At 73.1% G+C, this 115343-nt stretch carries 81 protein-coding genes, 18 pseudogenes and 1 riboswitch (1 of these 100 only partly in view); of the genes and pseudogenes, 41 read left to right on the top strand and 58 right to left on the bottom strand.

Annotated elements, in window-relative coordinates:
- Positions 1-544: the 5' portion of a MerR family transcriptional regulator gene (locus ACEXOX_RS29070; RefSeq protein ID WP_406524090.1), read on the bottom strand. 233 nt of this gene lie to the left of the window's left edge; the window shows 544 of its 777 coding nt (coding positions 1-544); the start codon lies at positions 542-544; the stop codon falls past the left edge of the window.
- Positions 545-874: 330 nt separating this feature from the next.
- On the opposite strand from ACEXOX_RS29070, the pseudogene ACEXOX_RS29065 reads away from it, so the two are divergent.
- Positions 875-1995: pseudogene (locus tag ACEXOX_RS29065) on the top strand (serine hydrolase domain-containing protein).
- Positions 1996-2032: 37 nt separating this feature from the next.
- Here the strand turns inward: ACEXOX_RS29065 and ACEXOX_RS29060 are convergent.
- Both ACEXOX_RS29060 and ACEXOX_RS29055 read right to left on the bottom strand, forming a co-directional pair.
- Positions 2033-3361: a hypothetical protein gene (locus tag ACEXOX_RS29060; protein WP_406524089.1), complete on the bottom strand. Its 1329-nt coding sequence runs from the start codon at positions 3359-3361 to the stop codon at positions 2033-2035.
- A 1115-nt stretch (positions 3362-4476) separates the two neighbouring features.
- Entirely contained in the window at positions 4477-5868 is a 1392-nt protein-coding gene (locus tag ACEXOX_RS29055; protein ID WP_406524088.1) for a transcriptional regulator, read from the bottom strand.
- A gap of 576 nt (positions 5869-6444) precedes the next feature.
- Between ACEXOX_RS29055 and ACEXOX_RS29050 the strand changes: the two genes are divergently transcribed.
- The 4 genes from ACEXOX_RS29050 to ACEXOX_RS29035 all read left to right on the top strand — a co-directional run bounded on the left by ACEXOX_RS29050 (position 6445) and on the right by ACEXOX_RS29035 (position 10825).
- Entirely contained in the window at positions 6445-7116 is a 672-nt protein-coding gene (locus ACEXOX_RS29050; RefSeq protein WP_031001746.1) for a bifunctional DNA primase/polymerase, read from the top strand.
- Between the two features lie 252 nt (positions 7117-7368).
- Positions 7369-8226 (top strand): ABC transporter ATP-binding protein, encoded by an 858-nt coding sequence (locus ACEXOX_RS29045; RefSeq protein ID WP_406524087.1) that lies wholly within the window; start codon positions 7369-7371, stop codon positions 8224-8226.
- Positions 8223-9887 carry a transporter gene (locus tag ACEXOX_RS29040; RefSeq protein WP_406524086.1) on the top strand — a complete coding sequence of 555 codons (1665 nt, stop codon included), beginning with the start codon at positions 8223-8225 and terminating at the stop codon, positions 9885-9887. Before ACEXOX_RS29045 ends, ACEXOX_RS29040 begins: the two co-directional genes overlap by 4 nt.
- A gap of 194 nt (positions 9888-10081) precedes the next feature.
- Positions 10082-10825 (top strand): hypothetical protein, encoded by a 744-nt coding sequence (locus ACEXOX_RS29035; RefSeq protein WP_406524085.1) that lies wholly within the window; start codon positions 10082-10084, stop codon positions 10823-10825.
- A gap of 237 nt (positions 10826-11062) precedes the next feature.
- Here ACEXOX_RS29035 and ACEXOX_RS29030 read toward each other — a convergent pair whose 3' ends face one another.
- The 3 genes from ACEXOX_RS29030 to ACEXOX_RS29020 all read right to left on the bottom strand — a co-directional run bounded on the left by ACEXOX_RS29030 (position 11063) and on the right by ACEXOX_RS29020 (position 14769).
- Entirely contained in the window at positions 11063-12010 is a 948-nt protein-coding gene (locus ACEXOX_RS29030; protein WP_406524084.1) for an NAD-dependent epimerase/dehydratase family protein, read from the bottom strand.
- 211 nt (positions 12011-12221) lie between these two features.
- The gene (locus tag ACEXOX_RS29025) at positions 12222-13094 is read right to left on the bottom strand and encodes an alpha/beta fold hydrolase (RefSeq protein ID WP_406524083.1); all 873 of its coding nucleotides are present in this window, start codon (positions 13092-13094) and stop codon (positions 12222-12224) included.
- A 982-nt stretch (positions 13095-14076) separates the two neighbouring features.
- Positions 14077-14769, bottom strand: a complete 693-nt coding sequence (locus tag ACEXOX_RS29020; RefSeq protein ID WP_406524082.1) for a metal-dependent transcriptional regulator — start codon at positions 14767-14769, stop codon at positions 14077-14079.
- Between the two features lie 372 nt (positions 14770-15141).
- Here ACEXOX_RS29020 and ACEXOX_RS29015 point away from each other — a divergent pair, with 372 nt between their 5' ends.
- Complete coding sequence (locus ACEXOX_RS29015) at positions 15142-15900, top strand: SIS domain-containing protein (RefSeq protein WP_406526500.1); 759 nt, start codon at positions 15142-15144, stop codon at positions 15898-15900.
- A 137-nt stretch (positions 15901-16037) separates the two neighbouring features.
- Here ACEXOX_RS29015 and ACEXOX_RS29010 read toward each other — a convergent pair.
- Positions 16038-17353: pseudogene (locus ACEXOX_RS29010) on the bottom strand (PAS domain-containing protein).
- A 692-nt stretch (positions 17354-18045) separates the two neighbouring features.
- Positions 18046-18741 (bottom strand): pyridoxamine 5'-phosphate oxidase, encoded by a 696-nt coding sequence (gene pdxH / locus ACEXOX_RS29005; RefSeq protein WP_406524081.1) that lies wholly within the window; start codon positions 18739-18741, stop codon positions 18046-18048.
- Between the two features lie 538 nt (positions 18742-19279).
- Between pdxH and ACEXOX_RS29000 the strand changes: the two genes are divergently transcribed.
- The gene (locus tag ACEXOX_RS29000; RefSeq protein ID WP_406524080.1) at positions 19280-20377 is read left to right on the top strand and encodes a citrate synthase 2; all 1098 of its coding nucleotides are present in this window, start codon (positions 19280-19282) and stop codon (positions 20375-20377) included.
- On the opposite strand, the gene ACEXOX_RS28995 is transcribed toward ACEXOX_RS29000, so the two are convergent.
- On the bottom strand, positions 20359-20781 hold the full coding sequence (locus ACEXOX_RS28995) for a VOC family protein (RefSeq protein WP_406524079.1): 423 nt from the start codon (positions 20779-20781) through the stop codon (positions 20359-20361). The genes ACEXOX_RS29000 and ACEXOX_RS28995 overlap by 19 nt on opposite strands.
- 98 nt (positions 20782-20879) lie before the next feature.
- Here ACEXOX_RS28995 and ACEXOX_RS28990 point away from each other — a divergent pair.
- Positions 20880-21937: pseudogene (locus ACEXOX_RS28990) on the top strand (helix-turn-helix transcriptional regulator).
- Here ACEXOX_RS28990 and ACEXOX_RS28985 read toward each other — a convergent pair.
- The 12 genes and pseudogenes from ACEXOX_RS28985 to ACEXOX_RS28930 form a co-directional block, all read right to left on the bottom strand.
- Positions 21922-22563 (bottom strand): TetR/AcrR family transcriptional regulator, encoded by a 642-nt coding sequence (locus tag ACEXOX_RS28985; RefSeq protein WP_406524078.1) that lies wholly within the window; start codon positions 22561-22563, stop codon positions 21922-21924. The pseudogene ACEXOX_RS28990 and the gene ACEXOX_RS28985 overlap by 16 nt on opposite strands.
- Positions 22551-23369, bottom strand: coding sequence for an enoyl-CoA hydratase family protein (locus ACEXOX_RS28980; RefSeq protein WP_406524077.1), 819 nt, complete (start codon positions 23367-23369; stop codon positions 22551-22553). Before ACEXOX_RS28980 ends, ACEXOX_RS28985 begins: the two co-directional genes overlap by 13 nt.
- A complete protein-coding gene (locus tag ACEXOX_RS28975) occupies positions 23366-24958 on the bottom strand; it encodes a 4-coumarate--CoA ligase family protein (protein WP_406524076.1) in 1593 nt (530 codons plus the stop codon). Before ACEXOX_RS28975 ends, ACEXOX_RS28980 begins: the two co-directional genes overlap by 4 nt.
- Before the next feature lie 132 nt (positions 24959-25090).
- Positions 25091-26260 carry an acyl-CoA dehydrogenase family protein gene (locus tag ACEXOX_RS28970; protein ID WP_406524075.1) on the bottom strand — a complete coding sequence of 390 codons (1170 nt, stop codon included), beginning with the start codon at positions 26258-26260 and terminating at the stop codon, positions 25091-25093.
- A 76-nt stretch (positions 26261-26336) separates the two neighbouring features.
- Positions 26337-28234 (bottom strand): annotated as a pseudogene (locus ACEXOX_RS28965) (acetyl/propionyl/methylcrotonyl-CoA carboxylase subunit alpha).
- A 7-nt stretch (positions 28235-28241) separates the two neighbouring features.
- Positions 28242-29838 (bottom strand): annotated as a pseudogene (locus ACEXOX_RS28960) (acyl-CoA carboxylase subunit beta).
- Positions 29835-31541, bottom strand: coding sequence for an acyclic terpene utilization AtuA family protein (locus ACEXOX_RS28955; RefSeq protein ID WP_406524074.1), 1707 nt, complete (start codon positions 31539-31541; stop codon positions 29835-29837). The pseudogene ACEXOX_RS28960 and the gene ACEXOX_RS28955 overlap by 4 nt, the downstream one beginning before the upstream one ends.
- Positions 31538-32338, bottom strand: a complete 801-nt coding sequence (locus ACEXOX_RS28950; RefSeq protein ID WP_406524073.1) for a TIGR03084 family metal-binding protein — start codon at positions 32336-32338, stop codon at positions 31538-31540. Before ACEXOX_RS28950 ends, ACEXOX_RS28955 begins: the two co-directional genes overlap by 4 nt.
- Before the next feature lie 439 nt (positions 32339-32777).
- Positions 32778-33281 carry a hypothetical protein gene (locus tag ACEXOX_RS28945; protein ID WP_406524072.1) on the bottom strand — a complete coding sequence of 168 codons (504 nt, stop codon included), beginning with the start codon at positions 33279-33281 and terminating at the stop codon, positions 32778-32780.
- 219 nt (positions 33282-33500) lie between these two features.
- Entirely contained in the window at positions 33501-34484 is a 984-nt protein-coding gene (locus ACEXOX_RS28940) for an EamA family transporter (RefSeq protein WP_406524071.1), read from the bottom strand.
- A gap of 98 nt (positions 34485-34582) precedes the next feature.
- Positions 34583-37478: pseudogene (locus tag ACEXOX_RS28935) on the bottom strand (FAD-binding and (Fe-S)-binding domain-containing protein).
- A gap of 101 nt (positions 37479-37579) precedes the next feature.
- Positions 37580-38974 (bottom strand): FAD-binding oxidoreductase, encoded by a 1395-nt coding sequence (locus ACEXOX_RS28930; protein WP_406524070.1) that lies wholly within the window; start codon positions 38972-38974, stop codon positions 37580-37582.
- A gap of 77 nt (positions 38975-39051) precedes the next feature.
- Between ACEXOX_RS28930 and ACEXOX_RS28925 the strand changes: the two are divergent.
- Together ACEXOX_RS28925 and serC are read left to right on the top strand one after the other, a co-directional pair.
- Positions 39052-40085 (top strand): annotated as a pseudogene (locus ACEXOX_RS28925) (helix-turn-helix transcriptional regulator).
- A gap of 17 nt (positions 40086-40102) precedes the next feature.
- The gene (gene serC, locus ACEXOX_RS28920) at positions 40103-41221 is read left to right on the top strand and encodes a phosphoserine transaminase (protein WP_406524069.1); all 1119 of its coding nucleotides are present in this window, start codon (positions 40103-40105) and stop codon (positions 41219-41221) included.
- A gap of 116 nt (positions 41222-41337) precedes the next feature.
- On the opposite strand, the gene ACEXOX_RS28915 is transcribed toward serC, so the two are convergent.
- Together ACEXOX_RS28915 and ACEXOX_RS28910 are read right to left on the bottom strand one after the other, a co-directional pair.
- Positions 41338-42171, bottom strand: a complete 834-nt coding sequence (locus ACEXOX_RS28915) for an ABC transporter permease (protein ID WP_406524068.1) — start codon at positions 42169-42171, stop codon at positions 41338-41340.
- On the bottom strand, positions 42168-43172 hold the full coding sequence (locus tag ACEXOX_RS28910) for an ATP-binding cassette domain-containing protein (protein WP_406524067.1): 1005 nt from the start codon (positions 43170-43172) through the stop codon (positions 42168-42170). Before ACEXOX_RS28910 ends, ACEXOX_RS28915 begins: the two co-directional genes overlap by 4 nt.
- A 141-nt stretch (positions 43173-43313) precedes the next feature.
- Here ACEXOX_RS28910 and ACEXOX_RS28905 point away from each other — a divergent pair, with 141 nt between their 5' ends.
- The gene (locus ACEXOX_RS28905) at positions 43314-44078 is read left to right on the top strand and encodes a TetR/AcrR family transcriptional regulator (RefSeq protein ID WP_406524066.1); all 765 of its coding nucleotides are present in this window, start codon (positions 43314-43316) and stop codon (positions 44076-44078) included.
- A 47-nt stretch (positions 44079-44125) separates the two neighbouring features.
- Here the strand turns inward: ACEXOX_RS28905 and ACEXOX_RS28900 are convergent, their stop codons facing one another.
- Positions 44126-45142, bottom strand: a complete 1017-nt coding sequence (locus ACEXOX_RS28900) for a hypothetical protein (protein WP_406524065.1) — start codon at positions 45140-45142, stop codon at positions 44126-44128.
- A gap of 201 nt (positions 45143-45343) precedes the next feature.
- On the opposite strand from ACEXOX_RS28900, the gene ACEXOX_RS28895 reads away from it, so the two are divergent.
- Together ACEXOX_RS28895 and ACEXOX_RS28890 are read left to right on the top strand one after the other, a co-directional pair.
- On the top strand, positions 45344-46033 hold the full coding sequence (locus ACEXOX_RS28895) for a GDSL-type esterase/lipase family protein (RefSeq protein WP_406524064.1): 690 nt from the start codon (positions 45344-45346) through the stop codon (positions 46031-46033).
- Positions 46034-46110: 77 nt separating this feature from the next.
- Positions 46111-47109: an aldo/keto reductase gene (locus ACEXOX_RS28890; protein WP_406524063.1), complete on the top strand. Its 999-nt coding sequence runs from the start codon at positions 46111-46113 to the stop codon at positions 47107-47109.
- A 198-nt stretch (positions 47110-47307) separates the two neighbouring features.
- Here ACEXOX_RS28890 and thpR read toward each other — a convergent pair whose 3' ends face one another.
- From thpR to ACEXOX_RS28875, 3 genes are all read right to left on the bottom strand, one after another.
- Positions 47308-47874 (bottom strand): RNA 2',3'-cyclic phosphodiesterase, encoded by a 567-nt coding sequence (gene thpR / locus ACEXOX_RS28885; RefSeq protein ID WP_406524062.1) that lies wholly within the window; start codon positions 47872-47874, stop codon positions 47308-47310.
- Positions 47875-47959: 85 nt separating this feature from the next.
- Positions 47960-49366 (bottom strand): MFS transporter, encoded by a 1407-nt coding sequence (locus tag ACEXOX_RS28880; protein WP_406524061.1) that lies wholly within the window; start codon positions 49364-49366, stop codon positions 47960-47962.
- 29 nt (positions 49367-49395) lie between these two features.
- A complete protein-coding gene (locus ACEXOX_RS28875) occupies positions 49396-49845 on the bottom strand; it encodes a MarR family winged helix-turn-helix transcriptional regulator (RefSeq protein ID WP_406524060.1) in 450 nt (149 codons plus the stop codon).
- A gap of 130 nt (positions 49846-49975) precedes the next feature.
- Here ACEXOX_RS28875 and ACEXOX_RS28870 point away from each other — a divergent pair, with 130 nt between their 5' ends.
- Positions 49976-50164, top strand: a complete 189-nt coding sequence (locus ACEXOX_RS28870; RefSeq protein WP_073759267.1) for a ribbon-helix-helix protein, CopG family — start codon at positions 49976-49978, stop codon at positions 50162-50164.
- Positions 50165-50188: 24 nt separating this feature from the next.
- On the opposite strand, the gene ACEXOX_RS28865 is transcribed toward ACEXOX_RS28870, so the two are convergent.
- Positions 50189-51658, bottom strand: coding sequence for an NCS2 family permease (locus ACEXOX_RS28865; RefSeq protein ID WP_406524059.1), 1470 nt, complete (start codon positions 51656-51658; stop codon positions 50189-50191).
- Positions 51659-51953: 295 nt separating this feature from the next.
- Here ACEXOX_RS28865 and ACEXOX_RS28860 point away from each other — a divergent pair, with 295 nt between their 5' ends.
- Complete coding sequence (locus tag ACEXOX_RS28860; protein ID WP_361156970.1) at positions 51954-52241, top strand: DUF2530 domain-containing protein; 288 nt, start codon at positions 51954-51956, stop codon at positions 52239-52241.
- Between the two features lie 179 nt (positions 52242-52420).
- Positions 52421-54814 (top strand): HAD-IC family P-type ATPase, encoded by a 2394-nt coding sequence (locus ACEXOX_RS28855; protein ID WP_406524058.1) that lies wholly within the window; start codon positions 52421-52423, stop codon positions 54812-54814.
- 97 nt (positions 54815-54911) lie between these two features.
- Here ACEXOX_RS28855 and ACEXOX_RS28850 read toward each other — a convergent pair.
- The 3 genes and pseudogenes from ACEXOX_RS28850 to ACEXOX_RS28840 all read right to left on the bottom strand — a co-directional run bounded on the left by ACEXOX_RS28850 (position 54912) and on the right by ACEXOX_RS28840 (position 60458).
- Positions 54912-58175 (bottom strand): annotated as a pseudogene (locus tag ACEXOX_RS28850) (sacsin N-terminal ATP-binding-like domain-containing protein).
- 871 nt (positions 58176-59046) lie between these two features.
- Positions 59047-59963 (bottom strand): annotated as a pseudogene (locus tag ACEXOX_RS28845) (DUF3027 domain-containing protein).
- 279 nt (positions 59964-60242) lie between these two features.
- Positions 60243-60458 (bottom strand): hypothetical protein, encoded by a 216-nt coding sequence (locus ACEXOX_RS28840; protein WP_406524057.1) that lies wholly within the window; start codon positions 60456-60458, stop codon positions 60243-60245.
- A 136-nt stretch (positions 60459-60594) separates the two neighbouring features.
- Here ACEXOX_RS28840 and ACEXOX_RS28835 point away from each other — a divergent pair.
- The 4 genes and pseudogenes from ACEXOX_RS28835 to ACEXOX_RS28820 all read left to right on the top strand — a co-directional run bounded on the left by ACEXOX_RS28835 (position 60595) and on the right by ACEXOX_RS28820 (position 64157).
- Positions 60595-61904 (top strand): annotated as a pseudogene (locus ACEXOX_RS28835) (MFS transporter).
- A gap of 26 nt (positions 61905-61930) precedes the next feature.
- On the top strand, positions 61931-62443 hold the full coding sequence (locus ACEXOX_RS28830) for a hypothetical protein (RefSeq protein ID WP_406524056.1): 513 nt from the start codon (positions 61931-61933) through the stop codon (positions 62441-62443).
- 36 nt (positions 62444-62479) lie between these two features.
- Positions 62480-63309 (top strand): annotated as a pseudogene (locus ACEXOX_RS28825) (futalosine hydrolase).
- Complete coding sequence (locus ACEXOX_RS28820; RefSeq protein ID WP_406524055.1) at positions 63306-64157, top strand: 1,4-dihydroxy-6-naphthoate synthase; 852 nt, start codon at positions 63306-63308, stop codon at positions 64155-64157. The pseudogene ACEXOX_RS28825 and the gene ACEXOX_RS28820 overlap by 4 nt, the downstream one beginning before the upstream one ends.
- A 29-nt stretch (positions 64158-64186) precedes the next feature.
- On the opposite strand, the pseudogene ACEXOX_RS28815 reads toward ACEXOX_RS28820, so the two are convergent.
- Positions 64187-64567 (bottom strand): annotated as a pseudogene (locus ACEXOX_RS28815) (cold-shock protein); the annotation flags it as partial.
- 205 nt (positions 64568-64772) lie between these two features.
- Here ACEXOX_RS28815 and ACEXOX_RS28810 point away from each other — a divergent pair.
- Complete coding sequence (locus ACEXOX_RS28810) at positions 64773-65012, top strand: hypothetical protein (protein WP_406524054.1); 240 nt, start codon at positions 64773-64775, stop codon at positions 65010-65012.
- 19 nt (positions 65013-65031) lie between these two features.
- On the opposite strand, the gene ACEXOX_RS28805 is transcribed toward ACEXOX_RS28810, so the two are convergent.
- Positions 65032-65715, bottom strand: a complete 684-nt coding sequence (locus ACEXOX_RS28805; RefSeq protein WP_406524053.1) for an HAD family hydrolase — start codon at positions 65713-65715, stop codon at positions 65032-65034.
- Positions 65716-65807: 92 nt separating this feature from the next.
- Here ACEXOX_RS28805 and ACEXOX_RS28800 point away from each other — a divergent pair.
- From ACEXOX_RS28800 to ACEXOX_RS28785, 4 genes and pseudogenes are all read left to right on the top strand, one after another.
- Positions 65808-66832, top strand: a pseudogene (locus ACEXOX_RS28800) (FecCD family ABC transporter permease).
- Positions 66829-67917: a FecCD family ABC transporter permease gene (locus tag ACEXOX_RS28795; RefSeq protein WP_406524052.1), complete on the top strand. Its 1089-nt coding sequence runs from the start codon at positions 66829-66831 to the stop codon at positions 67915-67917. The pseudogene ACEXOX_RS28800 and the gene ACEXOX_RS28795 overlap by 4 nt, the downstream one beginning before the upstream one ends.
- Positions 67918-68024: 107 nt before the next feature.
- Positions 68025-68822, top strand: a complete 798-nt coding sequence (locus tag ACEXOX_RS28790; RefSeq protein WP_406526499.1) for an ABC transporter ATP-binding protein — start codon at positions 68025-68027, stop codon at positions 68820-68822.
- A gap of 55 nt (positions 68823-68877) precedes the next feature.
- Positions 68878-69960, top strand: a complete 1083-nt coding sequence (locus ACEXOX_RS28785) for an ABC transporter substrate-binding protein (protein WP_406524051.1) — start codon at positions 68878-68880, stop codon at positions 69958-69960.
- Between the two features lie 119 nt (positions 69961-70079).
- Here the strand turns inward: ACEXOX_RS28785 and ACEXOX_RS28780 are convergent, their stop codons facing one another.
- Positions 70080-71393 carry a hypothetical protein gene (locus ACEXOX_RS28780; protein ID WP_406524050.1) on the bottom strand — a complete coding sequence of 438 codons (1314 nt, stop codon included), beginning with the start codon at positions 71391-71393 and terminating at the stop codon, positions 70080-70082.
- Positions 71394-71639: 246 nt separating this feature from the next.
- Between ACEXOX_RS28780 and ACEXOX_RS28775 the strand changes: the two are divergent.
- Positions 71640-74272: pseudogene (locus ACEXOX_RS28775) on the top strand (helicase-associated domain-containing protein).
- Positions 74273-74311: 39 nt separating this feature from the next.
- Here the strand turns inward: ACEXOX_RS28775 and ACEXOX_RS28770 are convergent.
- Positions 74312-74890, bottom strand: coding sequence for a Uma2 family endonuclease (locus ACEXOX_RS28770; RefSeq protein ID WP_406524049.1), 579 nt, complete (start codon positions 74888-74890; stop codon positions 74312-74314).
- Between the two features lie 240 nt (positions 74891-75130).
- Here ACEXOX_RS28770 and ACEXOX_RS28765 point away from each other — a divergent pair, with 240 nt between their 5' ends.
- Positions 75131-76774 (top strand): DNA repair helicase XPB, encoded by a 1644-nt coding sequence (locus tag ACEXOX_RS28765; RefSeq protein WP_030022270.1) that lies wholly within the window; start codon positions 75131-75133, stop codon positions 76772-76774.
- Positions 76775-76848: 74 nt separating this feature from the next.
- Here the strand turns inward: ACEXOX_RS28765 and ACEXOX_RS28760 are convergent, their stop codons facing one another.
- On the bottom strand, positions 76849-78090 hold the full coding sequence (locus tag ACEXOX_RS28760; protein WP_406526498.1) for a glycosyltransferase 87 family protein: 1242 nt from the start codon (positions 78088-78090) through the stop codon (positions 76849-76851).
- Positions 78091-78350: 260 nt separating this feature from the next.
- Positions 78351-78542, bottom strand: coding sequence for a hypothetical protein (locus ACEXOX_RS28755; protein ID WP_406524048.1), 192 nt, complete (start codon positions 78540-78542; stop codon positions 78351-78353).
- A 414-nt stretch (positions 78543-78956) separates the two neighbouring features.
- Here ACEXOX_RS28755 and ACEXOX_RS28750 point away from each other — a divergent pair, with 414 nt between their 5' ends.
- Positions 78957-81038, top strand: coding sequence for a HelD family protein (locus ACEXOX_RS28750; RefSeq protein WP_406524047.1), 2082 nt, complete (start codon positions 78957-78959; stop codon positions 81036-81038).
- Between the two features lie 249 nt (positions 81039-81287).
- Here ACEXOX_RS28750 and ACEXOX_RS28745 read toward each other — a convergent pair whose 3' ends face one another.
- On the bottom strand, positions 81288-81992 hold the full coding sequence (locus ACEXOX_RS28745) for a copper homeostasis protein CutC (RefSeq protein WP_406524046.1): 705 nt from the start codon (positions 81990-81992) through the stop codon (positions 81288-81290).
- 184 nt (positions 81993-82176) lie between these two features.
- On the opposite strand from ACEXOX_RS28745, the gene ACEXOX_RS28740 reads away from it, so the two are divergent.
- Positions 82177-82908 (top strand): hypothetical protein, encoded by a 732-nt coding sequence (locus tag ACEXOX_RS28740; RefSeq protein ID WP_406524045.1) that lies wholly within the window; start codon positions 82177-82179, stop codon positions 82906-82908.
- Here ACEXOX_RS28740 and ACEXOX_RS28735 read toward each other — a convergent pair.
- A complete protein-coding gene (locus ACEXOX_RS28735; RefSeq protein WP_406524044.1) occupies positions 82895-83758 on the bottom strand; it encodes a cytochrome c oxidase assembly protein in 864 nt (287 codons plus the stop codon). The genes ACEXOX_RS28740 and ACEXOX_RS28735 overlap by 14 nt on opposite strands.
- Positions 83759-83784: 26 nt before the next feature.
- Positions 83785-84267 carry a DUF2243 domain-containing protein gene (locus ACEXOX_RS28730; RefSeq protein ID WP_406524043.1) on the bottom strand — a complete coding sequence of 161 codons (483 nt, stop codon included), beginning with the start codon at positions 84265-84267 and terminating at the stop codon, positions 83785-83787.
- A 281-nt stretch (positions 84268-84548) separates the two neighbouring features.
- Between ACEXOX_RS28730 and ACEXOX_RS28725 the strand changes: the two genes are divergently transcribed.
- Positions 84549-85856, top strand: a complete 1308-nt coding sequence (locus ACEXOX_RS28725) for a Cmx/CmrA family chloramphenicol efflux MFS transporter (protein WP_406524042.1) — start codon at positions 84549-84551, stop codon at positions 85854-85856.
- Between the two features lie 206 nt (positions 85857-86062).
- Here the strand turns inward: ACEXOX_RS28725 and ACEXOX_RS28720 are convergent, their stop codons facing one another.
- Both ACEXOX_RS28720 and ACEXOX_RS28715 read right to left on the bottom strand, forming a co-directional pair.
- The gene (locus tag ACEXOX_RS28720; RefSeq protein ID WP_406524041.1) at positions 86063-86344 is read right to left on the bottom strand and encodes a DUF4031 domain-containing protein; all 282 of its coding nucleotides are present in this window, start codon (positions 86342-86344) and stop codon (positions 86063-86065) included.
- A 1-nt stretch (position 86345) separates the two neighbouring features.
- Positions 86346-86708 (bottom strand): hypothetical protein, encoded by a 363-nt coding sequence (locus ACEXOX_RS28715; RefSeq protein ID WP_406524040.1) that lies wholly within the window; start codon positions 86706-86708, stop codon positions 86346-86348.
- A gap of 153 nt (positions 86709-86861) precedes the next feature.
- On the opposite strand from ACEXOX_RS28715, the gene ACEXOX_RS28710 reads away from it, so the two are divergent.
- From ACEXOX_RS28710 to ACEXOX_RS28700, 3 genes are all read left to right on the top strand, one after another.
- On the top strand, positions 86862-87809 hold the full coding sequence (locus tag ACEXOX_RS28710) for a MurR/RpiR family transcriptional regulator (protein ID WP_406524039.1): 948 nt from the start codon (positions 86862-86864) through the stop codon (positions 87807-87809).
- 132 nt (positions 87810-87941) lie between these two features.
- Entirely contained in the window at positions 87942-88901 is a 960-nt protein-coding gene (murQ, locus tag ACEXOX_RS28705) for an N-acetylmuramic acid 6-phosphate etherase (protein ID WP_406524038.1), read from the top strand.
- 66 nt (positions 88902-88967) lie between these two features.
- Positions 88968-90512 (top strand): PTS transporter subunit EIIC, encoded by a 1545-nt coding sequence (locus ACEXOX_RS28700; protein ID WP_406524037.1) that lies wholly within the window; start codon positions 88968-88970, stop codon positions 90510-90512.
- Here the strand turns inward: ACEXOX_RS28700 and ACEXOX_RS28695 are convergent.
- From ACEXOX_RS28695 to thrC, 6 genes are all read right to left on the bottom strand, one after another.
- Positions 90509-91993, bottom strand: a complete 1485-nt coding sequence (locus ACEXOX_RS28695) for an alanine/glycine:cation symporter family protein (protein ID WP_406524036.1) — start codon at positions 91991-91993, stop codon at positions 90509-90511. The two genes, ACEXOX_RS28700 and ACEXOX_RS28695, sit on opposite strands and share 4 nt — an antisense overlap.
- Before the next feature lie 185 nt (positions 91994-92178).
- On the bottom strand, positions 92179-93042 hold the full coding sequence (locus tag ACEXOX_RS28690) for an SDR family NAD(P)-dependent oxidoreductase (protein WP_406524035.1): 864 nt from the start codon (positions 93040-93042) through the stop codon (positions 92179-92181).
- A 151-nt stretch (positions 93043-93193) separates the two neighbouring features.
- Positions 93194-94819 carry a chaperonin GroEL gene (groL, locus tag ACEXOX_RS28685; RefSeq protein WP_030254570.1) on the bottom strand — a complete coding sequence of 542 codons (1626 nt, stop codon included), beginning with the start codon at positions 94817-94819 and terminating at the stop codon, positions 93194-93196.
- A gap of 427 nt (positions 94820-95246) precedes the next feature.
- The gene (locus ACEXOX_RS28680) at positions 95247-95450 is read right to left on the bottom strand and encodes a cold-shock protein (protein WP_003986833.1); all 204 of its coding nucleotides are present in this window, start codon (positions 95448-95450) and stop codon (positions 95247-95249) included.
- 438 nt (positions 95451-95888) lie between these two features.
- Positions 95889-96167, bottom strand: coding sequence for a MoaD/ThiS family protein (locus ACEXOX_RS28675; RefSeq protein WP_406524034.1), 279 nt, complete (start codon positions 96165-96167; stop codon positions 95889-95891).
- A 231-nt stretch (positions 96168-96398) separates the two neighbouring features.
- Positions 96399-97688, bottom strand: coding sequence for a threonine synthase (gene thrC / locus ACEXOX_RS28670; protein ID WP_406524033.1), 1290 nt, complete (start codon positions 97686-97688; stop codon positions 96399-96401).
- A 17-nt stretch (positions 97689-97705) separates the two neighbouring features.
- Positions 97706-97863, bottom strand: a riboswitch (SAM riboswitch).
- 164 nt (positions 97864-98027) lie between these two features.
- On the opposite strand from thrC, the gene ACEXOX_RS28665 reads away from it, so the two are divergent.
- Positions 98028-98975 carry a glucosyl-3-phosphoglycerate synthase gene (locus ACEXOX_RS28665; RefSeq protein WP_406524032.1) on the top strand — a complete coding sequence of 316 codons (948 nt, stop codon included), beginning with the start codon at positions 98028-98030 and terminating at the stop codon, positions 98973-98975.
- Between the two features lie 100 nt (positions 98976-99075).
- Positions 99076-100536 (top strand): trehalose-6-phosphate synthase, encoded by a 1461-nt coding sequence (locus tag ACEXOX_RS28660; protein ID WP_406524031.1) that lies wholly within the window; start codon positions 99076-99078, stop codon positions 100534-100536.
- Between the two features lie 36 nt (positions 100537-100572).
- Here the strand turns inward: ACEXOX_RS28660 and otsB are convergent, their stop codons facing one another.
- The 3 genes and pseudogenes from otsB to ACEXOX_RS28645 form a co-directional block, all read right to left on the bottom strand.
- Positions 100573-101406, bottom strand: a complete 834-nt coding sequence (gene otsB / locus ACEXOX_RS28655) for a trehalose-phosphatase (protein WP_406524030.1) — start codon at positions 101404-101406, stop codon at positions 100573-100575.
- 123 nt (positions 101407-101529) lie between these two features.
- A complete protein-coding gene (locus ACEXOX_RS28650) occupies positions 101530-101799 on the bottom strand; it encodes a DUF3263 domain-containing protein (RefSeq protein ID WP_030022305.1) in 270 nt (89 codons plus the stop codon).
- Positions 101800-101900: 101 nt separating this feature from the next.
- Positions 101901-103171, bottom strand: a pseudogene (locus ACEXOX_RS28645) (extracellular solute-binding protein).
- Between the two features lie 329 nt (positions 103172-103500).
- Between ACEXOX_RS28645 and ACEXOX_RS28640 the strand changes: the two are divergent.
- From ACEXOX_RS28640 to ACEXOX_RS28630, 3 genes are all read left to right on the top strand, one after another.
- A complete protein-coding gene (locus ACEXOX_RS28640) occupies positions 103501-104433 on the top strand; it encodes an ROK family protein (RefSeq protein ID WP_406524029.1) in 933 nt (310 codons plus the stop codon).
- Complete coding sequence (nagA, locus tag ACEXOX_RS28635) at positions 104433-105644, top strand: N-acetylglucosamine-6-phosphate deacetylase (RefSeq protein WP_406524028.1); 1212 nt, start codon at positions 104433-104435, stop codon at positions 105642-105644. The genes ACEXOX_RS28640 and nagA overlap by 1 nt, the downstream gene beginning before the upstream one ends.
- Before the next feature lie 361 nt (positions 105645-106005).
- Positions 106006-106935 (top strand): 1-phosphofructokinase family hexose kinase, encoded by a 930-nt coding sequence (locus tag ACEXOX_RS28630; protein WP_406524027.1) that lies wholly within the window; start codon positions 106006-106008, stop codon positions 106933-106935.
- A gap of 109 nt (positions 106936-107044) precedes the next feature.
- Here ACEXOX_RS28630 and ACEXOX_RS28625 read toward each other — a convergent pair whose 3' ends face one another.
- The 3 genes and pseudogenes from ACEXOX_RS28625 to ACEXOX_RS28615 form a co-directional block, all read right to left on the bottom strand.
- On the bottom strand, positions 107045-108016 hold the full coding sequence (locus ACEXOX_RS28625; protein WP_406524026.1) for a carbohydrate-binding protein: 972 nt from the start codon (positions 108014-108016) through the stop codon (positions 107045-107047).
- Between the two features lie 258 nt (positions 108017-108274).
- Positions 108275-109078, bottom strand: coding sequence for a GGDEF domain-containing protein (locus ACEXOX_RS28620; RefSeq protein ID WP_406524025.1), 804 nt, complete (start codon positions 109076-109078; stop codon positions 108275-108277).
- A 152-nt stretch (positions 109079-109230) separates the two neighbouring features.
- Positions 109231-109962, bottom strand: a pseudogene (locus ACEXOX_RS28615) (GAF domain-containing protein); the annotation flags it as partial.
- A 403-nt stretch (positions 109963-110365) separates the two neighbouring features.
- Between ACEXOX_RS28615 and ACEXOX_RS28610 the strand changes: the two are divergent.
- Positions 110366-110865 (top strand): annotated as a pseudogene (locus ACEXOX_RS28610) (flavin reductase family protein).
- An 86-nt stretch (positions 110866-110951) separates the two neighbouring features.
- Here the strand turns inward: ACEXOX_RS28610 and arfB are convergent.
- A complete protein-coding gene (gene arfB / locus ACEXOX_RS28605; RefSeq protein ID WP_030022316.1) occupies positions 110952-111389 on the bottom strand; it encodes an alternative ribosome rescue aminoacyl-tRNA hydrolase ArfB in 438 nt (145 codons plus the stop codon).
- A 222-nt stretch (positions 111390-111611) separates the two neighbouring features.
- Here arfB and ACEXOX_RS28600 point away from each other — a divergent pair, with 222 nt between their 5' ends.
- Positions 111612-112187 (top strand): TerD family protein, encoded by a 576-nt coding sequence (locus tag ACEXOX_RS28600; RefSeq protein WP_030022317.1) that lies wholly within the window; start codon positions 111612-111614, stop codon positions 112185-112187.
- Positions 112188-112464: 277 nt separating this feature from the next.
- Here the strand turns inward: ACEXOX_RS28600 and ACEXOX_RS28595 are convergent, their stop codons facing one another.
- On the bottom strand, positions 112465-113448 hold the full coding sequence (locus ACEXOX_RS28595) for an SGNH/GDSL hydrolase family protein (protein ID WP_406524024.1): 984 nt from the start codon (positions 113446-113448) through the stop codon (positions 112465-112467).
- A 2-nt stretch (positions 113449-113450) separates the two neighbouring features.
- Positions 113451-113816 (bottom strand): hypothetical protein, encoded by a 366-nt coding sequence (locus ACEXOX_RS28590; protein WP_406524023.1) that lies wholly within the window; start codon positions 113814-113816, stop codon positions 113451-113453.
- Positions 113817-114010: 194 nt separating this feature from the next.
- On the opposite strand from ACEXOX_RS28590, the pseudogene ACEXOX_RS28585 reads away from it, so the two are divergent.
- Positions 114011-114507 (top strand): annotated as a pseudogene (locus ACEXOX_RS28585) (hypothetical protein).
- 144 nt (positions 114508-114651) lie between these two features.
- On the opposite strand, the gene ACEXOX_RS28580 reads toward ACEXOX_RS28585, so the two are convergent.
- Positions 114652-115296, bottom strand: coding sequence for a pentapeptide repeat-containing protein (locus ACEXOX_RS28580; RefSeq protein ID WP_406526497.1), 645 nt, complete (start codon positions 115294-115296; stop codon positions 114652-114654).
- Positions 115297-115343 lie beyond the last annotated feature (47 nt).

The following is a 115343-nucleotide window of genomic DNA, read 5'->3' as shown; positions in this document are numbered from 1 at the left end:
AGGAGCCCGCCTCCCAGCCGCGCTTGGTCAGATCGACGTACTCGGGATCGTCCAGCAGGAGTTCGAGACGGGTCAGGAAGCTGTCGAGGATCTCCGGCACCAGTGCCCGGGCCAGCACCAGGGCCTCCCGCTGGGCGGCCAGGTAATCGGGACGGAAACCGAGACCGGCGAGCCGCTCCAGGACGGCGCAGGCCCGGTCGGGCAGCAGGGCGCGGTCACCATGGGTGAGCCGGTGCAGGGTGTCGCGGCGCGCGGTCAGGTCGTCGATCTGTTCGGTGAGCCGGTGACGGACGTCGTCCAGGGCGGCGGCGAACCGCTCGGGCCCGGCGTCGAGCAGGTCACCGATCTCCGCCAGCGGCACGCCGGCCCCGGCCAGGGTCCGCACCTGGATCAGCCGGAGCAGGTCGGCCGACCCGTAGCGCCGGTAGCCGGAACCGTCCCGCTCCGGCTCGGCGACCAGGCCGAGCCGGTGGTAGTGCCGCACGGTCTTGACCGTGACACCGACGAACGCCGCCGCCTGGCCGATCGTGAGTCCGCCCGCCATCGGTTCAGCACACCTCCGCGTCATGGGCGGCCGGTCCGCCGGCGGACCGCGCGCTCACTCCGGAGTACGGCGTGCGGGCGATCACAGGGGCGAGGGTAGCGCGCGTCCGCCATTTCTCCGGAGCCGGACCCCGGCCAACGCCCGTGCCGGTCCCGGGCGCTCGCGACCGGCGCCGGTCATCGCCTGCCCGTATGACGGAGGTTGACCTTGACCTTGGGGCAGGGTGCACGCTCAGCACATCGCCGCCTCGAAGGGGCCGGTAACCACCACGGTTACCACCGCGCTCCCGAGTTGTGCCGGACACCTGCCTCCACGGAATGAGGAACGACCATGGCCGAGACCCTCCGCACCACGAACGACTCCGCCGCCGGGCCGGACCGCCCGGAACTGCGCAAGGCCATCCAGGAGATCGTCGACTCCGGGATCACCGGGCTGTCGCTGCATGTCCACGACGAGCGGGGCCGGTGGTCCGGCAGCGCCGGGCTGGCCGAGCTGGGCGGAACCGCCGCACCGCCGGTGAACGGGCACGTCCGGATCGGCAGCAACACCAAGACCTTCACCGCGACCCTGGTGCTGCAACTGGTGGCCGAGGGAAAGATCGGACTCGACACCCCGGCCGACGCCTACCTGCCCGGGTTCGGACTGGACCCGCGGATCACGGTACGGATGCTGCTCCAGCACACCAGCGGGGTCTTCAACTTCACCGGCGAGTACTACGCGGACGGAACGGTCGTACCGGGCATTCCCTGCAACATCACGGGCAAGGAGTGGGTGGACAACCAGTTCACGTCCTACCGGCCCGAGGACCTGGTACGGCTCGCGCTCTCCAAGCCGGCCCGGTTCGAGCCGGGGACGGACTGGAGCTACGCCAACACCAACTACGTGCTGGCCAGACTGCTGGTCGAGGAGGTCACCGGCCGCTCGTGCGCCGAGGAGACGCACGAACGGCTCCTGGAGCCGCTCGGCCTGTCGGGCACCGTGGTGCCGGGCACCTCACCGGAGATCCCCGCACCGCACGCCCACGCCTACTACCGGTACGAGGACGCCGGCCGGCAGAAGACGGCCGACGTCACCCGCCTCAACCCCTCCTGGATCTCCGCCGGGGGCGACATGATCTCCACCCCCAGGACCTCCACACGTTCATCTCCGCCCTCGCGCGCGGCGAACTCCTGCCTGCCCCGCTGCTGGCCGAGATGCGCGCGCCGCACCCCAAGAGCGGCTTCGGCCTGGGACTGCGCGTGCAGGACACGGGCCCCGACGGCGGCACCGTCCTCTTCCACAACGGCGGCGCGGGCGGCCACGCGGCGTTGATGTACAGCACGCTCGACGGCAGCACGACCCTGACCGCCGCGCTGAACTACGTGGACGACGCCGCGCTGTCCCTGACCGGGGCGTTCCTCAAGGCGCAGGACAGGCTCGTGTCGGAGGTGTTCCACGGCGGGCGGGCCTGAACGGCCGGGGGCCGAGCGGTTCGGCGCCGTTCGCCGTTCAGAGCTGCTCCGGGCGGCGTTCGGTCAGGCCGTACTTCTGCGCGATCGGATTCCACAGCTTCGCCGCCTGCTGCTTGGCCTTCGTGGCGCGGCCGCTGTCCGCGTTGCCCTGGGCGGGCTCCTTGCCACCGCGGGCCTTGCCCTTGGAGCAGCCCTTCTTGCCCTTGACCTGGTCCGCCCAGGCCGCGTAGTGGTTGTCGGCGGAGGCGGAGGACTTCCACGCCTCGTTGAGCGACGCGGTCAGCTCGCCGCTGCCGGGCAGCTTGTCGACCGGAAGCTTGGCCAGCCGGCTCACCAGGTCGTTGCGCTGCTTCGCGGCGTCCCGGAGGTCCTTGGCCGCCGCGTCCAGGTTGTCGCACGACTTGATGCTCTTGACCGCGCCGATCACGGCGGCCCGGCTGTTGTTGCTGTCCTTCAGGAGCGCGTCGAGATCCTTCGCCTGCGCCGCCACCGGATCGGCGGACGGCGACGGCTGCTTGGCGTCCTTGCCGTCCGTGTCGTCCTTCGCGGCGCCGGACGTCCCGCCGGACTCCTGCTTCTTCTTCGCGGAACCGTCGTCACCGCCCCCGCTGAGCGCCCAGCCGACGCCGAGCCCGGCGCCCGCCAGGGCCACCACCGCCACGCCGATGATCACGGCGGGCGCGAAGCGACGGCGCCGGCCGCCGTCCGGCTCGTGGTCCGGGGCGTACTGGTCGTACTGCTGGTGTCCGTAGGGCTGCTGGCGCCCATGGGGCGGTTGGCCGTACGGGCCCTGCGGCGGCTGCCCCGGCTCGTCGAAGCGGGGCAGCTGGGCGGTGGCGTCGGGCACACCGCCCTGCGCCCCCACCGGTGCGGCCCCGGCAGGGCCGGAGCGGAACAGGCCTTCGAACTCGGCCGGTGTCGCGCGGTCGCCGGGCGCGCCGGGCGGCACGCCGAAGGGCGCACCGGGCGGAGCGGGGGTGCCTGCGCCGATCGGCGGTATGAACTGGGTGGCCTCGGAGTCGGCGCCGGGCTGCTCGGGGCGGGCGTCGGGCCGGGGGCCGTTCTGCGGGCCGATCTGCGAGCCGTGCTGCGGGCCGTTCGGCTTGATCGCGCGCAGGGTACGGGTGGACTCGCCGGGCGTCTCGGGACGTACCCCCGCAGGGCCGCCGCCCGCTGTCCCGCCGGCCTCCGGGGGCATCGGCGCGGCGCCGGGCATGGGGCCGGGCCGGCCGCCCTGTGTGCCGCCGGACGTCCGGGCCTGCTGGTTCGGCTGGGGTTGCTGGTTCTGGTGAGGCTGCTGGTTCTGCTGGGCGCCGATGGGGCGGAGCAGCGCGGTCGACTCCGGGTCGCCGGCGGCGGGCGGCATCGGCGCACCGGTCTGCGGCGTCGCGGGGACGAGTTGGCCGGGTCGGCCCGGTTGGCCGGGGTGAGAGGGCTGGCCGGGCTGGCCCGGCTGCCCCTGCTGGCCACCGGGCTGCGGGTCGAACGGGGGTATCGGAGATATCAGCGCGGTCGCTTCCATGTCCGGGGCAGGGCCCTGGCCGGGCTGCTGCCCGGGGTTCTGCGGGGGCTGCGCCTGCGGAGGCATGGGGGCCGGGGGCTGGTGCTGCTGGAACGGCGGCTGCTGCGGCGGCTGCGCGGGCGGCGCCGGCGGCGTGCCGGGAGGAGTCTGGGGCGCCTGGGACATCGGCTGGGCAGGAGGGTACTGGGCGAAGGGGTCTTGGCCGTACGGCTGCTGCTGGGCGTGCGGCGGCTGCTGACCGTGGGGCGGCTGCTGCTGGGCGTGCGGCTGCTGACCGTAAGGCGACGGCTGCTGGGCGTGTTGCTGACCGTAAGGCAACGGCTGCTGGCCGTGCGGCTGTCCGGGCACCTGACCGGGCATCTGCTGACCTTCGTACGACTGCCCCTGCCCCGCTTGCCCAGGTACCGGCTGCCCAGGTACCGGCTGCCCGGGGACCGGCTGCCCCTGGGCAGGCTGTCCCGGAACCGGCTGTCCCTGCACCTGCTGCCCCTGAGCCTGCTGGCCTGGAAGCGGCTGCCCTTGAACCGGCTGCCCGCCCGGTGCCTGCTGCTGCCCCGGCCCCCAAGGCTGCCCCCAGGGCTGGCCCGCGGGCGGTGCGGCCTGCTGGCCGGGGCCCCACGGATCGCCGTGAGCGGGCAGCACAACGCCCTCTCGCGCGGGCTCGCCCGCAGGATAGTGCGGGTCGTTGCCCTGTCCGCTCTGCGTCACCGGGACTCCTACGATCTGCTGACTTACGGAAGCGTCGGCTCACGCTACCGGGTCGCCGTCGCGTTCGACCATGTCCCCTGGTCACCACCCACCCGCAACGCCCCACAAGGGCCTTCCAGGCCCTCCTGGGGCCCTTGTGGGGGCACGGCAGGACCCGCCGGGCGGGCCCTGCGCGGCCCGCCCGGCGGACAAGGACGAGGCGGCCCGGGCGCCGACCAGCCCTCCCCCGGCTGCCGCGGGCCGCGAATCCGCTACGCGGCTGCCCGCAATTCCAGCCGGGCACCGAACTCCCGCACCACCGGCTCGTCCCGGTACGGCTCCAGCCGCAGCTGGAAGTCCTCCAGATACTCCGCGCCGCGGTTCGACCGCAGCCCGCTCAGCAACTCCATGGCCTGGGTGCCCGTGTGACAGGCCTGTTCGATCTCGCGCTGCTGCACCTGCGCGCTGGCCAGCAGCACCAGCCCGATGGCACGGCGCCGCGCCCGCCCTTCCGGGTGCCCGTCCACCGCTTCCTGCGCGCGCTGGCGCGCCGCGCCCGCCTGCCCCAAGTCACGATGGCAGTGTGCGAGTTCGTCGGCCAGGTACGCCTCGTCGAAGTGGGAGATCCACACCGGGTCGTCGCCGGCACCGGACGAGCCGGCGGCACGCTCCATGGCGCCCACCGCCCGGCCCGCCACGACCTGGAAGGCGCGCGCGTCACCCATCAGCGCGTGCCCGCGCGCCTCCGCCGCGAAGAACATCGCCTCCGCGCGCGGCGTGACATGCCCCCGCGCCCCTTCCTGCGCGGCCTTCGCGAGCTGCGCGATCTCCCGTGGATTGCCGAGCGAGGCGGCGAGATGGCTCATGCTGGCGGCCAGCACGTACCCGCCGTAACCGCGGTCGCCGGCCGCCTGCGCCAGCCGCAGCGCCTGGATGTAGTAGCGCTGCGCCAGGCCCGGCTGGCCGGTGTCGACGGCCATGTATCCGCCCAGTTCCGTCAGCCGGGCGACCGAGGCGAACAGTTCCCGGCCGACCGATTCGCGGTACGAGCCGGCCAGCAGCCCGGAGACGACGCTGTTGAGGTAGTGGACGACGACCGGCCGGACGTGTCCGCTGCCGTAGCGGTGGTCCAGCTCGCCCAGGGCGGTGGTCATGGCCCGTACGGCTTCGACGTCCGAGATGCCCACCCGCGCCCCGGCGTTCCGCGCGACCTGCGGGTCGGCGCTGGTGATGAGCCAGTCCCGGCTCGGTTCGACCAGCGCGGAGGCGGCCACGGTGGAGCCGCTGAGGAAGTCGCGCCGGCCGACGTCGCTGCGCCACAGCTCGCAGACCTGTTCGATGGCGCCGAGGACGGTGGGTGAGAACTGCAGCCCCACACCGGACGCGAGGTTCTTGCCGTCGGCCATTCCGATCTCGTCGATGGTGACCGTCCGCCCGAGTTTGCGGCCCAGCGCCTCCGCGATGATGGCGGGGGCCCGGCCGCGCGGCTGCTGGCCGCGCAGCCAGCGGGCGACGGAGGTCTTGTCGTAGCGCAGGTCGAGGCCGTGCTCGGCGCCGCACATGTTGACGCGGCGGGCGAGTCCGGCGTTGGAACAGGCGGCTTCCTGGATGAGCGCCTGCAGCCGTTCGTTCGGCTGCCGCGCGACGAGTGGCCTGGCGGCCATGCTGCACCCCCTGATTACTGCTGCGCGTTCACCAGCGAACGCCGTACCCGTGGACCAATTCCCCACGCATATGCCGGATATCCGGGATATCTCAGATGTGCGTCATGTCCGCCGAAGCCTTGACATTCCCGAGTAGTGGCGGTCGGACCGGCCGGCCGGCGGATCGCTCCGCCGGATTGCGGTGTTCCGGCAGCTCCTGCCGCTGTGCTCCCGGGCCCTGCCGTACGGGCTCGACTCCTGCTGCGCCGGTCTTCGGTGGGACGGTGTGCCGGTCTTCGGTGGAACGGTGTGCCGGGGAATCGGCCGAACCGGGGTACGCCGTGCGGTACCCGCGTCCTGCTCGCGGTGCCGCCGCGCCGTACGGACCCGGCGTTCGCTCCGGGGCCGTGCCGGCTGTGCCGCGGCCTGCCGCCGGGCGGCCTCTCCGCCCGTCACGCAGGTGGCTACCCGTTCTCCCGGCGCTGCCCCGCACGCGCCCCCGACCATGCATCCATGCGCCCCACGTGCGGGAACGATGCGCCGGGGTGGTGCACGTGTCGGCCGTAACCCTTGGTGACGGGGAAAGTTGTCCACCACGTGGAAGACACCATCGGAGTCACAGGAGCCTCTCAGGTCCCCGAGCAGCGTGGCGAGCTGTTGATCGAAACTGCGGTGCGTTACGCGGAAGAACGGCATTGGGACGTCTTGCCCGGCGCATGGCTGGAGGACGAGGGCGAGGTGCCGCGCTGCTCGTGCGGCGCGGCCGACTGCGCCGCGCCCGGCGCGCACCCCGCCGTACCGGGCTGGGCCGGCCACGCCACGGGCAGCGCGACGGCCGCCCGCCGCCTGTGGAGCAGGAATCCGCGCGCCTCGATCCTGCTCCCCACGGGCCGTACGTTCGAGGCGCTCGACGTGCCCGAGACGGCCGGCTGCCTGGCCCTGGCCCGGATGGAGCGGATGGACCTGCCGCTCGGTCCGGTGACCCGCACCCCGGGCCGCCGGATGCTCTTCTTCGTCCTGCCCGGCGCCGCGGTCAAGGTGCCCGACCTGGTACGGCACCTGGGCTGGCCGCCCGCGTCGCTGGACCTGGTCGCGCGGGGCGAGGGCGACTACGTCGCCGCGCCCCCGACGCGCGTGGGGGCGCACGGGGCGGTGCAGTGGGTGCGCGAGCCCACCGCCGCCAACCGGTGGCTGCCGGACGCGGACGAACTGATCAGCCCCTTGGCGTACGCCTGCGGTCGGGAGGCCGCGGCGGCACGCGGACGGTGAGGACGGGACGGCGGGGCCGTACGGGGCGCACCTGCCGCCCCCGCCGCTCCGTCGTCCCGCCCCCGTGCCCCGCGCGTGTGCGCCGGGCGCTCGCCGAGCCGCGCACGCCCCTTCGCAGATTCGTGCGCCCCGCCCTCCCCACCGCACCCGCAGCCGTCGGACCTGCCCGTCCCGTCACACACCCGCACGTATCGTGTGAAGAACGGACGGGGGCACGACCAGCCCCCGCGGGGACGTTGAAGGGCAGGCCCGGTGGCCAACGAACCGGAAAACACCGACCAGACGGCAAGAACGCTCTCTCCACCGGACGGTCCGTCCGCCCGGGCGGACGGCACGGTTCCGCCCGCCGTGCGCATCCAGGGGCTGTGGAAGAAGTACGGCGAACAGATCGCCGTGGCGGGGATCGACCTCACGCTGCCGGCGGGCCGGTTCATCGGCCTGGTCGGCCCGAACGGCGCGGGCAAGACCACCACCCTCTCGATGGTGACCGGCCTGCTGCGCCCGGACGCCGGGCAGGTGGAGATCGGCGGCCACGACGTGTGGCACGACCCGGTCGCGGTGAAGTCCCGTATCGGCGTACTGCCCGAAGGGCTGCGCCTGTTCGAGCGGCTGTCCGGCCGCGAACTCCTGGCCTACATCGGGCGGCTGCGGGGGCTGCCCGGTGCGGAGGTCGACAAGCGCGCCGACCAGCTGCTTCAGGTACTGGACCTGGCCGGCGCGCAGAACAAGCTCGTCGTCGACTACTCGACCGGTATGCGCAAGAAGATCGGGCTGGCGGCCGCGCTGCTGCACAACCCGGAGGTCCTCTTCCTGGACGAGCCGTTCGAGGGCGTCGACCCGGTGTCCGCGCAGACCATCCGCGGCGTACTGGAGCGCTACACCTCCTCCGGGGCCACCGTCGTCTTCTCCAGCCATGTCATGGAGCTGGTGGAGTCGCTGTGCGACTGGGTGGCGGTGATGGCCGGCGGGCGTATCCGGGCGGACGGCCCGACCGCCCAGGTGCGCGGCGACGCGCCGTCCCTTCAGGACGCCTTCCTCGAACTGGTCGGCGCCAACGGCCGCGCGGCCGGGCAGGACCTGGACTGGCTGGGCGGCGGGGCCGCCCGATGAGCGCCTCCGCCACCTCCACGGCGCCCGCCGGGGCGCCGTCCGGCGCTCCGCAGGCGGCCCCGGCGACGTCGCTGACGCCGGTCTTCGTACGCCTGAAGCTGTCCCTGTTGCGCAACGGCCTGCGCCAGTCGTCCGGACGGACGATCGCCTATGTGGCGTCGCTGGTCCTGTCGCTGCTGTGCGCGGCAGCCGTACTGCTCGGCCTGATCGCCCTGCGCGGCGTCGACCACGCGGGCTCGCTCGGCGTCCTGCTCGCCGCCGTACTGACGCTGGGCTGGGCGGCGATGCCGCTGTTCTTCCCCTCGGGCGACGAGACCCTCGACCCGACCCGGCTGGTCATGCTGCCGCTGCGGCCCCGGCCGCTCATCGTCTCGCTGCTGATCACGTCGCTGGTCGGCATCGGCCCGGTCTTCACCCTGGCGCTGGCCGTCGGCTCGGCGATCATGCTGGCGCACACCGCGGCCGCCGCGGTCGTCGGCGTCCTCGCCGTCGTCCTGGTCGTCCTGGTGTGCGTGGCGCTGGCGCGTGCCGTGGCCACCGCCAACGTACGGCTGCTGACCAGCCGCCGGGGCCGCGATCTCGCCGTACTGAGCGGCCTGTTCGTCGCCATCGGGGCGCAAGGCGTGAACATCGGCGCGCAGAAACTGTTCGGTTCGGGTGCGGGGCTGTCCGCCCTGGAGCCCGTCTCCGACATTCTGCGCTGGGTGCCGCCCGCCTCGGCCGTGGACGCGGTCCGCGCGGCGAGCGAAGGCTCGTACGGGCGTGCCGTCCTGGGCCTGGCGCTGGCCGCCGTGGCGCTCGGCCTGCTGCTGTGGTGGTGGCAGCGCACCCTGACCACGCTGATGACCTCGCCCGACTCCTCGACCCTCCAGGCCGTCGAGAAGGACAGCGCGCGCAAGCAGCGCGCTTCCGGCGGCGGCCTGCAGCGGCTGCTGCCCGAGAGCCGTACGGGCACCGTCATCCTGCGGATGATGCGCTACGCGTGGCGTGACCCGAAGTCCAAGATGTCGTGGGCGATGGCGTTCGCCGTGGGCCTGCTCGTCCCGGTCATCTCCGCCGTCCAGGGCGGCGGCAGCATCTACACGGCGTTCTCGGCGCCGGCCCTGCTGGGCATGCAGATGTACAACCAGTTCGGGCAGGACACCTCGGCGTTCTGGATGGTCGCCTCGACGATCTCCTCGCCCCGCGACGCCTATCTGGAACTGCGCGCCCGCGGGCTGGGACTGGCCCTGGTCGGCGTGCCGTTCGTGACGCTGGTCGTGATCGGCTCGGCCGCCTTCCTCGGGCCGTGGTCCGCCTTCTTCGACGTCTACGGACTGGCCCTGGCCCTGCTCGGCTCCCTGGTGGCGACGGGCGCGATGGCCTCGGCACTGTTCCCGTACTCGATCCCCGCCGAGAGCAACAAGAACATCGCCGCCGGTCAGGGCGCCATCGCCTGGTTCAGCCTGTTCGGCGGCATGCTGGTGAGCGGCGTCCTGGCCGCGCCGATGGCCGGGCTGCTGATCTGGCTGCACGTGGCGGATCTGCACGCCCTGCTGTGGCTGCTGCTGCCGGTGGGAGCGGCGTACGGGGTCGGCATCGCGGTCCTGGGCATGCGGGTGGCGGCACCGCTGGTGGCGCGCCGGCTGCCGGAGATCCTGAGCGCGGTCAGCAAGGGATGACGGGGTGGCGGGGGCTACGGCCCCCGCCACAACCGAGGTTGTCCACAGGCTTCCCCACGGCACTTGCCGGGCCGGTACCGTCGTGGAACGCGGCGGCGAGATGATCGCCGCGACGACACACGCGTCGGTACGGACATCGCCACGGCCGTCGACGCAGCCACCGGCGCAGCCGGTGAACGGGGGTGGGGAAGCATGTGGCTGACCGGCAGAACGACCGCGACCACGGCAGCAGCCCTCCACACAGTCCTGTCCTCCCCTCCGCAGCCACCACCACCGATCCTTCCCCTCTCCGTTTCCTCTTCCTCGCCGTCGGGCCGCTCCTGCTCGTCGCGGCGGTCGGTCTCCTGCTCCGGCGCCGCTCCCGACTGCGCGACTTCGTCCAGCCGCTGGCGATACCCCGGGCGGTCTTCGCCGCCGCGCGCCGTGCCGACGAGGCCGGTCTGCGGGAGCGTGCCGCTGAGGAAGTGGTCCGCCTGGCCGGGCACGCGCAGAACGCCAGAGCTGCCCCGACTGCCGCGGAACGGGCCCGCGTGGCCTGCGCCACGGCCGAGGCCGTCTTGCAGCGAGCGTGCGGAGTCCCCGACCTGGCCGGCGTGTTCGCCCTCCTCCACGAGGGCCGCACCGCCCTCGACCGGTCGAAGGCGCCGCTCCCCCTGTGCTTCTTCCACCCACTGCACGGCCCCGCGGTCCGGCACATACCCTGGCGCCGGTCCGAGGACGGCGAGCGCTTCCAGATCAGCGCCTGCGCGACCTGCATACGGGCCCTCCGGGCTCACCGGGAGCCGGACACCCTCACCGACCAGCAGGACGGCCACCCCGTCCCGTACTTCGACGTCCCGCCCGAGCACAGTGTGTGGTCAGCCACCGGCTACGGCTCCCTGCTGACCGACACCTCCCTGGCCGCCCACGTCCAACGCGAACTCGACCACTCACGATGACTCGTCTCCGGCTCAGACAACGCTGGGCCGCACTGCCGGTGCGGGCACGGTGGGTCACCGCCACGTACGCGGTCGCTTTCCCCCAAGGGCCTGCGCCGCGCAGGCGCCTGGCTGGCGTGCGGCGTGATGATCGCCGACGCCACCGCCCGCACCTCGCGGGTTGGGACGTCACCTGAAGGGCGGTGAGTTGGAGGATCTTCCGGCCGACCGGCGCATGTGAGGCGGGCGAGCGTTCGTTCAGGCTGGGGTGGGTGGGGGCGGAGTCGGAGACACGGCAGCGAGGGCGGCTTGTTCCTCTTCGGGGGTGTAGCCGAGGGGGAGCGGGGGCTCTCCCCGGGCGCGGTCCCAGGCCAGGACGTCGGCCGCCGTCACCTCCAGCGGTGTCGCGGGCAAGCCTGCCCGCCGGGCGCGCGCCGCGCTGCGCTGCTGGGTCGCCCAACTCGCGCGGACCAGCGGGAACATCAGCGGCGCGCCTTCGGGAGGTACCGGCACGACGTCGACCCGGGTGCCCGCCGCTCGCGCGCAGGTCTGGATCAGTTGACCGAGTGTCGTCGGCTCGGCCGGGCCCACCGCGTGGAAGACGCCGGGGCGGTCGTCGGTGCACAACTGCACCACCAGGCGTGCCAGGTCGCGCGAATCGACGACCTGCACCGGCTGCGCGGGATCACCCGGCAGCGCCACCCGGCCGCCCCGCGCGGCGCGGCGTACCCAGTACGTGAACGTGTTCATCGAGTCGTGCGGTCCGGCCACCGTGCCCGGCCGTACGATCGTGGCCCGCGTGCCGTACCGGGCGATCACATCGTCCTCGCAGGCCACTTTGAGCGGGCCGTACGTGGCTTCGCTCAGCTCTTCGGTGTCGCGGACGGGCGGGCGGCGCGGGGTGTCCTCTTCGCTGCCCGGGGCCACGCCCGTACGTTCGTACACCGCGTGGCTGGAGATGAACAGGTACCGGCCGACGCGGTCGCCCAGGGTGTCCATCGCCTGTCCGACGTGCCGCGGTACGTAGCCGCTGACGTCGACGACCGTGTCCCAACCACCGCCGCACAGCGCGCTGTAGTCACCGGTGTCGCGGTCGCCGACGAGCCGGGGCAGCCCGGGGAACAGCTCCGGGTTGGTGCGGCCCCGGCCGAAGAGGGTCACCTCGGCACCGGTGCGCAGGGCGTCCTCGACGATCGCGCGGCCCACGAAGGACGTTCCACCAAGAACGAGAAGGCGCATGGTCGCCGAGACTACCCAGGCGGGGGCAGGCCCGGCACGGGTTACGGGGCGGGAGTGACGGCGGGGGCAAAAGTGGGTGAGGGAGGGGGAGCGGAGGCGAGTGCGGGTGCGGGTGTGGAGGCGGGTGCGGGCGTGGTGTGGGGGCGAGCGCGGGAGCGGGGCGGGTGGCGGTGGGCGGTCAGGCCGGGAGGACGGATTCCAGGAAAGGGCCCAGGACGCCTCGCCACTCCTCGGGGGCTTCCCAGGGGAGCCAGTGACCGGCGTCCGGTATCTCGGCGTAGACGCCGTGCGGGAGGACGCGGACCATCTCCTGGGCCTCGGCGCGGCCCAGTTCGCCGTCCAGGCCGCGGACCACGAGCGTGGGGCACCGCACCAGCGCCAGGTCCTCCCAATGGGCGTCGTGGACCCAGGTCTCGCGGGCGGTGAGCATCTGGTGGCGGGAGAAGACCGGGCGCCAGCCGTCCGCGCGCTCGGCCATGATCTCGGCGAAGAACTCGCCGCGGGCCGGCTTGGACCGCTCCAGGGTGGGGTCGTCCTCGCCGAACCACTTGCGTACGTCCGCGAGGGTGGCGAACGGGACCGGCCAGGAGCGGAACCAGTCCGCCCACTCCTGCTGCGAGGCCGCGCCCAGGGCGGAGGCCCGCATGTCGCAGACGACCAGCGCCCTGACGAGGTCGGGCCGGCGGGCGGCCACCTGCCAGGACGTCAGGGCGCCCATGGAGTGGCCGATCAGGACGGCGGGCGCCAGGCCGAGCTGCTCGATGGCGGCGATGGCGTCGGCGATGTACGTCTCGCGGTCGTACGGGCCGTCCTGGGGCTTCTCGCTGCGACCGTGACCGCGCTGGTCCAGGCCGACGGGGCGGCAGCGGGAGCCGAGCCAGCGGGCGGTCTCGGCCCAGTGCGACGCCCGGCCCATGAGGCCGTGCAGGAGCAGCACACCGGGGCCGCGCTGCCCTTCCTCGCCGCCCCGGCCGGCCTTCGGCGGGTCGGTGAACTCCCAGGCGGCGAGCCGGACACCGCCGGTCCCCGTCACGTCGATACGCCGCACCATGGGCCCTGGCACCCCCATTCGGTCCTTGAGCAGCCCCACACTATCGAACTCCTATTCGAATAAGCTGTTGCTGCGCCCAATAACCCTCGTTCGGGTGACCACACCCAAGGATTGCCGGTCCTCGCCGAGGGGAGACACGTAGCGGGAGGCGGGCCCCACCGGGAAGGGGGCCCACGGGGAAAGACCCTGAGAGCTCGGGGCTCCGGGTCTTGGCGGGGGGACGTGGGGAGGCGGGGCCCCGGCTGCTCGCAGCGCCGGGGCCCTGGTCGTTCACCGGGCCACGGCCGCCGCGGCGTCGCCGTGCGGGCCGCCGATCACCTCCGGCCCGGCCCCGGGCCGGCTCATGGCGCCCGAAAGCGCCCATTCCACCCCCGCGACTTCCCGAAGTCGCCCCGCTCATCGATCTTTTCGCGCACCCGGCGACCGAACAATCCGACGCCCGGCAATACAGGATCCGGCACTCCGAGACCCGGCACTCCGACGCCCGGCGCTCCCGGGCGAGACACTTCGAGACCGGGCGCTTCAAGACCGAGCGCCCCAAGACCGGGCGCCCCGTGACCAAGCGCCGCGAGACCGAACACTTCGGGGTCCACCGCTCCGAGACCGGGGACGACAGCCCCCGCAACCGGGCCGGGGGCGCGGCGGACTGCTCCTCACCCGAGCCCCCTCCCCGACCCGGGCCCGCGGCGGCAGGTGCGGTCGTGCCCTGTCCGTCGTTCGGCCGCCTCGCTCCGGGTCTCCGGCGCCACACGTCATGAGCCCGCTGTCGTGCCATGAGCCCGCTGTCGTCACGCGCGCGCACGCCTGCCGGGCCCGTACGGCATCGCCGCGCGGCCCTCGCGCACACGCTAAGCGCCAGCGTGACACGCCACCGGCCGCTCCGCTCGCGTTCCGCCAACTCCGTCCGGTCGTACAGCGGTTGAGCACCCCTGCGGAGCGGACGTCGGGCCAGGTCAGGAGGACGGAGCGGGGCGGACGGAGGTCAGCGCTTGGCGACGAAGACGTGCGCGGCGATCTCGGATTCCAGCTCCGCCGCCTCGCCGCTGCTGCCGACCAGGACGCCCGTGGCGGACTCGGTCACGCTGACCACCGCGCCCGGCTGCACACCGGCCCGCCGCAGCGTGTACATGAGCTGGGCGTCCGCCTGGATGGGCTCGCCGATCCGGCGCACCACGACCGTCTTGCCGTCCGCGCCGGCCTCCAGGTCCATCAGGCTCACCACGCCGGCGTCCAGGAACGGGTCGGCCTCGGCCTTCTCGCCCAGCTCCTCCAGGCCCGGGATCGGGTTGCCGTACGGCGACTCCGTCGGATGCCGCAGCAGTTCCACGACGCGGCGCTCGACCGCCTCGCTCATCACGTGCTCCCAGCGGCACGCCTCGGCGTGCACCTGCTCCCACTCCAGCCCGATGACGTCGACGAGCAGACACTCGGCGAGCCGGTGCTTGCGCATGACGCGGGTCGCCAGCCGGCGGCCCTCCTCGGTCAGCTCCAGATGGCGGTCGCCCGCGACCGTGAGCAGGCCGTCCCGCTCCATGCGCGCCACGGTCTGGCTGACCGTCGGGCCGCTCTGTTCGAGCCGCTCGGCGATCCGGGCGCGCATCGGGACCACACCTTCCTCTTCCAGCTCAAGGATGGTGCGGAGATACATCTCCGTGGTGTCGATCAGTCCGGACATGCGTGCCCCTTGATGTGTCGTGCGGTGGCCCTGAACTCAATTCTGACGCATCCCACTGACAACGGATCCGCGTCCGCTCCGGCCGAACCCTCTCAAGGCCCCGGTACAGCGGCGCCCGCCCTGCGGCGGGACGGCAACCGGGCGACGCCCGGGCGGCCGGAAGGTGTCCGTCCGGTCGCGAGCGGTGGCGCACACCGTATTGACAGGGCACTGGTCCAGACCGCAACGTGATCCGCGCCACGGCCGTCCCGCCAGGGGCAGGCACGCGGCACCCCGGCCGGCTCGTACTGCCGGATGCGTCAGAACGTAGGACAGACGTACGAGGACCAACGTACAAGACCGATGAGTACCGACGAGAGGGGCCCCGCGGCGATGGGCGAGAGCAACCGGTTGGCCGGGCAGTACTTCGACGCCGCGATCGACCTGCTGCGCCGGGTGCGCGACGAGGAGGACGAGCGGATCGGCGCCGCCGGGACGCTGATCGCCGACACCGTCGAGGCCGGCGGCCGGATCTTCGTCTTCGGCGCCGGGCACTCCTCCCTGCCCGCGCAGGACACCGTCTACCGGGCCGGCGGCCTCGCCCTCATGAACCTGCTGACCGTCCCGGGCGTCGTCGGCGTCGACGTACGGCCCGCGACGCTCGGCAGCGCGCTGGAGCGGGTGGACGGGCTGGCCGGGGCGGTCCTGGACACCAGCCCCCTGGAGGCCGGCGACGTACTGATCGTCATCTCGCTCTCCGGGCGCAACTCGCTGCCGGTCGAGATGGCCATGAACGCGCGGGCGCTGGGCCTCAAGGTCATCGGGCTGACCTCGGTGGCGTACGCGGAGGAGACCAGGTCGCGGCACGTCTCCGGCACGTATCTGCGGGACCACTGCGACATCGTCCTGGACAGCAAGATCCCGGTGGGCGACGCGGAGTTGACGCTGCCGGGCATCGAGGCGCCGTTCGCCCCGGCCTCGACGGTCGTCACCAGCGCGGTCATGCAGGCCGTCGTCGCGACGGCCGCGGGCGTACTGGCCGACCGCGGCATCGACCCGCCGCTGCTGCGCTCCGGGAACGTGGACGGCGGTCACGACTGGAACGGCCGGGTGATGCGGGAGTACGCGGACCGGATCTACTACCGGCAGTAGGGGGACGGCCTACGGAGGCGGGGACGGGTCACGGGCGCGGCGGTCATCACCGCTCCACCGGCCCCGCCAGCCCCTCAGCCCCCGCCAGCCATCCCAAGTCCCGTCGGCCCCCCAGTCCGTCAGTCCCTCCGCCCGCGTCAGCCCCCAGCCACCCCGCCCGCCAGATCCAGCGCCGCGGCGATCCGGGAGGCGACGTCCTCCGCGTACGCCGCGTCCGCGCGGTCGAAGGGGCGCCGTGAGGGCCCGCGCAGGAACGTCACCACGCCCAGCGTCCGTCCCCGGCTGCGCAGCACCACGCACAGGCCGTTCACGGTGCCGTCCGGCCACTTGCGGGCCGCGGCCCAGCCCTCCGCGGCCGCCGGGCCCGCGCCGGCCCGTACCGAGCCGCACCGTTCCAGCGCCTGCGCGGCCGGGTGGCCCGCCCCGTAGGCCACCGGGATGCCGGTCGGCGGGACCGCCTCGGAGGGGCCGGGCGCGCCGGCGGGTGAGGCGATGGCCCGTACGAGGGCGGTCGCGCTGTCCGGAGGGGCACCGAGCCCGCTCCCTCCCCGGTGCCGCCGTCCTCGCCGGTCCCGCCCCGCACCACGTCGACCAGCCCGTGATCGGCGAACCCCGCCAGGGCGAAGTCCAGGTGGACCGCCGCCGCCTCCGCCGGGTCCTCGCACTCCCCCGCGGCCCGGCCAGCCCGGTGCAGCTGCTGGGCGCGGAAGCGCAGCAGGGCGCTCTCCTGTTCCGTGCGCTTGGCGTCGGTGACGTCCTGGAAGAGCCAGCCCACGCCGAGCGGTACGGGCTCCTCCGTCAGGGGCGAGGCCAGCCGTACGAAGCCGCTGCGCCAGCACCGGCGGGTCGGTTCGGCCTCGTCGGACCGGAGGGTCACCCACAGTTCGGCGGCGGCGGGCGGGGTGCCTTCGGCGAGGACGTGCGTCAGGGCGCTCTCCAGCTCCTCCACGCCCTGGGTCAGCAGATCGCCCAGCGGGCGCCCGAGCACGGCCGTACGCCCCATGCCCAGGGCGCGTGCGGCGTGCGCGTTGACGACCGCGGGCCGCAGGTCGGCGTCGACCAGCACCACGGCCCAGGAGGCGTCCACGAAGAGCGCCTCGCTGAGCGCGATGGAACGTTCCAGGTCGATCTGGGTGTGCACCTCGCTGAACGCGCAGTACACGCCGGCCGCCCGGCCGTCGGGCCCGAGCACCGCGGAGGACTGGGTGCGGACCAGGACGCGGCGCCCGTCCTTGGTCAGCAGCGCGAACTCGTGGACCTGGCGTCCGGGCGAGCGGGACGCCGCCAGCAGGCGGGCCTCCACCTCGTCGGCGTCCTCCTTGCGGACCGCCCAGCCGGCCAGTCCCGGGCGGCCGACCGCCTCGTCCGCCGTCCAGCCGAGGATGCGTTCCGCCTCGCGGTTCCAGTGTGTGACCGAGCCGTCCGCGCCGAAGGCGCACAGCGCGGCGTCCATCCCGTCGAGCAGGGCGGCGAGCAGGCCGGAGTCGTCGCTGTCCGGCTGCGGGTCCTGGTCCGCGTCGGGGCACCCGTCCGCGCACACGCCGTCCGGCGGCGGGCCGCCCCGGTCCGCTCCCCGCCCGGCCCGCCGGGCGGTACGGGCTCGAAGCCGCGCGGCGAGGACGAGGAAGAAGACGATGACGACGAGGAGGAGGACGAAGACGAAGCAGCCACTGGCACCCCCTACGAACGCGGCCGTACGTGCTGCACGCCGGATCATTCAACTGGAACGTGACGCGGACCACACCCCATTCGGGGAAATCCCTCAAATCCCTGCCGCCGAAATTCGGTTGTGCGGCCGCCGGACCGGTTCCTAGGGTGTGAGGCACACGAGAAGGGAGGTGGTTCGGCAGATGATTTCGCACCGGACGCGTGAGGTGACTGCGGGCTAGCGGCCCGTCGTCGCACTCAGTGTGCAGCGCCGGACCAGCACAGGAAACAGCTGTGCAGCCGGCCAATTCCCAGCAGTCACCCGACCCGCGGGCTGCCGGTTCGTCCGACCGGCCCCTACGCGCCCCAGGCGCGGGGAAGCAGCCCGCGGGTCGTCTGCGTCTCCGGACGCGCGGGCCCGTACCCGCCGCTCCTCAGGGCGCGGGCACGGACGCGCACCCGTACCCGCCGCTCCTCAGGCGTGAGCCGTACGGCCCCTCAGGGCGCGAGCCGTACGACGGACCAGGCCTCCCCGGCGCCTTCCCGCTCGTACCGCAGCCGGTCGTGCAGGCGGTTCTCCCGGCCCTGCCAGAACTCGACGGTCTCCGCGACGACCCGTACGCCGCCCCAGTGCGGCGGCGCCGGTACCTGCTCGCCCTCGGGGTAGCGGGCCGCCAGGTCGGCGTAGGCGCGTTCCAGTTCGGCGCGGGAGGCGACCGGTGTGGACTGGTCGCTGGCCCAGGCGCCGAGCTGGGAGCCGTGCGGGCGGGTGCGGAAGTACGCGGCGGTCTCGTCGCGGCCGATCCGGGCGGCCGTGCCGGTCACGACGACCTGCCGGGCCAGCGGGTGCCAGGGGAAGAGCAGCGAGACGTACGGGTTCTCCGCCAGGTCGCGGCCCTTGCGGCTGCCGTAGTTGGTGAAGAAGACGAAGCCGCGCTCGTCGAACCGCTTGAGCAGCACGGTCCTTGAGCTGGGACGGCCCGCGGCGTCGGCGGTCGAGACGACCATCGCGTTCGGCTCGTGCAGACCGCTGGTGGCCGCCTCCTTGAACCAGCGCGCGAACTGGTCGTAGGGGCTGGGGGCGAGTTCTGTCCCGGTGAGTCCCTCGGCGCGGTACTGCGCCCGCATGGCGGAGGGATCGAGCGGGTCCGGGGTGGGCGTGTCGGCGGAGTGCACGGCCACATCTTGCAGCATGCGGGCCTGTTGGGGCAGCCGGGTGGCAGGGAAGTCTGCCCTTGGCCGCCGTGCCGTAACCCTTCCTTCAGCGAATCGTCCGGTGTGCCGGATCTCACCCTTCCCGGTACGTACCGGACCGGCCAAAATCGTGCCGCGCGCCACTGTGGCGCACGGGTGGCGCGGGATATCGTGTCCGCCCTGAAGTGATCGAAGTGACGTGCTCCGGGCGGGCAGCCACGGGTGCCGGTCGGGTGACCAACGCCCGCGCGGGGCATGAGGGGAGTGACCGGTACGGACCGCGAGCCGCAGGGACGGCCGCGTAACCGGACCGGCGCCCGGACCCGTCGTCCGACGCCCGGAGCGGCCCGCGGAACCGGTGACCCCACCGGAGCCGTCCGCCGGCCGGCCACCGCGGCGGACTTCCGGACGGCGTCCACCGCACCGCCGGCCCGACCAGCCCGAAACGCCCGACCCGACCAGCCTGACCTGACAGTTCTCGCACGCACGGCATCTTGGTCATGAGCCGCATGTCGTCCACATCTTGAGGAGCCGCCTGATGTCCGACTTCGTACCCGGACTCGAAGGAGTCGTCGCGTTCGAGACGGAGATCGCCGAACCGGACAAGGAAGGCGGCGCGCTGCGCTACCGGGGCGTCGACATCGAGGACCTGGTCGGCAAGGTCTCCTTCGGGAACGTGTGGGGACTGCTGGTCGACGGGTCGTTCAACCCGGGGCTGCCCCCGGCCGAACCGTTCCCGATCCCGGTCCACTCGGGTGACATCCGGGTGGACGTCCAGTCCGCGCTGGCCATGCTCGCGCCCGTCTGGGGCCTGAAACCGCTGCTGGACACGGACGTGGAGACCGCCCGCGACGAGCTGGCGCGGGCCGCGGTCATGGCGCTGTCGTACGTCGCGCAGTCGGCGCGCGGGCAGGGCCTGCCGATGGTGCCGCAGAAGGAAATCGACAAGGCCGGCACAGTCGTCGAGCGCTTCATGAAGCGCTGGCGCGGCGAGCCGGACCCCAAGCACGTCGCGGCGGTCGACGCGTACTGGACGTCTGCGGCCGAGCACGGCATGAACGCGTCCACGTTCACGGCCCGTGTCATCGCCTCGACCGGCGCCGACGTGGCGGCCGCGCTGTCCGGCGCGGTCGGCGCGATGTCCGGGCCGCTGCACGGCGGCGCGCCGTCCCGGGTCCTCGGCATGATCGAGGAGATCGAGCGGACGGGGGACGCGACGGCGTACGTGAAGCAGGCGCTGGACCGCGGCGAGCGGCTGATGGGCTTCGGCCACCGGGTGTACCGGGCCGAGGACCCGCGCGCCCGGGTGCTGCGGCGCACCGCCCGTGAGCTGGGGGCGCCGCGCTTCGAGGTGGCGGAGGCGCTGGAGAAGGCCGCCCTGGAGGAGCTGCACAACCGGCGTCCGGACCGCGTCCTGGCGACGAACGTGGAGTTCTGGGCCGCGATCGTGCTGGACTTCGCGGAGGTCCCGGCGCACATGTTCACGTCGATGTTCACGTGCGCCCGTACGGCGGGCTGGAGCGCGCACATCCTGGAGCAGAAGCGCACGGGCCGGCTGGTCCGGCCGTCGGCCAAGTACGTGGGCCCCGGGCCGCGCGGGCCGGAGGCCGTGGAGGGCTACACGCTGCCCGCCTGACGGGACGGGCGCTCCTGGCGCCGTACGGCGTCCTCGGTGACCGGGGTGAAGAGGTTGACCAGGTTGCCGTCGGGGTCCCGGAGGAGCAGGGATCGGTTGCCCCACGGCATGGTCGTCGGCTCCTGGACGAACGTGCAGCCGTGGGCCGCCAGTCGCCGGTGTTCCGCGTCGACGTCGCCGACGCGGAACTCGGTGATCACGGAGTGGTTGGCGGCGGCCCGTGCGGTGCCCTCGCCGAACAGGGCCACCGTGCGGCTGCCGGCGATCGCCAGCGTGCAGGACTCCATACGGAGTTCGGCGAACTCGGGGGTCGACCAGGCCGCCGGGGTGCCGGTGACGCGCTCGTAGAAGGCGACGAGGCGGGCGACGTCGTCGGTGATCACGCGGAGGGAGACGAAGTTCATGGTGCGGCTTCCTGGCTGGGAGGGAGAGGGGCCCGGAGTGACGGGTGTCGCCGGGCATCGCCCACGCTAGGAGCAATACCGGACAGGTTCCGCCCGGTATGGGCCCCAGACTTTCGGGTGTGACCACTTCGACCACCGCCCGGGTGCTCGCCCTGCTGGAGATCCTTCAGGGCGGCGGCACCCGTACCGTCCCCGACCTCGCCGCCCGCCTCGGCGTCGACGAGCGCACCGTCCGCCGCTACGTCGCCCACCTGCTGGATCTCGGCATTCCCGTCGACGCGGTGCGCGGCCGCTACGGCGGCTACCGGCTCGCCCCCGGCTACCGCATGCCCCCGCTGATGCTCACCGACGAGGAGGCCCTGGCCGTCCTGCTCGGGCTGCTCTCGGGGCAGCGCGGCGGGCCGGGGGCCGTCCCGGGGCCTCCGCGGCGGCCGGCGAGAGCGCCGCGGCGAAGGTGCGGCGGGTGCTGCCCGTGGCGCTGCGGCAGCGGCTGGAGGCGCTGCTGGAGACGGCCGACTTCACCGGCCGGCCCCGTCCCGCCACCCCTCCGCAGGCGGCGGTGCTGCTCGAACTCGCCGAGGCCGTACGCGGGCGGCGGCCGGTGGCGTTCGCGTACACCGACCGCAAGGGCGGCGACAGCGCCCGTACGGTCCTGCCGTACGGGCTCGTGGCGCACTCCGGGCGGTGGTACCTGACCGGGGCCGGCCGGGACGGCGGGGAGATACGGATCTTCCGGCTGGACCGGATCGCCTGGGTCCGCCCGCTGTCCGGTTCGTTCGACGTCCCGGACGGCTTCGACCCGGCGGCGACCGTTCTCGACCATCTCGCCCGTACGCCGTGGACCCATGACGTGTCGGTGCGCGTCCGCGCCGGCGTCGAGCACCTTCGCGACCGGCTCCCGGCGGGGATCGCCGCGCTGTCCGAGGACGGAACCGGTTGGGTGCGCGTCCGTATCCGGGCCGAGCGGCTGGACTGGCTCCCGCCCGTACTGGCCGCGCTGGACCGCCCGTTCGTCATCGAGCGCCCCGCTGAGCTGCGGGATCTCGTACGCGCACTGGCCCGCCGCCTCACCACGTACGCCGATGCGGATGCCGATGCCGATGCCGACCCCGCCCCCGACCCCGACCCCGACGGACAGCCCTACGACGGCGACTGACCGCCCCCGTTCAACACCGTGTCCAAAATGCGCGCCCACTGCGTCACCACGCGATCACGGCGCGGCTTGTCGTCCGTGAGGAGCGTGGCAAGACCGAGCCCCCGGGACATGTCGAGAAGCCCCTGCACGGTCTCGCGGACGCCGGAGACCGACTCGTCAGCGCCCAGGAGCCCGACCGCCGTACGGTGCGCCTCCCGGCCGACGCGGGCCTCCAGGGCGGTGACCCGGTCCCGTAGCGGCTCTTCATCGGAGGCGGCCACCCACAGGTGCAGGGCGGCGCGGAAGAGTGGGCCCGTGTAGAGATTGACGATCTCCTCCACGACGATGCGCGTGCGGGCGGCCGAGCCGGCGGGCGGCAGGTCGTGCGCGACGGCCTTGAGCGCGCCCTGGCGCTTCTCCGCGACGTGTTCGACGGCCGCCGTGAACAGGTCCTCCCGCGTTCGGAAGTGATGCTGGGCGGCCCCCCGCGAGACGCCCGCCCGTTCCGCGACGACGGAGACCGTGCTGCCGCTCCAGCCCCGTTCGGCGAGGCAGGAGACGGCCGCCTCCAGGAGCGCGCGGCGGGTGGCGCGGCTGCGTTCCTGCTGCGGTTCCTTGGGATCGCGCGCGCGGGTCACCGTGCCCATGACGGTTCCCTGCGCTGGAGGAAGGCGGTCATGCCCTCCCGGGCCTCGTCGGAGGCGAAGAGGCGGGCCGAGGTGTCCGCGAGGGCCGCGGTGTCACGGTCGAAGACGCGCAGCACCTCGGCCGTGACCAGGGCTTTGGACTCCGCCAGGCCCTGCGGAGAGCCCTTGCGCAGCCCGGCCAGGACCGGTTCCAGTGCGGCCTCCGGATCGTCGGCGGCCAGCGTCACCAGGCCGGTACGGGCCGCCTCGGCGGCGTCGAACCGCTCGCCGGTGAGGTAGTAGCGGGCGGCGGCCCGCGGGTCCATACGGGGCAGCAGCGGCATGGAGATGACGGCCGGCGCGAGGCCGATGCGGGCCTCGGTGAAGGCGAAGGTGGCGCCGGGGCCCGCCACGGACAGGTCGCAGGCGCCCAGGAGGCCGAGGCCGCCGGCCCGTACGTGGCCGGTGACCTTGGCGACGACGGGCTTGGGGAGTTCGATGACGGTACGCAGGAGACGGACGAGGCCGAGGGGCCCGGAGGCGGTCGCGTCGGTTCCGGTGGCCGCCTCCTCCGTCGCCTCCGAAAGGTCGGCGCCCGCGCAGAACGTCGTCCCGGTGTGCGTGAGCAGCACGGCCCGGGTGCCGTCATCGGCCGCCGCGGCCACCAGCGCCGCGTGGAGTTCGGCCACCAGGCGCCGGGAGAGCGCGTTGCGGTTGTGCGGGGAGTCGAGGGTGAGGGTGGTGACGCCCCGCTCGTGGGCGTGCCGTACCAGCGGTGCGGCAGCGGGCGAGGCGTCCGGTGAGGCGTCCGGTGTGGCGTCGGTCATGAGGCCGTGGAACTCCTTTCCCTGGCGCGCAGTTCGCGCCGCAGGATCTTGCCGGTGACGGCGCGGGGCACGGTGTCCGTGAACTCCACCCGCCGTACTTTCTTGTACGGGGCGACCTGCCCGGCAACGTACGTGATGACGTCGTCCTCGGTGAGCCGGGCCCCCGGCTCGCCGTGCCGCCGTACGACGTACGCCTTGGGGATCTCGTTGCCGTCCGCGTCGGTGACGCCGATCACCGCGGCGTCCGCGATGCCCTCGTGGGCGAGCAGCACCGCTTCGAGGTCGGCCGGGGCGACCTGGTAGCCCTTGTACTTGATCAGCTCTTTGACGCGGTCGACGACGTACAGCCAGCCGTCCGCGTCCACCTGCCCGATGTCGCCGGTGTGCAGCCAGCCGTCCGCGTCGATCAGCGCGTCGGTCTCCGCCGGGCGCCCCAGGTAGCCCTTCATGACCTGCGGGCCGCGGATGAGGATCTCGCCGCTCTCGCCGGTGCCGAGGTCCTTGTCGGCGTCCAGGCAGCGGATGCGCATCTCGGTGCCCGGCAGCAGCTTGCCGACCGTGCCGGGCGGCACGTCCACGGCACCGAGCGGCACGACATGAGTACCGGGCGACAGCTCGGTCATCCCGTATGCCTGCATGACGGGCGGGACGCCCAGGCGGCGGGCGCAGGTCTCGGCCAGCCGGGCGTCCAGCGGGGCGGCCGCGCTGACGACGTAGTCGAGCGAGGACAGGTCGTACTGGGCGACGGACGGGTGCTTGGCCAGGGCCAGGACGATGGGCGGAGCCACGTACACCGCGTTGACCCGGTACTTCTCGATCGTGCGCAGGAAGTGTTCGAGGTCGAAGCGGGGCAGCACGACGACGGTGGAGCCGTTGCGCAGCGGGGCGTTCATCAGGGACGTCAAACCGTAGATGTGGAAGAACGGCAGAACCGCCAGCACTCGCTCACCCGGGCCGCTGCTGATCAGCCGGTCGAGCTGGGCGAGGTTGGTGGCGATGGAGCGGTGGGTGAGCATGACGCCTTTGGGCGTACCGGTGGTGCCGGAGGAGTACGGCAGGACGGCCACGTCCCGCGCCGGATCGATGGGCACGGCGGGTTCGGGCGCGGTGGAAGCGAGCATGTCGCGTACGGAACGGTGGCCCACGGCGCCGTCGCAGACGAACACCTCGGTGATGCCGCCGGCCTGTTCGGCGGCGCTGCGGGCCGTCTCCAGCAGCGGGGACACGGTGACGATCCAGTTGGCGCCGGAGTCACGCAGCTGCTGGGCGAACTCGCCGGAGGTGGCCAGGGGGTGGACGGTGGTGACGGCCACGCCGCAGCGTGAGGCGGCGTAGAAGACGGCCGGGTAGGCGATCGTGTTGGGACTGTGCAGGGCGAGCACGTCACCGGCGCGTACTCCGGCGTCGGCCAGGGCGGCGGCGATCCGCCGCGTGGCACCGTCGAGTTCGGCGTAGCTGACCGTGGTGCCGTCCTGGCCGTCGATCAGGGCGGGCAGCGCGGCGTGCTCGACGGCCGACCGCCCCAGTACGGCTTCGTGGATCGGCAGGTCCACGGGCGCGACATCGGCGTACTCACTGTGAAAGACCATGACCATCCCCTCAGCAGCGGCGCGCGTCCGGGCCGGTACGGGTCGCGGGCGGGCGCCTGTCCGTGTGCGTGCAGCATCGCGGTTGCCGGTGCGGTTGTCAGTACGGCGACCGCGATGCCGCGCACGGCCCGGTCAGTAGGACTTCGGCAGCCCGAGGCTCTGGTGGGAGACGTAGTTGAGGATCATTTCCCGGCTGACCGGCGCGATCCGCGCCACCCGGGCCGCGGTGATCAGGGTGGCGAGGCCGTACTCGTGGGTGAGGCCGTTGCCGCCGAGGGTGTGCACGGCCTGGTCCACGGCACGCACGGCCGCCTCCGCCGCCGCGTACTTGGCCATGTTGGCGGCCTCGCCCGCGCCGATGTCGTCGCCCGCGTCGTACAGGTGGGCGGCCTTCTGCATCATCAGGCGGGCCAGTTCCAGTTCGATGTGGACCTGGGCGAGGGGGTGGGCGACGGCCTGGTGGGCACCGATGGGTTCCTTCCACACCTGCCGGGTACGGGCGTAGTCGACGGCCCGCTCGACCGCGTACCGGCCCATGCCGAGCGCGAACGCGGCGGTCATGATGCGCTCCGGGTTGAGTCCGGCGAAGAGCTGGAGCAGCCCGGCGTCCTCGTCGCCCACCAGGGCGTCCGCAGGCAGCCGTACGTCGTCCAGCGTCAGCTCGAACTGCTTCTCCGGAGCCGCCAGCTCCATGGCGATCCGGCTGCGCCCGAACCCGGGGGTATCGCGCGGGACGATGAACAGACAGGCCTTGAGCTTGCCGGTACGGGCGTCCTCGGTGCGGCCGACGATCAGGGTGGCGTCGGCGATGTCCACCCCCGATATGAAGACCTTGCGCCCGTTGAGGACCCACTCCCCGGTGTCCGGATCGCGGCGCGCGGTGGTGGTGATGCGGTGCGAGTTGGAGCCGGCGTCCGGCTCGGTGATGCCGAAGGCCATCTTGCGGGAACCGTCGGCGAGGCCGGGCAGCCAGGTCCGCTTCTGTTCCTCGGTGCCGAAGCGGGCGATGACCGTTCCGCAGATGGCGGGCGAGACGACGAGCATGAGCAGCGGGCAGCCGGCCGCCCCCAGCTCCTCCAGCACGATCGAGAGTTCGGCGATGCCGCCGCCCCCGCCGCCGTACTCCTCGGGCAGATTCACGCCCAGGTAGCCGAGCTTCGCGGCCTCGGTCCACAGCTCGTCGGTGTGCTTGCCCTCGGCGACGACACGGGCGAAGTACTCGCGTCCGTAGCGCTTGCCGAGCGCGGCGACGGACGCGCGGAGGGCGCGGTGTTCCTCGGTCTCGATCACGGGGTTGCTCACGGGGACTCCTTCGGAGGGGAGGAGGACGTCACGCGGGGACTTCGACGCCCGGATCTCAGATCGCGGATCGCGGCTCTCACTCGGTGACGACGGCCAGCGGCGTGCCGACCTCGACCTGCTGGCCGGCCTCGACGTGCAGGGCGGTCAGCGTGCCGGAGGCGGGCGCGGTGATCTTGTGTTCCATCTTCATCGCCTCCAGCCAGAGCAGCGGGGCCCCGGCTTCGACGCGGTCGCCCTCGGCCAGGCCGTCGGCCACCCGGACGACCGTGCCGGGCATCGGGGCGAGCAGCGACCCCGGTTCCGTACGGGCGGTGGGGTCGGGAAAGCGGGGCCGGGCGAGGAGGGCGCGGGAGCCGGCGGCGGAGTCCACGAAGACCTGATCACCGTAGCGGACGACGGCGAACTCACTCCGCACGCCGCCCACTTCCAGCACCACCCGCCCCGACGCGGCCGACAGGAGCCGTACACCGGGAAAGTCCTCGGCACGCAGCCCGTCGCGGCCCAGCCGGTAGCGGATTTCGTGCTCGCTGCCGCCGCAGGCGTACGTCCTGGTCTGCGGCTGCGACGGTACGTTGCGGAAGCCGCCGAAGCGGGACCGGCCGTGCGCGTCGGCGAGGGCGGCGGCCAGCGCGCACAGGCCGGTGACCGTGGCGTCCGGGGTCTTTGTCAGCCCGCCCAGGTTGCGGTCGTAGAACCCGGTGTCCAGTCCGGTCGCGGTGGCGAACTCGGGGTGCCGCAGGGACCGTACGAGCAGGTCGCGGTTGGTGACCGGGCCGTGCACACGGGCCCGTTCCAGCGCGCCCGCCAGCTTCCGTACGGCATCGGCACGGCTCGGCGCCCAGGCGATGACCTTGGCGAGCATCGGGTCGTAGTGCACGCCGATGACAGCGCCGTCGTCGACACCCGAGTCGAGCCGGACGCCCTCGGGCACAAAGAGGCGGTGCACCGTGCCGGTCTGCGGCTGCCAGTCCGCCGCCGGGTCCTCGGCGTACAGCCGGGCCTCGACGGCGTGCCCGCGCGGCGCGGGCGGCTCGTCCGGCAGCGCCTCCCCTCGGCCACCCGTACTTGCAGGGCGACCAGATCGACGCCGTACACGGCCTCGGTGACCGGATGCTCCACCTGTAGGCGGGTGTTCATCTCCAGAAAGTGAGCGTGGCCGGTACCGGAAACGAGGAATTCGACCGTGCCCGCGCCCCGGTAGCCGATGGTCCTGGCGGCATCGGCGGCCGCCGCGTGCAGAGTGGCGCGCAGCTCGTCGGAGAGCCCGGGCGCAGGGGCCTCCTCGATCACCTTCTGGTGCCGGCGCTGAAGGGAACAGTCCCGCGTACCGAGCGTCCAGACCGTACCGTGCGCATCCGCGAGGACCTGCACCTCGACATGCCGCCCACCGACGACGTACGGCTCGGCGAACACCTCACCGTCCCCGAACGCCGACGCGGCCTCCGCCCGTGCCGCCGCCATCTCCCGCGGCAGCGCGGCCAGTTCCCGTACGACCCGCATACCGCGCCCACCACCACCAGCCGCCGCCTTGACCAACAGCGGCAAGTCGGAGGCAGTCGCCCGCTCCGGATCGACGGGAGCGAGCAGCGGCACCCCGGCCGCCGCCATCAGTTCCTTGGCGCGCGTCTTGGAGGCCATCGCCTCGATGGCGGCGGGCGGCGGACCGACCCAGACCAGGCCCGCGTCGGCGACGTCCGCGGCGAACCCGGCGTTCTCGGAGAGGAAGCCGTAACCGGGGTGGACGGCGTCGGCACCGGCGGCGAGCGCGGCCTTCACGATCAGGTCGCCGCGCAGGTACGTGTCGGCCGGGGCGCTGCCCGGGAGGCGTACGGCGGTGTCGGCCTCGCGGACGTGCGGCGCGTCGGCGTCCGCGTCGGAATACACGGCCACCGTGGCGATGCCCAGCTCCCGGCAGGTGCGGAAGACGCGGCGGGCGATCTCGCCACGGTTGGCGACGAGGAGGGAAGAGATCACTGGTACCTCACATCCGGAAGACGCCGAAGCCACCGCGCGCGCCCTCGACGGGGGCGGTGTGCAGGGCGGACAGGCACAGGCCGAGGACGGTTCGGGTGTCGCGCGGGTCGATGACGCCGTCGTCGTACAGTCGCCCGGACAGGAACATCGGCAGCGACTCGGACTCGATCTGCTGCTCCACCATGGCGCGCAGCCCGGCGTCCGCCTCGTCGTCGTACGGCTGCCCCTTGGCGGCGGCGGAAGCGCGCGCCACGATCGACAGCACCCCCGCCAGCTGCTGCGGCCCCATCACGGCGGACTTGGCGCTGGGCCAGGCGAACAGGAAGCGCGGGTCGTAGGCGCGGCCGCACATCCCGTAGTGCCCGGCGCCGTAGCTCGCCCCCATGAGCACGGACAGATGCGGCACCCGCGAGTTGCTGACCGCGTTGATCATCATCGCGCCGTGCTTGATGATGCCGCCCTGCTCGTACTCCTTGCCGACCATGTAGCCGGTGGTGTTGTGCAGGAAGACCAGCGGGATGTCACGCTGGTTGGCGAGCTGGATGAACTGCGCGGCCTTCTGCGACTCCGCGCTGAACAGCACGCCCCGCGCGTTGGCGAGAATGCCGACCGGGTAGCCGTGCAGCTCGGCCCAGCCGGTGACCAGGCTCGGCCCGTACAGCGGCTTGAACTCGTCGAAGTCCGACCCGTCCACGACACGGGCGACGACCTCGCGCGGGTCGAAGGGCGCCTTGAGGTCACCGGGCACGATGCCCAGCAGTTCCTCCTCGTCGTACTTCGGCGGCTCGGCCACGCCCGGATCGGCATGCGCCTTCCGCCAGTTCAGCCGGGCGACGACGCGGCGCGCCTGGCGCAGCGCGTCCGGCTCGTCCACGGCGAAGTAGTCCGCGAGCCCGGAGGTACGGGCATGCATCTCGGCGCCGCCCAGCGACTCGTCGTCGCTCTCCTCCCCGGTGGCCATCTTGACCAGCGGCGGCCCGCCGAGAAACACCTTCGCCCGCTCCTTGACCATGATCACGTGGTCGGACATGCCCGGGATGTACGCGCCGCCCGCCGTCGAATTGCCGAACACCACGGCCACGGTCGGGATACCGGCCGCGGACAACCGGGTGATGTCCTTGAACAGCGCACCCCCGGAATGAAGATCTCCTTCTGACTGGGCAGATCCGCTCCCCGGACTCCACCAGCGACACGACGGGCAGCCGGTTGGCGAAGGCGATCTCGTTCGCGCGCAGCGCCTTCTTCAGCGTCCAGGGGTTGCTCGCCCCACCCCGTACGGTCGGATCATTGGCCGTGACCAGGCACTCCACCCCCTCGATCACCCCGATACCGGTGACCAGCGACGCACCCACCGGATAGTCGCTGCCCCAGGCGGCCAGCGGCGACAGCTCCAGAAACGGCGTGTCCGGGTCGAGCAGCAGCTCGATACGCTCACGGGCGAGCAGCTTGCCGCGCTTGCGATGCCGCTCGACGTACTTCGCACCACCCCCACCGATGGCCTTGGCATGCTCGGCACCGACCTCCGCCAGCCTGTCGAGCATCGCCTCCCGGTTGGCCAGGTACTCCGGCCCTGACGGGTCCAGCCGGCTGCCGAGCACGGTCACAACAACACCTCCGGTATGTCCAGATGACGGGCGCGCAGCCGCTCCCCCACGGCCTTGGCCTGCGGGTCGAAGCGGGCCTGCGCGGCGACGCCCGCACCGAGCAGGCCGTCGATCACAAAATTGAGCGACAGCAGATTGGGCAGAACGTGACGCGTGACAGCCAACCCGGCAGTCTCCGGCAGCAGTTCCCGAAGCCGCTCGACGGTCAGCTCATGCACCAGCCAACGCCACGCCGCGTCCGTACGGACCCACACCCCGACGTTCGCCGAACCGCCCTTGTCACCACTGCGGGCCCCGGCCACCAGGCCGAGCGGCGCCCGGCGCGTCCGGCCGCCGTGGACGAGGGGCTCGGGCAGGGCGGGGTCGGGCAGCGGCACCAGCTCACGCGTCTCCGCAGGCGGCGGCATCTCGACACGACCACCATCAGGCAGTACGGCGGCATGCGGCACACCCGCCCCATCCACATACTCCGCCTCGAACACACCGTACGGCTCACCCTTGCCCGGCGGCGCCGTCACATGGAACCCAGGAACGCTGCCGAGCGCCAGCTCGATCGCCGCCCCACTCACCACCCGCCCCACCGCGTCCTGATCGGCGTCCCGCACCACCAGCCGCAGCAGCGCGCTCGCCTCCTCCTGGACAGCGGCATCCACATGATCGGTCCGAGCCAACGACCACTCCACGGAAGCCGGACGGCGCTCGGCAGCCGCGAAAGCCGCTTCCATCTGCCCCTTGACCAGGGCGGCCTTGGCCTCGATGTCCAAGCCCGTCAACACGAACGTGACCGCGTTGCGCCACCCGCCGAGCCGGGTCACCCCCACCTTGACCGTCGGCGGCGGCGCCTCACCCCGCACCCCGTCGACCCGCACCCGATCCGGCCCGACCTCCGTCAGACACACCGTGTCCAGTCGCGCCGTCACATCCGGCCCCGCATAGCGCGCGCCGGCCGTCTCATAGAGCAGCTGCGCAGTAACGGTGCCGACGGTCACCGCCCCGCCCGTACCGGCATGCTTGGTGATCACCGAGCACCCGTCAGCGGTGATCTCGGCGACCGGAAAGCCGGGCCGACGAAGGTCGTGAGCTGCGAAGAACGAGTAGTTGCCGCCGGTGGCCTGGGTACCGCACTCCAGCACATGCCCCGCCACGACCGCGCCGGCCAGCCGGTCATGATCAGTGGGCGCCCAGCCGAAATGCGCCGCTGCCACCCCGCTGACCAGCGCGGCATCCGTGACCCGGCCGGTCACGACCACATCGGCACCGTCCCGCAGACACGCGGCGATGCCCTCACCGCCCAGATAGGCATTGGCCGTGACCACACCCGCACGCCCGGCGTACCGGGCCATGAGATCGTCACCCTCCACGTGAGCCACCCGGACCGCCACACCCAGCCGGTCCGCCAACTCCCGCACACCATCGGCCAGCCCGGCAGGATTGAGCCCTCCGGCATTGGTGACGATCCGCACCCCACGCTCGACAGCCAGCCCCAGACTCTCCTCCAACTGCCGCAGGAACGTCTTCGCATAACCGCGCGCGGGGTCCTTGAGCCGGTCGCGGCCCAGAATGAGCATGGTCAGCTCAGCGAGATAGTCGCCGGTCAGGACATCCAACGGCCCACCGGTGAGCATCTCCCGCACAGCATCGAAGCGGTCCCCGTAGAACCCGGAGGCATTGCCGACCCGCAACACTTCCCCACCGCCGGTCACCGCCCGCCCTCCCGGCCACCCGGCTCCCGCCCCTTACCCGGCGGACCGGCGAACGCCTGGGCGATACCCAGCCAGCGGTCGGCATCCGCCCCGTCCGCCCGCACATCCACATCGTCACGGTGGGCGCGCTGAGTCACCAGCAGACAAAACCCGAGCGCGTCCCCACTCACCCGCTGAGCCGCATCCTCCGGCCCGTACGCCCAGACACCACCCCCGGGAGCACGCAACTCGACCCGGAACTCCTCCTCCGGAGCGGCCAGCCCATGCGCCGCGTACGCGAAATTCCGCGCCCGCACCCCGATACGGGCCACGTGCCGCAGCCGGGCGGTGGGTTCACGCGTCACCCCGAGCGCGTCGGCGACGTCCTGGCCGTGCGCCCAGGTCTCCATCAGCCGCCCGGTGGCCACCGAAGCGACGCTCATGGGCGGCCCGTACCAGGGAAGTTTCTCTCCCGGGGGCCGCGCGGCAAGCACCTCTTGCAACTCACCCCGCCCCGCCCGCCAACGAGCCAGCAGGCGATCGGGAGGCGCCTGCGCCTCCTCCGCCGCCCCCTCGTCGACAAAGGTCGCGGGAGCGGCCAGGGCCCGCTGAACGGCGCCCTGAAAAGCCGCAGGATCCGTCGCGGACAGCAGCGCCTGCCGATCGGTCCAGGCCAGGTGCCCGATCTGGTGGGCGACGGTCCACCCCTCGGCCGGGGTCAGCACCGCCCACCGCTCCGGCGCGAGCCCGCCGACCAGCGCGTCGAGCGCGTCCCCTTCGTCCCTCAGATCGGCCAGTACGGCCTCGGCGTCGGACACGCGGCACTCCCCTCGTCGGCCATCTGCCGTGCGGGCAGGGCTCGTTGACTCATGCGGTACGCGTTGCGGTCCGAGCGTGACAGCGCGACCAGAAACAATCAAGCACGCCTGCATGATTTTCTGAGCTCGGGGGCTGGCTGGTGGGTGCGCGCGCTTTGCGCGGTGGGTCCGGTGGGTGGGGGCTCGGGGCCCCGCAGGGGTCACTCCTCGGCACCGTGCACGACCAAGTCAGAAACATAAGGGAACGCAGATACCCGGCTGCCTGCGGGGAGCCCCTACGTGTCCCCGAGCCCTGGCCGTACGGCGACTATCGGAAGCGATCGGGCTGGGGATCTCACAAGACGAACACCCACGCATCGCGGCGCGGCCCTGCCGCCCGCCGCGCCCGTCGGCCCGGCGCGCGCGACTCACCGCCGTACAGCGGCCCGCTTTACCGCCTTCACCCCGTGCGCCTCACCCTCAGGAGGGCGGGCACCAGGGAGATCGAAAACTCCCCCAGCTGACCCGGACTCGCCAAACCGGCCCGAGGGGGCGTGTAGGGGGCCATCCCCGCAGGCAGCCGGGTATCTGCGTCCCCAATGTCCCTGACGAGGACGTGCACGGTGCCGTGGGGGTCCCCCGGCTGAAGGCTGGGGGAGAGTTGGCCCCCTGCGCGCCCCCGCCACCACAACGCAACCCATGCGAGCCGCGCGCCAGCGCAAACCCCCGCGCGAAGCGCGAACGTCAACGCCACAGACTGGCGGACCTCCCGCTGGGCGACCTCCATCCGGGGCCCGGAAGCATAGAAACGGGCCCGCGCCTTGCCGTGCGGCACCAGCCACCCCAGGCGGACCAGTTCACGGATGTCGCGAATGGCCTGCTGATCGGAGAGCTCGGCGTCCTGCTGGTAGACGGTGCGGCGCACCTTCGACCCCCAGAACGCCGGCAGCAGCGCGAAGACCATCCCGACCAGGGAGGCCGGGCGCGGAGCAGTTGCCGCAGCGCCTGCCGCATTTCCTCGATCTCCGCGAGGACACGGTGATCATCGGCGTCCAGAGACGGAGACCTGTACAGCATCGGCATCACGCGACCACTCACTCCGATGTGGCAGCTCCCTGGCCGCCGCCCGACGAAACCCGTGCAAGCCGCGCGTCAGCGCAACCCCGCGCGAAGCGCGAAAACCTCACCCCTTCCCCGCCCCACCCGCACTCCGCACAGCCCCCACACTCGCCAGCACCACCAGCCCGATAGCCACCACCTCGGCCCACCCCAGCGACTGGTGCAGAACCAGGAACCCCGCGAGCGCACCGGCGGCCGGTTCCAGGCTCATCATCACGGCGAAGCCGGAGGCCGGGAGTTTGCGCAGGGCGAGCAGTTCGAGGGTGTACGGCGTGACCGAGGAGAGCAGGGCGACGGCGGCGCCCAGGCCGATCGTGGCCGGGTCCAGCAGGGCCGTACCGGCGGTGGAGATGCCGAGCGGCAGGCTCAGCAGCGCCGCCACGGTCATCGCCAGGGCCAGCCCGTCCGCCTGCGGGAAGCGCTGTCCGGTACGGGAGGACAGCAGGATGTACGCGGCCCACAGCGCACCGGCCGTGAGTGCCAGGCCGGCGCCGAGCGGGTCGAGTCCGTCGAAGCCCTCCCGGCCGAGCAGGACCACTCCGCCCAGCGCGAGCGCTGCCCACACCAGGCTCAGCGCCCGGCGCGAGGTGACCACCGACAGGATGAGGGGGCCCATGAACTCCAGGGTGACGGCGGCACCCAGCGGGATGCGGTCGATCGCCTCGTAGAAGAGGGAGTTCATGCCGACCAGCGCGACGCCGAAGGCGAGGACCGTGGCCCAGTCGCCCCGCGAGTAACCGCGCAGCCGCGGGCGGCAGGCGATCAACAGGACGAGCGCGGCGACGACCAGCCGGAGGGTGACCACGCCGAGCGCGCCGGCCCGCGGGAAGAGCAGGACCGCGACCGAGGCGCCGAACTGGAGCGAGATGATGCCGCCGATGACCAGTGCCACGGACGTCAGGCGCCCGCCCGCCGCCGCGTCCTGTTCGGCGGCCCGGACCTCGGCGGAGGCCGGGACCGCCTCGGGGCCCGGGACCGTGACCGGCACCGGCTCCGGGACCGGAGGTACGGGCGGGAGGCTGCTGGACTCGTGGCGCGACTCGTTCACACGCACACGCTAAGGCCCGCCTCCCGCGCCGGGAAATGTGATGTCCACCTGGCGATATGCCGGACGGGCGGACATAGCGGATGTGGGGTTCCGTACTGTCAGGGCAGCGATGGCGGCTCCGCGACCTGCTCGCCGGCCAGCCCCTCCGCCAGCACCTCCGCCAGGTGCCGCGCACGCCGCCCGGTGAGCTGGCCGATCTGGGTGCGGCAGGAGAAGCCGTCCGCAAGCACCTCCGCCCCCGGTTCCGCTTCCCGTACGGACGGCAGGAGCTGTTCTTCCGCGCAGGCCACGGACACGTCGTAGTGGCCGCGCTCGAAGCCGAAGTTCCCGGCCAGTCCGCAGCAGCCGCCGCTCAGCCCGCCGTCCAGCCCGGCACGGGCGCGCAGACGCTGTTCGGCCGCCTCGCCGAGTACGGCGTGCTGGTGGCAGTGGGTCTGGCCGACGGCCGGGCGGTCCACGCGCGGCGGCTCCCAGGCGGGTGCCTGTTCCTCCAGGGTCTGCGCGAAGGTCCGTACGGACGCGGCCACCCGCGCGGCCCGCGGGTCGTCGGAGAGGAGTTCGGGCAGGTCGGTGCGGAGCGCGGCCGCGCAGCTCGGTTCGAGGACGGTCAGCGGGGTGCCGTCGGCCAGCAGCGGGTCGAGGGCGTCCACCGTCCGGCGCATGACCGCGCGCGCCTGGTCGAGCTGCCCGGTGGAGACATACGTGAGGCCGCAGCACAGCGACGCCCGGCGGCGGCCCGCCGCGGGCAGGCGGACGTCGAGTCCGGCGGCCTCCAGGACGTGGACGGCGGCGCGGCCCACCTCGGGGGCGAGGTAGTTGGTGAAGGTGTCCGGCCACAACAGGAGCGCCGGCCGTTCCCGGGCCATGTCCACGCCCACCGGCCCCTCCGGGGCCCCCGCTTCGACCACCACCGTACGAACGGCTCACCGGCCAGTTCCGGGATCGCCCGCTGCGGTGCGATCCCGCCGAGGCGTTTGCCCGCCCCGGCCAGCGGTGTCCTGGCCAGCGCGTTGAGCAGCGGCGCGACGGGGGCCGCCGCGCGCAGCCAGCGCGGCAGGCGGCCCATCGAGTAGTGCGCGGCGGGCCGCAGCCGCCCCGCGTAGTGGTGGTGCAGGAACTCGGCCTTGTACGTGGCCATGTCCACGCCCACCGGGCAGTCGCTGCGGCAGCCCTTGCAGGACAGGCACAGGTCCAGCGCGTCCCGCACCTCCTCGGAGCGCCAGCCGTCGGTGATCACCTCGCCCGCGAGCATCTCGTGCAGCAGCCGGGCGCGGCCCCGGGTGGAGTGCCGTTCCTCGCCGGTGGCGCGGTACGACGGGCACATGACGGCCGAGCCGCCAGGGACGCTGTTACGGCACTTGGCGACGCCGACGCAGCGCCGGACGGCCGCCGAGAAGTCCCCGCTGTCGTGCGGGTATCCGAACTCGACGTCCACCGGCTTCCGCGGCAGTGGTGTGAAGCGCAGATTCTCGTCCATCCGGTCGGGCCGGACGAGCATGCCGGGGTTCAGGCCGCCCGCCGGGTCCCACAGGTCCTTGAAGCGTTCGAAGAGGCCGACCAGCTCGCCGCCGTACATCTTGGGCAGCAGCTCGGCGCGGGCCTGCCCGTCGCCGTGCTCGCCGGAGAGCGAGCCGCCGTGCGCCACGACCAGATCGCCCAGGTCGCAGGAGAACTCGCGGAACCGGCGGACCCCGGCCGCGCTGAGCAGGTCGAAGTCGATACGGACGTGGATGCAGCCGTCACCGAAGTGCCCGTACGGGGTGCCGCGCAGGCCGTGCTGGGCCAGCAGGGCCCGGAAGTCCCGCAGGTAGGCGCCGAGCCGCTCGGGCGGCACCGCGCAGTCCTCCCAGCCGGGCCACGCCTCGGAGCCGTCCGGCATGCGGGTCGCGGTCCCGGCCGCGTCCTCGCGCACCCGCCACAGGGCGCGCTGCCGCGCCGGATCGGTCACCACCGTGTGATCGGTGGTGGCCGCGCTCGCGCCCCGGCACAGTTCCTCGGCGCGGGCGAGCGCCTCGGCGGGTGTCGCGCCGCCCATCTCGACGAACAGCCACGCACCGCCCTTGGGCAGGCCGGTCGCGTCCGCCACCAGGTCGGCCGCCATGCCCTCGACGGTCAGCGGCCTGTACGGGAGCAGCGTGTGCGCCGCCTCGGCCGCGGCGCTCTCGTCCGCGTATCCGAGGACCGCCAGCGCCTTGGCGGCGGGCGGCCTGACCAGGCCGACGGTGGCCTCGGTCAGCACGCCGAGCGTGCCCTCGCTGTCGGTGAGCGCCCGCGCGAGATCGGTGCCCTTCTCGGGCAGCAGAGCGTCAGCGCGTAACCGGAGATACAGCGCGAGGTAGGGGTAGCCGGTACGCAGCAGCGCCAGATCGCCGTTCACCAGGGTCCGTACGCCGTCCCGCAGCCGCTGCGGGAGCGCGTCGAATGCCGCCGCTTCCGCCCGGCGCGCGGCCACTGCTCGCCCCCGTACGTCAGCACCTCCAGCTCGCGCACGCTGTCGGTGGTGCCCCACGCCACCGAGTGCGAGCAGGGTTGTTGCCGATCATGCCGCCGAGGGTGCAGCGGCTGTGGGTGGACAGGTCGGGCCCGAAGGTCAGGCCGTGGGCGCCCGGCCTTTGACGCCCGCAGGTCGTCCAGGACCACGCCCGGCTGGACGACCGCCGTAGCGGCCTCGGCGTCCAGCGACATGCGCCGCAGGTGCCGGGTGAAGTCCAGCACCACGCCGACGCCGACTGGCCGGCGATGCGGCAAGCCGCCCGCCGCGCGGCACCACCGGCACGCCGTGCTCCCGCGACACCCGCAGGACGGCGGCGACGTCCTCCGCGTCCCGTGGCGCGACCGCCGCCCGCAGCACCCGGCGGTAGCGGAGGCGTCCATCGTCGTAGTGCCCGGTCCCCGGCGGCAGGCGAAGACCTCGCCGCGTACGGCGTCCGCCAACTCCCGGGCCAGTTCCCGCGTACCGTCCGGTGTCCCGGGTGTCTTCGTAAGATCAGCCATGCCCCCAGCCTGCCCACTCCGCCGAGGCGCGCGCCCATCCAGGCACCCGCCGGTGCCCGGATACCGCCCGGCTATGCCCGGCTACGCAGCTCTACTCCTGCCTACGCCCGGAACAGGTTCTCCGGGTCGTACGCCGCCTTGGCGGCGGCCAGCCGCCGGTACACGTCCTCCTCGTACGCGTCGGCCATCGCGTCACCGTGCTCGCCGAACAGGAAGTTGACGCTGCGGCCGACCGCCTTGGGCGCCAGCGCCGCCCGCACCCGCGCGTGCAGGGCCCGTACGGCCGCGACGTCCGTGCCGTCCAGCGGCGACAGCAGGCGCAGCAGGTACCGCGCGTCCCGGTGGCCGACCGAGCCGCCGCCGGTGGCGAGCGCGCCGCCGAGGTGGTTGAGCTGCACCACGGTCATCATCGGGGCGTCCGGCCCTGTCAGCGCCGTCACCTCGCGCAGTTCCGCCGCGTCCAGGCCGCTGAGCAGGACGCTGTCGCCGTCGTAGGCGTGCGGCGTCTCCGGGTCCTGGTGGATGGTGTGCGACTCGGTGTACGGCATGTCGCGCAGCGTGTCGGCCACCCGCGGCCCGACCGCGCGCAGCGGCGCGACCAGCCGCTCGCCCTCGGCCACCGGTCCCGTGTACGCGATCCGGATCTGCGCGAGGTGGCGGCCGCGCAGATGGCCGGGCACCGCCGGGACGTCCGGGTACGCGATCAGGCCGACCGACGAGGTCAGCGCGTCGGGCAGGTCCTCGGTCCAGGCCAGGTACGCAGGCAGCGCCTCGTCCATCAGGCCGGCGCCGAAGGCCAGTTGACCGCCGTACACCCGCTCCACCGGCACCAGCCCGAACTCCAGGCCGGTCACCACCCCCAGCCCGTGCCCGCCGCCGAGCAGCGCCCGGAACAGTTCGGCGTCGCGCTCCGGCGTGACCCAGCGCAGTACGCCGTCCGCGGTGACCATTTCCACCAGCCGCACCCGGTCCGACGCGTAACCGAACTCCCGGCCCAGGATGCCGAGCCCGCCCCCGAGCGTGTAGCCCACCACCCCCACGCCGGGCGACGACCCGTTCACCGGCGCCAGCCCGTACGGCCCGGCCTCCTCGATCACATCGGCCCAGAGCGCGCCCGCCCCGGCCCACGCGGTGCGCGCCTCCGCGTCGACCCGCACCTCGTCCATCCGGCGCGTACTGATCAGCACTCCTCCGTCGGAGGCCGCCGCCAGCCCGTGCCCGGTCGACTGCGCGGACACCGGCAGCCCGTTGGCCCCGGCGTACCGGACCGCCGCCACGACGTCCGCCGCCGTGTCCGCCCCGACGATCACCGAGGGACGGTGGGCGTGCCCGGTCTGGATCCCGGTCCGTTCCGCTTCGTACCCGTCGTCACCGGGCAGGAGGACGACGCCGGTGACGCGGCCGGCCAGCTCGGAGAGCGTGTACGGGACCGGAAAACCGGTGGCGGTGGAGTCAGGGGCAGAGGCGGTGGCAACTTCACTGTGCGTGGTCTTCATACCGCGACCGTCCCGCCATAACCTGACACCGGCCGTCAGGTTTTCCGTCGGCTTCTCCGGAAGACTGGACCGCCCGCGTGACATCCGACCGCCTCCTCTCGGTCCTCCTGCTCCTCCAGACCCGCGGCCGCGTTCCGGCCACCGAGCTGGCGACGCGGCTGGAGGTGTCCGTACGGACCATCTACCGCGACGTCGAGTCGCTGTCGGCGGCCGGTGTACCCGTGTACGCGGAGCGGGGGCGGCACGGCGGCATCGCGCTGCTGCCGGGGTTCCGTACGGACGTGACCGGGCTGACCACCGACGAGGCGCGGGCGCTGTTCGTGCTGGCCGCCGAGGGGCGCACCGCGCGCTCGGGCTGGACGACGCGCTCGGCTCCGCGCTGCGCAAGGTGATGGCCGCGCTGCCCGCGCCGCACCGGCCCGCCGCCGAGCTGACCAGCCGCCGCATCCTGGTCGATCCCGGGCGCTGGCTCTCGGGGCCGCAGCCGGCCGTGGAGCTGGACGCCCTGCACACCGCGGTCTTCGCCGACCGGCGGCTGCGGCTGCGGTACCGGCACAGCGGCGAGACCGATCCGCGTACGTACACCGTCGATCCGTACGGGCTCGTCTCCAAGGCCGGGACGTGGTACCTCGTCGCGGACCGGCGGCGGCGCGGCCAGTTGTTCCGGGCCGACCGGGTGGTCGCGGCCACCGTGCTCGACACGCCCGTGCGGCGCCGCGACGGTGTGGAGCTGGCCGACGCGTGGGAGGCGCTGCGGCAGCAGGTGGAGACCCGGCAGGCCGGGCTGCGGGTGACGGCCCGGGTGCTCCGGTCCCGCCTGGACCTGTTCGTCCGCATCATCGGTACGGCGCTGGTGGAGCCGCCGCGGGACACCGGCGGGACGTGGGTGACGGTCGAACTGGCGTTGCAGGAGCTGCGCGCGGTACGCCAGTTGCTCCAGTTCACCACGTCCCTGGAGGTGCTGGGCCCGCCGGAGGCCCGGGCGGAGCTGGCGCGGGCCGCCGCCTCGGTCACCGCCCTGTACGCGGACGTCCGGCAGCCGGACACCTGTCGCACGGCGGCACCCGTTCCGTCTCACCCGGTGGACCCTGGTCCTGATCGGGCCCCGTGACGGATTACGCTTCGCCCGTGGCTGATATCCAGATTCCCGCTGACATCAAGCCCGCCGACGGTCGCTTCGGCGCGGGCCCCTCCAAGGTGCGTACGGAGGCGCTCGACGCCCTCGCCGCCACCGGAAGTTCTCTTCTCGGCACGTCCCACCGCCAGGCACCGGTCAAGAACCTGGTCGGCAGGGTCCGCGACGGCGTACGTGACCTGTTCCAGCTGCCCGAGGGGTACGAGGTCGTCCTCGGCAACGGCGGTTCCACCGCGTTCTGGGACATCGCGACCCACGGCCTGATCGAGAACAAGTCCCAGCACCTGACCTTCGGCGAGTTCTCCTCGAAGTTCGCCAAGGCCGCCGGGCTGGCGCCGTGGCTGGCCGAGCCGACCACGATCTCCGCCGACCCGGGCAGCCACCCGGAGCCCAAGGCGGAGCAGGGCGTGGACGTCTACGCCTTCACCCACAACGAGACCTCCACCGGCGTCGCCGCCCCCGTCCAGCGCGTCGCGGGCGCGGACGACGGCTCGCTGGTGCTGGTGGACGCCACCTCCGGCGCCGGCGGCCTGCCCGTGGACATCGCGCAGACCGACGTGTACTACTTCGCGCCGCAGAAGTCCTTCGCCTCCGACGGCGGCCTGTGGATCGGCGTCTTCTCGCCCGCCGCCCTGGAGCGCGCCCGCGGTGTCCACGCCTCCGGCCGGCACATCCCGGAGTTCTTCTCGCTGCCGACCGCGATCGACAACTCGCTGAAGAACCAGACGTACAACACCCCGTCGCTGGCCACCCTGTTCCTGCTCAACGAGCAGCTGGAGTGGATCAACGGGCAGGGCGGCCTGGACTGGGCGGTCCGGCGCACCGCGACCTCCTCGCGCACGCTGTACGGCTGGGCCGAGGACTCCAAGTACGCGACGCCGTTCGTCACCGACCCGGCCAAGCGTTCGCAGGTCATCGGCACCATCGACTTCGACGACGAGATCGACGCGGCCGCCGTCGCCAAGGTGCTGCGCGCCAACGGCATCGTCGACACCGAGCCGTACCGCAAGCTGGGCCGCAACCAGCTGCGGGTGGCGATGTTCCCGGCGGTCGACCCGGCGGACGTCGAGGCGCTGACCGCCTGCATCGACCACGTCATCGGCAAGCTGTAGGAAGCACCGCGGCACGCGTCCGGGCCCCGGCGGGTCGAATCCGCCGGGGCCTGGCGGCGTTCCGGGGATCGCATCCGCCGAGGCCCGGACGGCGTTCCCGGAAGGGGCACGGCCCTTCAGCGGCTGAGCCGCTGGAAGCGCCGTACCGCCAGCGGCAGGAAGACCGCCGTGAGGGCGAGCGGCCAGACCACCGCCATCAGCAGGGCGTGCTGTTCGATCCAGCTGTCCCCCAACGTGCCGGGACGGCCGAAGAGTTCACGGACGGCGTTCGCCGTGGAGGAGACCGGGTTCCACATCGCGATGGCGCCCAGCCAGTCCGGCATCATCGACGGCGGTGTGAAGACGCTGGAGATCATGCCGAACGGGAAGGCCAGCGCGAACAGCCCGCCCGCCGCCTCCTGGTTGGGCACCAGCAGGCCCAGCAGCACACCGACCCAGATGAGCGCGAAGCGCAGGTGCAGCAGCAGGGCGAAGGCGGCCAGGGTGGCGAGCGCGCCGCCGTCCGAGCGCCAGCCGACGACGACGGCGATCGCCGCCAGCACCGCGAGATCCAGCGCGGCGCCGCACACGTCCGCCACGCCCCGCCCGCTGACCACCGCCGAACGCGCCATCGGCATCGAACGGAACCGGTCGGTCACGCCCCGGTCCTTCTCGACCGCGACCAGCATCGCGGTGTTCATGAAGCCGAAGGCCATGGTCATGGCGAACATGCCGGGCATGGCGTAGTCCCGGTAGGAGCCCTCGCCGCCGACGTCCATCGCGCTGCCGAAGACGTAGACGAAGAGCAGCACGGAGACGATCGGGAAGCCGAGCTGCCAGGCGACGTTGACGGGCTGCTTGACGAGGTGGGTCAGGTCGCGGCGGACGATGGTCCAGCAGTCGGCGAAGGCCCAGTACAGGCGCCGCTCGGGGGCGGGGGCGAGCGCGGGGGCTCCGGTGGGGGTGCTCATGCGGCGGCCTCCGTACGGCGCGCGGGGGCGTTAGCGTCCGCGGCGGCCTCCGTACGGTGTCCCGTCAGCCGCAGGAAGACCTCGTCCAGCGTCGGCCGCCGCAGCCCGATGTCCGCCACGTCCAGCCCCGCGTCCTGGAGCGCCCGCGCCACCGCGGTCAGCGCCGCCACGCCGTCCGTCACCGGCGCGCCGACCCGCCGTTCCGCCACGTCCGTGTCCGGCGCGGCACCGTCCGCGGCCACCCGCGCCACGATCCCCGCCGCCCGCGGCAGCTCGGCGGCGTCGCGGAGCACCACCTGGACGCGGTCGCCGCCGATGCCGTGCTTGAGCCCGTCCGGGGTGTCCTCCGCGACGGTCCGGCCGTGGTCGATGACGGCGATCCGGTCGGCCAGCTGGTCGGCCTCGTCGAGGTACTGGGTGGTCAGCAGGACCGTCGTACCGCCCGCGACCAGGTCACGGACGGTCTCCCAGACCTCGTTGCGGCTGCGCGGGTCGAGTCCGGTGGTCGGCTCGTCCAGGAACAGCACCTCGGGTGCGAGCAGCACGCTGGACGCCAGGTCCAGGCGCCGCCGCAGGCCGCCGCTGTAGGCCTTGACCTGCTTGCCGGCCACGTCGGACAGGCCGAAGCGCTCCAGCAGCTCGTCCGCGCGGGCCCGGGCCCGCCGCCCGTCGAGGTGGAAGAGCCGCCCGAACATCTCCAGGTTCTGCCGTCCGGTCAGGATCTCGTCGACGGCGGCGTACTGCCCGGCCAGGCCGATCCGCTTGCGCACGGCGTGCGGCTCGCGCGCCACGTCGTGCCCGGCGACCGCCGCCCGTCCGCCGTCCAGGCGCAGCAGGGTCGCCAGGATGCGTACGGCGGTGGTCTTGCCCGCGCCGTTGGGGCCGAGCAGGCCCTGCACGGTGCCGCGCCGCACGGCGAGGTCGAAGCCGTCGAGCGCCCGCTTGGCCCCGTACCGCTTGGCCAGTCCCTCCGCCAGGACCGCCGTTTCGGTCGTCCGCATGCGTTCCCCCGTCCTTCCCCTGTGTCCGGACGGGTACGCCGCCCCCGTTCCGAGTACGGCGTACCCAGTTACGCGTACACCGTACCTGACACCGCGTACGACGTACCCGGTTTTTGCTCGGCGGCTTACACTGAGCGCACCATGACGACAGAACACAGCGGCAGCGGCGACGCGGCACGCAGCATGGAGCTGCTCTGGGGCACCGGCGAGCGTCCCACCCGCGGCCCCAAGCCCGGCCTGACCCTCGACCGGATCGTCACCGCCGCGATCGCGGTGGCCGACGCCGAGGGGATCGGCGCCGTCTCGATGCGCCGGGTCGCCGCCGAACTGGGCGTCGGCACCATGTCGCTCTACCGCTACGTCCCGGGCAAGGGCGAGCTGCTGGACCTGATGCTCGACAAGATCGCGGAGTTCGGCGCCGACGCGTTCCCCGGCCCCGAGGCCGGCTGGCGGGCCGTCCTGGAGAACGTCGCACGCCGCGCCTGGCAGCTCCACCACCGCCACCCCTGGCTGCTCCAGGTCGACCAGACCCGCCCGCTGCTGGGCCCCAACTCGGTGGAGGTGCTGGAGCACACGATCCGCGGGATGTCCGGCCTCACCCTGCCCGACCCGGAGAAGATCCGGCTGCTGATGATCGTGGAGGGCTATGTCGCGGGCGCGGCCCGCACCCGGCTGAGCTCGGCGATGGCGGAGAAGCGCACCGGCATCACCGAGGACGAGTGGTGGAAGATCCAGGGCCCGTTCCTCGTGCAGGCGATGGAGAGCGGCCGCTACCCGCATCTCGCCGGGCTCTCCGAGGACACCTTCGCGTTCGACGAGGACTACGACGGCGACGGCCTGTTCGAACTGGGCCTCGGGCGGCTGCTGGACGGCTGCGCGGCGTACATCGAGAAGCGCGGCGGCTGAGCGCGCCGCTCAGCCACCCGCGTCCGGCCGGGCCGGACGCCGGACGGTCACCGCCGCCGGAACATCCGCCGCAGCGCCAGCACCACCACCGTCGCCACCCCGAACGTCGCCGCCGCCAGCAGCACGTTGCGGTTCTTGCCCGCCTCGTCCTGGCTGCCGTCGGCCGCGTCACCCTTACCGGGCCCGTCGCCGTCGCCCTTACCGTCGCCGTTCTTCGCCGACTCCGGCAGCTGGTCGCCGCTGAGCCCCACCGGCTGCACCCGGCTGCCCTTGCCCTCCGACCCGAACAGCAGCGTCCGCCCGTCCGGAGTGAAGGTCACCGACTCGCCCTGCATCTGCAGGGGTACGCCCACGCTGCCGATGTCCTTGGGCCGGCCGCCTTCCCAGCGGTACATCTCCGCGCCGAAATAGCCGCGCAGCAGCAGCCGCGTGCCGTCCGGCGAGAACGCGCCGTCCGTCACCCACTGATCGATGCCAGCGACCCGGCGGAAGGTGTTCGTGCCGCGCGCCGACAGCCGCTCGGGCCCCTCGTACAGGGCCGCGCCGCCGCTCTTCTTCTTGCTGGCGATGTAGACCCGCCCCGTCTTGGGGTGCACCATCATCGCCTCGGCGTCCCGCGGACCCTCGTCGTACTCGACCGTGAGCTGTGCCGCGGTGACGGTCTGGTCGCGCAGCTGCTCCGGCTCGGGGAAGCGGTAGATCCAGACGTGGTTCCAGGTGCCGCCGAGGTTGTCGCCGATGTCACCGACGTAGACGTCGCCGTCCGGACCGACCGAGATCGCCTCCACGTCGCGCGGGTCGCCGATGCCGCGCAGGGTGACGGTCGCGACCGTACGGCCGGTCCGGCCGTCCACGGCGTAGACGTACGGCCCGTCGTCACTGTCGTTGTGGGTCCAGTACACGCCGGGGTGGGCCCGGCTGGCCGCCAGCCCGCTGGACTCGGTGATCCGCCGGTCCTCGATCGTGAACCCCTCGGCCCCTCCCCCGCCGTCGGCCGCCGCCGGCCCGGCCGCCGCGAACAGCAGAATTCCCGCGGCCCCGGCCGCGCACAGTAGCGAACGCATGGGCACAGCCTCCCACTTCGGCGGCCCGGCGGCGCCGCCCGGCCCCGTTCCGGGGGCCGCCCCCGCCCGGTACCCGCCCGTCCGGACACCGGACGCGGCTCGCCCCGCCCGCCACCCGGAGCGCCCGGCTCCTTATGATCTCCGCATGACCACCCCGACAGCGCACTCCGGCGCGCCCGGGCCGGACGGCCGGGAGGTCGTATGCGTGTGATGTTCGTCGGTGACTCGATGACGATCGGCAGCGCCGGCGACTTCACCTGGCGCTACCGGATGTGGCAGCACCTCAACCGGACCTTCGGCGGCCCCTACCGCATCGTCGGACCGCGTACCGAGCTGTACGACGTGTCCGCCGAAGCAGCGGTCTCGCACGCCTACCGCGACCCGGACTTCCCCGAGCGCGCCCGGCGCCACCTCGCCGGATGGGGCGAGGGCTGGTGCCACATGGCGCCGCTGATCGGCGACGCGGTGCGCAAGCACAAGGCCGACACGCTGCTGGTCTCGCTCGGGCTGATAGACCTCGGCTTCTACACGGACGCGGAGCAGACCGCCGCGAACGTGCACCGCTTCGTCGCGGAGGCGCGGGCCGCCGACGCGGGCGTGCGGGCCGTGCTGCTGCCGGTCATCCCGAACACCCGCGCCCTGTCCGACACCCCCTTCGCCGCCGAGTGCGAGCGCTTCAACGAGCTGCTGGCCAAGGCCGTCGCGGACCTGTCCACCCCCGCCTCACCGCTGCTGCTGGCCTCCCACCCGGACGGATACGACCTGGACCGGGACACCTACGACGGCACGCACCCCTCCACCTCGGGCGAGCACCTGCTCGCGGCGGCCTTCGCGGACGCCCTGCACCAGGCGTGGGACGTGGGCGCCCCGTACACAGCGGTGGACGCCTGAGGCGTGCGGGGCCCGACGCACGCGGGCCCCGCACACTCCTTGATTCGAGCGCACTCCAAGGCGTTGGCTAGGGCCCCATGGAGTACACGCAGCTCGGACGCACCGGACTCAAGGTCAGCCGACTCGTCCTCGGCACCATGAACTTCGGCCCCCAGACGGACGAAGCCGACAGCCACGCCATCATGGACGCCGCGCTCGCCGCGGGCGTCAATTTCCTGGACACCGCCAACGTCTACGGAGGGGGCGACAACAAGGGCCGCACCGAGGAGATCGTCGGCTCCTGGTTCGCCCAGGGCGGCGGCCGCCGCGACAAGACCGTGCTCGCCACCAAGGTCTACGGCAACATGGGCGGCGACGGCGAGCGGGTCTGGCCCAACCACGACCGCCTCTCCGCGCTGAACATCCGGCGGGCGGTGGACGCCAGCCTCAAGCGGCTGAACACCGACCACATCGACCTGTACCAGTTCCACCACGTGGACCGGCGCACGCCGTGGGACGAGATATGGCAGGCCGTCGACGTCCTGGTGCAGCAGGGCAAGATCCTGTACGCCGGGTCCTCCAACCACGCGGGCTGGCACATCGCGCAGGCCAACGAGGCCGCCGCGCGGCGTGGCTCGCTCGGCCTGGTCAGCGAGCAGTGCCTGTACAACCTCGCCGAGCGCCGCGCCGAGATGGAGGTGATCCCGGCCGCGCAGTCCTACGGCCTCGGCGTCATCCCGTGGTCGCCGCTGCACGGCGGCCTGCTCGGCGGCGCCGTACGCAAGGAACGCGAGGGCGGCGGCGCCCGTACGAACGGGGGCCGCTCGGCCGGGGCACTGGCGAACTCCGCGATCCGCGCGCAGATCGAGTCCTACGAGGCCCTGCTCGACAAGCACGGACTGCGGCCCGGCGAGGTCGCGCTGGCCTGGCTGCTCACCCGGCCCGGCGTGACGGGGCCCATCGTCGGGCCGCGGACCACCGAACAGCTCGACAGCGCGCTGCGCGCCGTGGAGCTGGAGCTGTCGGCCGAGCTGCTGGACTCGCTGGACGAGATCTTTCCCGGCACCGGGGCGTCGCCGGAGGCGTTCGCCTGGTGATCCGGTGGTGCTCCACCGGGCGGCCTGCCGGGTGATCCGCCGGGTGGGACGAGTCCGCGAAGGGTGTCGTCGAGGGCCGTCCGGCGTGTCAGCGCAGGGCGGCCGCCACGATCACGACGACGAGCAGCACGGCGAACAGGCCGGACATGATCCGGTTACGGGTTTTGGGGTCCACCCTTCGAGCGTAACCCGGCCCGCTCACCTACCCAGCGGCCAGGCCGCCACCGTCTCGTACCGGGGCTGCTCGCCCGCCACCCCGGAGACCGGCAGGCGGCTGCGGACGAGCGCCAGCTCCCGCACCGTCCAGGCGCTGCTCTCGAAGTCCGCCAGGCCGTCGACGAACGGTTCGAGGTCGAGGGCTTCCGCGCGATTGCGCGCGACGGTCAGGTGCGGGGTGTACGCGCGATGGCCGGACATCTCCAGCCCGGCCCGGCGGGCCGCCGCCGTGGCCGAGTCCGCCAGCTTGCGCAGGGCGGGCAGGCCGCCGTCGGCCCCGGCCCACACCACCCGGTCCGCGAAGCGCCCGCCGCCCTTGAGGCCGAGCGGGAAGGGCTCGTACCGCCGTGCGGCCCGGGCCAGCCGTTCGTGCAGGCCGGGCAGGGTGGTGTCGGGCACCTCGCCGTAGAAGGCGAGGGTGAAGTGCCAGCCGGGCCGCCCGGTCCAGCGCAGCCGGTCCGCGTCCGGGAGGGTGCGCAACCGCCGTACCCTGGCGTCGAGTTCGTCGACGGCGACCTCGGGCGGCAGTACGGCGGCGAAGAGTCTCATGCGGTCAGTGTCGCGCACGGGGCGGGCGGCGGGGCCGGGACAGCGGTGCGCCCGCGTTCCCGGCCCCGGCCGCCGTGCGCCTGCCTCAGGCCGCCGCGGCCAGCCGCTCCGGTTCGCCGTCCCGCTCGCGCGGCACGAACCGTACGTGCTGGTGGCCGCGCCGCAGGTCGATACGGACCCGCAGGCCGCCCGCCCGGGTCAGCACCAGGCCCACGCCGGCCGCCGCCAGGGCGGAGACCACACCGCCCGCGAGGAAGCCGAGGCGGGCGCCGTACGCGTCGGTGACCCAGCCGACCAGGGGCGCGCCCAGCGGCGTGCCGCCCATGAAGACCATCATGAACAGGCTCATCACCCGACCGCGCATCAGCGGATCGGTCGCCATCTGCACGCTGGAGTTGGCCGTGACGTTGATCGTCAGGCCGACGACGCCGATGATGATCAGCAGCGCCCCGAAGACCCAGGCGGTCGGCGAGAGGGACGCGGCCATCTCCAGGACACCGAACAGCAGCGCCGCGCCCACCAGCAGCCGCAGCCGCGAGGTGCTGCGCCGGGCCGCGAGCAGGGCGCCCGCCAGCGAGCCGACCGCCATCAGGCCGTTGAACCAGGCGTACATGCCGGCGCCGCCGTGGAAGACCTTGTCGGCGAAGGCGGTCAGCCAGATCGGGAAGTTGAAGCCGAAGGTGCCGATGAAGCCGATCAGGACGATCGGCCAGATCAGCTCGGGGTGGCCCGCGGCATAGCGCACGCCTTCCCGCAGCTGGCCCTTGCCGCGCGGGGCGCGGTCGACCTTGTGCAGCTCACCGGTGCGCATCAGCAGCAGTCCGGCGAGCGGCGCGAGGAAGGACAGGCCGTTCAGGAGGAAGGCCCAGCCGCTGCCGAGCGAGGTGATCAGCGCACCGGCGACGGCGGGGCCGATGAGCCGGGCGGACTGGAAGTTGGCGGAGTTCAGGCTGACGGCGTTGCGCAGGTCGTCCGGGCCGACCATCTCGACCACGAACGCCTGCCGCGCCGGGTTGTCGACGACGGTGATCAGGCCGAGTACGAAGGCCATCAGGTAGACGTGCCAGACCGCGACGTGCCCGCTGAGGGTCAGTACGGCCAGCGCCAGGCCGGTCAGGCCCATCGACGCCTGGGTGACCAGCAGCAGCTTGCGCTTGGAGACCCGGTCGGCGATCACGCCCCCGTACAGCCCGAAGAGCAGCATGGGCAGGAACTGGAGCGCGGTGGTGATGCCGACGGCGGCGGACGAGCCGGTGATGCTGACGACCAGCCAGTCCTGGGCGATGCGCTGCATCCAGGTGCCGGTATTGGAGACGACCTGGCCGGTGGCGAAAAGACGGTAGTTACGGACTCTCAGCGACCGGAACATGCCCCCGCGCGGTTCGGCGGCGGTGCCCTTGGTGGCTGTGGGGGGCGCGGTCGCGGCGTCGGTGACGGTGGTGTCGTCGGAGTTCGGTGCGGGGGCGGAGTCTGCTCCGGATCCCGTACTCAAAGTGGGTTCGCCTCCTCGGCGCTCGGTCTCTACAGCTGGGCGAGCTTCTCCAGCACGGGTGCGGCGGACCGCAGTGCGGCCCACTCGTCCTCGTCCAGCCCGGAGGCCAGCTCACTCAGCCACGCGTTGCGTTTGCGGCGGCTCTCTTCGAGCATCGCCTCGGCCTGTTCGGTCTGGGTGACGACCTTCTGACGGCGGTCGTCCGGGTGCGGTTCGAGCCGGACCAGGCCCTTGGCCTCCAGCATCGCGACGATGCGGGTCATCGACGGCGGCTGGACGTGCTCTTTGCGCGCCAGCTCGCCGGGGGTGGCGTGACCGCACCGGGCGAGGGTGCCGAGCACCGACATCTCGGTGGGGCTGAGCGACTCGTCGACCCGCTGGTGCTTGAGTCGGCGGGACAGCCGCATCACGGCGGACCGCAGCGCGTTCACGGCGTCGGCGTCGGCGGCAGCGTCGTCGCCCAGGGACAGTTCCGGCATGTTCGTTAGCATAACTCATTACCCTCTCTAATGAAAGCCTGTACACCTGGGACCACCCGCACCACCCTTACGAGTGAGGACGCAGCGGAAAGTGACCCGCCTGACCAGGGCGTGAGAGGACCGTGGCGGTATGGGATCGGGAGTGCTCAGCCTGCGTATGGACGGGGAACTGCTGGAGCGCCTTCGGCAGCACGCCGCGAAACGCGGAATGAGCGTCCAGGACTATGTGACCCGGACGCTCATCCGTGAAGACTTCGACGAACGATTCAAGATGTCGGTGGACCGGACGGAGCGGTTCTACGCGGCGCCGCCGCTCTGAACCGCCCCGCCGGCGGGGCGCTCCCTAGTGGACGCCCAGCACCTGCTCGATCGGATTGAGCAGGAAGTAGACGAGGAAGGCCACCCCCACGGCGTTCAGCAGCCACGGGATCTCCCTGAAGCGGCCGGTCGCCGACCGCAGCAGGATGAAGGCCAGCACACCCATGCCGATGCCGTTGGTGATGCTGTACGTGAACGGCATCGAGACGATCGTCAGGAACGCCGGAACGGCGATCGTGAAGTCGCTCCAGTCGATGTCCCGGACGTTGGCCGACATGATCAGGAAGCCGACGACCAGCAGCGCGGGCGTCGCGGCCTGCGAAGGGACGACCGTCGCCAGCGGCGTGAAGACCAGCGCCAGCAGGAAGAGCCCGCCGGTCACCACGTTCGCCAGCCCCGTACGGGCCCCCTCGCCGACGCCCGCCGTGGACTCCACGAAGCAGGTGTTGGCGGACGCCGAGCCGACGCCGCCCGCCGCGACCGCGATGCCGTCCACCATCAGGATGCGGCCCATGCCGGGCAGGTTGCCGTCCTTGTCGGTCAGCCCGGCCTCCTCGCCGACGCCGATGATCGTGCCCATCGCGTCGAAGAAGCCGGACAGCAGCACGGTGAAGACGAAGAGGCAGCCGGTCAGCAGGCCGACCTCCTTGAAGCCGCCGAACAGGCTGATCTGCCCGACCAGGCCGAAGTCCGGCGTGCCGACGATGCCGTCCGGCACGTTCGGGACCGCCAGGCCCCAGCTCGCGTCCGGGATCTCCGCGACCGCGTTGATGATGATCGCGACGACCGCCATCACGACCATGCCGATCAGGATCGCGCCCTTGGTCTTCCGCACGGTCAGCAGGAACATCAGCGCCAGGCCGACCACGAAGACCAGCACCGGCCAGCCCTGGAGCTGACCGCCCTGGCCCAGCGCCAGCGGCACGGTGGTGTGCGCGGCGTCCGGGTTACGGCTGACGAAGCCCGCGTCGACCAGGCCGACCAGCGAGATGAACAGGCCGATGCCGATCGCGATGGCGCGCCGCAGCCCGTTCGGGATCGCGTCCATGACGCGCTGCCGCAGGCCGGAGGCGACCAGGATCATCAGCACCAGACCGGCGAGCACGACCATGCCCATCGCGTCCGGCCAGCTCATCTTGGGGGCGAGCTGGAGCGAGACGACGGCGTTGATGCCGAGGCCGGCGGCGACGGCGATCGGGACGTTGCCGATGACGCCCATCAGGAGCGTGGACAGACCGGCCATCAGCGCGGTGGCGGTGACCAGCTGGCCGTTGTCCAGCTGGTGCCCGAACTTGTCCTGGCCGGCGCCGAGGATGATCGGGTTCAGCACGACGATGTACGCCATGGCGAAGAAGGTGGCGAGGCCGCCGCGCAGCTCACGGGAGACCGTGGACCCCCGCTGGGAGATCTTGAAGAACCGGTCGAGACCGTTCTTGGGCTGCTGCGGGGCCGGGCTCGGGACGGCGTCGACCGGCGTGGTGGCCGAGGGGGACATGCGCGGACCTCAGTCGTACGGGCCTGGGAGGGCGTGGGGGCCCCGGATCGGGCCCAGAACACGAACAAGCCGGATCAGATTGGAGGATTCAACGAATCGAACCAGTCAGAACCGGATAGGTTCAGTATGAATAAACAAGCCGGTGATCGCTATCTCCGCGCGTAGACCCCGGTGGGGCAAGGCCGGACGCCTCCCGCCGCCCGGACCGGAGCGCCGCCCGTCGACCGCCCTGCCGTGACCGGCCTTGCACCGGCCTTGCACCGGCTCTGTCGGTGGCTGCCCGTAAGCTGGCCCCATGTGGAAGAAGTCCGAACTGCGCGAGGCCCCGGAGCCTCTTGAGGGCCCCGTCGTCGGCACGATCACCGGCGGCACCATCATCTGGTTCGTGCTCTTCCTGGCCCAGCTCCCCTTCTACGGCTGGTTCGCCGACCACGACCGCACCTGGTGGGTCTGGACCTGCCTGGCCGGCGGCGGCCTCGGCATCCTCGGCATCTGGTACGTCCGCAAGCGCGACGCCGCCATCAAGCGCGCGGCGGCCGCCGCGGCCCCGGGCTCCGAGCGGGCGGCGGCGGACGCGCGCTGAACCGCTGACGCGCGCCGGTCCGCTGTCCCGGCACGGCCGTCCCATCCCGCGGACGTTTTCACCCCATAGTGGACGCATTCCGCCCCCTACGGTTGACGCGCGCCCCTCCAACAACTCCCACCACCTTCCTGTGCGTATCCAGCGGGTGAATCGCCCGTTCCGCCCGTAACGTCGAAGGCATGACTCAGCGGGCGAAGACCGAAGCCGGAGGCCGCGAGCAGGCCACCGAACCGGCCCACCGCGGCCTGAGCGCCGCCGAGGTCGCCGAGCGGGTGGCCAGAGGCGAGGTCAACGACGTCCCCGTACGGTCCTCGCGCTCCACCGCCGACATCGTCCGCTCGAACGTCTTCACCCGCTTCAACGCCATCATCGGCGTGCTGTTCGTGATCATCCTGATCGTCGGCCCGATCCAGGACGGCCTGTTCGGCTTCGTCATCGTCGCCAACACCGGCATCGGCATCATCCAGGAGCTGCGTGCCAAGAAGACCCTGGACAGCCTCGCCGTCATAGGCGAGTCCAGGCCGACCGTACGGCGCGACGGCGAAGCCGCCGAGATCCCCACCTCCGAGGTCGTCCTCGGCGACGTCATCGAACTCGGCCCCGGGGACAAGGTCATCGTCGACGGCGAGGTGCTGGAGAGCGACGGCCTGGAGATCGACGAGTCGCTGCTGACCGGCGAGGCCGACCCGGTGGTCAAGCAGCCCGGCGAGAAGGTGATGTCCGGCAGCTTCGTGGTCGCCGGCGGAGGCGCGTTCACCGCCACGAAGGTCGGACGCGAGGCGTACGCCGCCCAGCTCGCCGAAGAGGCGTCCCGCTTCACCCTCGTCCACTCCGAGCTGCGCACCGGCATCAGCCAGATCCTCAAGTACGTGACGTGGATGATGGTGCCGACCGCCGTCGGCCTGATCCTCAGCCACCTGTTCACCCTGAACATGGCGGGCGACGAGGCCGTACGCCGGATGATCGCCGGCATCGTCCCGATGATCCCCGAGGGCCTGGTCCTGCTCACCTCCGTCGCCTTCGCCATCGGCGTCGTCCGGCTCGGCCGCAAGAAGTGCCTGGTCCAGGAGCTGCCCGCGATCGAGGGCCTGGCCCGCGTCGACGTGGTCTGCCTGGACAAGACCGGCACGCTGACCGAGGGCGGCATGGACGTCAGCGACCTGCGCCCGCTCGACGGTACGGACGAGGGCCACCTCAAGCAGGTCCTCGGCGCCCTCGGCGCGTCCGACCCCCGCCCCAACGCCTCCCTCCAGGCGATCATCGACGCCTACCCGGCCGGCGACGGCTGGCGCTCCACCGACGCGCTGCCCTTCTCCTCCGCCCGCAAGTACAGCGGCGCGACCCTTCAGAACCCGGACGGCGACAGCACCACCTGGCTGCTCGGCGCCCCCGACGTCCTCCTGCCCTCCGGCGACGACGCGCTCTCGGAGGTCGACGACCTCAACGCCCAGGGCCTGCGCGTCCTGCTGCTCGCCCGCGCCGAACGCGGCCTGCACGAGACCGACGTCGCCGACCACGTACGCCCCACCGCCCTCGTCGTCCTCGAACAGCGGCTGCGCCCCGACGCCATGGACACCCTGCGGTACTTCGAGGAACAGGGCGTCCAGGCGAAGGTCATCTCCGGCGACAACGCCGTCTCGGTCGGCGCGGTGGCCGGAAAACTGGGCATGCCGGGCGCCGACTCACCCGTCGACGCCCGCGAACTCCCCAGCGACCCGGACGAAATGGGCAAGGTCCTGGAGGACGGCGCGGTGTTCGGCCGCGTCACGCCGCAGCAGAAGCGGGACATGGTCGGAGCACTCCAGAAGCGCGGCCGCATCGTCGCCATGACCGGCGACGGCGTCAACGACGTCCTCGCCCTGAAGGACGCGGACATCGGCGTCTCCATGGGCGCGGGCAGCGAGGCCACCAAGGCCGTCGCCCAGATCGTGCTGCTCGACAACAGCTTCGCGACACTGCCGTCCGTCGTCGCCGAGGGCCGCCGGGTGATCGGCAACATCACCCGCGTAGCCACCCTCTTCCTCACCAAGACCGTCTACTCGGTCCTGCTCGCGATCCTCGTCGCCTGCTGCCAGATCCCGTACCCCTACCTGCCGCGCCACCTCACCCTGCTGTCCACCCTCACCATCGGCGTCCCCGCCTTCTTCCTCGCCCTCGCCCCCAACAAGGAGCGCGCGAAACCGCACTTCGTCCGGCGGGTCATGCGCTACGCGGTCCCCTCCGGCCTGATCACCGGCCTCGCCGCCTTCGCCACCTACCTCCTGGCCCGCAGCCACTACAGCGGCCCGGACGCCCTCCCCGCCGAGACCAGCGCCGCCACCCTGACCCTCTTCCTCAGCGCCATGTGGGTCCTGGCGATCATCGCCCGCCCGTACACCTGGTGGCGCGTCGGCCTCGTCCTGGCGATGGGCCTGGGCTTCCTGATCGTGCTCGTCGTCCCCTGGCTCCAGAACTTCTTCGACCTCAAACTCGTCGGTACGACGATGCCGTGGGCCGCCGTGGGCATCGCCGCAGCGGCCGCGGTCCTGCTCGAAGTCGCATGGCGGTTCATCGGCCGACGCTTCCCGGCGTAGTCGGCGCAGTCGGCTCCGCCGACGGTTTTTCCGGCCACGCGGAACGGGGCGGGCCGACCGCGTCACCGCGGCCCGCCCGCCCCGCCCCGGAACAGCCTCAGTCGAACCAGCGGGCCTCCGCCAGCTCCTCCGCACGGTCCAGGTCCTCCAGGAGCGCCGCCGCCTCGAAGCGGCGGGGCCACTGGCCGGCGGCCCAGGCGAGCCCCGCCGCGACGCCCTCCAGGGTGGCCGCGTGCAGCGTGCCGTCCGGCGTCCAGCGCCAGTCGAGTTCGGTGCCGTCCTCGACGGTCAGCTCCTCGTGCTCGACGTACGAGCGCGGCGTGTCCGGGCCCAGCAGCGTACGGACCGGCTCCGGAACCTCGTGCCGGCTGCCCTCCGAGGCCACCGGCGCCGCGAAGACCTCGCTCAGCCGCCGCACCTGGAACAGTTCCGCCAGCTCGGCGGCGCGCGCGGGGCGGACCGGCAGCAGGGGCAGCCCGGCGGCCAGCGGCATCAGGTCCGGCGCGTCCGCGACCACCGCCTCCGCCGAGTCCACGACCCGTACCTCGCCGTCCACCACGACCCGCAGCTCGTCCGGGATCGTCACCTGCTCGGGGTCCAGATCCGCCAGCACCCCGTACAGCGCGTGCAGCTGCGCGGAGCCCACCTCGTGCTCCGGGTCCGCGAGGCGGGCCAGCAGCTCGGCGGCGCCGCCCGGCTCCTCCAGGAGCGCCGCCGCGGTGGTCCGCACCCCGAGGGCGCGCAGCACCTGCGCGTCCACCTCGCCCGCGTCCGCCGACTCGTACAGCCCCGCCAGCAGCGGATCACCGCCCGCGGCCCGCAGACCGGCCGGCCGGCGGCCGTCCAGCACCGGGTGCCCGCGCAGCCACCACGCCGTGTACGGGCGCACCGACTCGGTCGTGCCGTCCGGCAGCAGCACCCGTACGGGCGCGGTCAGCGCGTCCCGCAGCGGCGGCCGCGACAGCATCGCCAGTGCCTGCGGCCACGCGTCGTCGTCCACCAGGTCCAGGTCCCGTACGGCCACCAGCTCCGTCGCGACCGGCGGCACCGGCGTCTCCGGCAGCCCGTCCAGGACGTCCTCGCACCACACGTCCACGGCGTCCAGCACACCGGCGTCGTCCGGCTCGGTGAAGTCGCCGTCGCGCGGCTCCAGCTCGTCCGGGTCCAGCACCACGTCCTGGGCCCGTACGAGGGCGAAGCCCGCCAGCACGCCCACAGCGGTCAGCGGCTGCTCCCCCAGCGCTCCGCGAACCCGGCGTCGACCGCCGCGAGTTCACCCTCCCGGATGACCCGCTCGAAATCACTCCCGGGCAGTACCAGTTCACCCGCCGGTGCCGGCTCACCGTCCTCGTCCGGCAGCGCGAGCGCGGCCAGCCACGGCTCGTCACCGGGCGCCAGGTGCGCGTCCCGCACCAGGCCGAGCACGGCCTCCGCCAGCTCCTCACCGCCGAGCCCGGCCGGCTCGCCGTCGAATCCGAAGGCGTAGTCGTCCTCCGCCGCGTCCAGGGAGCCCGCGACGGCCGCCCGCACCTGCGGCGTCGTCAGCACGGCGCGCGGCGCGGCCGGGGTGGCGCCCAGCTTCTCCAGCAGCGGATGCACCGCCTCCGGATGCGCGACCTTCAGCCCCAGCCGGGCCAGCGTCGCATGCCGCTCCCCGGCATCACCGCCGTCACCGTCCGGCAACGGAAGCAGCACCTGCCGCGGCCCGATCGTGGTCCGCGCCGTCCGCCCGTCCTCACCGGCAGGCCCGGCCAGCGGCACCGGCAGCCCGCTCAGCCGCTCCGGATCCGTACCGGCCAGCGAGTCGTACAGCCGCCACCACCACGCCGGCGACCGCTCCACGCCCGCCAGCCGGTCCACGACCTCACCGAGCGGCACCCGGGCCACCCCCAGCGCCCGCAGCTCGGACCTCCGCTCCAGCCCGGCGGGCAGCAGGCTCGGAAACAGCTCCGCCAGCACCCGAACGGTGTCCGCCCCGGCCCCCTCGACCAGCTCGGCGTCCACCGGCCGCAGCACGTACGCGTCCTCCTCGCCCCGCGCACCACCCCAGCCGCCGCCCTCACCCGGAGCCAGCTCGTCAGGCCCCGCCGACTTCGGCGCCGCCTCCAGCGACAGCTCCACGCCCGTGGCAGGCGCCGCCGCACTCGGCAGGAACCGCACCCGCGGCAACAGCTCCAGCACCTGCCGCCGCAGCTCGTTGTCCAGCTCCCCTTGCCCAACGGCCCCGGTACGAGATCGATCGTCCCCGCCGACACCGGCTGCCAGCCGGCCAGCAGCGACGCGTACGCCTCGGCGGCGCGCCGCACGAGATGGTCGGTCAGCGCCCCCGGCGCCACATGCCGCCGCGTCGGCTCCAACGGGAACGAAGCGATCAACAGCCCCGGCAGCCCCTGCGGCTCCTCGGTCGGCGTCGGCGCGTGCACGACCGGCGCGGTCGCCGGGCGCAGCGGCGCGCCCTCCTCGTCCACCGGGACCGCCCACGTCACCGCCCAGTGCGGACGCAGCCGCTCCTCCACCGGACGGTCCGCCAGCAGCTCCGGCTCCAGCGCACCGCTCTCGCTCACGACCCGCCAGCGTGAGACGCCCCGCTCACTGTCCTCGATGACGACGTACGCGCCCTCCTGGCGCCGCGTCATCTCCCGCACACCGTCCGGAGTCTCCACGACGACCTCGGCCAGCCCCGGCAGCGTCAGCAGCAACGCGGCATCGATCCCGGCCAGCAGGCGCACCGTCAGCTCGTGCGCGGCACCGTCACGCAGCGGCAGCACGACGGACGTGTCGTACCCCTGCGGCGCGGAGCCCTCCGCGGGCAGCGGAAGACGCAACAGCGGTACGTGACCATCACGGCGCCGCAGCTCACCCCCAGCCCGGGACTGTGCGCCGCCACCTGACTCGCCAGCTCCCGCGCCTCCGCCAGCGACCAGCGGACACCGCCCGTACGGCCGACCAGCGCGGGCTCGTCACTGACCGCGAGCACCGCCGAGAACCCCACACCGAACCGGCCGACGGAAACCGCCACCTCGGTCTCCCGCTTCGCGGACGCGCGCAGCGTGGCCAGCGATTCGACGCCGGTGGCGTCGATGGGGGCACCGGTGTTGGAGGCGACCAGCACGGCGGGCTCACCGCCCCGGGCCGGGTGCAGGGTCAGGCGCAGCCGCCCGGTCACCCCGGCGCGGCCCGCGGCGTCCGAAGCGTTCTGCGCCAGCTCCACGGCGAGCCGGTCCCGATACCCGCCGAGCACGAGATCCTCCTCGGCGTTCGCATCCTCCCGGAACCGGGCCGGCGAGGCCGCCCAGGCATCGAGCACCCCCCGCCGCAGCCGAGCCGTCCCGAACGGATCTGCCTCTGCCGCTTCGCTCACGTTCTCTCCCGTTCCTCACGATGCCGAACTCCACTTTCTACCCGGTGGGGGGCGGGGGTGGGGCATGGGGGTGCGCCCTGGTGGGCGCGGTTTCCCTTGGTGGGTGCGGTGGGTGGGGTGGCTTTCCGAGCGGTCGGGCTGGGGTTTTCACGAGCTGTAGCGCGCTCGGTACGGTGCGCCCGTCGTGCGCGATGGGTCCGGTGGTGGGGGGCTCGGGGCCCCGCAGGGGTCACTCTCCCCAGCCTTCGGCCGGGGGTGCCCCCACGGCACCGTGCCAGTCCGCGATGGAACATTGAGGACGCACCCGGTGCGGTGCGCGCGTCTTGCGCGGTAGGGCCGGTGGGTGGGGGCTCGGGGCCCCGCAGGGGTCACTCCTCGGCACCGTGCACGACCTGGTCAGGAACATAAGGGAACGCAGATACCCGGCTGCCTGCGGGGAGCCCCCTACGTGTCCCCGAGCCCTGGCCGTACGGCGACTATCGGAAGCGATCGGGCGAGGCACTTTCACAAACCAAGCCCGAGCCCATGGCGTCGGCCAAGCCAGTCGCGCTGCCTTCCCGCCCCCACCCCGTGCGCCTCACCCCCAGGAGGGCGGGCACCAGGGTGATCGAAAAATTCCCCCACCGACCTCGGCTCGCCAATCCGGCCGGAGGGGGCGTGTAGGGGGCCATCCCCGCAGGCAGCCGGGTATCTGCGTCCCCAATGTTCAAGCGGTGGACGTGCACGGTGCCGAGGAGTTGGCCCCCTGCGCGCCCCCGCCACCACAACGAAACCCATGCGAGCCGCGCGCCAGCGCAAACCCCCGCGCGAAGCGCGAACGCCAACACCATGAGGGCGAGCTACGTGACCGACTGGCCCCGCCGGAAGCGCGTCAGCTATGACCGAACTCTTCGGCCGGCCCGGAGTCCTCCACAGACCCCCCGTCCGGTCAGGACGCAACGTGAACGGATCCACAACGTTCTCGTCGATAACGGGAGGCGCCGGCCGCGGAGGCCTCGGCATGACGGCGGCCTCGGAGTGGCCCCCGCACCCGTAGCCGAGGGACACGACATGCCCGTCCGCAGGACCGAACTCGTTGCCGCAGATGCCGAAGGCCTGGCGGAGCGAGCCGGCCAGGGGCACCAGGAAGCCGCAGGAGACGCAGTTGGCGGGGGCGGCCTGGGCCATGGCGGTCTTGGGGCCGTACTCCTCTTCCCAGCGGTCGGCCGCGGCGTGCAGGCCGTAGCGGGAGAGGACCCGGGAGCGCCCCATGCCGAGCTCGTCGGCGACCGCCGCGACGCTGCCGCGGGTGGTCGTCGCGGGCTGGGCCGCGGGCGACCCGGGCTCGACGTCGGCGTCCTCGGCGTCCGCCAGCTCGGTGACACCGGGCGAGACCTGGGCGGCACCCGCCCCCGCGTCCTCCGCTCCCCCCAGGGGAGCAGCGCCGGGCTCCAGCCGGAGATCCTCGGCCTCGGTGGGGAGCAGGTCGCCGGGGCCCATGTCGCCGGGGCGCAGCCGCTCGCTCCAGGGCACCCATTCGGGGGCCAGCAGCGCGTCGGGGCCGGGCAGCAGGACACTCTCGTCGAGGGTGACGTGTTTGGCCCGGGACGCGCGGGCGACGGTGACGGCCCAGCGCCAGCCCCGGTAGCCGGGCTCCTTGCATTCGAACAGGTGCGTGACGACGCGGTCTCCGTCCGCGACGGCGTCGATGTGCTCGCCGACCGTGCCGGGCGCCGCGGCCTCCTCGGCCGCCACGCGGGCAAGGTCGACCGCCTCGGCGCACAGGCGGTCAGGGGTACGGCTTCGCATCGCAGCACTCACAAGAATCGATTCTCTCTTCCACGCCGTCTCACGAGTGCGCCAGCCGGAGCTGTCCTGTCCTTGTCCGGACGACCGGCGTGCCGGGGCGGGCGGAGCGGACCTGGGGACCGCGTCGACGTCCGCGCCCGGTCATCTCGGTCGAGCGCACCTCTTACGACCCATTCTGCGGGATCGCGGCAAGGCGCGCGGCCAAGAACGACCGCCGGTGGCGCGCTACACACGCTACCCCTTCAAAGGTGGACGACCCCTCGCCGGGAGCGGCAAATGTCACCGGCAGCGTCCGGCGGCCGGGCGGCTCGGCGCGACAGGGCCCGGAAAGAGCCATGTCCCGGGCGAGTTGGGGCAGTATTGCTGCGTGGCTGCCGGACGGGCGTCGAGGAAGTCGAGGCTGCCGCGGATGTCGCGGGCGTCGCGGATCTCCAGGTCGGGGACGGCGAGGGCGGCCCGGGCCCCGCGGATCGCCAAGGCTTCGCGGATCTCCACCGGCCCGCGTGTCCCCAAGGGTGCGCGGGTCTCGACGGCGTCCACGCGGCCGGTACGGGAGGGTGGCGGAGCGGGCCGGGTGTGCCGTGCCGCCGGGCGGGCGCTGCGCCGTCCGTTCACGGCGGCCGGGCGTGGCATACGGCGTGCCACCCACGCGCACGGCGCGGGCGAGTCGGGTCTCGGCAAGCTGATCGAGTTGCACGCGGTGAATTCGGCCGGTGACATGCTGATCACGGTGGCGCTGGCCTCGACGGTGTTCTTCTCGGTGCCGACGGACCAGGCGCGCGGCCGGGTGGCGCTGTACCTGGCGGTGACGATGGCGCCGTTCGCGCTGCTCGCGCCGGTGATCGGGCCGCTGCTGGACCGGGTGCCGCACGGCCGCCGGGCGGCGATGGCCGGGGCGATGCTGGCCCGCGCGCTGCTGGCGCTGACCATGTCGGGCGCGGTGGCGGGCGGGGGCCTGGAGCTGTATCCGGCGGCATTGGGCGTATTGGTGTCTTCGAAGGCGTACGGGGTGGTGCGGAGCGCCGTCGTGCCGCGCCTGCTGCCGCCCCGCATCTCGTTGGTGAAGGCCAATTCGCGGGTGACGCTCGCGGGGCTGCTGGCGACGGGCGCGGCGGCGCCGCTGGGGGCGCGCTGCATCTGATCGGGCCGAGCTGGCCGCTGTACGGGGCGTTCACGGTGTTCGTGGCGGGCACCTTCCTGTCGTTCTCGCTGCCGCACAAGGTGGACTCGGCGAAGGGTGAGGGGCGGGCCCGGCTGGCGTCCGGCGAGGACGGCGCGGGGCCCGGGAAGGCGGCGGGCGAGCGGCCGGGGAAGGCGCTGGCCGGCGGGCGGCGGCCGGGGCTCCGTACGGTCGGGCCGTCCGTGCTGCACGGCCTCCAGGCGAACTGTGCGCTGCGGTCCCTGTCCGGCCTGCTGACGTTCTTCCTGGCGTTCCTGCTGCGCGAGCATCCGCTGGGCGGGCTGGGGCCGCAGGTCTCGCTGGGCCTGGTGGCGGTGGCGGCGGGGGCGGGCAACGCGCTGGGGACGGCGTTCGGCGCGTGGCTGCGGGCCAGGGCGCCGGAGCTGATCATCGCGGTGGTGCTGGGGCTGGCGCTGGCCGTGGCGGCGACCGCGGCGGTCTTCTACGCGGTGCTGGCGATCGTGGTGGTGACGGCCGCGGCGGCGACGGCGGGGCTGTGCCAGGCGCTGGCGAAGCTGTCGCTGGACGCGGTGATCCAGCGGGACGTGCCGGAGTCGGTCCGTACGTCGGCGTTCGCCCGTTCCGAGACCGCGCTCCAGCTGTCCTGGGTGGTCGGCGGCGCGGTCGGGATCGGGCTGCCGCTGAACGGTACGGTGGGTCTGGCGGTGGCCGCGGCGCTCGTCGCGACCGGCGTGATGCTGGCCGTGCGCGGCCTGCTGGACGCGGCGCGGCACGGCGCGCCCCACCCTCGTGTGGCGTGACCGGGGCCGACCGATAGCCTGCCCGCATGACCGCGTTCTCTTCTTGGGGTACTGGCCACCGCGCCGCTGCCGCCCTCGGTGCCGTGTCCCTGGGGCTCGTCACCCTCTCCGCCTGTGAGAAGCCGACTCCGCTCGCCACGGTGACCGCCGGCAAGGACACCGTGACCGCCGAGGCCGCCTGCTACGACGACGGCAAGGTGCTCGGCGATCTGGCCGCCAGCGACAAGAAGGCGCAGGCCGAGTTCACCAAGTGCCTGACCACCGAGCCCAAGAAGACGCTCACCGTGCACCCGGGTGAGAAGCTGCGCCTCGGTGTCGAGCCGGACGTGGCGGAGGACGGCTGGATCGCGCTGTCCAACAACAGCCCGATCACCAACGTCAGCAAGCAGACGTACCAGGTCGTCGGCAGCGCGGACCAGCTGTTCGTCAACCAGCAGACCCGCAGTCTGGCCGATTCCACCGTGGTGTCCGTCGTGGCCACCAAGGGCGGCAAGTACACGGGCGTGTGGAACGTCAAGCTCGAACGCGCGGAATCCTGAGTCCGCTGAGGTACGCGTGAGGCTGGTGGTGGTGAGGTGACCGTGACGCGTGTCCTGGTCGTCACCGCCGTCGCGGCCGAGCGCGACGCGGTGGTCGCGGGCGTGGCCGGCGACGGCGGCCTGACCGGTGACGGCGCCGCAGTCGGCAACGGTGGCGCGGAGATCGTCACGCTGCCCGCGGGCGGCTACGCGCTGCACCGGGTACGGACGTCCGCGCCGCCCCCGCACGCGCGGGCCGGCGTGGTTCTCGACGTGCTCGCCGCCGGGGTCGGCCCGGCCGCCGCTGCCGCCGGTACGGCCACCGCGCTGACCGCCGGAATCTGTGCCGGCGCCGGTTACGACCTCGTCATCTCCGCCGGGATCGGTGGCGGTTTCGCCCCGGGACGGACCCGGGCAGCCCCGGCGCCCCGGTCGGTTCCGCGGTCGTCGCGGACGCGATCGTCGCCGCCGACCTGGGCGCCGAGACCCCGGACGGCTTCATTCCGGTGACCGGACTCGGCTTCGGCACCGTCGTCCACACCCCGCCGCCGGCCCTGGTACGGGCCCTCGCCGCGGCCACCGGCGCCGCCCGCGGCACGGTGCTCACCGCCTCGACCGTGACCGGCAGCGCGGAGCACGCCGCGCGCCTCGCCGCGCGCCACCCGCGCGCCCTCGTCGAGGCGATGGAGGGCTTCGGTGTCGCCGAGGCCGCCGCCGCGCAGGGCCTGCCGGTGCTCGAAATCCGTACGGTCTCCAACCCCGTCGGCCCGCGCGACCGCGCCGCGTGGCGCATCGGGGACGCGCTCGGCGCGCTCTCCGCCGCCTGCGCCGCGCTCCCCCGCGTCCTGACGGCGGCCGGGACCCCGACCTCCTGGAGGACGCCATGAGCGACCCGCTCAAGATCGCCTACTCGCCGTGCCCGAACGACACCTTCGTCTTCCACGCGTGGGCACACGGCAAGGTCCCGGGCGCCCCCGCGCTGGACGTCACCTTCGCCGACATCGACATCACCAACGGCATGGCCGAGCGCGGCGAGCTGGACATCCTGAAGGTGTCGTACGCGGTGCTGCCGTGGGTGCTGGAGGAGTACGCGCTGCTGCCCTGCGGCGGCGCGCTGGGGCGCGGCTGCGGCCCGCTGGTGCTCACCAAGGAGCCGGGCGAGGCCAAGGACCTGGCCGGCAAGACGGTGGCGGTGCCCAGCGAGCGGTCGACGGCGTACCTGCTGTTCCGGCTGTGGGCGGCGGAAGAGGTGCCGGGCGGCGTCGGCGAGGTCGAGGTGCTGCCGTTCGACGAGATCATGCCGGCCGTACGGGACGGCCGGGTGGACGCCGGGCTGGTCATCCACGAGGCCCGCTTCACGTACCAGAACTACGGCCTCGGCTGCCTCGCCGACATGGGCGAGCACTGGGAGCGCACGACCGGCCTGCCGATCCCGCTGGGCGCGATCATCGCCAAGCGCTCGCTGGGCGCCGAGCGGCTGCGCGAGCTGGCCGCGGCGGCCCGCGAGTCGGTACGGATGGCCTGGGACGACACCGAGGCGTCCCGCGCGTACGTGCTGGAGCACGCGCAGGAGATGGATCCGGCCGTCGCCGACCAGCACATCGGCCTGTACGTGAACGAGTTCACCGCCGACCTCGGCGAGGACGGCTACGCGGCCGTGCGCGGGCTGCTCACGCGCGCCGCGGCCGAGGGGCTCGTACCGCCCCTCGGCCGTGATGCGCTCCACTTCGGCTGACCGGGCCGCGCCCGGCCGGCCGGGCGTCGGACGTCCAGCTGGTCGGCGACCGCCCGGAGCATGTTCGCGATCTTTCCGCCGTGCGCCTTGTCGGGGTAGCGGCCGCGCTCCAGCTGCTGGGTGACGCTCTCCAGCAGCGTGGTGAGGTCCTGCACGATCGACGCCAGCTCGTCCGGCTTGCGGCGCTGGGCCGCCGCCACCGACGGCGCGGGGTCGAGGATCGTCACCGAAAGCGCCTGGTCACCGCGCTGGCCGGCCACTACGCCGAACTCGACGCGCTGGCCCGGCTTGAGTGCGTCCACGCCGTCGGGCAGCACCGACGAGTGCACGAAGACGTCACCGCCGTCGTCGCGGGAGAGAAAGCCGAAGCCCTTCTCGCTGTTGAACCACTTGACCTTGCCGGTAGGCACGTCTGTCCTCGTCCTCGTACTCGTCGGAAAACCACTGGGGTCTGGTTACTGCGTTCTGCGCGTTGTCTGCGGGAAAAACAGCTCTGGATAGCAGTGCAGCGGGCCACCGGACCCGCCACCCCCCAAGGCTAATGGTCCGGTGCCCGGTGACAAGACGTCGCCGGGTGGTTCCTCCGCGCTTCTGGCCCGGACTTACCCTGGTCGTGTGTCTGACGAAACTCCCCAGGCCGGGGATCTGCTGGTCCGGATCGGCGCGATTGTTTTCCTGATTGGCGCGGTGGCCACTCTCGCCACCGTGACCCCGTTGTTCGTGGGGGCCGATCCGCTGCCGTCCGTCTTCTACTGGGTGTGCATGCTGATGGGCGCCGGGTTCCTCGTCGCCGGGGCCGGAGTGCTGCGTTCCGTCGCGGCGCAGCGCCGGCAGGCGAAGTCCTCCACGGCGTAGGCGCCGGCGCCTTGCCGGGTCACGCGCTGCGCCGCGTCCGCTCCGCCACGTACTCCTCCAGCCAGGCCGGGAAGCCGGTCAGGTCGTCGAGGAGGACGTTGGCGCCGGCCGCGCGCAGCTCGTCCGCGCCGCACGGCCCGGTGGCCACGGCGACGGACAGCGCGTCGGCGGTCCGCGCACCGCGTACGTCGCCGGTGTGGTCGCCGACGTAGACGGACGCGCCGTGCGCGCGCAGCGCCTCGGCCTTGGCCTCGGCCCACAGCGAGCCGATGACGGCGTCCGCGCCGATGTCCAGGTGGTCCAGGTGCAGCTTGGCGTTGGGCTCGTACTTCGCGGTGACCACGATCGCCCGCCCGCCGTGGCGCTGGACGGCGGCCACCGCCTCACGGGCGCCCGGCATGGCGAGCGTCCCGGTGATCGCGTGGGCCGGGTACAGCTCGCGGTACAGGTCGCTGATCTCCGCGACCCGCTCCTCGGGGAACCACCGGCGGATCTCCTGCTCCAGCGGCGGCCCGAGCCGGGTGATCGCCGCGTCCGCGTCGACGTACGTGCCCGTCGCGGCGGACAGCGCCTGGTAGGCCGCCTTGATGCCGGGGCGGGAGTCGATCAGCGTCATGTCCAGGTCGAAGCCGACCGTGAGCTGCTGCGAGGCCGTGGCGACCGTGGGATCGGGTACCGGGGTGTGCGAAGCCATGGTGGCCATTGTGGCCGATGACCGTGGTGGGCCGGGCCTACACTGGCCCCGCCTTGGCTCCGCCCCGCCCGCACCCCGCGACGCCACCGCGAAGGGAACCGATGCCGGCCGTCCGGTCCCGCAGCCCCAGAGTCCTCCTGGTGAGACGCCGCGCCGGCTGGGCGGCGGCGGTGCTCGCCCTGCTGCTGGCGGTGTTCCTCTCGCTCACGGTCGGCAGCCGCCAGCTGGCCCCTCCGAGGTGTTCGACGCGCTGCTGCACGGCGGGGACGGCGACGCCGCGCAGGTGGTGCGCTTCCTGCGGCTGCCCCGCACGCTGATCGGCCTGCTGGTGGGCGCCGCGCTCGCCCTGGCGGGTACGGCCATGCAGGGCATCACCCGTAACCCCATCGCCGATCCCGGCGTCCTCGGCATCAGCCAGGGCGCCGCGGTGGGCGTGGTCCTGGCGCTGTCCTTCCTGGGGGTGCACACCCTCGCCGGGTACGTCTGGTTCGCCTTCGCCGGCGCCGGGGCCGCCGCGGTCGCCGTGTACGCGATCGGGGCCGCCGGGCGGGGCGGCGCGACGCCGGTGAAGCTGGCGCTGTCCGGAGCGGCGGTCAACGCGCTGCTCGTCGCGGTCACGATGGCGGTGCTGACGACGAAGGCCGCGGCGCTGGACGAGTTCCGGTTCTGGCAGGTCGGCTCGCTGACCGGCCGGGACAGCGAGGTCGCCGCGCGGATCTGGCCGTTCCTTCTGGTGGGCGCGGTGCTCGTGCTGTCCGCCGCGCGCGGCCTGGACGCCCTGGCGCTCGGTGACGACGTGGCCGAGGGGCTCGGGCAGAACGTCGCCGCGGTACGCGTCGTGGCCGGGCTCGGCGCGACCGTACTGACCGGCGCGGGCGTCGCGGCCGCCGGGCCGATCGCCTTCGTCGGCCTGGCCGTACCGCACCTCGCCCGCGCTCTGGTGGGCGGCGGCCACCGCCGGCTGCTGCCGATGGCGGCGCTGCTCGGCCCGGTCGTCGTGCTGGTCTCGGACACCGTCGGGCGCGTACTGTTCCCGCCGTCCGAGGTGCCGGCGGGCGTCATGACGGCGCTGATCGGCGTCCCGTTCCTGGTCGTCCTCGTACGGCGGAAGGCGGTGCCCGCATGACGGCACCGGCCACCGGCCCCGGCGCCGCGGTACGGCACGGCCGTGCGCGGCCCGCCGGGTACGGCCTGGTGCGGGCCGGGCGCGGCTCCTTCCTCGTGCACCGGCGGGCGGCGGCCGTCGCCGGGGTGCTCGCCGTCCTGCTCGCCGCCGTCTGCCTGGCGTACCTGTGCGTCGGCGAGTCCTTCGTGGCCCCCGGGGAGGCCCTGAAGGCCGCCTTCGGGCGGCCGTCGTCCGCCGGGCTGGTCGTCGGGACGCTGCGGCTGCCCCGGATGGTGGTCGGGCTGCTGACCGGCGCCGCCTTCGGGGTGGCGGGCGCGCTGATCCAGACCGTGGCCCGCAACCCGCTCGCCAGCCCCGACGTCATCGGCATCACCCAGGGCGCGAGCGCGTTGACGGTGGGCGCCATGACGTACGGCATCACCTCGTACGCCGTCCTGCCCTACCTGTCGGTCGCCGGCGGCGTCCTCGCCGCCGCCCTCGTGTACGTCTTCGCCTGGCGCGGCGGCCTGCACGCCACCCGCTTCGTCCTGATCGGCATCGGTTTCGCCGTCGCGCTGCGCTCGGTCACCCAGTTGTTCCTCACCAAGGGCGACTACACCGTGGCCCAGCAGGCGCAGGTGTGGCTGACCGGCTCGCTCAACGGGCGCGGCTGGGCCGAGGCCGCGCCGCTCGCCTGGGCACTGGCGGCGCTGCTGCCCGCCGTCCTGTGGGCGGCCCGCGCCCAGCGCGGCGTCACGATGGACGACGACACCGCGACCGCCCTCGGCGTACGGCTGAACCGCACCCGTCTCGGCCTGGCCGCGCTCGGCGTGGTGCTGGCGGCGATGGCGACCGGCGCGGCCGGGCCGGTCGACTTCGTGGCGCTGCTCGCCCCGCAGACCGCCCGCCGCCTGACCCGTACGGCGCAGATCCCGCTGCTGTGCTCGGCGCTGCTCGGCGCGGTCGTCGTCGTTCTCGGCGACCTGCCGGCCCGCAAGCTCTTCGCGCCGGCCGAACTGCCGGTGGGGGTGCTGACCGCGGCCGTCGGCGCCCCGTACCTGATCCGACTGATCATCCGCAGCCGGGCCGTGGGAGGACGCGCGTGAGCGAGGGCAGTGGGGGCAGTGGGGGCAGTGAGGGCAGCGGGAGCAGTGGGAGTGCCGAGGGAGCTGGGGAAACGGCTTCCGCCGTCAGCCGTCTCACGGCGCGGGATCTGACGCTCGCCTACGAGGACCGCACCGTCGTCGACGGACTCGACCTCGACATCCCGCACGGCGCGGTCACGGTCGTCGTCGGCCCCAACGCGTGCGGCAAGTCCACGCTGCTGCGGGCGCTGGGCCGGCTGCTCAGGCCGCGGCGCGGCGCGGTCCTGCTGGACGGTACGGACCTCGCCCGCCTCCCCACCAGGAAGATCGCCCGGTCGGTGGGGCTGCTGCCGCAGTCCCCGGCCGCGCCCGAGGCGATCACCGTCGCCGACCTGGTCTCCCGTGGCCGCCAGCCGCACCAGCACTGGTGGCAGCAGTGGTCCGAGGCCGACGAGCGGGCCGTCGCGGAGGCCATGGACCGTACGGACGTGACGCAGCTGGCCGGGCGGGCGGTGGACGAGCTGTCCGGCGGGCAGCGGCAACGCGTGTGGATCGCGATGGCGCTCGCGCAGGAGACCGATCTGCTGCTCCTGGACGAGCCGACGACCTACCTCGACATCGCACACCAGGTCGAGGTGCTGGACCTGATCCGGCAGCTCAACCACGACCGGGGGCGCACCGTCGTCGCCGTCCTGCACGACCTCAACCAGGCCGCGCGCTACGCCGACCACCTGGTGGCGATGAAGCAAGGGCGCGTCGTGGCGCAGGGGCGCCCGACGGCGGTCGTCACGGCGCGCTTGGTGCGCGAGGTGTTCGGGCTGGAGTCGGTGGTGGTACCGGACCCTGTGACGGGCTCACCCCTGGTGGTGCCGGGGCGGCCTTGGGAGGCTCCGGGCGGGGCGGTTGCCGGGCCCGGGCGCGGGTAACCCCGCCGTAGCCGCTCGCCGGCCGGACGGGCCGGCCCAGCCGAAAGGGCTCGTCATGCCGCTCTCCGCAGTCCCCCGCCCGGTCCCGCGGGCCGGGCGTCGCCGTACCGCGCTCGCCGTGACCTCCGCCCTGGCCGCTTCCGTGGCGCTGGCCGCCTGCGGTTCGGGGGGATCGTCCGGATCATCCGGTACGGGTGGTTCCGGCGGCTCCGGCTCTTCGGCCGAGGCGGCCGACTGCCCGGCCCAGCCCGCCACCACCTGGGCGCGGCCCGCGTCCGGCACGGGGCGGCACACGGTGCGTACGGCGCAGGGCGAGGTGGAGGTGCCCGACGCGCCGCAGCGGGTGGTGGTGCTGGACACCGCGGAGCTGGACTCCGCGATCACACTCGGGGTCCGGCCGGTCGGCGCCACCCGTTCCGATGTGGCCGGCGGCTTCCTGAACTATCTGCCGAAGGACAAGCTCACGGGCATCAAGGACGTCGGCAAGATCGGCGCGCCCAACCTGGAGGCGGTCGCCGCCCTCAAGCCCGACCTGATCCTCACCAGCAAGGTCCGCGACGGCGGGCGGTACGCGCAACTGAAGGCCATCGCGCCCACGGTCATGACGGAGACCACCGGCTACCCGTGGAAGCAGAACTTCGCCACCCACGCGGACGCGCTGGGCAAGATCCCCGAGGCGAAACGGGCGGTCGCCGCGTACGAGGCACACACCCGGCGGGTCACCGCGGCGCTCGGCGGGTCCGCGGCCGCGAAGCGCACCACGACCAACGTCGTCCGTTTCGTCGAGGGCGCCGACACCCGCATCTACGGCTGCCGCAGCTACATCGGCACGATCCTGAACGACGTCGGCACCGGCCCGACCAGCGTGGTGCAGGACGCGCCGGACGGCATGATGACCGAGGTCGGCGCGGAGCAGATCAACCGGGCCGACGCGGACGCGGTCTTCTACTCGGCGTACGGCAGCCCGGAGAAGTCCAAGGAGACGCAGGTCACCGGCGGCGCGCTGTGGAAGAACATGAAGGCCGCCAAGAACGGCCGGACCTTCCGCGTCGACGACGAACTGTGGATCCAGGGCATCGGTTACACGGCGGCCGACAAGATCCTGTCCCAGCTTCAGGAGAAGCTGGCGAAGAAGTAGGCGGCGAGGCAGGCGGTGGTCGGGCCGGCGGACGGGCGGGCCGGCGGACGGGCGGGCCGGCGGACGGGCGGGCGGGCCGGATCTCGTACGGCCCCCGGCCCGCCCGCCCCGGTAGCCCCTCAGCGCGGCTGTCGCCGCATCCGCCACGCCAGGAACAGGGCGGAGGCGACGGCCGCGATCCGGACCACCACCGGCAGCATCCCGGTCAGCTCGTGCCCCAGCTGCCCGTCGGCGATCGACTCGCCCCACCACCGGTCCACGCGGCCCCACAGCCACAGCACCAGCCCGCCGACGACCATCCCCGGCACCCCGAGCGCCGCGAACTTCGCCTCGCCGCGCGGCAGCCGCCGGGAGGTGTACGCGAGTCCCCAGCCGCCCGCGAGCGCCAGCCAGGACCCCAGCACCGCGCCCGCCACCAGCAACAGCACGGCCAGCAACAGGACCGGGCTGAGCGGCGGCCGCGCGGCCTGGACGTACTCCACCGGCTCGGGCTCCTCGGCGTACGGCTCCGGCGCGGCCGGCCGACGGCGCCACGCGAGGAGGCGCGGCAGCACCCGGGGCAGCACGCCGGTGCGCGGGGCCTCGGCCGCCTCCTCACCGTGCTCCCCGCCTCCGTCCTCGTCCTCGGCGTCGTCCGCTTCCCCGTCCTCGTCGTCGTCCCGTCCGTCCTTCTCCAGGGACAGCGGGCCGTCCTTCCGCTCGCCCGGCGGGCGCTCGCGGATCTCGGGGATCTCGATGCCGCCGACGAAGCCGGGCACCGTCTCGCTGGGCTCGTACGGCCCTCCGTACGGGCCGAACGGGCCGTCCTCCTCCACCCGCCACCAGTCGGGCTCGTCGGCGCCCTCACCGAAGGCGACGGTGCTGTCGCCCAGCTCGTCGAAGCCGGCGAGATGCGGCGGGGAGGCGGCCGGCGGCGGTTCCGGTTCCCGGGTACGGGAGGAGCGGCGCTTGCCGTCGCGCGGCGCGGGGACCTTTCCGGCCAGGCCGCGCAGCCCTTCGCCGAGGCCGGACAGGCCCGGCAGGCCGGCGCCCCTGGCCGGGCCGCTGTCCTGGGGCACGGGGGTCGCCGTACCGCCCGTCCCACCGGGTACGCCCGTACCGTCACCCGTAGTGCCGCCCGTGCCGAAGCGGCGAACGGCCCCGCCCAGCTTGTCGCGCAGGCCCGGCCGCTCCGGCGGTTCCGCCGCGGCCTGCGGCGTCCCCGGAGCGGGCGCGCCGCCGCCACCTGCCGCCGTCACCACCGCCTCGGGCGTACCGAGGCGGGACAGCACGCGTCTCACCCCGGGCACCGTGTCCTGCTTCGACGCGTCCACCTGGGCCCGCAGCTCGGCCACCAGGCGCATCCGCGCCCCGGAGGACAGCCCGCGCTGCTGGGCCAGATCACCGACCCGGCTCAGATAGTCAAAGACCAGCTGGTCGCTCTCGATCCCCACGAAATCCCCTGTGGCACAGCCCGGTTCCTCCCGAGACCGTACCCCCGATCGCCCCTCCTACGGGGGTGGCGGCGCCGTCCGGCCCGTGCGGTGTACGGACCGGACGGCCGCCGTCCGTATCCGCCGCCGCCATGGCCGTACCCGCCCGCCCGCCGTCGCCGGTCCCGCACCCGCCCCGGCCGCCGGGCGCCGTCCGGCGCGGCGCTGCACCCGACAACGTCACACGCCCCCGCTACCGTGTAGCGGATGAGTGAAACACCCCGCACGCTCGCCGAAGAGCTCCGCACCCGCCCCGACAGCGGGCTCGCCGACCTGCTGCGGGCCCGCCCCGACCTGCTCAATCCGGTCCCCGGCGACCTGACCCAGCTCGCCACCCGGGCCGGCACCCGCGCCTCGGTCGTCCGGGCCGTGGAGCGCCTGGACCGCTTCGCGCTGCAGACCGCCGAGGCGCTGGCGGTGGCACCGGACCCCTGCCCGTCCGGGACGCTGCTGGGGCTGCTGGCGGGAGACGCGGCAGACGCGGAACCGGCAGACCCCACGCCCGGCACCACCACCGCCATCACGACCGCCATCACCACCGAACTGCCCCGCGCCCTGCGCACCCTGCGCGACCAGGCGCTGGTCTGGGGCGGCGACGACCGGCTGCGCCTCGTCCGTACGGCCCGCGAACTGCTCGCGCCCGGACCCTCGCACCCCTCCCCCACCGGCCTGGGGCCGACCGTCGCCGAAGCCACGTCCGGCATGTCGCCCGGCCGCCTCCAGGAGATCCTGGCCGCCGCCGGGCTGGCCGCGACCCACGACCCGGTGACCGCCGTCGCCGCCCTGACCGGGCTGTTCGAGGACCGTACGCGGATGGCCGCGCTGCTCGACGGCGCGCCCGGCGAGGCACGCGCCGTACTGGACCGGCTGGTCTGGGGCCCGCCGTACGGTGCCGTCACCGACCGGCCCGCCGCGCACCTCCAGTGGCTGCTGGACCGTGGCCTGCTGCTGCCCGTCGGGCCGCGCAACGTCGTCCTGCCCCGCGAGGCCGCGCTCCACCTGCGCGCGGGGCGCGCGCACCGTGTTCCCGAGCCGCTGCCGCCCGCCCTCGCGCCCACCACCGAACGTGATCCACAGCTTGTGGACAGCGCCGCGGCCGGCCAGGCGTTCACCGCGCTGGCCACCGTCGAGGAGCTGCTCAAGGAGTGGGATCTCGGCGGCCCCGGCGTCCTGCGCGCCGGCGGCCTGTCGGTCCGCGACCTCAAGCGGACCGCCGCCGCCCTGGACGTCACCGAACAGACCGCCGCGTTCTGGCTGGAACTCGCCTACGCGGCCGGGCTGCTGGCCTCCGACGGCGAGGCGGACGAACGGTACGCGCCCACCCCCGCCGCCGAGGACTGGCGCCATCTCCCGGCCGAAGAGCGCTGGGCGCGGCTGGCCACCGCCTGGCTCGCGGCGACCCGTACGGCCGGGCTGGTCGGCACCCCCGACCCGAAGGGCCGTACCCTGGCCGCGCTCGGCCCGAACCTCGACCGCTCCGCGGCCCCCGAGGTACGCCGCCGGACGCTCACCCTGCTCGCGTCCCTGCCCCCCGGCGCGTCCGTACCGGCCGAAGCCGTACTGGACCGCCTGCGCTGGGAACGCCCGCTACGCGGCGCGGCCCAGGCAGCGCCCCCCAACGCGAACAGCGCCACCAAGGCAGCCGCCCGCCGCCCCGACCCGGCCTCCGCCGCCCCCACCCCCTCCTCCGCTTCCGCTTCCGACGCCAACGCGGCCCGTAACGCGGGCGGGCCCTCGGCCCCGGCCGCCACCGACGACCTGCGCTCCCGTATCGCCCGGTGGACGCTGACCGAAGCCGAACTCCTCGGCATCACCGGCCGCGGCGCCCTCGCCACCCACACCCGCGTCCTCCTGGAAGCGGACACCGAGGCCACGCCCACCAGCACGGAGGACGCCGCCACCCGCGCCGCCGCCCTCCTCGCCCCGCTCCTCCCCGAACCCCTCGACCACGTCCTCCTCCAGGCCGACCTGACCGCCGTCGCCCCCGGCCCCCTCGAACGCCCCCTCGCCGACGCGCTCGGCGTGCTCGCCGACATCGAGTCCAAGGGCGGCGCCACGGTCTACCGCTTCACCCCGGCCTCCGTACGCCGCGCCCTGGACGCTGGCCGCTCCGCCGCCGAACTGCGGTCCTTCCTCACCGCGCACTCCCGCACCCCGGTGCCGCAGCCGCTCGCCTACCTCATCGACGACGTGGCCCGGCGCCACGGCAGGCTCCGCGTCGGCGCGGCCTCCGCCTACGTACGCTGCGACGACGACGCGCTCCTCACCGAGATCCTCGCCGACCGCCGCGCCGTCGCCCTGCGCCTGCGCCGGCTCGCCCCGACCGTGCTGGCCTCGGCCGCCCCGCCCGAACAGCTCCTGGAAGGCCTGCGCGCGATGGGCTACGCCCCCGCCGCCGAATCCGCCGAGGGCGACGTCCTGATCGCCCGCCCGGACGCCTACCGCACCCCGCCCCGCACCGCGCCCACCCCGGTCCCCGAGGGCCCGCCCACCCCCGACACCACCCTCCTCGAAGCGGCGGTCCGCGCCATCCGCGCCGGCGACCTGGCCGCGACCGCCGAACGCAAACCCACGACCACCCCCGCCCCGGCCCCCGGCGCCCTCCCGCGCACCACCTCCGCCGAAACCCTCGCCACCATGCAGGCCGCCGTCCTGACCAACGCCACCCTCTGGATCGGCTACGTCAACGCCGACGGCGCCGCCAGCCAGCGCGTCATCGCCCCCGTCCGCGTCGAAGGCGGCTTCGTCACCGCCTACGACCACACCGCCGACGAGGTCCGCACCTTCCCCTGCACCGCATCACGGGCGTCGCGGAGCTGGCGGACGAGACGGCTTCGTGAGGGGGCAGTGACTCCACCAAGCGCCCGCCCCCTGAACCGTCAGCGCCGCTGACGCACCAGAGCTCCCGGATCCACCTCGACCGGAAGCGGCTTCTCGATCAGCGTCGGCCGCCCGGCCTCGGCCACGGCCCGCTCCACGTAGCGGCCGTTCTCCAGCTCGCAGACGATCAGAGTCGGCACGGGCTCCAGCTCCAGCCGCCACAGGTGCTCGATCCCGGCCTCCGCGTAATACGGCGGCTTGAGCAGCCGGTCGGTGCGGCGCCCGGACGACGACGGCGAAACGATCTCGACCACGAGCAGCACGGCCTCGGCATCGAAATTGACCGGGTCCTGATCGGCAGCAGCGGCGTCCACCACGGCGATGTCCGGGATGAAGAGGCCGTCGGGCAGGATCACGTTGACCGCCTCCAGCACCTCGACCGGAGCTCCCACCGAAGCGATGGTGGCGTCCAGCAAAGAGGCCAGGCGGAACGACGCCCGCTGGTGCTTGGCTCCCGGAGCTGGTGACATCAAGAGCGCTTCCCCCATCAATTCGCGACGCTGACCACGGTCCTCCCCCAGAGCCATGACCTGCTCTATCGTCCAGGGACCGTAGTGATCCTCGTGAGCCACGCTCATCACGCCACCTCCTCAGTGGGAACCATCGACATCAGTGTGACACCGGCCACTGACATCGCGCCGTCGGCTTGACATCCACCCCGCTCGTTCCGTCCCCGCGGCGGTGACCAGTGCCCCGCAGCGACCCCGATGTGACCGCCCGCGCATGAGGCACACTGGACGTTTGGCCGTACGGACGGCCGGGTGCCGCGGTCGGGGCTGGGGAACGGCCGGGTGCGGGTGACGCGAAAGGCGAGGCGCGTGAACGGACCTCTCATCGTCCAGAGCGACAAGACGCTGCTGCTGGAAGTCGACCACGAGCAGGCGGAGGCGTGCCGGCGGGCCATCGCGCCGTTCGCGGAGCTGGAGCGGGCGCCCGAGCACATGCACACGTACCGGGTGACGCCGCTCGGGCTGTGGAACGCGCGGGCCGCCGGGCACGACGCCGAGCAGGTCGTGGACGCGCTGGTCGGGTTCTCGCGCTACCCGGTGCCGCACGCGCTGCTGGTGGACATCGCCGAGACGATGTCGCGGTACGGGCGGCTGACGCTGAGCAAGCACCCGGCGCACGGGCTGGTGCTCACCACCACCGACCGGCCGGTGCTGGAGGAGGTGCTGCGGTCGAAGAAGGTGCAGCCGCTGGTGGGGGCGCGGCTGGACCCGGACACGGTGGTGGTGCATCCGTCGGAGCGCGGGCAGATCAAGCAGACGCTGCTCAAGCTGGGCTGGCCGGCCGAGGACCTGGCCGGGTACGTGGACGGCGAGGCGCATCCGATCGAGCTGGACGAGGCCGGCTGGTCGCTGCGGCCCTACCAGGAGCAGGCCGTGGAGGGCTTCTGGCACGGCGGGTCGGGTGTGGTCGTACTGCCTTGTGGTGCGGGGAAGACGCTGGTGGGGGCCGGTGCGATGGCGCGGGCCAAGGCGACCACGCTGATCCTGGTCACCAACACCGTCTCGGCGCGGCAGTGGAAGCACGAGCTGGTGAAGCGGACTTCGCTGACCGAGGAGGAGGTCGGCGAGTACAGCGGTACGAAGAAGGAGATCCGGCCGGTCACCATCGCCACGTACCAGGTGCTGACGACCAAGCGGAAGGGCGTCTACCCGCACCTGGAGCTGTTCGACTCCCGCGACTGGGGGCTGATCGTCTACGACGAGGTGCACCTGCTGCCCGCGCCGGTCTTCAAGTTCACCGCCGATCTCCAGGCCCGGCGGCGGCTGGGGCTGACCGCGACGCTGGTGCGGGAGGACGGGCGCGAGTCGGACGTGTTCTCGCTGATCGGCCCGAAGCGTTTCGACGCGCCGTGGAAGGAGATCGAGGCACAGGGGTACATCGCGCCGGCGGACTGTGTCGAGGTGCGGGTCAGCCTGACCGAGTCGGAGCGGCTGGCGTACGCGACGGCCGAGCCGGAGGAGAAGTACCGGTACTGCGCGACGACGGCCAGCAAGCAGAGTGTGACCGAGGCGCTGGTCCGGCGGCACCAGGGCGAGCAGACCCTGGTGATCGGGCAGTACATCGACCAGCTCGACGAGCTGGGCGAGCATCTGGACGCGCCGGTCATCAAGGGTGAGACGACCAACGCGCAGCGCGAGAAGCTCTTCGACGCGTTCCGGGAGGGCGAGATCTCCGTCCTGGTCGTCTCCAAGGTCGCGAACTTCTCGATCGACCTGCCGGAGGCGACGGTCGCGATCCAGGTTTCGGGCACGTTCGGGTCCCGGCAGGAGGAGGCGCAGCGGCTGGGGCGGGTGCTGCGGCCCAAGGCGGACGGGCACGAGGCGCGGTTCTACTCGGTCGTCGCCCGCGACACCGTGGACCAGGACTTCGCGGCCCACCGGCAGCGCTTCCTGGCGGAGCAGGGGTACGCGTACCGGATCGTGGACGCGACGGAGCTGCTGGCGGAGGACTGAGCCGGGGACGGCATGGCGTTCGCCCCCGTCCCGGTGCTCGCCCGGCCCCGGCCCGTCCCGGCCGCCGCCCCGCCTCAGCGTTCCGGGACGCGGGTGCTCAGTTCGCGGGACGGGCGGGAGGCGCGTGGCAGCGGGAAGGGGCGGCGGACCAGGGTGGACAGCGGGACGGCCGGGGCCCGGCGGCTCCACCAGGCCACCGCCGCCAGCACCGCCAGTCCCAGGACCGGGTACGGGGCCGCCAGCGGCTGCTGCCACCAGGAGAGGTGCAGGTCGAGGTCGCCCTGGTGCGGGAGTATCCACATCGTGCGGGCCGTGAAGAGGACCGCCACCGCCACCAGCAGGACGCGGCGCCACCGTACGCCGCGGACGTGCGCCCCGAGGGTGACCAGCAGCGGTACGCACCACACCCAGTGGTGCGACCAGCTGATCGGCGAGACGAGCAGGGCCGTGACCGCGGTGCACAGCACGCCCCAGGAGTCCAGGCCGCGCCGCATGTACACCTGGCGGGCGACGAGGAGTCCGGCCATGCCGGTCAGCAGCGCCGCGCCCGCCCACAGCAGGCTCGGTTCGGCGGTGTGCAGGCAGCGGGCCAGCAGGCCCTGCAAGGACTGGTTGTCGACGATCCACGCCTTGCCGACCCGGCCGGTCTCGAACATCCGCTGGGTCCAGAACTCCACACTGGCGTCCGGCAGGACGAGCACGCCGAGCAGCACGGAGCAGACGAAACCGGCCAGGGCGGTGCAGGCGGCCCGTACCCGGCCGGTGATCAGCAGGTAGACGGCGAACACCGCCGGGGTGAGCTTGACGCCCGTGGCGATGCCGACCGCGAAGCCCTTCAGGCGGGCGCCGTCCGGGCGGGCCAGGTCCCAGAGGACGAGGCAGGTCAGGGCGATGTTGATCTGCCCGAAGACGAGCGTCTGGAAGAACGGTTCGAGCCAGATGGCGACCGCGGTGGCGGCCAGCACGACGGGCAGGGTCCGCGCGCGCCGCAGCCGGGACGCGCCCGCGGAGCCGCCGGTGCCGGGGGTGTACGCGGCCTTGTACGAGAGGTGCAGCAGGACCGGGACGAGGGCCACGTTGACGAGGACGGAGGCGACCTTGAGAGCACCGAGCGGGAGCCAGGTCGTCGGGATGAACAGCAGGGCCGCGAAGGGCGGGTACGTCGCGGGGAGGTCCCACTCGGTGACGGTGAAGCCGTACAGGTCACCGCCGGTCGCCGCGGCCTCGCCTTCGGCGCGGTAGACCGCTATGTCCGACATGGACAGGCTCACCAGCCGGAAGACGGCGGCCAGCCCGGCCAGGGACAGCAGGAGCAGTACCGCTGCGGCGATCGTCTTCTTGTCCGGGCGCGTGAGATGCCGCGTCCACGGCCGTCTGTGCGGTAGCGACCGCGTCCCCTCGGCGGCAGACACTTGTTTGGCCCCTCCTAGTCGCCGGACGCACGCTGTCTGCGGCGACGCTAGCCGATCGAGACCGACTGTTTGTAACGGTTTCCGGTCATCCGGATGCTGGTTGGGTATCGGTCCGGGGCGGGAGAGAGCTCAGATGCGGAAATCCGGCGTACTCGGGGGCGGGCTCAGTCTTCCGCGTACTCCCCGAGGAGGACGACGCTGACCGCGGCGGCGGCGAAGACCTTGACCGCGCGGAAGACGTTGCCGGCCAGGTGCCGCTGCTCGTGGGTGCGCGGCGCGTGGGCGGCGTCCGCGCCGAGGGCGGTGGCGCCGTGGGTCGGGTGCAGGGTGCCTGGGGTGATGGTTGCGCTGCTCATATCTCCATGATGGTTTTCGCGCGGGGCCCGCACATCGGCCCACGGGTCCATCCCTGACCGGTCTTTGGTCAGTCCCAGGGCCTATCCCGCCCCCTACGGAAGATGGACGGGACCGGGCGGAAGATCAGGGGTCTGCCGGATGGAAGGTCAGGGGTCCGCCGAGTGGAAGGCCAGGGTCCGGCGCGGAAGCGCGGTGGCGGTCCCCGTCACCGCCACCCGGCCCCGCCGCGGAAATCCGTTGGCGCCCCCGGATACCTGCTGGCTACAATCGCCGGTCTGCCCGCCTCCCTCAGAGCCTGAGCGGAGTGCCACCGGCCGCACGGAAACCGGCCGGCTTCCCGCTTCACGCATCTGCTGACGCCTACGAGTACGCCGTCACGTACATCCGTAGCCGGATCCGCCGGAGGCAACACCGTGCCCTCGCACGCCCACGACCAGACCCACGACCGGCCCGACCCGCTGGAGCGCGAACGCGCCCACCTCGCCGCCTCCCGGGCGGCGCTGCGCGCCATGCGCGCGGACGCCGAGGCGCTCAACATCGCGGACGTCACCGCGAACTGGGTCAACGCCGAGGTGCTCCAGGGCGAGGTCGACGCCCGCATCAAGGCGCTCGCCGACCTGGCCCACACCCCGCTGTTCTTCGGCCGCCTGGACTACCTGCACGCCCCGGGCATGGACGCGGCCGAGGGCGCGGCGGGCGAGAACTTCTACATCGGCCGCCGGCACGTCCACGACGCCGACGGCGACCCGATGGTCATCGACTGGCGCGCGCCGGTCTCGCAGCCGTTCTACCGGGCCTCGAAGAAGGACCCGATGGACCTCGACCTGCGCCGCCGCTTCGGCTACACCGGCGGGCAGCTGACCGCGTACGAGGACGAGCACCTGGCCGACCCGGCCGAGGCGGAACAGCACAGCAAGCTGCTCCAGACCGAGATCGAACGGCCGCGCGTGGGCCCGATGCGCGACATCGTGGCGACGATCCAGCCGGAGCAGGACGAGATCGTGCGCGCCGGCATCGGCGGCACGGTCTGTGTCCAGGGGGCGCCGGGCACCGGCAAGACCGCGGTGGGCCTGCACCGGGTCGCGTACCTGCTGTACGCGCACCGCGAGCGGCTGGCCCGTTCCGGCACGCTCGTCCTCGGCCCGAACCGCTCGTTCCTGCACTACATCGAGCAGGTGCTGCCCGCGCTGGGCGAGTTGGAGGTCAAGCAGGCCACCGTCGACGACCTGGTGGCGCACGTCGAGGTGCGGGGCACGGACGACGCGGCGGCGGCGACGGTCAAGGGGGACGCGCGGCTGGCGGAGGTGCTGCGGCGGGCGGTGTGGTCGCAGGTGCGGGCGCCGTCCGAGGCGTGTGTGGTGGTGCGCGGTTCGCGGCGCTGGCGGGTGCCTGCGTACGAGATCGAGGAGATCGTCGGGGAACTGCGGCGCCGCGACATCCGTTACGGGGCGGCCCGGGAGGCCCTGCCGCAGCGCATCGCGCACGCGGTGCTCGTACGGATGGAGCAGGCGGGCGAGGCGCCGGACGACCGGGTGCAGGACGCGGTGGCGCGCAACGCGGCGGTCAAGGCCGTGGTCAAGGAGGTGTGGCCGCCGGTCGATCCGGCGAAGCTGGTGCTGCGGCTGCTATGCGACGCGGAGTTCCTGGCCGCGCAGGCGGAGGGCATCCTGACGCCGGAGGAGCAGAAGACGATTCTGTGGGCGAAGCCGGCCCGCGGCGTGAAGAGCGCCAAGTGGTCGGCGGCGGACGCGGTGCTGATCGACGAGGCGGCGGACCTGGTCTCACGTACGCACTCCCTGGGGCACGTGGTGCTGGACGAGGCGCAGGACCTGTCGCCGATGCAGTACCGGGCGGTGGGGCGGCGCTGTACGACCGGTTCGGCGACGATCCTGGGCGACATCGCGCAGGGCACCACGCCGTGGTCCACGAACACGTGGGAGGAGGCGCTGACCCACCTGGGCAAGCCGGGCGCGCGGATCGAGGAGCTGACGCTCGGCTTCCGCGTGCCGCGCGAGGTGATCGCGTACGCCTCGCGGCTGCTGCCCGCGATCGCGCCCGAGCTGACCGAGGCCACCTCGATCCGTGAGTCCGCGGGGGACTTCGCGATCCGGCCGGTGCCGTCGGCGGAGCTGGACGACGCGGTCGTCGCCGCCTGCCACGAGGCGCTGGCCAAGGAAGGATCGATCGGCCTGATCGCGGCCGAGGCCCGGCTGCCCGCCCTGCGCGCGGCGCTGGAAGCCGCGGGGCTGGCCGTCCTGGCGCCCGGCGAGGAGACCTCGGCCGAGTCCCGCCTGACCCTGGTCCCGGCCACGCTCGCCAAGGGTCTGGAGTACGACTACGTGGTGGTCGACGAGCCCGCCGCGATCGTCGACGGCGAGCCGGACGAACGCACCGGCCTGCGCCGCCTGTACGTGTGCCTGACCCGCGCGGTCTCCGGGCTGGCGGTGGTCCACGCGGCCGCCCTGCCGGAGCAGCTGGGCACGTCCGCCGGGTGAGCCGGTTCCGTCACCGCTCCGGGAACGTCTGAGCCGGTCCTCTCACTTCTCCGCATCGCCGCGGGAACGAAGGCGGCGGCCCACTGGGGTGTTTCGGACATGCCGACCGATCACGGAGACCGACCAGCTTGTGACGGCCGCCGCCGACCCGTGGCCTTCGTGGACTTCGTGGTCACACCCGGCCGGGCCGACGGCACCCCGCGTTCCTCCACAGCATGGCGCGCCTGCGCGCGCCCTGCCGCGCTCTCCTTAGACCGGCACCCCCTCCAGCGCCTCCCGCCACGCCGCCACGGCCCCCGCGTCCACCGGCGCTTCCCACCCGGAGGGACGCGCGGCGCCGCCGATGTGGAAGGCGTCCACCCCGGCCGCCAGCAGCTCCGGCAGGTGCGCGAGTACCAGCCCGCCGCCGATCAGGAGCCGCGGCCCGTAGCCGGACTCGCCCTCCGCCGTACGGGCCCGCTCGGCCAGCAGCGTCGGCAGTCCGTCCTCGACGCCGGCCGGCGATCCCGCCGTCAGGTACGTGTCGAGGCCGGGCAGCCCGGCCAGCTCCTTGCGCAGCGCGGCGCGGTCGGCGGCGCGGTCGATGGCCCGGTGGAACGTCCACCGGCAGCCGTCCACCGCGGCGGCCAGCGCCTGGACGGCGGCCAGGTCCGGCCGGCCGTCCGCGTCCAGGAAGCCGAAGACGAACTCCTCCGCCCCTTCGGCCCGCAGGGCGGCGGCCGACGCGCACAGGGCGTCGACGTCGCCCGCCGCGAAGCCGTCGGCCGCCCGCAGCATCACCCGTACGGGGATGTCGACGGCCGCCCGGACCGCCGCGACGGTCCGCGGCGACGGGGTGAGACCGTCGGCGGCCATGTCGCTGACGAGTTCGAGGCGGTCCGCCCCGCCGGCCTGGGCGGCCACCGCGTCGGCGGCATCGAGCGCGATCACCTCCAGGAGTACGCGCTTGGTCATGGGTCCCCATTCCTTCGACGTGACGACTTCAGCAGGACTGGACGGGATGCCGACACGGACAGCGAGCGGGCGACAGGTCTAGTCCAATATCCAGGGTACGGGCCGACCCGCCCGCCGGGGCCACAACGCCCCGGTACTCGACCGGAAACCCCCTCTTGACCTCCCCCCGGGCACAATGGGCCGTATGGCTCGCACGACACCTCCGTCCGGTACGGCCCACACCCACTTCGGTGGCGGTGCCGACCCGTTCCCGGATCTGCACCACCGCTGGGCCACCGCCGTCGCCGGTGCCCGGGGCGGCAGCGGCCCCGCCGACCCCGACCCGGCCCCGTACGCGGACAATCTGCTCGGCCGCTGGTCCGAGCCGCAGCGCCGGTACCACACCACCGGTCACCTCATCGCCGTACTGGACCGCATCGACGAGCTGGCCGTGCACGCGACGGACCTGGACGCCGGTGTCCCCGTGGACTGGGACGCCGTCCGCCTCGCCGCCTGGTTCCACGACGCGGTCTACCGGCCCGAACGCTCCGAGAACGAGGAGCGCAGCGCCGCCCTCGCCGAGCGCGCGCTGCCCGAGCTGGGCATCGACGACGCGTGTACGTCCGAGGTCGCCCGCCTCGTACGCCTCACCGCGGGCCACGACCCGGCCCCCGACGACCACAACGGCGCGGCCCTGTGCGACGCGGACCTGGCGGTCCTGGCCGGGGCGCCCGAGCAGTACGCGGCCTACGCCGCCGCCGTCCGCGAGGAGTACGGGTTCGTGCCGGACCGGGAGTTCCGCGCCGGGCGCGCCGAGGTGCTGCGGCACCTCCTGGACATGGCGAGCCTGTTCCGGACGCCGTACGGCAAGCAGCAGTGGGAGCGGGTGGCCCGCCGCAACCTGACCACCGAGCTGGAGCTGCTCACGACTGGGTAGCGGCGGCCGTCGTGGCACCGGCCGTACCCTGCGGCGCCGGCGGCCGGCCCGCGCGCCGCGCGCGCCGCAGGGCGCGGCCCTCGGCCCGGTACCAGCGGCACGCCACGACAGCCGCCAACGCGAGCTCGACGGCGTCGCCGCCGTAGTACATGACCTGCGAGGCCAGGTGCAGGTCGGCGGCACCGAAGGAGGTGCCGGGCGGGCCCGCCGCGTACAGGGACTTGGCGAGGACGGCGTGTGCCGTGCCCGCCGCCAGCAGCACACCGGCCCGCAGGCCGAAGCCGGGGCGGTGGCGTACGGGGTCCAGGGCGAGCAGTCCGAAGGAGAACGCGAGACCGGCGAGCAGGATGTGGACGTGCACGGCCGTGTTCAGCCAGGGGTTGTGGTGGCTGACCGACAGCAGCGGCGTGCGGTACAGCAGCCACAGCCCGCCGAAGTCGAGCAGGGCCGCCACCGGCGGCAACACCGGGAGCGCCGCCCAGCGCGAGCGGGTCAGGGCCACCAGGCCGCGGCGTACGGGGACGGGCGCGGTGCGCAGGGTCAGCGTCAGGGGACGGCCGAGCACCAGGAGCAGCGGCGCCACCATGCCCACGCACAGGTGCGTGAGCATGTGCGCGGTGAAGGGCGGCGCGGCGCCCCAGGGCTCGGCGACGCCCGCCACCAGGACGACACCGCCCGCGCAGAACAGCGCGTCGCGCCCGTACGGCCAGGCGTCACCGCGGGTGCGCAGCCGGGCCGCGGCGGCCAGGTAGGCGAGGCAGCCGAGGACGGCGGCGGCGGTGACGGCCGTGGTGAAGGACGGGGGCAGGGTGCTGCCGGACGCGCCGGACAGGGCGGATATGGCGGGCATGTCGGCCGGGACGGTCGTGGCAGGCGTCATCGGTTGCGGGAGGTGGTGGTCGGGGCGGTGTGCGACGACGTGGTGCGTGGAGGCTTACGGGAGGCGCGCACGAGCAGGAGTGCGCCGGTCACCAGGAGGAGTACGGCGATCCCGTTCCACGTCCAGTCGTACGGTGCCAGGTCCACGCCGTACCGGATCTGGTGGATGCCCAGCCCCTTGTGCTGGAACGTTCCGTCGTAGAGCTGGAACCCGCCCAGCCCCAGGCACAGCCCGCCCCACCACGCCCGGGGCACCAGCGTCCCGCGGCGTCGGACGTCCGCGTACAGGACCAGGCCCGCCACCATCGCGAGCCAGCTGCCCGCGTGGAACAGTCCGTCGGAGACCAGGCCGACGTCCGTGGTCGACTTGTCGTAGAAGTGGTGCCAGTGCAGCAGCTGGTGGAACACCGTCTCGTCGATGAACGCCGCGGTGCCGATGCCCGTCAGCACGCCGCTGACCACCGTCCTCGTACGCCTCATACGCACCTCCTTGCCGTGCACCTCATACGCACCTCCTTGCCGTACCCCTCATACGGGCCGCCTCGCCGTCGCGGGCCGGAGCCGGAGCCGAGGCCGGGTCCGGTACCGGACGGAGCCGCCGGGGTACCCCGGGCCGAAAGGGCGAAACGCCGCGGGGGCGCGACCCGGCCATCCGCCCGGAACCGCCCGGTACCGTTCCGGGACCGGCACCGCGGCCGGGAATGTCATGCGCATCAGCACTGTTCGTGCGTGACATGCAAGACCATCCCGATCGCACCCGCATGCCCCTAGCCGTCTACGTCCTCGGACTCTCCGTCTTCGCCCTCGGCACCAGCGAATTCATGCTGTCGGGCATCCTCCAGCCCCTGGCCCGGGACATGGGGGTGACCATTCCCCAGGCCGGTCTCCTGGTCTCCGCCTTCGCGATCGGCATGGTGGTCGGCGCGCCGGTGCTCGCCGGCGCCACCCTGCAACTGCCCCGCCGCACCACGCTGATAGCCCTGCTCACCGTCTTCGGGCTCGGGCAGGTCGCGGGCGCGGTGGCACCGTCGTACGGCGTGCTGTTCGTCTCCCGCGTGGTCAGCGCGCTGGCCTGCGCCGGGTTCTGGGCGGTCGGCGCGGCGGTCGCGGTGTCGCTGGTGCCGGTCACGGCACGCGCCAAGGCGATGGCCGTCATGGTCGGCGGGCTGAGCATCGCCAACATCGCGGGGGTGCCGGCCGGCGCGCTGCTCGGGCAGCACGCGGGCTGGCGGTCCGCCTTCTGGGCGGTGGCGGTCCTCTCGGCGATCGGCCTGGTCGGCGTGGTCGCGCTGGTGCCGCGGACGGCCGTACCGACCGGTGACGAGCGCCCCGTGCTCCGCCGCGAACTGAGCATCTACCGCGACAAGCAGGTCTGGCTGGCACTGATCGGCACCGCGCTGAACGGCGCCGCGGTCTTCGCGCTGTTCTCCTACCTGGCGCCGTTGCTGACCGACACGGCCGGGCTGGCCGAGGGCAGCGTGCCGACCGTACTGGCGCTGTTCGGTGTCGGCGCGCTGATCGGTACGTTCGTCGGCGGGCGGACAGCGGACGCGCACCCGTTCGGAACGATCATCGGGGGCATCGGCGCCTCGGCCACCGTGCTGACGCTGCTGGCCCTGACCGCGCAGAACTCCGTCGCCGCCGTCACCCTCTCGCTGCTGCTCGGCGTCACCGCGTTCGCCACCGCACCGGCCCTGAACGCCCGGATGTTCAACGTGGCGACCGCCGCGCCGACGCTGGCCGGCGCGACCACCACCTCCGCCTTCAACATGGGCAACACCCTCGGGCCGTGGCTCGGCGGGCTCGTCATCAGCGCGGGCTGGGGCTACCCGGCCGTCGCGTGGACGGCCGCGGCGCTCGCGGCGCTGGGCGTCGCCACCACACTCGTCGCCCTGCGGCTGCACCGGGCGAAGAACACCTCCCGCCTCGTCGCCTCCTCGGCGGGCGCGGCACAGCACACGGCGGCGCGCACGGGCGGGACCGCCGGGACGGTGGAGGCCGGGCACGCGACCGAGACCGCCAGGACGGTGCAAGCGGCGGGGACGGTGGAGGCAGCGGACCGGAGCTGAGGGCACACCGCGCCCGCCCCACCCCCTACAGGCCCGCCCGGCATCCCGGGCGGGCCTTCGCCGTAACCGCATCCGGACCCGGACCGCCCCAGACCCGCATCCGGACCCGGACCGACCCGGACTCGGACCGCCCCCGATCCCGATGCGGTACCGACGCGGCACCCCACCCGCCCCCTACTCCCTACGGGGCCCCGCTCCCCCGCTCCCTACTGCCCCACCGCCCCGCCCTCCCGGCTCTTCGGGCGGCGCAGGCCGGCCTGGCGCAGGAGGCGGACCAGCTCCTTGCTGCCGATCTCCAGCGCGCCCGCGCGCACCGCGTCCGCGTGCCGCTCCGCCGGTATGTCGTAGTGATCGCGGTCGAACGCCTTGCGGGGGCAGCCGATGCGCGCGGCGAAGGCGTGCAGTTCCTCGAACGAGGCGTCGCTGACGAGGTGGGACCACATCCGGCCGTGCCCGGGCCAGGTCGGCGGATCGATGTAGAGCGCCATGTCAGCCTCCCGCGGTGGCGCCCAGCGAGCCGACCCTGGCCACCGAGACCGCCGTCTTGGGGCAGACCCAGTGCGGGTCGGGGCCCAGCTCGGGCTCGACGTCGAGGGCGTGCGGATCGCCGCCGTGCAGGCACACGGGGCACAGCGGCCAGCGGCCGTAACGCTCCAGGAGCGCGTCCTGGACGTCCTGCGCTATCAGCCCGGCCACGAACTCGGCGCCCTCGGGCCACTGCTCCACCCACCATCGGCGGTGCGTCACGGAATCCTCGACCAGCGAGACGATCTCCGCGTCGGCGACTTCGCCCGCCACCAGGTCCGCGAGGACCAGCGCGCGGGCCGCGTGCAGTGCCTGTTCGAGCTCCATGCCCCCATTCTCTCCCGCACCACTGACAACCGCTCCGGCTGCCGCGCCCCCGGCCGCACACCGGCCGGACACCGGCCGGACACTGCCCGGTCGACGCCCGGACGGCACCCGACGGGTATTGACGCGGACCGCCTCTGAAATTACTTTCCAGCTGTGAGCCCCGACCTGAAGGAAACTTTCAAGGACTCCGGCGCCGCCGCACGGGCCGCCCCGAGCCCGCCCGCCCCCGCGGCCCTGGCCGCCAAGGTGCGCACGCTGGTGCCGTCCATGACCCGTTCCATGCAGCGGGTCGCGGAGGCCGTCGCGAGCGACCCGGCCGGCTGCGCCGCGCTCACCGTCACCGGCCTCGCGGAACGTACGGGCACCAGCGAGGCCACCGTCGTACGGACCTCGCGCCTGCTCGGCTACCCGGGCTACCGCGACCTGCGCATCGCGCTGGCCGCCCTCGCCACCCAGCAGGCCGCCGGCCGCGCACCCGCCGTCACCGCCGACATAGCGGTCGACGACGCGCTCCCCGACGTGGTCGCGAAGCTGGCCCAGGAGGAACAGCAGTGCCTGGCCGACACCGCGGCCGGTCTGGACCTGACGCAGCTGGAGGCGGCGGTCGGCGCGCTGGCCGCGGCCCGGCGCATCGACGTGTACGGCATAGGGGCCTCCAACCTCGTCGGCCAGGACCTGGTCCAGAAGCTGCTGCGGATCGGCCTGATCGCGCACGCCCACTCCGACCCGCACCTCGCGGTGACCAACGCGGTCCAGATGCGCGCCGGTGACGTGGCCATCGCGATCACCCATTCGGGGCGTACCACCGATGTCATAGAGCCGCTGCGGGTCGCCTTCGACCGGGGCGCGACGACCATCGCGATCACCGGCCGCCCGGACGGCGGCATCGCCTCGTACGCCGATCACGTCCTGACCACGTCCACGGCCCGGGAGAGCGAGCTGCGCCCCGCCGCCATGTCCTCGCGCACCAGCCAACTGCTGGTCGTGGACTGCCTGTTCGTGGGCGTCGCACAGCGTACGTACGAGACCGCGGCGCCCGCCCTGTCCGCTTCCTACGAAGCGCTCGCCCACCGCCACTCGCCCCGTACGCCCCACCGCTGACCCACCGGCCCGCCCACCGGCCGCACCGGGACCCCCGGTCCTGCCCGGTCCCGCCCGCCGCCTCCGCTCCCCCGTCGAGAGCCGTACGCGCCCCTGCCGAGCCGTACGCGCCCGGAAAGAGCCGCCACCGCCATGACCTCCCCCGCCGAGTACGCCCAGCTGCGCGCCCAGCTCGACACGCTCACCACCGAAGCCTTCCGGCCCGAACTCGCCGAGATCGACCGGCTGTCCACCCTGGAAATCGCCCGCACGATGAACGGCGAGGACACCACCGTCCCCGCCGCCGTCGCCGACCGGCTCCCGGAGATCGCCGCCGCCATCGACGCCACCGCCGAGCGGATGGCCCGCGGCGGCCGGCTGGTCTACGCGGGCGCGGGCACGGCCGGCCGCCTCGGCGTGCTGGACGCGAGCGAGTGCCCGCCCACCTTCAACACCGATCCGTCGCGGGTCGTGGGCCTGATCGCGGGCGGCCCCACCGCCCTGGTCGCCGCCGTCGAGGGCGCCGAGGACAGCAAGGAGCTGGCCGCCGCCGACCTGGACGCGCTGGGCCTGACCGCCGACGACACGGTGGTCGGCGTCTCCGCGTCCGGCCGCACCCCGTACGCGATCGGCGCCGTCGAACACGCCCGCGCGGCCCGCGGCGCGCTGACCGTCGGCCTGTCCTGCAACGCGGGCTCGGCGCTGGCCGCGGCCGCCGACCACGGCATCGAGGTCGTCGTCGGGCCCGAACTCCTCACCGGCTCCACCCGGCTGAAGGCCGGTACGGCGCAGAAGCTGGTCCTCAACATGCTCTCGACCATCACCATGATCCGGCTGGGCAAGACCTACGGGAACCTGATGGTGGACGTCCGCGCCTCCAACGAGAAGCTGCGGGCCCGCTCGCGCCGCATCGTGGCGCTGGCCACCGGCGCCGGGGACCCGGAGATCGAGGCCGCGCTCGCCGCCACCGACGGGGAGGTCAAGAACGCCATCCTGGTCGTCCTGGCCGGGGTCGACGGGCCGACGGCGGCCCGGCTGCTGGCCGACTCCCGCGGCCACCTCAGGGCCGCGCTGCACACCGCCCTGCACACCCCGCCCCTTCAGGACGGCTGACCGGCCGGGCCTTCCCGCCGCCGCCAGCCCGTCCCGGCACGTACGCACAGCAAGGCACCACATCACATGTCCGATGAGAAGAACCGCGCCACCGCCGCCGCGCTCCTCCCTCTGGTCGGCGGCGCCGCCAACGTCACGTCCGTCACCCACTGCATGACCCGGCTGCGCCTCGGCGTCGTGGACCGCTCGCTGGTCCGCGACGACGCCCTGAAGGCGCTGCCCGCCGTCCTGGGCGTGGTGGAGGACGACACGTACCAGATCGTGCTGGGACCGGGGACGGTCGCCCGCGTCACCCCGGAGTTCGCCGCCTTGGTCGAGGCCGGCCGCGACGCGTCCCCCGCCCTCGAAACCTCACCGCAGCCCTCACCGACAACACCTGACAGCACCGATCCCACCCCCACCCCCACTCCCACCCCCTCCACCGCCGAAGACCTGGCCGCCCAGGGCGCCGCCCTCAAAGCCCGCCGGAAGGCCAGGAACGCGACCCCGGTCAAACTCTTCCTCCGCCGGATCGCCGACATCTTCGTCCCGCTGATCCCCGCCCTCATCGGCTGCGGCATCATCGCCGGACTGAACGGCCTGCTGACCAACTTCGGCGTACTGCCCGCCCTCGTCCCGGCGCTGGCCGCCATCGCCTCCGGCTTCATGTCCCTGATCGCGGTCTTCGTGGGCCACAACACCGCGAAGGAGTTCGGCGGTACGCCCGTCCTGGGCGGCGCGGTCGCCGCGATCATCGTGTACGCGGGTGTCGCCCAGGTGAGCGCCTTCGGCCAGCAGCTCTCGCCGGGCCAGGGCGGGGTGCTCGGCGCGCTGGGCGCGGCGCTGCTCGCCGTCCAGGTCGAGAAGGCGTGCCGCCGGTACGTCCCCGAGGCGCTCGACGTCCTGGTCACGCCCACCGTGACCGTGCTGGTCTCCGGCCTGGTCACGCTCTTCGGCCTGATGTTCCTGGCCGGCGAGGTCGCCACCGCCATCGGTACGTGCGCGAACTGGCTGCTCGCCCACGGCGGCGCCGCGGCCGGTTTCCTGCTCGGCGGCCTCTTCCTGCCGCTCGTCATGCTCGGCCTGCACCAGGCCCTGATCCCCATCCACACCACGCTGATCGAGCAGCAGGGCTACACGGTCCTGCTGCCCATCCTCGCGATGGCCGGCGCCGGCCAGGTGGGCGCCGCCCTCGCGGTCTACTTCCGCCTGCCCGGCAACCGCTCGGTCCGCAGGACCGTCAGGTCCGCGCTGCCCGCCGGGTTCCTCGGTGTCGGCGAACCCCTCATCTACGGCGTCTCGCTGCCGCTGGGCCGCCCGTTCGTCACCGCCTGCGTGGGCGGTGCGTTCGGCGGCGGCTTCGTGGGCCTGTTCAACCAGCTCGGCACGACGGCCGGCTCCACCGCCATCGGCCCGTCGGGCTGGGCCCTGTTCCCCCTGCTCAAGGGCAACCAGTCCCTCGGCGCCACCCTCGTCGTCTACGCCCTCGGCCTGCTGATCGGCTACGTGGCCGGCTTCCTGGCGACGTACTTCTTCGGCTTCGGCAAGCAGGCGCTGGCGGACCTGAACGCCGCCACGGGGGCGCCGGGGGACGGCGCCCAGCGGCTGAGGCCGGACGGCGCGGGAGGCTAGGCCGTCCCCGCCCCCACCGTCTCGCGGCGTCCGGGCGCCGTCGGCGTGTCCGGCCAGCACTCCACCCCCGTCAGATCCGGCATCCGGGAGCGGGTGAACACCGGGTCGAGGCCGGAGCGGCGCTGGGCCGTGTAGTCGTCCAGGAGGCGGAAGGCGATGGCCGAGAGGGGGATGATGGCCAGGAGGTTGATGAGGGCCATGAGGCCCATGAAGACGTCGGCGAGGTTCCAGATGACGCCGACCGAGCCCAGCGCGCCGAGGAAGACGACCGCGAGGACGAGGGCGCGGTAGACGGGCAGGACCCAGGCGCGCCGCGTCATGAAGCCGATGTTGGACTCGCCGTAGTAGTAGTTCCCGATCATGGAGCTGAAGGCGAGCAGGAAGACGACCGCCGTCAGCACGTGACCGGCCCAGCCGCCGAGCGTGTCGGTCAATGCGGACTGGGTGAGGTCGGCGCCCTGCCGGCCGCCCAGTTCCGGGGTGGTCGTCAGGATGATGAAGGCGGTCATCGAGCAGATCAGCAGGGTGTCGAAGAAGACACCGAGGGACTGGACGAGCCCCTGCTTGACCGGATGGGTGACCTCGGCGGCGGCGCCCGCGTTCGGTGCCGAGCCCAGGCCCGCCTCGTTGGAGAACATGCCGCGCCGGACACCCTGCTGGATCGCCGCGCCGATCCCGCCGGCCGCCAGCTCCTTGAAGCCGAACGCGCCGCCGACGATGTCGCCGAAGACCCGCGGCAGGTCACCGAGGTTGAGGAGGACGACGGCGGTGCCCAGCAGCAGGTAGACGACGGCCATGACCGGTACGAGAACGGTCGTGACGGAGGTGATGCGGCGGACGCCGCCGCAGATCGCGACGCCCAGCAGGACGGCCAGCAGCAGGCCGACCGCCGGGGCGAACCACGACGACCCGCTGCCGGAGACGGACCCGGAGGCGACCGAGGTGATCGTGTTGGACTGTACGGCGTTGAAGACGAACCCGAAGGTCACGGTGATGGCGACCGCGAACAGCACGCCGGGCCAGCGTTTCCCGAGCCCGCGCTGCATGTAGTAGGCGGGGCCGCCCCGGTACGTACCCGAAGGGGTGCCGTCCCCGTCCTTGCCGTCGCGGACCTTGTAGAGCTGGGCCAGCGCCGACTCGACGAACGCCGAGGCGCCGCCGACGAGGGCCATCACCCACATCCAGAACACCGCGCCGGCGCCGCCCAGGGTGATGGCGGTGGCGACGCCCGCGATGTTGCCCGTACCGACCCGCGCGGCCGCCGAGATGGTGAAGGCGCCGAAGGACGAGACCGGTTTGGTGCCGTCCGCCCTGGGCTGCGACTTGTCCTTGAGCACGCGCAGCATCTCCGGGAAGAGCCGCAGCTGCACGGCCCGGGAGCGGACCGTGAAATACAGGCCGGCGCAGACCACCAGCGGTATCAGCAGGTAGGTCCAGAGACCGTCGTTGACGGCGACGATCAGGGAATCGAGCGTGCTCATGGGGCGTCCTTGCGGGGCGTCCGGGGTACGGGGACGGCCATCGCGGAAGATCACCTTCCGGTGAGGCTCCGAGAAGTATGGCCGCCATGCCCATACCAGGACCAGCGCCGCCTTACATGCCGAATCTCACAGAAACTGACATACCGGCGGCGACGGTGTGTCCGGGCGGCCGCCCCGCCCGGCCCTCACATGGCGCAGCCGTGCAGCCCGCCGTCCACCACCAGGTCCTGCCCGTTGACGTACGACGCCTCGCCGGACGCCAGGAAGGCCACCGCGTCGGCGATCTCCTCGGGCCGCGCGAACCGGCCCGCCGCCGTCTGCGCCCGCAGCTTCTCCGCCTCCGCCACGCCGATGTCCGAGCCCGCGAACATCGGCGTCTCGACGTAGCCGGGGCTGACCGAGTTGACGCGGATCCGGCGCCCGGCGAGCGCCGCCGCGAGCGTCCTGGCGAGGTTGAGCGCGGCGGCCTTGGTCGCGGAGTGAAGGGTGGCGTCCGCCTGCCCGCGTTGCACCAGCGACGAGGCGTTGATGACCACCACGCCGCCGTCCCGCAGCAGCGGGAGCGCCCGCTGGACGGTGAAGAAAACGCCCTTGAAGTTCACGCCGACCGCCTGGTCGAAGTCGGCCTCGGTGATCTCCTCGAAGGGCGCGGCGGCGTACCGGCCCGCATTGGCGAAGATGATGTCGAGGTGCCCGAAGCGGTCGCGCACCGCCTCGACCGCGGCGTCCAGGTCGGCGACGGAGGCCGTGTCGGCCCGTACGCCGAACACCCGGTCCGCCGCGGCACCGGCCGCCCACTGCCCCGCCCCCGTCGCATCCGCAACGGTTGCTTCGCCGCCCGTCACCGCCTCCCGCGCCTGCTCCCTCAGGTGCGCCACGGCAGTGTCGAGGCGGCGCTCGTCGCGGCCGCACACCACTACCCGCGCGCCGTCCGCGAGCAGCCGCCGCGCGGCTGCCAGGCCCACTCCGCTGCTGCCGCCGGTGACCAGGGCGACGGTGTCCGCGGTGAACCGGTCCGGTCGGGCGGTCTGCCCGTTTCGAGTCGTCATGGGGCGATCGTGCCCCGTCGGGCCGGGGGCGACGCAAGGACCGGCGTACGGAAGGACGTACCGGAGACCGCACCGCGAACGCCGCTGGGGCGGCACCCCCTGGGAGGAGGAGTGCCGCCCCAGCGACCTGAGGACAGATGATCCGGGAGGATCAGAAGTCCATGTCACCGCCCGGCATGCCGCCCGGAGCGCCGCCCGCGGCGGCCTTCTCCGGCTTGTCGGCGATGACGGCCTCGGTGGTCAGGAACAGCGCGGCGATCGACGCGGCGTTCTGCAGCGCGGAGCGCGTGACCTTGGCGGGGTCGATGATGCCCTCGGCGATCATGTCGACGTACTCGCCGGTCGCGGCGTTCAGACCGTGGCCGACGGCCAGGTTGCGCACCTTCTCCACCACGACGCCGCCCTCGAGGCCGCCGTTGACGGAGATCTGCTTCAGCGGGGCCTCCAGGGCCAGCTTCACAGCGGCGGCACCGGTGGCCTCGTCACCCTCCAGCTCCAGCTTCTCGAAGACCGAGGAGGCCTGCAGCAGGGCGACGCCACCGCCGGCGACGATGCCCTCCTCGACGGCCGCCTTCGCGTTGCGAACGGCGTCCTCGATGCGGTGCTTGCGCTCCTTGAGCTCGACCTCGGTGGCGGCACCGGCCTTGATGACGGCCACGCCGCCGGCCAGCTTCGCCAGACGCTCCTGGAGCTTCTCGCGGTCGTAGTCCGAGTCGCTGTTCTCGATCTCGGCGCGGATCTGGTTGACGCGGCCCTGGACCTGCTCGCTGTCACCGGCACCGTCGACGATGGTGGTCTCGTCCTTGGTGATGACGACCTTGCGGGCGCGGCCCAGCAGGTCGAGACCGGCGTTCTCCAGCTTGAGGCCGACCTCCTCGGAGATGACCGTGCCACCGGTGAGGATGGCGATGTCGCCGAGCATGGCCTTGCGGCGGTCGCCGAAGCCCGGGGCCTTGACGGCGACGGACTTGAAGGTGCCGCGGATCTTGTTGACGACCAGGGTCGACAGGGCCTCGCCCTCGACGTCCTCGGCGATGATCAGCAGCGGCTTGCCCGACTGCATGACCTTCTCCAGCAGCGGAAGGAGGTCCTTCACGTTGGAGATCTTCGAGTTGACGATGAGGATGTACGGGTCGTCGAGCGACGCCTCCATACGCTCCATGTCGGTGGCGAAGTACGCCGAGATGTAGCCCTTGTCGAAGCGCATACCCTCGGTGAGCTCCAGCTCCAGACCGAAGGTCTGGGACTCCTCGACGGTGATGACGCCTTCCTTGCCGACCTTGTCCATGGCCTCGGCGATCAGCTCGCCGATCTGGGTGTCGGCGGCGGAGATGGAGGCGGTCGAAGCGATCTGCTCCTTGGTCTCCACGTCCTTGGCCTGCTCCAGCAGGGCGGCGGAGACGGCCTCGACGGCACGCTCGATGCCGCGCTTGAGGGCCATCGGGTTGGCGCCGGCGGCCACGTTGCGCAGGCCCTCGCGGACCAGGGCCTGGGCCAGGACGGTCGCGGTCGTCGTGCCGTCACCGGCGACGTCGTCCGTCTTCTTCGCGACCTCCTTGACCAGCTCGGCGCCGATCTTCTCGTACGGGTCCTCGAGCTCGATCTCCTTGGCGATGGAGACACCATCGTTGGTGATCGTGGGGGCGCCCCACTTCTTCTCGAGGACGACGTTGCGGCCCTTGGGGCCAAGGGTGACCTTGACGGCGTCGGCGAGCTGGTTCATCCCGCGCTCGAGACCGCGCCGTGCCTCCTCGTCGAACGCGATGATCTTGGCCATGTGAAGTGGTCCTCCCGGACTGGGGTCCCCCCGGACTGCGTCTGGGGGAGGGTGGATACTCCGGACCGCGCTGGCGCCCGCGACGGACGGTTCACGAGCCGGTGGTTCCTTGCCCCACCTGCCCGCGGACCTCACCGAGTCGGTCCTTAGCTGTCACTCTCACTCGTAGAGTGCTAACGCAATGATTAGCACTCGGCCCCTTAGAGTGCAAGCGGCTTCGCAGAAGCCTCGTATAGGGGTGGCGGCCGGGCGACGGGAGGGCGCAAGCGCGTCGGCGGGAGCCATCCCCATCGAGTCCAGGTGTCAAACCGGGCGCGGCCCGATGACCTGGCACTCCCCCGCATCGGCCCCCGCCCCACCCAAACACAGAAGGCCCGCGCCCCCCGCAGGGGACGCGGACCTTCGTACGCAGCAGTCGGTCGGCGCTTCAGCCGGCCACGCGGACCATGTCCGCCTGCGGCCCTTTCTGGCCCTGCGAGATCTCGAACTCGACCCGCTGACCCTCCTCAAGGGTGCGGTAACCGTCCATCTGGATCGCGCTGTAGTGGACGAATACATCCGCACCACCGTCGACCGCGATGAAGCCGTACCCCTTCTCCGCGTTGAACCACTTGACGGTGCCCTGAGCCATGCCTAACTCCCCTATTACTGGCCCTTGCACAGGACCGCACTCCGCGGACCCGGGTCAGACCTCACCCCCGACAGGAGGGGGTGTGCGCCGGAACGCGTCGACCGCCGCTGAATGTATCTGTCCAACTGCCCAGCGCAACAGGTCAGTCGGACGAGAATTCTTCTCGCGAACAATCGTAAATATACGAAGAAAAGCCCATACGTCAGGGCAAGTCGGGCCGGGCAAAGCTCACCAACACGACAAAACATGTCCACACTTCGCGCACAACTTGCCGGGCCTTCATCGGCGTTCGGCGTGCGCTGGACGAGGAATCACCACAACTGTATCGCCTTTAACAACACGGAATCGCCCCGTCCGCTTCATGGCGGAGGGGGCGATTCCAGCCGTTGGCCCCGGGAAGGGCCGAAAAAGATCGTTACGGCGTCCCAGGCGGCCGGCTCAGCAGCCGCCGGCCACCGCCGGGATGATCGAGACGCCCGCGCCGTCCGGCGTCGGCGTCGCCAGGCCCTGCTCGAAGCGCACGTCGTCGTCGTTGACGTAGACGTTCACGAAGCGGCGCAGCTTGCCGGTGTCGTCCAGGACACGGGCCGCGATACCGGCGTGGTTCCGCTCCAGGTTCTCGATGACCTCGGAGAGGGTCGCGCCCTCGGCGGCGACCTCGGCCTGGCCGTCGGTGTAGGTGCGCAGGATGGTCGGGATGCGGACGTTGACGCTCATGGTGTGCTGCCTTCCAGATCGCGGGAGGGTGCGGAGGGGCGCGGGCGCGGGCGTACCGATGGCCGCGGGGGCGGACGGAGGTACGCCGGCGCGCGCTGATGGGTACGGATGCGCGTCGACGGGTGCGGTCGCGTACCGACGCGTATCGGTGTGTGCCGACGCGTGCCGGTGTGCGCCGACGCGTACGGGTGCGCGCGACCGCGTACGGGTGTGTACGGCCGCGCGCGGCGGTCAGCCCGCCAGGCCGGCGGCGCGGAACGCTTCCAGGCTCGGGCGGATGGTGGCCGAGGGCCCGGTCGTGGGCGCCACGGCGTCCAGCGTCTTGAGCCCGTCGCCGGTGTTGAGCACGACGGTGGTCAGCGCCGGGTCGAGCAGCCCGTTCTCGATCAGCTTCTTCGTCACGCCCACGGTCACGCCGCCGGCGGTCTCGGCGAAGATGCCCTCCGTACGGGCCAGCAGCTTGATCGCGTCGACCACCTGCTCGTCGTCGACGTCCTCGACCGCGCCGCCGGTGCGCCGGGCGATGTCGAGCACGTACGGGCCGTCGGCCGGGTTGCCGATGGCCAGCGACTTGGCGATGGTGTCCGGCTTCTGCGGCCGTACGACGTCGTGGCCCGCCTTGAAGGCGGTGGAGACCGGGGAACAGCCCTCGGCCTGGGCACCGAAGATCTTGTACGGCTTGTCCTCGACCAGGCCGAGCGCGATCAGCTCCTTCAGCCCCTTGTCGATCTTCGTGAGCTGGGAGCCGGAGGCGATCGGGATGACGATCTGGTCCGGCAGCCGCCAGCCGAGCTGCTCGCAGATCTCGTACGCGAGGGTCTTGGAGCCCTCGCCGTAGTACGGGCGCAGGTTGACGTTGACGAAGCCCCAGCCCTCGCCGAGCGGGTCGCCGATCAGTTCCGAGCAGAAGCGGTTGACGTCGTCGTAGGTGCCCTCGATGCCGACCAGCTCGCCGCCGTAGACCGCGGCCATGACGACCTTGCCCGCCTCCAGGTCGTGCGGGATGAACACGCAGGAGCGGAAGCCGGCCCGGGCCGCCGCCGCGCCGACCGCCCCGGCGAGGTTGCCGGTGGAGGAGCAGGACAGGGTGGTGAAGCCGAAGGCGCGGGCGGCCTCGACGGCGATGGCGACGACGCGGTCCTTGAAGGAGTGCGTCGGGTTGCCGGAGTCGTCCTTGACGTACAGGCCGCCGGTGACGCCCAGCTCACGGGCCAGGTTGTCGGCCTTGACCAGCTTGGTCAGGCCGGGGTTGAGGTTGGGCTTGTCCGCGACGTCGGCCGGGACGGGCAGCAGCGGCGCGTACCGCCAGATGTTGTTGGGGCCCGCCTCGATCCGCTCGCGCAGACCCTCGGGGTCGCCGGCCGGCAGGTCGTACGCCACTTCCAGCGGCCCGAAGCAGGACACGCAGGCGAAGATCGGTCCGAGGTCGAAGCGCTCGCCGCACTCGCGGCAGGACAGGGCGACGGCGGGGCCGAGGGAGACGCTGGTGGACGGGGTGCTTTCGACGGACTGCACAGCCATGGAGGCGAGGCCCTTTCTCCTCATCTTCCTCGCGACGCATCTCGCCGCGAGACGGAATTGGCACCTTCCCGAGCCGGGAGCCTCGCGGGCCGCACACACTGTGCGGCGACGGAGACCGGCTGGAGGGTTGCCGGGGCTTCAACGGGCCGTGTCCCTCTGCCCCTCTGGATGAGCGGTATGGCGCTGGGCCGGAGCCCAGGCGTTTGTCGCGCCGACCCCGGCATGTCCGGGGCGTTCGCGTTGTTCAAGACTGTAACCGAAGGGCCGGGCGGTCGAGACAGCCGTCCGCACCGCGAGATGGATCACATTCGCTGGTCCGGGAACGAAGGAGACGCGCACGTGCTGGAAGAGGTGGAGCGCTGGCTGGCCGGCCGGTCCTGGTCGGCCGTGGACCGCCCGCTCGACCGGCTGCTGGCCGCGAAGCGCGAGACGGGACAGACGGTCTCCGTCGTGCTGCCCGCGCTCGACGAGGAGGCGACGGTCGGGGCGATCGTCGAGGCGATCCGTACGGGGCTGATGACGCCGTCGGTGCCGCTCGTCGACGAGCTGGTGGTGCTGGACTCCGGTTCCACGGACGGTACGGCCAAGGTCGCGGCCGAGGCGGGCGCGCGGGTCGTCCACCGGGACGAGGTGCTGCCGCGGCTGCCCGCGCTGCCCGGCAAGGGCGAGGTGCTGTGGCGCTCCCTGCTGGCGACCGGCGGTGACATCGTCTGCTTCGTCGACGCCGACCTGCGCGAATTCGACCCGGGCTTCGTCTCCGGGATCGTCGGCCCGCTGCTGACCGACCCGGACGTGCAGTTCGTCAAGGGCATGTACGACCGTCCGCTCGGCGAGGCGGCGGGCCAGGGCGGCCGGGTCACCGAGCTGGTCGCCCGGCCGCTGCTGAACCTGCACTGGCCGCAGCTCGCCGGGTTCGTGCAGCCGCTCGGCGGGGAGTACGCGGCCCGCCGGTCGCTGCTGGAGCGGCTGCCGTTCCCGGTGGGTTACGGCGTGGAGCTGGGCCTGCTGGTCGACGCGCTGCACACGGTGGGGCTGGACGCGCTGGCGCAGGTGGACATCGGTGTGCGCAAGCACCGCCATCAGAGCGGCCAGGCGCTCGGCAGGATGGCGGCGGCCATCTACCGCACCGCGCAGCTGCGGCTGGCCCGCGGCCATCTGGTGCGCCCGCGGCTGACCCAGTTCGAGCGCGGTGAGACCGGTTTCGTGCCGCGCACCTGGGACGTGGACACCGAGGAGCGGCCGCCGATGGCGGAGATACCGGAGTACGCGGAGCGCCGGGCGGCGTGACGCCGCCGGTCCGGAGCCCGGTTCCGGCGCGGCGTGAACCGTGACGTTCCGCCTCCGCTCCGCACGTTTGAGCGGATGGGTGGCGGGCTAGTCTCGCAACATGGTTTCCGAGCGTTCTGGTGCCAAGGTTCTCGTCGCGTCCAACCGCGGTCCGGTCTCGTACACGAAGGGGGACGACGGCGCGCTGACCGCGAAACGCGGTGGTGGCGGGCTGGTCTCCGGGCTCTCCGCGATCGGCCCGGACGCGGGTGCGGTGTGGGTGTGCGCCGCCCTGGGCGACGGCGACCGCGCGGCCGCCCGCCGCAGCGGCGGCCACCTGGACCCCGCCGACACGGGCGGCCAGCCCGTACGCATGCTGGACATCCCCGCCGACGTCTTCACCGACGCCTACAACGGCATCGCGAACTCGGTGCTGTGGTTCGTCCACCACATGCTCTACCAGACGCCGCTGGAGCCCTCCTTCGACGACGCGTTCCGCGCGCGGTGGGCGTCGTACGAGGCGTACAACGCGGCCTTCGCGGACGCGCTCGCCGACGAGGCCGCGCCCGGCGCCGTGGTGCTCGTGCAGGACTACCACCTCACGCTGGTGCCGGGGCTGCTCCGCGCCCGCCGCCCCGACCTGCGCATCGGCCACTTCTCCCACACGCCGTGGGCGCCCGCCGACTACTTCCGGATGCTGCCGGACGACGTGGCCGAGGCGGTGCTGCTCGGGATGCTGGGCGGCGACCGCGCCGCGTTCCTGACGCGGCGCTGGGCCGAGGCGTTCGCGGAGTGCTGCGTGGCGGTGCTGGGCGCCGAGGTGACGCGCGACGGGGACGGCGGGCTGAGCATCGTCCACGAGGGCCGGACGACGCGGCTCGGCGTGCACGGTCTGGGCGCGGACGCGGAATTCCTGCGGGAGCGGGCGCACCGGCCCGACGTGGACGAGCGGCTGGCGGCGCTGCGCGAGCAGATCGGCGGGCCGGACCGGAAGACGATCGTCCGGGTGGACCGTACGGAGCTGTCCAAGAACATCGTGCGCGGGCTGCGCGCCTACCGGGCGCTGCTGGCCGGCCACCCCGAGTGGCGCGAACGGGTCGTGCACGTCGCGTTCGCCTACCCCTCCCGCCAGGACCTGGAGGTCTACCGCGCCTACACGGACGAGGTCGGGCGGCTGGCCGAGGAGATCAACGAGGAGTACGGCACCCCGGGCTGGCAGCCGGTCGTGCTGCACGTGAAGGACGACTTCGCGCGGTCGCTGGCCGCCTACCGGATCGCCGACGTGGCGCTGGTCAACCCGATCAGGGACGGGATGAACCTGGTCGCCAAGGAGATCCCGGTGATCTCCGAGGCGGGCTGCGCGCTGGTGCTGTCCCGGGAGGCCGGGGCCTACGCGGAGCTGGGCGAGGACGCGGTCTGCGTCAATCCGTACGACGTCTCGGCCACGGCACGCGCGCTGCACGAGGCGCTGTCCATGGAGGACGGCGAGCGGGCCGAGCGCACGAAGCGGCTGGCCGCCGCGGCCACCGCGCTGCCGCCGGACCGGTGGTTCCTCCAGCAGCTGCGGGCGCTGGAGCAGTAGCGGCGCCGGGGCCCGGGAGGGCCCCGGCCGCGTCCGTCAGGCGGGCGCCCCCAGCCGGTCCGCGAGGGCGTGCAGCAGCGCGACGACACCCGTCGGGCCGTCGACGACCAGGTCCGCCCAGCCCGCCAGCTCGGCGACCTCCGCGCTGCCGCTGCACACCAGCACCCCGGTCAGGCCGTCCGACCGCAGCTTGTCCACGGCGGAGTAGGCGGCGAGGTCGCCGAGGTCGTCGCCCCCGTACAGGACGGTGGTGGCGCCGGTCTCCCGTACGTACTCGGCGAGCGCGACGCCCTTGTCCATGCCGGGCGGCCGCAGTTCGAGGACGTACCGGCCGGGCTCGACGATCAGGCCGTGCCGCTCGGCGAGCGCGTACAGGGGCTCGCGCAGCAGCTCGAAGGCGGCCTGCGGGTCCTCGGCCCGGCGGGTGTGCACGGCGATGGCGCGGCCCTTGTCCTCCACCCAGGAGGCGTGCCAGGCGCCCAGCTTGTCCAGGACGCCGGGAAGTTCGGCCTGTACGGCGGCGACGCCGGGCGGCGGCGCGGGCGCCCGTACCGTGCCGGTGGCCGCGTCCCAGCGCTCGGCGCCGTAGCCGCCGAGGACCACCAGCCGCTCCAGGCCCGGCGCGTCCGTGAAGCCGCCGAGACGGACCGCGACGCCGGCCGGGCGGCCGGTGATGACCACCAGGGAGCACAGCCGCGGCGCGAGGCGGGCCAGCGCGGCCACGGCGCCGGGGTGGGCGCGGGCCTTTTCGGGGTCGGGCACGATGTCGGCGAGCGTGCCGTCGAAGTCGAGAGCGAGCACGGCTCGGCCGGGGCTGTCCAGCAGCGCGGCGAGACCGTCCCGGCCCGCTGCGGTGACCGGTGTCGGCAAGGAGTTCGGGGGCTGCCCATGACGACGACATTACCGGTCGCGCGCGGGCGGGTGCCGGGTACGGGTGTATCGGCGGCGGACCGGCGTCACCGGCGGCCGTGCGGCCGCGCCCACGGCTGACGCTCAGCGGCGGCCGCGCCGGGCCTCGCGGACGCGGCGCAGCCGGTTGACCGTGACCGGGTCGTGGGCGAGCGCCCGCGGGTCGTCCAGCAGCGCGTTCAGCAGCTGGTAGTAGCGGGTCGGCGAGATGCCGAGCCGCTCGCGGATGACCCGCTCCTTGGCGCCCGGCCGGGGCCAGGAGCGGCGCTCGACGCCGAGCACCGCCTCGTCCTGCGGGGACAGTGCTCCTATGCCACCGCCTCCGGTGCCGCCGTCGGTGCCGTCGCTCGTCATCACCCGTCCACGATAAGGCCGCGGTACGACAATCCCCCGCCGACGGCCCGGGGCCGGTGGCGGGGGCCGGGGGCCCCGGGGGTGCCGGGGCGCGCGGCGGCTCACTTGGCGGTGTTGTCCGCCTCGTTGGCCGTGTTCTGGATGTCGCTGAGCACGCCGGCCGGGTTGCCGTTGGCGCCCACCGCCTTGCCCATCTTCGCCTTGACGGTCTTGCTGACCAGCGGCCACGAGGTCTTGTCCGCCGGGTAGAACTCGGCGGTGGCCAGCTGGCTCAGGAAGCTGTGCAGCTTGGCGTACTTGCTGTCGGCGAGCATCGCCTGGGACCCGGAGGTGGTCACGGGCAGCAGCCCGTAGCCGCCGGAGAAGTCCATGACGTTCTTCTCGCTGTAGACGAAGTCCAGGAACTTGCCGACCTGGCCGCGGTGCCCGTTCTGCTTGAACGCCGTCATCCAGTCGGCGACGCCCATGGTGGCCTTGGCCTTGCCGGCGGGGCCCGGCAGCTCGACGGTGCCGTACTCGACGCCCTTGGCCTCGGCCTGCTTCATCAGGGTGGGGTGGCCGTTGAGCATCCCCACGTCACCGGCCGCGAAGGCGTCGAACGCGTCCTGACGGTTGAGCTTGGCCGGGTCGACGCCGGTCAGACCCGGGCCGACCAGGTCCTTCTTCAGCCATTCGAAGGTCTTGACGTTCTCACGCGAGTCGATCGTGTACTTGCCGATGTTGTCGGTGTAGCCGCCGCCACCACTGAGCATCCACATCAGCGTCTCGGCCTGCGTCTCCTCCGGGCCGAGCGGCAGCGCGTACGGCATCTTCACGCCCTTGGCCTTGAGCTTGGCCGCGTCGGCCGCGATCTGCGCCCAGGTCTCGGGCGGGTCGGTGATGCCCGCCTCGGTGAAGAGCTTCTTGTTGTAGAACAGGCGGCGGGTGCTGGCGCCGAAGGGCATCCCGTACTGGCGGCGCTGGTACTCCCCGCCTGGGCGAGGGCGGGGACGAAGTCGGCCTGGACGGGGATGCTGAGCAGCTGGTCGGCGCCGTAGAGCTTGCCCTCGGCCGCGTAGTCGGCGTACGCGCCGATCTGTGCCATGTCCGGCGCCTTACCGGACTTGACCAGGTCCTCGACCTTTTTGTCGACGTCCTTCCAGCTGTAGACCGAGACGTCCACCTTGATGCCCGGGTTCTTCTTCTCGAAGTCCTTGACCAGCTTGTCCCAGTAGTGCTGGGAGGAGTTCGCCTCGTTGTCGCCGTAGTCCGCCGCGATGAGCTTGAGCGTGACGTCGCCACCGTCGCCCGTACCGCTGCCGCAGGAGGACAAGGAGAGCGTCATGGCCGTGGTGAGTCCCGCTGCCGCCAGGCTCAAGTACCGCCGCTGCACTGCCATTACCGCCTTTTGTCCCGAATGTTCCGTGCTTGCCGGGGAATGCCCGGTGGCTTCAGAGGTCCACCCTCAACCGGCATGAACAACGAGTCTCCCCCGTTTACCCACACAAGGTCTACACCACCCCTCATTTCGCTTGCGTATCGCCTGTCACACACGCAGGTCACGGCGGTACGGCAGCGGCCGTACGGAACGGAACCACTCCGCCTCCCGACAAGCGGAACCACTACCTCCATCGGCTGCCGGTACGCCGGACGCACGAGCGGAACCACGCCATCCCGCGAGTGGACTAGACCTTTCATGGCCGATCGCGCGAAACTGTCCCCGTGAGACACGTCATCGCCCTTGATGTGGGCGGCACCGGAATGAAGGCCGCCCTGGCAGGCGCGGACGGCACACTGCTCCACGAGGCACGGCGCCCCACCGGCCGCGAACGCGGCCCGGAAGCGGTCGTCGCCTCGATCCTGGACTTCGCCGAGGAACTGCGCGAAACCGGACGGCAGCGGTTCGGCGGCACCGCCGCGGCGGCCGGCGTCGCCGTCCCCGGCATCGTCGACGACGCGCGCGGCATCGCCGCGTACTCCGCCAACCTGGGCTGGCGCGACGTCCCCCTGCGCGCCCTGCTCTCCGAGCGCCTGGGCGGCGTCCCGGTCGCCCTCGGCCACGACGTCCGCACCGGCGGCCTCGCCGAGGGCCGGATCGGCGCGGGCCGCGGCGCCGACCGCTTCCTCTTCGTACCGCTGGGCACCGGCATCGCCGGCGCCATCGGCATCGAGGGCCGCATCGAGGCGGGCGCCCACGGCAGCGCGGGCGAGATCGGCCACATCGTCGTACGGCCCGACGGCCCCGAGTGCGGCTGCGGCCAGCGCGGCTGCCTGGAGACACTGGCCTCGGCCGCCGCCGTCGGCCGCGCCTGGGCCGAGGCCTGCGGCGACCCGCGGGCCACCGCCGCCGACGCCGCCAAGGCCGTCGAGTCCGGCGACGCCCGCGCGCGGGCCGTCTGGCAGGACGCGGTGGACGCCCTCGCCGCCGGCCTGGTCACCTCGCTCACCCTGCTCGACCCGCACACGCTGATCATCGGCGGCGGGCTGGCCGAGGCGGGCGACACGCTGTTCGAGCCGCTGCGTGCGGCGGTCCGCTCCCGGGTGACCTTCCAGCGGCTCCCCCTGATCGTTCCGGCTGCGCTCGGGGACGCCGCCGGCTGCCTGGGCGCGGGTCTGCTCGCCTGGGATCTTCTCTCCACGGAGGTAACTGCCTGATGCCGCTGCAACAGTCCGGGGACAGCGCCCCGAACCCCCGGCGCACCGTCCTGACCGGCGCCCGGGTCGCCCTGCCGTCCGGCGTGGCCGACGCGGGCCTGGTGGCCTTCGAGGGCACCCGCGTCACCGACGCGGCGGACGCCGCCGGGGCGGACGCCCCGGCCCCCGGCGACCAGGTGATCGACCTGACCGGCCACCTCGTCGTCCCGGGCTTCGTCGACATCCACGTGCACGGCGGTGGCGGCGGCTCCTTCTCGTCCGCCGACCCCGAGGAGTGCCTGACGGCGATCCGTACCCACCGGCGGCGCGGCACCACCACCCTGCTCGCCTCGACCGTCACCGGCGACCTGGACGACCTGTCCCGGCAGGCCGCCGTCCTGTCCGAGCTGACCGAACAGGGCGAGCTGGCCGGCGTCCACTTCGAGGGCCCGTTCATCTCCCCGCACCGCTGCGGCGCCCACCAGCCGGGCCTGCTGCGCGACCCCGACCCGGCGGACGTGCGCAAGCTCGTCGACGCCGCGCGCGGCACCGCGAAGATGATGACGCTGGCGCCCGAGCTGCCCGGCGGCCTGGACTCCGTACGGCTGCTCGCGGACGCCGGCGTGATCGCCGCGATCGGCCACACCGACTCCTCGTACGACGCGACCCGCGAGGCCATCGACGCGGGCGCCACCGTGGCCACTCACCTCTTCAACGCGATGCCCCCGCTCGGGCACCGCGCGCCGGGGCCGATCGCCGCGCTCCTGGAGGACGAGCGGATCACCGTCGAGCTGATCAACGACGGTACGCACCTGCACCCCGCGGTCCTGGAGATGGCCTTCCGGGACGCGGGTGCGGACCGGGTCGCCTTCATCACCGACGCGATGGGCGCGGCCGGCATGAACGACGGCATGTACCCGCTCGGCCCGATGACCGTCGAGGTCAAGGACGGTGTCGCCCGTATCGCCGACGGCCCCACCGCCGGTTCCATCGCGGGCTCCACGCTCACCCTCGACCGCGCCTTCAAGCGCGCGCTCACGATCGACGGACTGACCGTCGCGCAGGCCGTACAGGCGCTGTCCGGCAACCCGGCCCGGCTGCTCGGCGTCGCCGACCGCACCGGCTCGATCGAGGCGGGCAAGGACGCGGACCTGGTCATCCTGGACGCCGCGTACGACCTGGTGGGCGTGGTGCGGCGCGGGGAATGGGTGGTGCGGCCGGCGGGGGTGTGAGGCGGCGTACGGGACTGCGGGGCGGAGGTTTGGGGGGCGTACGGACGGCGTACGGGACAGCGGGGCGACGCAGTACGAGGCGGCGTTCAGGACAGCGGGGCGGCACGCCTGCGCCTGAGTGACCTGAGCGACGCACGGTAGGGCCGAACGGGCTCCGGCACGTGCCACATGGCCGGTTCGGAGTGCCCGGACCGGTGCAGACCGTGCGGCGGTCGGCCCAAGGGCTGGGCCAACCACCGCTCGCGATGGCATGATCGCTGCGCACTCGCGCGCCAGCGCACCGGTCCGTCCCGTACGGACCCACCGGCCGCCGGCCCGGTGTGCCGCCGTCTGTCCACGTACGTTCCGGGGAGGGGGAACCATGATCCTCACGGTCACGCTGAACGCAGCCCTCGACATCACCTACCGCGTGCCCCGGCTCCAGCCGCACTCCACGAACCGCGTCACCGAGGTCTCCGAGCGCCCGGGCGGCAAGGGCCTGAACGTCGCCCGGGTCCTGACCGCGCTCGGCCACCGGGCGGTCGCCACCGGCTTCGCGGGCGGCGGCACCGGCGACGCGCTGCGCTCGCTGCTCGCCCAGGAGACCTCGGTGACCGACGCGCTGGTCCCGGTCGGCGGCGCGACCCGGCGCACCGTCGCCGTCGTGGACGAGTCCACCGGCGACACCACCCAGCTCAACGAGCCGGGCCCGGTCGTCACGCCCGCCGAGTGGGACGCGTTCATGTCCACCTACCGCGAACTGCTCTCCGGCGCACGGGCGGTGGCCCTGTGCGGCAGCCTCCCGCCGGGCGTCCCCGTCGACGTCTACGCGCGACTGACCCGCGCCGCCCGTACGGCGGGCGTACCCGTCCTCCTGGACACCAGCGGCGAGCCGCTGCGCCGCGGCCTGGCCGCCCGCCCCGACCTCGCCAAGCCCAACGCCGACGAACTGGCCGCCCTCACCGGCTCCACCGAACCGCTGCGCGCGGCCCGCGACGCCCGCCGCCGCGGCGCCCACACGGTGGCCGCCTCCCTGGGCGCCGACGGCATGCTCGTGGTCACCGCGGACGGCGCCTGGCAGGCCGCCCCGCCCCGCCGCATCGCCGGCAACCCGACCGGCGCCGGCGACTCCGCGGTGGCCGGCCTGCTCTCCGGCCTGGTCGAGGACCTGCCCTGGCCGGCCCGCCTGGCGCGCGCGGTGGCCCTGTCGGCGGCTACGGTACGGGCTCCGGCGGCCGGGGAATTCGACCGGGACACGTACGAAGAGCTGCTGGGGCGGGTGACGGTGACGGAGCATCCGGTGGCGGCGTAGGGGCGCGCAGGGAGCGTGGGGGCGCAGGGGCCGTGGCGAGGTGAGAGCCGTGGCGGCCTCTTGTGAGTGCCACCGAGTGCTGCTGCGGCGTGCCGCCGAGCGCCGCGTCTCAGCGCCGCACGTGCCCCGCCTTGAGGTAGACCCGGTCGAGGTTGACCTCGCACTGGTCGCCCTGCTCGCAGGAGATCTTGATGGTGTTGGTGCCCTTGTTGAGGGTGATCCACCGGAACGTGGTCGTCCAGCCCTTGTCCCAGGCGCCCTCGGCGCCGTGCGCGAAGTTCGACATGTTGATCTGGTCGGGCTTGCCGCCGTTCACCCCGAGGGACGTCTTCATGTCCTTGCCCGGCACGCCGTAGTCGACGAGCAGGGTGTACTCACCGCTCTTGGGGACGTCGACCGACCAGGTGGCGGAGGCGCCGACCTTGTTCAGCGACACGTAGGCGCCGTTCGCCGCCTTGGCGCCCGGCACGGACTTGTCGGTGCTCGCCTCCGGGCTGAGCGAGAGCGACGCCGCGGCCTCCTTCGGCAGCGGTCCCTGGGACGGCTTGCCGGACGGCTTGTCGCTGGGCTTGACGGACTCGCCGGCCGTCGGGGTCGGGTCGGCGCCGCCCGCTTCGTCCTTCTTCTCACCGTTGCTGTTGGTGATCATGGCCACGCCGATGCCGATGCAGACCACCGCGACGACCGAGACCGCGCCGATCAGCAGCCCCTTGTGGTTGCGCCGGGGCGCGCCGCCGTTGCCGTGGCCCGGGGGCGGGCCCTGGCGGGCGTTGTCGCCGCCCGGGAGCGTCTCGGGGGCCGCGTAGTGGGCGTTCTGCTGCCCGTACGGCGGCTGGTTCTGCTGACCGTACGGCGGCTGCTGCGCGGGGACCTGCTGCTGGCCGTACTGCCGCTGGCCGTACTGGCGCTCGCCGACCGTACGCACCTGGTTGTACGACGCACGCGGTACGCCCGGCCGGCGCGCTGCCGAGCCGTCGCCCGCCGCGCCCTGCGCGCCGCCCTCGCCGCCCTCGGAGCGGTAGAGGTGGGCGAACGGGTCGTCGTCCTCGGGCGTGCCCGCACCGTTGTTGCCGGCCGTCATTCCGTGTCACTCCCCAGCGGTCTGTGCGAGATGGCTGTGCTGATCTTCGGGCCCCCGGCGGCGCCCCGCCGCATCGGCGCAGCCTACCCCTTTCGAGCGATGCCACGCCGAGCCGGAACGGCCAGCGGATCGCTACGGAAACGTGCGGCGGAGGCCCTGCGCGCCCCGGGCAGGAGGCGTGACGCAGCAGTCCGGGGCGCACCGGGGCACCGGACCGCGCGTTCGGTCAGCGCACAACCGGTCGGCCCGCGCCCCCGCTCACCCCGCGCGCCGGCTCGCCTTCGAACGGGACCGCTTCTCGACGTACATCCGCTGGTCGGCGGATTGCAGGACCTCCTCGGCCGACATCCCGCAGGCCGCCCATCCGATCCCGAAGCTCGCGCCGACCCGTACGCCGCGCCCGTCCACCCGGATGGGCGGGATGATGCCGTTGCGCAGCCGGACCGCGAGGTCCTGCGCGTCGGCCTTGCCCAGGCCGTCCGCGAGCACCACGAACTCGTCACCGCCGAGCCGGGCGACCGTGTCGCCGTCCCGCACCCCGTTGGTCAGCCGCCGGGCCACCTCGATGAGCACCGCGTCACCCGTGTGGTGCCCGAACCGGTCGTTGATCGACTTGAAGCCGTCCAGGTCGCAGAAGAGCACCGCGAGCCCCTTGGCGCCGTCGTCCTCCGGCCCGTCCGACGGCGCGACGACGTGGACGTGGTGGTCGTACGGCCCGGCCGGCCCCCGCTCCGGGCCGTCGGCGGCGTCGTACCCGTCGAAGACCTCGGGGCCGTCCGAGCCGAACCCGTGCGCCTCCTGGAAGGCGGCGACCGACGCGGCGGAGGCGGCGGAGGCGTACGCGTCCGCGTCCGAGCCGGGCGGGCGCGAACACAGCCGGGCGCCGAGCCGGGCCCGCAGCTCGGCGCTGTTGGGCAGGCCGGTCAGCGCGTCGTGGCTGGCGCGGTGCGCGAGCTGGAGTTCGTGGCGCTTGCGCTCCTCGATGTCCTCGACGTGGGTGAGCAGGAAGCGCGGGCCGTCGGCGGTGTCGGCGACGACGGAGTTGCGCAGCGAGACCCACACGTACGTGCCGTCGCGGCGGGCGAGCCGCAGCTCGGCGCGGCCCCCTCGGCGGAGGTGCGCAGCAGGGTGCCGATGTCCTCGGGGTGGACCAGGTCGGAGAAGGAGTAGCGGCGCATCGCGGAGGCCGGGCGGCCCAGCAGGCGGCACAGCGCGTCGTTCGTACGGTGGAGCCGGCCGTGCTGGTCGCCGCCCATCTCGGCGATGGCCATGCCGCTGGGCGCGTACTCGAACGCCTGCCGGAAGCTTTCCTCACTGGCGCGCAGGGCCTGCTGCTCGCGCTCCAGGCGGACCAGCGCGCGCTGCATGTTGGCACGCAGCCGGGCGTTGCTGATCGCGATGGCGGACTGGAACGCGTACATCTGCAGCGCCTCCTGCCCCCACGCGCCGGGGCGGCGGCCGTTGCGCGGCTTGTCGACGGAGAGCACGCCGAGCAGCTCGCCCCCGCCGTTCGCGGCCGTGTACATGGGCGCGAAGAGGCGGTCCATCGGGTGCCACTCGTCGGGGAAGCGCGGCTCGGGCCCGGCGGCGTGCCACTGGGGCACGTCGTCATCGTCCAGCACCCAGCCCTCGGTGTGCGGGATGAAGCACAGGCCGCCCCAGCGTTCGGCCATGTTCAGCCGGCGGTCCCACGAGCCGCGGGAGCCGACCCGGCCCGCCATGAGGGCCTCGGCACCGGCGCTGCCGGCCACCGCGGCCACCACGAGGTCACCGTCCGGCCGCACGAGGTTGACCGCGGCCAGCTCGTACCCGAGCCCCGTGATCACTCCGTCGGCGACGGTCTGCAGGGTGTCTGCAAGGCTGCGTGCGGTGTTCAGTTCGGCGACCACTTGGTGCAGCTGCCTCAGGGTCGCAAGACGGACGTATGGCTCCGACTCGGTCTCCATCGCTCGCTCTCCCCGAGACCTCGACAGCAACTCCAGGATTCTGTGTCGTCCGATTGCCACGGCCACTGAATCACAGTGAGCTGTTCACTCGGTACACAGGGTCAACAATTACCGGCTGCTGTGACTCAAGTCACAGAGCGTGGCGGCCATTTGATGATCTTCAAATAGGCGCCGTTGGAGGCACTTCTACAATTCCTGAACGCAAATCCGGACGCACGACGCACTCGTCCGCCGGACCTAGGCCACGCCTGGTCCCCGGGCCCGATGCGAGCAGCCTACGGCCCCCGTTAGCGTTCATGGCGTGTTCACGAAAACCTCCGCCGCCACGCCCGGCGATCGCCCCGCGGCGCCCGCCACGCCACTCTCCGCGCCCGGTGAAGGGTCGATCCCCCATCCTGGAGGGGTGAGTGACGACGAGTTCCGCGCCGCCCTGTCCCGGCTCGCCGCCGGGGTCGTACTGATCACCGCGCACGATCCGGAGGACGGACCGCGCGGCGAGGACGTGGGCATGACCGCCACGGCCTTCATGTCGGTGTCGCTGGAACCGCCCTTGGTGATGGTGAGCGTTCGCAACGACTCCCGTATGGACGACCTTCTGGTGCATCAGCCCCTCTGGGCGGTTTCGGTGCTGTCGCAGGGGCAGCGGCACATTGCGGGCCGGTTCGCCATGAAGAACCGCATCAGCGACCGACTGCTCTTCGAGGACATTCCTACGGAACGGGGCGAACAGGCCGGAGCCCCCTGATCGGCGACGCCCTGGCCCACCTGGAATGCCGCACGGAACAGCGGGTCGTGGCCGGCGATCACACGCTGGTGATCGGACGCGTACTGGCGGCGGACGTGGCGGGGGACGACAAGGGGCCGCTGACGTACTTCCGGGGGAAGTATCGGCATTTGGGGTGAGGGGGCCGGAGGGCAGGGGCTACGGGGCTACGGGGCTACGCGGGCCGTAGGCCGCTGCCGAGGAGGGGCTCGGAGGCTCGGAGCCTTCAACTCCAGTCGCGGCCGGAGCGGCCGCGCTTGACGTCGCCGCGCTGCTTCTTCTCCCGCAACCGGCGTTCGTTGATCCCGCGCGGTATCCGGCTCTTGCGCCGGGGCTTGGGCGGCGGCGCGGTGACCTCGGCGAGGAGCGAGGCGAGCCGTACGGCGGCGGTCTCCCGGTTGCGCCACTGGGAACGGTGCTCGGAGGCCCGTACGGACACCACTCCGCCGTTCAGCAGGCGGCCGCGTTCGGCCAGCCGCTGGAGCGCCCGTTCCTTCCACACCTCGGGCAGCGCATCGGTGGCCGCGACGTCGAAACGCAACTCCACCTGACTGTCCGACGTGTTGACGTGCTGCCCGCCGGGCCCCGAGGAACGCGTGAAACGCCACACCAGCTCGGCCTCCGGAAGAGCGACCGAACCGCGGATGACATAGGGCCCTGACATGCCCTCATGATCCCGCGTCCACCCGCTCCCGTCACCTTCTTTTGCCGCATCCCCCGGCCGCCCGCCTTCGCACGTGGTCCCTTCCCGCCCCCGGCATCAGGAATTGGCAAAGAAAGTAAAGGGAGCTGGAACCCGACGGTCCCTTCATCGCGTTGTGCAGGGTGACGGTAGCTTCGTCCGCAGTACGGAGCCCGACGATTCGACGAGGAAAGGGACATCCCCATGGCTGTAAGCCTGTCCAAGGGCGGCAACGTCTCGCTCACCAAGGAGGCACCGGGCCTGACCGCCGTCACGGTCGGCCTCGGCTGGGACGTCCGCACCACCACCGGCACGGACTTCGACCTCGACGCGAGCGCCATCGCGGTCAACACGAGCGGCAAGGTCTACTCGGACCAGCACTTCGTCTTCTTCAACAACAAGGTCACGCCGGACCAGTCCATCGAGCACACCGGTGACAACGTCACCGGTGAGGGCGAGGGCGACGACGAGCAGATCAAGGTCAACCTGGCGGCCCTCCCGGCCGACATCGACAAGATCGTCTTCCCGGTCTCGATCTACGACGCCGAGAACCGCAGCCAGAACTTCGGCCAGGTGCGCAACGCCTTCATCCGTATCGTCAACCAGGCCGGCGGCGCCGAGATCGCCCGCTACGACCTGAGCGAGGACGCGGCCACCGAGACCGCCATGGTCTTCGGCGAGCTCTACCGCAACGGCGCCGAGTGGAAGTTCCGCGCCGTCGGCCAGGGCTACGCCTCCGGCCTGGTCGGCATCGCGAAGGACTTCGGCGTCAACGTCTGACCCCGAACTTCCCTCCCCGACGCAGCCCCCTCCGGAGCACCCCGCCCCAGACCGGCCTGCGCCTCGGAAAGCCATACCCCGCACCCCGCCAGGACCTTGGTCTTGGCGGGGTGCGGTGCATTGGGGGCGGCTTGGTGTGGGGCGCGGTGCTTGCGGAGGGGCGGGAGCTCGGGGGGGGGGGCGGGAGCGTCGCTCGGGCTGAGAGGGGCCGAAGCTCGGGGCCGGAAGCGTCGCTCGGGCTGAGAGGGGCGGGCGGCCGGCCCTCCGACCCTCCCCTTTACAGCTCGTCCAGGTCGACCGCCTCAGCCATGGCGCGGTATCCCGCGTCGCTCGGGTGCAGGTGGTCGCCGACGTCATAGGCCGGGGCCAGGCGGTCCCGGTCGGCCGGGTCGGCCAGGGCCCGGTCCAGGTCAACGACCTCGTCGTACTCGCCGGAGGTGCGTATCCACTCGTTGAGCGCGTCCCGCTTGGCCTCGCCCCGCTCGGAGTAGTACCCGGCGCCCTTGAACGGCGTCACCGTCGCACCGATCACCTTCACCCCCGCCGCGTGTGCCTGGCGGATCAGCGAGCGATGCCCCTGGATGAGCTGGGCGAGCGACACGTCCGGAGCCGGGCCGCCGGGCCAGTCCGGCGAGACGCTGGCACCGATGTCGTTGATCCCCTCCAGCACGATGACCGTGCCCACGTCCGGCTCACCGAGCACGTCGTGCCGGAAGCGGGCCACGCCCTTCTCCCCGGCCCACGTCGAGTCCGCGGTGACCCGGTTCCCGCTGATGCCCTGGTTGAGCACACTGCGCGGGTGTCCGGTGGCCGCGAAGCGCTCCGCCAGCACGTCCGGATAGCGGCGGTTCGCGTCCACGGTCGCGCCGTAGCCGTCGGTGATGGAGTCGCCGAAGGTCACCACCGCTCTCCGGCGGGTGTCGTCCTTGCCCCCGGCGACCTCCACCCCCGACAGGTAGTACCAGGACTGGGACTGCTCGGTGAAGGCCGCGCCCCCGGTGTCCGCACGGTGGTCACCCGCCGCGCGGTAGGTCGTGGCCTGGGCCGACTGGTGGAAGGTGGCCGGCCCGGTGGGCCCGGCCAGGTACAGCGTCACGGTCAGGGACTCCAGGGCCTTGACCTTCATCGGCAGCCTGTCGCTGCGCACCTCGCCGCCCGCTGGCACGGTCACCGACTGCTGCCGCCCGAAGAGCAGCTGCCGTACGGTCCCGTCCTGCACCGTCGCCCCCTTGCCCGTACGGGCGACGGTCGCACCGGTCACCGTCAGCGGCGTCCGGCCGTAACGGTTGGACAGCTCGAAACGGGCCTGGTCACCCCCGTACTGACCCGGACCACCTGCCGGACCGTCTGGTCGGTGAAGCCCTGCGTCGACCAGTTCGGGCTCAACGCGTGCGGTGCCTGCGCGGAGGTCGCCCAGGCGCCCCGCCAGCGCTGCCCACCGCCGTGGTCACCGTCCCGCGCTTCCGCAAAGCGCCCGGTGCTCCCCTCGCCCGGCCCCGCCACGGTCCCCGATACCCCCGCCACGGGCGCCGCCGCGGCCACCGCGGCCGCCTCCCGCTCCGTACCGAGCACCGGAAGTGCCACCAGTGCCGCGGTGGCGAACAGTGCGACGCCCGCGCGTCTGGTCATGGAACCTGTCATGCTCCGTCCCCACCCTCTGCTGTGTTGCCTCGTTTGTCCGCTGACCTGTCCGTGGCCCTGCCCTTAGGCCAGACCGCTGATCTGCCCGTGAGCCTGTCCGTGGGCCCGTCCGCGCCCGCCTCCGTCCGCTACGACGACCGCGACGGCGCGGACGAACGTACGAGCGTGACACCATCAAGAACGTGATCGACCTCGGCTATTCCCTTTCCCGCCGTTTTCCGGACCCGCCGCAGACGGACTACCGCACCGCGGACGTACGGGCCCTGCGCCACGACCTCTTCTGCGGCGACGTCTACCTGGCCGACACCAAGGAGGACCGCGAGGTCCAGACCTCCTGGGGCTGGGTGCCGGTGCTGGACTTCGCCTGGGCCCTGTGCGACATCGTCGAACGGATCGACCGCGACCCCTCGGCAACCGCGCCGCTCAGCCGCAGTTCGCGGAGCTGGATTTCACCGAGTCGGCGGACCGGATGTACTTCGAACGCCGCTTCGGGTGGGTGGACGTCGACGCCGACTGGATGCCGGCCGACGAAGCCCCGCTCACCTTCCAGCACTCCGCCCTGCGCCGCGAGGCCCGCGACTTCCTGCACGACCTGATCGCCGACCTCACCGACCTGCACGACGGGCTCGGTGACAACCCGGCCGTATGGGACCTCCAGGCCCGCTTCCCCCGCGTCTGAACCCTCGCCCCCGCGCGCGCCGGCCACCCCGCTCGCGCGCTCCACTCACCCTTTCCACTCCGCCACTCCCCTCCCCGGCCGGTCTGCCGTGGACCACTCCCCGTAAACCACTCCCCATGACTTACTCCCCGCCGTACCCCCCGCTCACTCCACCCGCACCCCTATCTCCGCCGCGAATGCCGGCGCCAGGTCCATCAGCTGCGCCGAACTGATCACCGCGCCCGCCAGCCGGTCGATCCCCCGGGCGATGTCCAGCCGGGCCACCCCGCGCAGGTCCACATCGCGCATCCGTACGCCGCTGAAGTCCACCCGGGACAGCGTGCAGTCGTCGAAGCTCACCCGTTCCAGCTCCGCGCCGGCGAAGTCCGCCTCCACCAGTACGCATCCCTCGAAGGCGACGTCCTTCAGCTTCGCCTTGCGCAGATTCAGGAAATCGATCTTCCCGCCGCGCACCACCACCCGCTCCAGCGCCGCCGCGTGCATCTGGACGCCGCCGAGCCGCGCGTCCAGAACCTCGACATCCCTCAGCGACGCCTGCGACAGGTCCGTCCCCACGCCGCGCACTCCATCCAGCACGCTGTCGATGAACCGCGCCCGGCTCAGGACCGTTTCGTCCAGCGCGCACCGCCGCAGAGCGCAGTCCATGAACCGGGCCCCGCGCCCCGGCTGCCCCGTCAGGTCGGCGTCCGCGAACTCCAGCCCGTCGTAATCCCCCTCGGTCTCCAACTCGGCGTCCGCATACGCCTGGAGCTCCGGCAGCCGCACCGTCGGCCGCCGCACCTCCCGCACCGAACGCCCCGATCCGCCCTGCCGCACCGGCCGCCCCGTCCCGCCGT

The organism is Streptomyces sp. Ac-502, assembly GCF_045222935.1.
Classification (GTDB): domain Bacteria; phylum Actinomycetota; class Actinomycetes; order Streptomycetales; family Streptomycetaceae; genus Streptomyces; species Streptomyces monomycini.
This window is presented reverse-complemented; position numbering and strand designations above follow the sequence as displayed.

Bases quoted from the DNA above. Each gene is read 5' to 3' on its own strand.
- ACEXOX_RS29060 (WP_406524089.1), bottom strand. From the start codon at position 3,361: ATGCCGCCCGCCGCCGGCGACCCGGAGTCGACCGCGCTGCTCCGCCCC.
- ACEXOX_RS29055 (WP_406524088.1), bottom strand. From the start codon at position 5,868: ATGGCCGCCAGGCCACTCGTCGCGCGGCAGCCGAACGAACGGCTGCAG.
- ACEXOX_RS29040 (WP_406524086.1), top strand. From the start codon at position 8,223: ATGAGCGCCTCCGCCACCTCCACGGCGCCCGCCGGGGCGCCGTCCGGC.
- ACEXOX_RS29025 (WP_406524083.1), bottom strand. From the start codon at position 13,094: ATGGTGCGGCGTATCGACGTGACGGGGACCGGCGGTGTCCGGCTCGCC.
- ACEXOX_RS29020 (WP_406524082.1), bottom strand. From the start codon at position 14,769: ATGTCCGGACTGATCGACACCACGGAGATGTATCTCCGCACCATCCTT.
- ACEXOX_RS29015 (WP_406526500.1), top strand. From the start codon at position 15,142: ATGGGCGAGAGCAACCGGTTGGCCGGGCAGTACTTCGACGCCGCGATC.
- pdxH (WP_406524081.1), bottom strand. From the start codon at position 18,741: ATGCTGCAAGATGTGGCCGTGCACTCCGCCGACACGCCCACCCCGGAC.
- ACEXOX_RS29000 (WP_406524080.1), top strand. From the start codon at position 19,280: ATGTCCGACTTCGTACCCGGACTCGAAGGAGTCGTCGCGTTCGAGACG.
- ACEXOX_RS28995 (WP_406524079.1), bottom strand. From the start codon at position 20,781: ATGAACTTCGTCTCCCTCCGCGTGATCACCGACGACGTCGCCCGCCTC.
- ACEXOX_RS28985 (WP_406524078.1), bottom strand. From the start codon at position 22,563: ATGGGCACGGTGACCCGCGCGCGCGATCCCAAGGAACCGCAGCAGGAA.
- ACEXOX_RS28980 (WP_406524077.1), bottom strand. From the start codon at position 23,369: ATGACCGACGCCACACCGGACGCCTCACCGGACGCCTCGCCCGCTGCC.
- ACEXOX_RS28975 (WP_406524076.1), bottom strand. From the start codon at position 24,958: ATGGTCTTTCACAGTGAGTACGCCGATGTCGCGCCCGTGGACCTGCCG.
- ACEXOX_RS28945 (WP_406524072.1), bottom strand. From the start codon at position 33,281: ATGGTCTTCGCGCTGCTGCCGGCGTTCTGGGGGTCGAAGGTGCGCCGC.
- ACEXOX_RS28930 (WP_406524070.1), bottom strand. From the start codon at position 38,974: ATGAAGACCACGCACAGTGAAGTTGCCACCGCCTCTGCCCCTGACTCC.
- ACEXOX_RS28915 (WP_406524068.1), bottom strand. From the start codon at position 42,171: ATGAGCACCCCCACCGGAGCCCCCGCGCTCGCCCCCGCCCCCGAGCGG.
- ACEXOX_RS28910 (WP_406524067.1), bottom strand. From the start codon at position 43,172: ATGCGGACGACCGAAACGGCGGTCCTGGCGGAGGGACTGGCCAAGCGG.
- ACEXOX_RS28905 (WP_406524066.1), top strand. From the start codon at position 43,314: ATGACGACAGAACACAGCGGCAGCGGCGACGCGGCACGCAGCATGGAG.
- ACEXOX_RS28900 (WP_406524065.1), bottom strand. From the start codon at position 45,142: ATGCGTTCGCTACTGTGCGCGGCCGGGGCCGCGGGAATTCTGCTGTTC.
- ACEXOX_RS28895 (WP_406524064.1), top strand. From the start codon at position 45,344: ATGCGTGTGATGTTCGTCGGTGACTCGATGACGATCGGCAGCGCCGGC.
- ACEXOX_RS28890 (WP_406524063.1), top strand. From the start codon at position 46,111: ATGGAGTACACGCAGCTCGGACGCACCGGACTCAAGGTCAGCCGACTC.
- thpR (WP_406524062.1), bottom strand. From the start codon at position 47,874: ATGAGACTCTTCGCCGCCGTACTGCCGCCCGAGGTCGCCGTCGACGAA.
- ACEXOX_RS28875 (WP_406524060.1), bottom strand. From the start codon at position 49,845: ATGCCGGAACTGTCCCTGGGCGACGACGCTGCCGCCGACGCCGACGCC.
- ACEXOX_RS28870 (WP_073759267.1), top strand. From the start codon at position 49,976: ATGGGATCGGGAGTGCTCAGCCTGCGTATGGACGGGGAACTGCTGGAG.
- ACEXOX_RS28865 (WP_406524059.1), bottom strand. From the start codon at position 51,658: ATGTCCCCCTCGGCCACCACGCCGGTCGACGCCGTCCCGAGCCCGGCC.
- ACEXOX_RS28860 (WP_361156970.1), top strand. From the start codon at position 51,954: ATGTGGAAGAAGTCCGAACTGCGCGAGGCCCCGGAGCCTCTTGAGGGC.
- ACEXOX_RS28855 (WP_406524058.1), top strand. From the start codon at position 52,421: ATGACTCAGCGGGCGAAGACCGAAGCCGGAGGCCGCGAGCAGGCCACC.
- ACEXOX_RS28830 (WP_406524056.1), top strand. From the start codon at position 61,931: ATGACCGCGTTCTCTTCTTGGGGTACTGGCCACCGCGCCGCTGCCGCC.
- ACEXOX_RS28820 (WP_406524055.1), top strand. From the start codon at position 63,306: ATGAGCGACCCGCTCAAGATCGCCTACTCGCCGTGCCCGAACGACACC.
- ACEXOX_RS28805 (WP_406524053.1), bottom strand. From the start codon at position 65,715: ATGGCCACCATGGCTTCGCACACCCCGGTACCCGATCCCACGGTCGCC.
- ACEXOX_RS28795 (WP_406524052.1), top strand. From the start codon at position 66,829: ATGACGGCACCGGCCACCGGCCCCGGCGCCGCGGTACGGCACGGCCGT.
- ACEXOX_RS28785 (WP_406524051.1), top strand. From the start codon at position 68,878: ATGCCGCTCTCCGCAGTCCCCCGCCCGGTCCCGCGGGCCGGGCGTCGC.
- ACEXOX_RS28770 (WP_406524049.1), bottom strand. From the start codon at position 74,890: ATGAGCGTGGCTCACGAGGATCACTACGGTCCCTGGACGATAGAGCAG.
- ACEXOX_RS28755 (WP_406524048.1), bottom strand. From the start codon at position 78,542: ATGAGCAGCGCAACCATCACCCCAGGCACCCTGCACCCGACCCACGGC.
- ACEXOX_RS28745 (WP_406524046.1), bottom strand. From the start codon at position 81,992: ATGACCAAGCGCGTACTCCTGGAGGTGATCGCGCTCGATGCCGCCGAC.
- ACEXOX_RS28740 (WP_406524045.1), top strand. From the start codon at position 82,177: ATGGCTCGCACGACACCTCCGTCCGGTACGGCCCACACCCACTTCGGT.
- ACEXOX_RS28735 (WP_406524044.1), bottom strand. From the start codon at position 83,758: ATGCCCGCCATATCCGCCCTGTCCGGCGCGTCCGGCAGCACCCTGCCC.
- ACEXOX_RS28730 (WP_406524043.1), bottom strand. From the start codon at position 84,267: ATGAGGCGTACGAGGACGGTGGTCAGCGGCGTGCTGACGGGCATCGGC.
- ACEXOX_RS28725 (WP_406524042.1), top strand. From the start codon at position 84,549: ATGCCCCTAGCCGTCTACGTCCTCGGACTCTCCGTCTTCGCCCTCGGC.
- ACEXOX_RS28720 (WP_406524041.1), bottom strand. From the start codon at position 86,344: ATGGCGCTCTACATCGATCCGCCGACCTGGCCCGGGCACGGCCGGATG.
- ACEXOX_RS28715 (WP_406524040.1), bottom strand. From the start codon at position 86,708: ATGGAGCTCGAACAGGCACTGCACGCGGCCCGCGCGCTGGTCCTCGCG.
- murQ (WP_406524038.1), top strand. From the start codon at position 87,942: ATGACCTCCCCCGCCGAGTACGCCCAGCTGCGCGCCCAGCTCGACACG.
- ACEXOX_RS28700 (WP_406524037.1), top strand. From the start codon at position 88,968: ATGTCCGATGAGAAGAACCGCGCCACCGCCGCCGCGCTCCTCCCTCTG.
- ACEXOX_RS28695 (WP_406524036.1), bottom strand. From the start codon at position 91,993: ATGAGCACGCTCGATTCCCTGATCGTCGCCGTCAACGACGGTCTCTGG.
- ACEXOX_RS28690 (WP_406524035.1), bottom strand. From the start codon at position 93,042: ATGACGACTCGAAACGGGCAGACCGCCCGACCGGACCGGTTCACCGCG.
- groL (WP_030254570.1), bottom strand. From the start codon at position 94,819: ATGGCCAAGATCATCGCGTTCGACGAGGAGGCACGGCGCGGTCTCGAG.
- ACEXOX_RS28680 (WP_003986833.1), bottom strand. From the start codon at position 95,450: ATGGCTCAGGGCACCGTCAAGTGGTTCAACGCGGAGAAGGGGTACGGC.
- ACEXOX_RS28675 (WP_406524034.1), bottom strand. From the start codon at position 96,167: ATGAGCGTCAACGTCCGCATCCCGACCATCCTGCGCACCTACACCGAC.
- thrC (WP_406524033.1), bottom strand. From the start codon at position 97,688: ATGGCTGTGCAGTCCGTCGAAAGCACCCCGTCCACCAGCGTCTCCCTC.
- ACEXOX_RS28660 (WP_406524031.1), top strand. From the start codon at position 99,076: ATGGTTTCCGAGCGTTCTGGTGCCAAGGTTCTCGTCGCGTCCAACCGC.
- ACEXOX_RS28650 (WP_030022305.1), bottom strand. From the start codon at position 101,799: ATGACGAGCGACGGCACCGACGGCGGCACCGGAGGCGGTGGCATAGGA.
- nagA (WP_406524028.1), top strand. From the start codon at position 104,433: ATGCCGCTGCAACAGTCCGGGGACAGCGCCCCGAACCCCCGGCGCACC.
- ACEXOX_RS28630 (WP_406524027.1), top strand. From the start codon at position 106,006: ATGATCCTCACGGTCACGCTGAACGCAGCCCTCGACATCACCTACCGC.
- ACEXOX_RS28625 (WP_406524026.1), bottom strand. From the start codon at position 108,016: ATGACGGCCGGCAACAACGGTGCGGGCACGCCCGAGGACGACGACCCG.
- arfB (WP_030022316.1), bottom strand. From the start codon at position 111,389: ATGTCAGGGCCCTATGTCATCCGCGGTTCGGTCGCTCTTCCGGAGGCC.
- ACEXOX_RS28600 (WP_030022317.1), top strand. From the start codon at position 111,612: ATGGCTGTAAGCCTGTCCAAGGGCGGCAACGTCTCGCTCACCAAGGAG.
- ACEXOX_RS28590 (WP_406524023.1), bottom strand. From the start codon at position 113,816: ATGACCAGACGCGCGGGCGTCGCACTGTTCGCCACCGCGGCACTGGTG.